The 115,343-nt window shown below is 72.7% G+C and carries 93 protein-coding genes, 6 pseudogenes and 1 riboswitch (2 of these 100 cut by a window edge); of the genes and pseudogenes, 62 read left to right on the top strand and 37 right to left on the bottom strand.

The window, feature by feature from the left end:
- Positions 1-625, top strand: partial view of an ABC transporter permease gene (locus AB0E05_RS16675; protein ID WP_361963864.1) — the 3' portion only. 167 nt of this gene lie to the left of the window's left edge; only the last 625 of its 792 coding nucleotides appear in the window; its start codon lies beyond the left edge, outside the window; it ends in the stop codon at positions 623-625.
- Here the strand turns inward: AB0E05_RS16675 and AB0E05_RS16670 are convergent.
- Entirely contained in the window at positions 546-3,680 is a 3,135-nt protein-coding gene (locus AB0E05_RS16670) for a BTAD domain-containing putative transcriptional regulator (RefSeq protein ID WP_361963861.1), read from the bottom strand. The genes AB0E05_RS16675 and AB0E05_RS16670 overlap by 80 nt on opposite strands.
- Positions 3,681-4,024: 344 nt before the next feature.
- Here AB0E05_RS16670 and AB0E05_RS16665 point away from each other — a divergent pair, with 344 nt between their 5' ends.
- Together AB0E05_RS16665 and AB0E05_RS16660 are read left to right on the top strand one after the other, a co-directional pair.
- The gene (locus tag AB0E05_RS16665) at positions 4,025-4,936 is read left to right on the top strand and encodes a glycoside hydrolase family 19 protein (RefSeq protein ID WP_361963859.1); all 912 of its coding nucleotides are present in this window, start codon (positions 4,025-4,027) and stop codon (positions 4,934-4,936) included.
- A gap of 317 nt (positions 4,937-5,253) precedes the next feature.
- Positions 5,254-5,508 (top strand): DUF6332 family protein, encoded by a 255-nt coding sequence (locus AB0E05_RS16660; RefSeq protein ID WP_361963857.1) that lies wholly within the window; start codon positions 5,254-5,256, stop codon positions 5,506-5,508.
- Between the two features lie 455 nt (positions 5,509-5,963).
- Here AB0E05_RS16660 and AB0E05_RS16655 read toward each other — a convergent pair whose 3' ends face one another.
- Positions 5,964-7,619, bottom strand: a complete 1,656-nt coding sequence (locus tag AB0E05_RS16655; RefSeq protein WP_361963855.1) for a DUF6297 family protein — start codon at positions 7,617-7,619, stop codon at positions 5,964-5,966.
- Positions 7,612-8,274 carry an ABC transporter ATP-binding protein gene (locus AB0E05_RS16650; protein ID WP_361963853.1) on the bottom strand — a complete coding sequence of 221 codons (663 nt, stop codon included), beginning with the start codon at positions 8,272-8,274 and terminating at the stop codon, positions 7,612-7,614. Before AB0E05_RS16650 ends, AB0E05_RS16655 begins: the two co-directional genes overlap by 8 nt.
- 581 nt (positions 8,275-8,855) lie before the next feature.
- Between AB0E05_RS16650 and AB0E05_RS16645 the strand changes: the two genes are divergently transcribed.
- The 10 genes from AB0E05_RS16645 to AB0E05_RS16600 all read left to right on the top strand — a co-directional run bounded on the left by AB0E05_RS16645 (position 8,856) and on the right by AB0E05_RS16600 (position 20,534).
- Positions 8,856-10,028 (top strand): S8 family peptidase, encoded by a 1,173-nt coding sequence (locus tag AB0E05_RS16645; protein WP_361963851.1) that lies wholly within the window; start codon positions 8,856-8,858, stop codon positions 10,026-10,028.
- Positions 10,029-10,252: 224 nt separating this feature from the next.
- Positions 10,253-10,768, top strand: coding sequence for a lytic polysaccharide monooxygenase auxiliary activity family 9 protein (locus AB0E05_RS16640; RefSeq protein ID WP_361547264.1), 516 nt, complete (start codon positions 10,253-10,255; stop codon positions 10,766-10,768).
- 187 nt (positions 10,769-10,955) lie between these two features.
- Positions 10,956-11,165, top strand: a complete 210-nt coding sequence (locus AB0E05_RS16635) for a ferredoxin (RefSeq protein ID WP_361963892.1) — start codon at positions 10,956-10,958, stop codon at positions 11,163-11,165.
- Positions 11,149-12,534 (top strand): FAD-dependent oxidoreductase, encoded by a 1,386-nt coding sequence (locus AB0E05_RS16630; RefSeq protein WP_361963849.1) that lies wholly within the window; start codon positions 11,149-11,151, stop codon positions 12,532-12,534. Before AB0E05_RS16635 ends, AB0E05_RS16630 begins: the two co-directional genes overlap by 17 nt.
- A gap of 24 nt (positions 12,535-12,558) precedes the next feature.
- Positions 12,559-13,824, top strand: coding sequence for a cytochrome P450 (locus tag AB0E05_RS16625; RefSeq protein WP_361963846.1), 1,266 nt, complete (start codon positions 12,559-12,561; stop codon positions 13,822-13,824).
- Between the two features lie 49 nt (positions 13,825-13,873).
- Positions 13,874-15,421 carry an SDR family oxidoreductase gene (locus AB0E05_RS16620; protein WP_361963844.1) on the top strand — a complete coding sequence of 516 codons (1,548 nt, stop codon included), beginning with the start codon at positions 13,874-13,876 and terminating at the stop codon, positions 15,419-15,421.
- A gap of 149 nt (positions 15,422-15,570) precedes the next feature.
- A complete protein-coding gene (locus AB0E05_RS16615; RefSeq protein WP_361963842.1) occupies positions 15,571-16,800 on the top strand; it encodes a S8 family peptidase in 1,230 nt (409 codons plus the stop codon).
- 306 nt (positions 16,801-17,106) lie between these two features.
- Positions 17,107-17,622, top strand: coding sequence for a hypothetical protein (locus AB0E05_RS16610; protein ID WP_361963840.1), 516 nt, complete (start codon positions 17,107-17,109; stop codon positions 17,620-17,622).
- On the top strand, positions 17,623-19,905 hold the full coding sequence (locus AB0E05_RS16605; RefSeq protein ID WP_361963838.1) for a DUF6571 family protein: 2,283 nt from the start codon (positions 17,623-17,625) through the stop codon (positions 19,903-19,905). It abuts the gene before it with no gap.
- Positions 19,906-19,910: 5 nt separating this feature from the next.
- Positions 19,911-20,534, top strand: a complete 624-nt coding sequence (locus tag AB0E05_RS16600; protein WP_361963836.1) for a hypothetical protein — start codon at positions 19,911-19,913, stop codon at positions 20,532-20,534.
- A gap of 54 nt (positions 20,535-20,588) precedes the next feature.
- Here AB0E05_RS16600 and murJ read toward each other — a convergent pair whose 3' ends face one another.
- Entirely contained in the window at positions 20,589-22,448 is a 1,860-nt protein-coding gene (gene murJ / locus AB0E05_RS16595) for a murein biosynthesis integral membrane protein MurJ (RefSeq protein ID WP_361963834.1), read from the bottom strand.
- A 278-nt stretch (positions 22,449-22,726) separates the two neighbouring features.
- Between murJ and AB0E05_RS16590 the strand changes: the two genes are divergently transcribed.
- Positions 22,727-23,935, top strand: a complete 1,209-nt coding sequence (locus tag AB0E05_RS16590; RefSeq protein ID WP_361963890.1) for an Ig-like domain-containing protein — start codon at positions 22,727-22,729, stop codon at positions 23,933-23,935.
- Positions 23,936-24,069: 134 nt separating this feature from the next.
- On the opposite strand, the gene AB0E05_RS16585 is transcribed toward AB0E05_RS16590, so the two are convergent.
- Complete coding sequence (locus AB0E05_RS16585) at positions 24,070-24,405, bottom strand: tetratricopeptide repeat protein (protein ID WP_361963832.1); 336 nt, start codon at positions 24,403-24,405, stop codon at positions 24,070-24,072.
- Between the two features lie 134 nt (positions 24,406-24,539).
- Between AB0E05_RS16585 and AB0E05_RS16580 the strand changes: the two genes are divergently transcribed.
- Positions 24,540-25,505 (top strand): pirin family protein, encoded by a 966-nt coding sequence (locus tag AB0E05_RS16580; RefSeq protein WP_361963830.1) that lies wholly within the window; start codon positions 24,540-24,542, stop codon positions 25,503-25,505.
- A gap of 451 nt (positions 25,506-25,956) precedes the next feature.
- Here AB0E05_RS16580 and AB0E05_RS16575 read toward each other — a convergent pair whose 3' ends face one another.
- Complete coding sequence (locus AB0E05_RS16575) at positions 25,957-26,544, bottom strand: TetR family transcriptional regulator (protein WP_361963828.1); 588 nt, start codon at positions 26,542-26,544, stop codon at positions 25,957-25,959.
- Between the two features lie 93 nt (positions 26,545-26,637).
- Positions 26,638-28,140, bottom strand: a complete 1,503-nt coding sequence (locus AB0E05_RS16570; RefSeq protein ID WP_361963825.1) for an MFS transporter — start codon at positions 28,138-28,140, stop codon at positions 26,638-26,640.
- 654 nt (positions 28,141-28,794) lie between these two features.
- On the opposite strand from AB0E05_RS16570, the gene AB0E05_RS16565 reads away from it, so the two are divergent.
- From AB0E05_RS16565 to AB0E05_RS16545, 5 genes and pseudogenes are all read left to right on the top strand, one after another.
- On the top strand, positions 28,795-29,340 hold the full coding sequence (locus AB0E05_RS16565) for a hypothetical protein (protein ID WP_361963823.1): 546 nt from the start codon (positions 28,795-28,797) through the stop codon (positions 29,338-29,340).
- A gap of 861 nt (positions 29,341-30,201) precedes the next feature.
- Complete coding sequence (locus AB0E05_RS16560; protein ID WP_361963888.1) at positions 30,202-31,500, top strand: MFS transporter; 1,299 nt, start codon at positions 30,202-30,204, stop codon at positions 31,498-31,500.
- 246 nt (positions 31,501-31,746) lie between these two features.
- A pseudogene (locus AB0E05_RS16555) lies at positions 31,747-32,136 on the top strand (IS481 family transposase); the annotation flags it as partial.
- Positions 32,137-32,758: 622 nt separating this feature from the next.
- The gene (locus AB0E05_RS16550) at positions 32,759-33,865 is read left to right on the top strand and encodes an AI-2E family transporter (RefSeq protein ID WP_361963819.1); all 1,107 of its coding nucleotides are present in this window, start codon (positions 32,759-32,761) and stop codon (positions 33,863-33,865) included.
- A 231-nt stretch (positions 33,866-34,096) separates the two neighbouring features.
- Positions 34,097-34,888 (top strand): SigB/SigF/SigG family RNA polymerase sigma factor, encoded by a 792-nt coding sequence (locus AB0E05_RS16545; RefSeq protein WP_361963886.1) that lies wholly within the window; start codon positions 34,097-34,099, stop codon positions 34,886-34,888.
- Between the two features lie 75 nt (positions 34,889-34,963).
- On the opposite strand, the gene AB0E05_RS16540 is transcribed toward AB0E05_RS16545, so the two are convergent.
- Both AB0E05_RS16540 and AB0E05_RS16535 read right to left on the bottom strand, forming a co-directional pair.
- Positions 34,964-35,137, bottom strand: coding sequence for a CsbD family protein (locus AB0E05_RS16540; RefSeq protein ID WP_361963884.1), 174 nt, complete (start codon positions 35,135-35,137; stop codon positions 34,964-34,966).
- A 152-nt stretch (positions 35,138-35,289) separates the two neighbouring features.
- Positions 35,290-35,819, bottom strand: a pseudogene (locus tag AB0E05_RS16535) (iron-containing redox enzyme family protein); the annotation flags it as partial.
- A gap of 177 nt (positions 35,820-35,996) precedes the next feature.
- Between AB0E05_RS16535 and AB0E05_RS16530 the strand changes: the two are divergent.
- Positions 35,997-36,323: a plasmid stabilization protein gene (locus AB0E05_RS16530; RefSeq protein ID WP_361963817.1), complete on the top strand. Its 327-nt coding sequence runs from the start codon at positions 35,997-35,999 to the stop codon at positions 36,321-36,323.
- A 291-nt stretch (positions 36,324-36,614) separates the two neighbouring features.
- Here AB0E05_RS16530 and AB0E05_RS16525 read toward each other — a convergent pair whose 3' ends face one another.
- Positions 36,615-36,770 carry a DUF6131 family protein gene (locus tag AB0E05_RS16525; RefSeq protein WP_361963815.1) on the bottom strand — a complete coding sequence of 52 codons (156 nt, stop codon included), beginning with the start codon at positions 36,768-36,770 and terminating at the stop codon, positions 36,615-36,617.
- Positions 36,771-37,226: 456 nt separating this feature from the next.
- On the opposite strand from AB0E05_RS16525, the pseudogene AB0E05_RS16520 reads away from it, so the two are divergent.
- From AB0E05_RS16520 to AB0E05_RS16510, 3 genes and pseudogenes are all read left to right on the top strand, one after another.
- Positions 37,227-37,845, top strand: a pseudogene (locus tag AB0E05_RS16520) (thiamine pyrophosphate-dependent enzyme); the annotation flags it as partial.
- 61 nt (positions 37,846-37,906) lie between these two features.
- Positions 37,907-38,119: a DUF6479 family protein gene (locus tag AB0E05_RS16515; RefSeq protein ID WP_361963812.1), complete on the top strand. Its 213-nt coding sequence runs from the start codon at positions 37,907-37,909 to the stop codon at positions 38,117-38,119.
- 211 nt (positions 38,120-38,330) lie between these two features.
- Positions 38,331-38,489: a hypothetical protein gene (locus AB0E05_RS16510; RefSeq protein WP_361963810.1), complete on the top strand. Its 159-nt coding sequence runs from the start codon at positions 38,331-38,333 to the stop codon at positions 38,487-38,489.
- 148 nt (positions 38,490-38,637) lie between these two features.
- On the opposite strand, the gene AB0E05_RS16505 is transcribed toward AB0E05_RS16510, so the two are convergent.
- The gene (locus AB0E05_RS16505) at positions 38,638-38,961 is read right to left on the bottom strand and encodes a DUF4333 domain-containing protein (RefSeq protein WP_361963808.1); all 324 of its coding nucleotides are present in this window, start codon (positions 38,959-38,961) and stop codon (positions 38,638-38,640) included.
- A 90-nt stretch (positions 38,962-39,051) separates the two neighbouring features.
- Positions 39,052-39,708, bottom strand: a complete 657-nt coding sequence (locus AB0E05_RS16500; protein WP_361963806.1) for a flavin reductase family protein — start codon at positions 39,706-39,708, stop codon at positions 39,052-39,054.
- A 65-nt stretch (positions 39,709-39,773) separates the two neighbouring features.
- Between AB0E05_RS16500 and AB0E05_RS16495 the strand changes: the two genes are divergently transcribed.
- From AB0E05_RS16495 to AB0E05_RS16480, 4 genes are all read left to right on the top strand, one after another.
- Positions 39,774-40,520: a helix-turn-helix domain-containing protein gene (locus AB0E05_RS16495; RefSeq protein ID WP_361963803.1), complete on the top strand. Its 747-nt coding sequence runs from the start codon at positions 39,774-39,776 to the stop codon at positions 40,518-40,520.
- Positions 40,521-40,757: 237 nt separating this feature from the next.
- Positions 40,758-42,065, top strand: coding sequence for a cytochrome P450 (locus AB0E05_RS16490; RefSeq protein WP_361963801.1), 1,308 nt, complete (start codon positions 40,758-40,760; stop codon positions 42,063-42,065).
- Entirely contained in the window at positions 42,062-42,400 is a 339-nt protein-coding gene (locus AB0E05_RS16485) for a WhiB family transcriptional regulator (RefSeq protein ID WP_361963798.1), read from the top strand. Before AB0E05_RS16490 ends, AB0E05_RS16485 begins: the two co-directional genes overlap by 4 nt.
- A 3-nt stretch (positions 42,401-42,403) precedes the next feature.
- A complete protein-coding gene (locus AB0E05_RS16480) occupies positions 42,404-42,634 on the top strand; it encodes a hypothetical protein (protein ID WP_361963796.1) in 231 nt (76 codons plus the stop codon).
- Between the two features lie 39 nt (positions 42,635-42,673).
- On the opposite strand, the gene AB0E05_RS16475 is transcribed toward AB0E05_RS16480, so the two are convergent.
- Positions 42,674-43,423 carry an STAS/SEC14 domain-containing protein gene (locus tag AB0E05_RS16475; protein ID WP_361963794.1) on the bottom strand — a complete coding sequence of 250 codons (750 nt, stop codon included), beginning with the start codon at positions 43,421-43,423 and terminating at the stop codon, positions 42,674-42,676.
- 212 nt (positions 43,424-43,635) lie between these two features.
- Here AB0E05_RS16475 and AB0E05_RS16470 point away from each other — a divergent pair, with 212 nt between their 5' ends.
- Positions 43,636-45,363, top strand: coding sequence for a GAF domain-containing protein (locus AB0E05_RS16470; protein ID WP_361963792.1), 1,728 nt, complete (start codon positions 43,636-43,638; stop codon positions 45,361-45,363).
- Between the two features lie 30 nt (positions 45,364-45,393).
- Here AB0E05_RS16470 and AB0E05_RS16465 read toward each other — a convergent pair whose 3' ends face one another.
- Both AB0E05_RS16465 and sulP read right to left on the bottom strand, forming a co-directional pair.
- Positions 45,394-46,071, bottom strand: coding sequence for a response regulator transcription factor (locus AB0E05_RS16465; RefSeq protein WP_361963790.1), 678 nt, complete (start codon positions 46,069-46,071; stop codon positions 45,394-45,396).
- 183 nt (positions 46,072-46,254) lie between these two features.
- Positions 46,255-47,990, bottom strand: a pseudogene (gene sulP, locus AB0E05_RS16460) (sulfate permease).
- A gap of 183 nt (positions 47,991-48,173) precedes the next feature.
- Between sulP and AB0E05_RS16455 the strand changes: the two are divergent.
- Entirely contained in the window at positions 48,174-49,040 is an 867-nt protein-coding gene (locus tag AB0E05_RS16455) for a universal stress protein (RefSeq protein ID WP_361963788.1), read from the top strand.
- A gap of 22 nt (positions 49,041-49,062) precedes the next feature.
- Here AB0E05_RS16455 and AB0E05_RS16450 read toward each other — a convergent pair whose 3' ends face one another.
- Positions 49,063-49,668 carry a hypothetical protein gene (locus tag AB0E05_RS16450; RefSeq protein ID WP_361963786.1) on the bottom strand — a complete coding sequence of 202 codons (606 nt, stop codon included), beginning with the start codon at positions 49,666-49,668 and terminating at the stop codon, positions 49,063-49,065.
- Between the two features lie 306 nt (positions 49,669-49,974).
- Here AB0E05_RS16450 and AB0E05_RS16445 point away from each other — a divergent pair, with 306 nt between their 5' ends.
- From AB0E05_RS16445 to AB0E05_RS16435, 3 genes are all read left to right on the top strand, one after another.
- The gene (locus AB0E05_RS16445; protein WP_361963784.1) at positions 49,975-51,057 is read left to right on the top strand and encodes an alcohol dehydrogenase catalytic domain-containing protein; all 1,083 of its coding nucleotides are present in this window, start codon (positions 49,975-49,977) and stop codon (positions 51,055-51,057) included.
- Positions 51,058-51,062: 5 nt separating this feature from the next.
- Positions 51,063-51,740, top strand: a complete 678-nt coding sequence (locus AB0E05_RS16440) for a pyridoxamine 5'-phosphate oxidase family protein (RefSeq protein ID WP_361963782.1) — start codon at positions 51,063-51,065, stop codon at positions 51,738-51,740.
- Positions 51,741-52,117: 377 nt separating this feature from the next.
- A complete protein-coding gene (locus AB0E05_RS16435; protein WP_361963882.1) occupies positions 52,118-53,068 on the top strand; it encodes an aminoglycoside phosphotransferase family protein in 951 nt (316 codons plus the stop codon).
- A gap of 76 nt (positions 53,069-53,144) precedes the next feature.
- Here AB0E05_RS16435 and AB0E05_RS16430 read toward each other — a convergent pair whose 3' ends face one another.
- Both AB0E05_RS16430 and AB0E05_RS16425 read right to left on the bottom strand, forming a co-directional pair.
- Positions 53,145-53,786, bottom strand: coding sequence for a DUF1326 domain-containing protein (locus AB0E05_RS16430; RefSeq protein WP_361963780.1), 642 nt, complete (start codon positions 53,784-53,786; stop codon positions 53,145-53,147).
- A gap of 173 nt (positions 53,787-53,959) precedes the next feature.
- Positions 53,960-54,598 (bottom strand): endonuclease, encoded by a 639-nt coding sequence (locus AB0E05_RS16425; protein ID WP_361963778.1) that lies wholly within the window; start codon positions 54,596-54,598, stop codon positions 53,960-53,962.
- A gap of 199 nt (positions 54,599-54,797) precedes the next feature.
- Here AB0E05_RS16425 and cbiE point away from each other — a divergent pair, with 199 nt between their 5' ends.
- The 3 genes from cbiE to AB0E05_RS16410 are packed head-to-tail and all read left to right on the top strand — an operon-like array spanning position 54,798 to position 57,590.
- Positions 54,798-56,060: a precorrin-6y C5,15-methyltransferase (decarboxylating) subunit CbiE gene (gene cbiE, locus AB0E05_RS16420; protein WP_361963775.1), complete on the top strand. Its 1,263-nt coding sequence runs from the start codon at positions 54,798-54,800 to the stop codon at positions 56,058-56,060.
- On the top strand, positions 56,057-56,806 hold the full coding sequence (gene cobM, locus AB0E05_RS16415) for a precorrin-4 C(11)-methyltransferase (protein WP_361963773.1): 750 nt from the start codon (positions 56,057-56,059) through the stop codon (positions 56,804-56,806). Before cbiE ends, cobM begins: the two co-directional genes overlap by 4 nt.
- A 43-nt stretch (positions 56,807-56,849) precedes the next feature.
- A complete protein-coding gene (locus AB0E05_RS16410; RefSeq protein WP_361963771.1) occupies positions 56,850-57,590 on the top strand; it encodes a cobalt-precorrin-6A reductase in 741 nt (246 codons plus the stop codon).
- A gap of 24 nt (positions 57,591-57,614) precedes the next feature.
- Here AB0E05_RS16410 and AB0E05_RS16405 read toward each other — a convergent pair whose 3' ends face one another.
- The 3 genes from AB0E05_RS16405 to cobG are packed head-to-tail and all read right to left on the bottom strand — an operon-like array spanning position 57,615 to position 61,110.
- A complete protein-coding gene (locus AB0E05_RS16405) occupies positions 57,615-59,114 on the bottom strand; it encodes a precorrin-2 C(20)-methyltransferase (RefSeq protein WP_361963769.1) in 1,500 nt (499 codons plus the stop codon).
- Positions 59,115-59,134: 20 nt separating this feature from the next.
- Complete coding sequence (locus AB0E05_RS16400; protein ID WP_361963767.1) at positions 59,135-59,806, bottom strand: precorrin-8X methylmutase; 672 nt, start codon at positions 59,804-59,806, stop codon at positions 59,135-59,137.
- Positions 59,803-61,110, bottom strand: a complete 1,308-nt coding sequence (gene cobG, locus AB0E05_RS16395; RefSeq protein WP_361963880.1) for a precorrin-3B synthase — start codon at positions 61,108-61,110, stop codon at positions 59,803-59,805. Before cobG ends, AB0E05_RS16400 begins: the two co-directional genes overlap by 4 nt.
- Before the next feature lie 71 nt (positions 61,111-61,181).
- A riboswitch (cobalamin riboswitch) is annotated at positions 61,182-61,293 on the top strand.
- A 46-nt stretch (positions 61,294-61,339) separates the two neighbouring features.
- Here cobG and cobN point away from each other — a divergent pair.
- Together cobN and AB0E05_RS16385 are read left to right on the top strand one after the other, a co-directional pair.
- Positions 61,340-64,933 (top strand): cobaltochelatase subunit CobN, encoded by a 3,594-nt coding sequence (cobN, locus tag AB0E05_RS16390; RefSeq protein WP_361963765.1) that lies wholly within the window; start codon positions 61,340-61,342, stop codon positions 64,931-64,933.
- Positions 64,934-65,162: 229 nt separating this feature from the next.
- On the top strand, positions 65,163-66,080 hold the full coding sequence (locus AB0E05_RS16385) for an SAM-dependent methyltransferase (RefSeq protein ID WP_361963763.1): 918 nt from the start codon (positions 65,163-65,165) through the stop codon (positions 66,078-66,080).
- A 68-nt stretch (positions 66,081-66,148) separates the two neighbouring features.
- On the opposite strand, the gene AB0E05_RS16380 is transcribed toward AB0E05_RS16385, so the two are convergent.
- Entirely contained in the window at positions 66,149-66,883 is a 735-nt protein-coding gene (locus AB0E05_RS16380; RefSeq protein ID WP_361963761.1) for a TetR/AcrR family transcriptional regulator, read from the bottom strand.
- 274 nt (positions 66,884-67,157) lie between these two features.
- Between AB0E05_RS16380 and AB0E05_RS16375 the strand changes: the two genes are divergently transcribed.
- The gene (locus tag AB0E05_RS16375) at positions 67,158-69,386 is read left to right on the top strand and encodes an MMPL family transporter (RefSeq protein ID WP_361963759.1); all 2,229 of its coding nucleotides are present in this window, start codon (positions 67,158-67,160) and stop codon (positions 69,384-69,386) included.
- Positions 69,387-69,446: 60 nt separating this feature from the next.
- Here the strand turns inward: AB0E05_RS16375 and AB0E05_RS16370 are convergent, their stop codons facing one another.
- Complete coding sequence (locus AB0E05_RS16370) at positions 69,447-70,415, bottom strand: alpha/beta hydrolase (protein WP_361963757.1); 969 nt, start codon at positions 70,413-70,415, stop codon at positions 69,447-69,449.
- A 325-nt stretch (positions 70,416-70,740) separates the two neighbouring features.
- Complete coding sequence (locus AB0E05_RS16365; RefSeq protein WP_361963755.1) at positions 70,741-71,931, bottom strand: GDSL-type esterase/lipase family protein; 1,191 nt, start codon at positions 71,929-71,931, stop codon at positions 70,741-70,743.
- A gap of 209 nt (positions 71,932-72,140) precedes the next feature.
- On the opposite strand from AB0E05_RS16365, the gene AB0E05_RS16360 reads away from it, so the two are divergent.
- Complete coding sequence (locus tag AB0E05_RS16360; RefSeq protein ID WP_361963753.1) at positions 72,141-72,548, top strand: RidA family protein; 408 nt, start codon at positions 72,141-72,143, stop codon at positions 72,546-72,548.
- Between the two features lie 153 nt (positions 72,549-72,701).
- A complete protein-coding gene (locus AB0E05_RS16355) occupies positions 72,702-73,484 on the top strand; it encodes a class I SAM-dependent methyltransferase (protein WP_361963751.1) in 783 nt (260 codons plus the stop codon).
- A gap of 46 nt (positions 73,485-73,530) precedes the next feature.
- On the opposite strand, the gene AB0E05_RS16350 is transcribed toward AB0E05_RS16355, so the two are convergent.
- Positions 73,531-74,769: a cytochrome P450 gene (locus AB0E05_RS16350; RefSeq protein ID WP_361963749.1), complete on the bottom strand. Its 1,239-nt coding sequence runs from the start codon at positions 74,767-74,769 to the stop codon at positions 73,531-73,533.
- Positions 74,770-75,442: 673 nt separating this feature from the next.
- On the opposite strand from AB0E05_RS16350, the gene AB0E05_RS16345 reads away from it, so the two are divergent.
- Together AB0E05_RS16345 and AB0E05_RS16340 are read left to right on the top strand one after the other, a co-directional pair.
- Positions 75,443-75,940 (top strand): transglycosylase SLT domain-containing protein, encoded by a 498-nt coding sequence (locus AB0E05_RS16345; RefSeq protein WP_361963747.1) that lies wholly within the window; start codon positions 75,443-75,445, stop codon positions 75,938-75,940.
- A 469-nt stretch (positions 75,941-76,409) separates the two neighbouring features.
- Positions 76,410-76,775: pseudogene (locus AB0E05_RS16340) on the top strand (GTP-binding protein); the annotation flags it as partial.
- A 401-nt stretch (positions 76,776-77,176) separates the two neighbouring features.
- Here the strand turns inward: AB0E05_RS16340 and AB0E05_RS16335 are convergent.
- Positions 77,177-77,758 (bottom strand): restriction endonuclease, encoded by a 582-nt coding sequence (locus tag AB0E05_RS16335; RefSeq protein ID WP_361963878.1) that lies wholly within the window; start codon positions 77,756-77,758, stop codon positions 77,177-77,179.
- A gap of 532 nt (positions 77,759-78,290) precedes the next feature.
- Between AB0E05_RS16335 and AB0E05_RS16330 the strand changes: the two genes are divergently transcribed.
- Positions 78,291-79,532 carry a S8 family peptidase gene (locus tag AB0E05_RS16330; protein ID WP_361963744.1) on the top strand — a complete coding sequence of 414 codons (1,242 nt, stop codon included), beginning with the start codon at positions 78,291-78,293 and terminating at the stop codon, positions 79,530-79,532.
- A gap of 416 nt (positions 79,533-79,948) precedes the next feature.
- Positions 79,949-80,326, top strand: a pseudogene (locus AB0E05_RS16325) (glycosyl hydrolase family 28-related protein); the annotation flags it as partial.
- 713 nt (positions 80,327-81,039) lie between these two features.
- On the opposite strand, the gene AB0E05_RS16320 reads toward AB0E05_RS16325, so the two are convergent.
- Together AB0E05_RS16320 and AB0E05_RS16315 are read right to left on the bottom strand one after the other, a co-directional pair.
- Positions 81,040-81,702, bottom strand: coding sequence for a response regulator transcription factor (locus AB0E05_RS16320; protein ID WP_361963742.1), 663 nt, complete (start codon positions 81,700-81,702; stop codon positions 81,040-81,042).
- Positions 81,677-82,849 carry a histidine kinase gene (locus AB0E05_RS16315; RefSeq protein WP_361963740.1) on the bottom strand — a complete coding sequence of 391 codons (1,173 nt, stop codon included), beginning with the start codon at positions 82,847-82,849 and terminating at the stop codon, positions 81,677-81,679. Before AB0E05_RS16315 ends, AB0E05_RS16320 begins: the two co-directional genes overlap by 26 nt.
- Positions 82,850-83,024: 175 nt before the next feature.
- Between AB0E05_RS16315 and AB0E05_RS16310 the strand changes: the two genes are divergently transcribed.
- Positions 83,025-85,280: an MMPL family transporter gene (locus AB0E05_RS16310; RefSeq protein ID WP_361963738.1), complete on the top strand. Its 2,256-nt coding sequence runs from the start codon at positions 83,025-83,027 to the stop codon at positions 85,278-85,280.
- A 120-nt stretch (positions 85,281-85,400) separates the two neighbouring features.
- Here the strand turns inward: AB0E05_RS16310 and AB0E05_RS16305 are convergent, their stop codons facing one another.
- Positions 85,401-88,676, bottom strand: a complete 3,276-nt coding sequence (locus tag AB0E05_RS16305) for a BTAD domain-containing putative transcriptional regulator (protein ID WP_361963735.1) — start codon at positions 88,674-88,676, stop codon at positions 85,401-85,403.
- Positions 88,677-88,858: 182 nt separating this feature from the next.
- On the opposite strand from AB0E05_RS16305, the gene AB0E05_RS16300 reads away from it, so the two are divergent.
- The 3 genes from AB0E05_RS16300 to AB0E05_RS16290 are packed head-to-tail and all read left to right on the top strand — an operon-like array spanning position 88,859 to position 91,849.
- Complete coding sequence (locus tag AB0E05_RS16300; protein ID WP_361963733.1) at positions 88,859-89,608, top strand: SDR family oxidoreductase; 750 nt, start codon at positions 88,859-88,861, stop codon at positions 89,606-89,608.
- A complete protein-coding gene (locus tag AB0E05_RS16295; RefSeq protein ID WP_361963731.1) occupies positions 89,598-90,278 on the top strand; it encodes an NAD(P)H oxidoreductase in 681 nt (226 codons plus the stop codon). The genes AB0E05_RS16300 and AB0E05_RS16295 overlap by 11 nt, the downstream gene beginning before the upstream one ends.
- Positions 90,275-91,849, top strand: a complete 1,575-nt coding sequence (locus AB0E05_RS16290) for an MFS transporter (RefSeq protein WP_361963729.1) — start codon at positions 90,275-90,277, stop codon at positions 91,847-91,849. The genes AB0E05_RS16295 and AB0E05_RS16290 overlap by 4 nt, the downstream gene beginning before the upstream one ends.
- Here AB0E05_RS16290 and AB0E05_RS16285 read toward each other — a convergent pair.
- The 6 genes from AB0E05_RS16285 to AB0E05_RS16260 form a co-directional block, all read right to left on the bottom strand.
- On the bottom strand, positions 91,764-92,957 hold the full coding sequence (locus AB0E05_RS16285) for a hypothetical protein (RefSeq protein ID WP_361963727.1): 1,194 nt from the start codon (positions 92,955-92,957) through the stop codon (positions 91,764-91,766). The genes AB0E05_RS16290 and AB0E05_RS16285 overlap by 86 nt on opposite strands.
- 60 nt (positions 92,958-93,017) lie before the next feature.
- Complete coding sequence (locus AB0E05_RS16280) at positions 93,018-94,307, bottom strand: sugar ABC transporter permease (RefSeq protein WP_361963725.1); 1,290 nt, start codon at positions 94,305-94,307, stop codon at positions 93,018-93,020.
- Positions 94,304-95,143, bottom strand: coding sequence for an ATP-binding cassette domain-containing protein (locus AB0E05_RS16275; RefSeq protein WP_361963723.1), 840 nt, complete (start codon positions 95,141-95,143; stop codon positions 94,304-94,306). Before AB0E05_RS16275 ends, AB0E05_RS16280 begins: the two co-directional genes overlap by 4 nt.
- Positions 95,144-95,207: 64 nt before the next feature.
- Entirely contained in the window at positions 95,208-96,296 is a 1,089-nt protein-coding gene (locus AB0E05_RS16270) for a sugar ABC transporter substrate-binding protein (RefSeq protein WP_361963721.1), read from the bottom strand.
- 215 nt (positions 96,297-96,511) lie between these two features.
- Positions 96,512-97,987: an FGGY-family carbohydrate kinase gene (locus AB0E05_RS16265; protein WP_361963719.1), complete on the bottom strand. Its 1,476-nt coding sequence runs from the start codon at positions 97,985-97,987 to the stop codon at positions 96,512-96,514.
- Positions 97,988-98,042: 55 nt separating this feature from the next.
- A complete protein-coding gene (locus tag AB0E05_RS16260) occupies positions 98,043-99,098 on the bottom strand; it encodes a 2-hydroxyacid dehydrogenase (protein ID WP_361963717.1) in 1,056 nt (351 codons plus the stop codon).
- 244 nt (positions 99,099-99,342) lie between these two features.
- Between AB0E05_RS16260 and AB0E05_RS16255 the strand changes: the two genes are divergently transcribed.
- The 3 genes from AB0E05_RS16255 (at position 99,343) to AB0E05_RS16245 (ending at position 102,383) form a co-directional block, all read left to right on the top strand.
- On the top strand, positions 99,343-99,960 hold the full coding sequence (locus AB0E05_RS16255) for a histidine phosphatase family protein (RefSeq protein ID WP_361963715.1): 618 nt from the start codon (positions 99,343-99,345) through the stop codon (positions 99,958-99,960).
- A gap of 5 nt (positions 99,961-99,965) precedes the next feature.
- Positions 99,966-100,748, top strand: a complete 783-nt coding sequence (locus AB0E05_RS16250) for a DeoR/GlpR family DNA-binding transcription regulator (protein ID WP_361963714.1) — start codon at positions 99,966-99,968, stop codon at positions 100,746-100,748.
- A gap of 165 nt (positions 100,749-100,913) precedes the next feature.
- Positions 100,914-102,383: an FGGY family carbohydrate kinase gene (locus tag AB0E05_RS16245; protein ID WP_361963712.1), complete on the top strand. Its 1,470-nt coding sequence runs from the start codon at positions 100,914-100,916 to the stop codon at positions 102,381-102,383.
- A 107-nt stretch (positions 102,384-102,490) separates the two neighbouring features.
- On the opposite strand, the gene AB0E05_RS16240 is transcribed toward AB0E05_RS16245, so the two are convergent.
- The gene (locus AB0E05_RS16240; RefSeq protein WP_361963710.1) at positions 102,491-103,081 is read right to left on the bottom strand and encodes a lytic polysaccharide monooxygenase auxiliary activity family 9 protein; all 591 of its coding nucleotides are present in this window, start codon (positions 103,079-103,081) and stop codon (positions 102,491-102,493) included.
- 323 nt (positions 103,082-103,404) lie between these two features.
- Between AB0E05_RS16240 and AB0E05_RS16235 the strand changes: the two genes are divergently transcribed.
- Entirely contained in the window at positions 103,405-103,881 is a 477-nt protein-coding gene (locus AB0E05_RS16235) for a hypothetical protein (protein ID WP_361963708.1), read from the top strand.
- A gap of 84 nt (positions 103,882-103,965) precedes the next feature.
- Here AB0E05_RS16235 and AB0E05_RS16230 read toward each other — a convergent pair whose 3' ends face one another.
- Positions 103,966-105,303, bottom strand: coding sequence for a PLP-dependent aminotransferase family protein (locus AB0E05_RS16230; RefSeq protein WP_361963706.1), 1,338 nt, complete (start codon positions 105,301-105,303; stop codon positions 103,966-103,968).
- A gap of 208 nt (positions 105,304-105,511) precedes the next feature.
- Here AB0E05_RS16230 and AB0E05_RS16225 point away from each other — a divergent pair, with 208 nt between their 5' ends.
- The 9 genes from AB0E05_RS16225 to AB0E05_RS16185 all read left to right on the top strand — a co-directional run.
- Complete coding sequence (locus AB0E05_RS16225; RefSeq protein ID WP_361963704.1) at positions 105,512-106,114, top strand: hypothetical protein; 603 nt, start codon at positions 105,512-105,514, stop codon at positions 106,112-106,114.
- A gap of 256 nt (positions 106,115-106,370) precedes the next feature.
- Positions 106,371-108,701, top strand: a complete 2,331-nt coding sequence (locus AB0E05_RS16220; RefSeq protein ID WP_361963702.1) for a M9 family metallopeptidase — start codon at positions 106,371-106,373, stop codon at positions 108,699-108,701.
- Between the two features lie 286 nt (positions 108,702-108,987).
- On the top strand, positions 108,988-110,181 hold the full coding sequence (locus tag AB0E05_RS16215) for an FAD-dependent oxidoreductase (RefSeq protein WP_361963700.1): 1,194 nt from the start codon (positions 108,988-108,990) through the stop codon (positions 110,179-110,181).
- A 55-nt stretch (positions 110,182-110,236) separates the two neighbouring features.
- Positions 110,237-110,542, top strand: a complete 306-nt coding sequence (locus AB0E05_RS16210; protein ID WP_361963876.1) for a (2Fe-2S)-binding protein — start codon at positions 110,237-110,239, stop codon at positions 110,540-110,542.
- Positions 110,532-112,052, top strand: coding sequence for an NAD(P)/FAD-dependent oxidoreductase (locus AB0E05_RS16205; RefSeq protein WP_361963698.1), 1,521 nt, complete (start codon positions 110,532-110,534; stop codon positions 112,050-112,052). Before AB0E05_RS16210 ends, AB0E05_RS16205 begins: the two co-directional genes overlap by 11 nt.
- 11 nt (positions 112,053-112,063) lie before the next feature.
- Positions 112,064-112,972, top strand: a complete 909-nt coding sequence (locus tag AB0E05_RS16200; protein WP_361963696.1) for a dihydrodipicolinate synthase family protein — start codon at positions 112,064-112,066, stop codon at positions 112,970-112,972.
- Between the two features lie 119 nt (positions 112,973-113,091).
- Entirely contained in the window at positions 113,092-114,093 is a 1,002-nt protein-coding gene (locus AB0E05_RS16195; RefSeq protein ID WP_361963694.1) for a proline racemase family protein, read from the top strand.
- 231 nt (positions 114,094-114,324) lie between these two features.
- Positions 114,325-115,044, top strand: coding sequence for a GntR family transcriptional regulator (locus AB0E05_RS16190; protein ID WP_361963692.1), 720 nt, complete (start codon positions 114,325-114,327; stop codon positions 115,042-115,044).
- Between the two features lie 267 nt (positions 115,045-115,311).
- A protein-coding gene (locus AB0E05_RS16185) for a DUF4956 domain-containing protein (RefSeq protein ID WP_361963690.1) crosses the window boundary here: on the top strand, positions 115,312-115,343 show its 5' portion. The gene runs 631 nt beyond the window's last position; the window shows 32 of its 663 coding nt (coding positions 1-32); its start codon is at positions 115,312-115,314; its stop codon lies beyond the right edge, outside the window.

Below are 115,343 nucleotides of genomic sequence, written 5' to 3'. Positions count from 1 at the left end.
AGGCGGCGGCGCCGACCGGTCCGACTACCTGGGCTACCTCGTCCCCGGCATCCTCGTGATGACCCTGGGCACCACCCTGGTCGGGACCTCGGTGTCCATCGCCGACGACATGACCGAAGGCATCGTCGCCCGCTTCCGCACCATGGCCATCCACCGCGGATCCGTACTCATCGGCCACGTCGTCGGCAGCGTGCTGAAGGCCGTGTCGAGCGTGACCGTCGTCGGCGCGCTCGCCGTGGCGATCGGGTTCCGCGCCACCGACGCCACCGTCCTGGAGTGGCTCGCGGCCTACGGACTGCTCGCGCTGCTCGCCCTGGCGCTGACGTGGATGGCGATCGCGGTGGGCATGGTCAGCCGGAACGGCGAGGCCGCCGGCAACAACGCGGTGCCGCTGGTCATCCTGCCGTTCGTGTCCAGCGCCTTCGTCCCCGTGGACACGATGCCGGGCTGGTTCCAGCCGATCGCCGAGCACCAGCCCTTCACCCCCGCCATCGAGACCCTGCGCGGACTGCTGCTCGGCACCGGGATCGGCAACTCCGGGTGGCTCACCCTCGCTTGGTGCCTGGCCCTGACCGCGGTCGGCTCGTCCTGGTCGACGTCGTTGTTCGACCGCGACCCGCGATGAGCGCCCGGGCCGCTTCCCGCAGCTCGTGACGTTCCAGGGCGGCGTACGCCGACACCGCTTCGGAGTACGCCGCCCCGTCGGCCTCCTCGGCTGCCCGCCGCGCACGCGCAGAGGACATGGTCGGCTGGAACTCGCGCAACACCCGCAGTCGTTCGGCCAGTGCGACCATCCGTACGCCACGGGTGTCACCGGCCGAGAGCCGGGCCACGCCGAGTGCGTGCAGCACCGTGCCGGCCACCGGAAGCTCCCCGGGCGTCGCCGACGGGCCGGACAGCAGTGCGTCGAGCCCCGAACGCAGCCGGTCGACCATCTCCCCGACGCGATCGAGCCGTCCCGCGTACGCATGCGCCGTCACCGCCACCGACTGGACCTGGAGCGCCCACGGGTCGAGCCCGGCATCGGCGGCGGTGACCTGCTCCGCCGCGCTGAGCCACAGCGCGAGCCCGTCCTCCACCTGCCCGCGGGCGAGGGCCAGTTCAGCACGTCCGCCGAAGTCGGGGGAGCCGTCACCCTCCGCCAACAGCAGCCACCGCTCGGCCTCGTCCCACGCGCCGCGCTGGAGGCAGGCGAGCGCGAGGCCCCTGCGGATGCCGATGGCGTCCTGCTCGTCGCCGAGCCGCGGCAGCGCCTCAAGCGCCGCCTTGAGATGCTTGTACGCCGCCTCGCCCCGTTCCGCGTGCAGCCCCATGTCGCCCAGCCTGGCGTACGTCATGACCTGCACGGACGGATGCGGAACCGACGCCAGTACGGCGGTGGTCCGATGGGCCGACGCGAGGGCGCGTTCGACGTCGTGCGCGTCCTCCCACACGTGGCTGGCGACGTACTCGGCGACCCCGGCGACCATGGGCTGGTCGCTGGCGCAGAGCCCGTGCAGCACGTCGTAGCCGGGCGGCACCATCTCGGGGACCGCGCCGAGCACCATCGCGGTGGCGCGCAGCAGGGTGTCCGGCGGTGCCGGGGGCAGCCGGCGCAGGGTGACCAGTTGGCGTACGGCTCCGGCGTGCGGTCGGTAGCCCATGAGCAGGCTCGCCGCACAGAGCACCGCGGCGGTGCGGGCGACGTCGACGTGCTCGGGGCCGGGACGGTGGTGCGACAGCGGCCGTCCGGTGTCGGCGGCGAGGGCGGCGAGCCGGGGGTGGTTGGAGTCGGTGGTCCACAGCGCGGCGAGGACCGCGGTGACGGCAGCGGTGGTGGGCCCGTCCGCGCGGGCCAGGGCGTGCCGCAGGGCCAGGACGAGGTTGTCCTGCTCGGCCCCGATGCGTTCCCAGGCGGCCAGTGGTTCGGGACCGAAGAGCACGTCGTGGTGTGCGACGCCGAAGTCCCGGGCCCAGCAGAGGAATCGGTCCACGGCCGTCGCGTCCTCGCCCGCCTCCGTGCGGCGGGCGGCACTGAACTCCCGGATGGTCTCCAGCATCCGAAACCGTACGCCGGCCGGCCCGTCGACGACGGTGAGCAGGGACTGCCCGGCCAACTGCTCCACCAGAGAAAGCGCGTGCCCGCCGAGCACGTGTTCCGCCGCCTCGGCGCAGAAGCCGCCCGGGAAGACGGAGAGCGTGCGCAGCGCCGCGCGGGCGTCCGGTGCCAGCAGGTTCCAGCTCCACTCCACCACCGCGTGGAGCGTGCGGTGGCGCGCCGGCGCGTCCCGCGCTCCGCCGCGCAGCAGGGCGAACCGGTCCCCGATGCGGCGGGCGACCTCCGGCACCGACAGCACCCGCACCCGGGCCGCCGCCAACTCCACGGCGAGCGGCAGCCCGTCGAGGTGCCGACACACCTCGGCCACGGCGTCCGGCGGCAGCGCCACACCGGGCCGGGCGGCCCGCGCGCGCTGGGCGAACAGCTCCACCGCGGTGTCGTGGGCCAGCTCCGGCAGCGCGTACACCGCCTCCGACGTGAGGTCCAACGGGGCACGGCTGGTGGTCAGCACCCGCAGGTCCTCGACGGCCGCGAGCAGGGTGCGTACGAGATCGGCGGCGCCCCGGACCACGTGCTCGCAGTTGTCCAGCACCAGCAGCACGGGCCCCGGACCGAGCGCGCGGAGGATCCCGGGCAGCAGGTCGGCCGTACGGTGCCGGCCCTCGCCCGCGCCGAGCGCGGCGGCCACCTCCGCGGCCACGTCCCCGTCCGCGCCGACGCCGGCGAGCGGTACGCAACGCACCAGGCGCTGCCCGGCCCGGCGGCTGACGGCGTGCGCGAGCCGCGTCTTGCCGAGGCCGCCGGGGCCGAGGACGGTGACGGCGCGGGAGGCGTCCAGCAGCTCTTCCACCGCCGCCACGTCCGCATCCCGCCCCAGCAGCGGGTTCGGCTCGTGCGGTACGCCGTACCTGCCGACCGGTGCCGTGCCGCGCAGCAGCTCCTGCTGGACGGCTCCGAGCGCCGGGCCGGGATCCGTACCGAGCTGGTCGCGCAGTTCGCGCCGGTACGTCTCGAACCGCGTCAGCGCGGCCGACGGGCCCGCCGTCGCGGCCTCGCAGCGCAGGAGTTCCGCGAGCACCTCCTCGTCGCGCGGACGGTCCGCGGCGGCCAGGGCGAGCGGTCCGGCGGCCTGTGCGTGCCGGCCGAGCCGGGCGAGCGCGAGCGCCCGCGTCCGGACGAGTTCGTCGCGTACGGGCGCACGTGCGGCGCGCAGCTCCGCCACGGGGTCGCCGCTGTCGCCCGTGTCACCGGGGGCGTCCTCCCACAGCGCGAGCCCTGCTTCCGCGGCGGCCAGCGCAGCCGCGTGGTCCCCGGCCCCGGCCCGGTCGGCGCTCGCGGCGGCGTGCAGCAGCAGCGCGGAGCTGTCGACCCGTTCTTCGGCGAGCGCGAGCCGGTAGCCGACCGGGGTGGTCACGAGGACGTCGGGCCCGAGGTGCGCCCGCGCCCGGGACACCAGGACCTGCAAGGCTTTGGCCGGCCGTTCGGGCAATGCGTCCGGCCACAGTCCGGCCACGAGCCGGTCGGTGCTGCACCCCCTGCGCAGGTCGGCCGCGAGCAGGGCGAGGAGTCCGCGGAGCAGGGGAGCGGTGACCTCCTGCCCGCGATGGGCGACGCGCGACAGCAGGGTGAGGTCGGTGGTCACCCGAGCAGGTTATGCGGTGCCGACGCGGCGCGTCGGGCGGCCTGCTCGCGACCGCGGCCGCTGCGTCGGACCCCCGGGGCCGCACGACCGCCCGTCGGGTCGCCAGATCCGCTGGTACCCGGTTCCCAGGAGGGCGGCCCCGGACCGCGGTACCCACCCACCTGCTAACCGGCCCTGAAATGGAGGCAGTTGTTTCAGAAATAGCATTGGTCTATACCTTGACCGCGCCCCACCCGGGGCGCTTGGGTGTGCGTAACCACCCCCCAACACGGTGTGTCTGGTCGCCCCGGTGTCCCGCCGAGGCTGTCAGGCATGCCCACGGACGCACGAAAGGTCACTGGACCGTGCTCAAGACCCGAATGAGAGCCCTGCTGGCCGCCGTGCTGGCGGCGGGCTCGCTGCTGGCGACGGCCCTGGTGCCGACCGCCACCGCCGCCCCCTCGACCTCGCCGGTGGACGAGTGCGCCGTCGCCCCCGCCTGGGCCGCCGGCCAGAACTATCGAGTGGGCGACATCGTCAAGTACACCGACGGCAGCATTTACGTCGCCGAGCGGGCCAACCCCGGGTACAACCCGGTGGTGAGCACCTACTACTGGGACCCGTACACCTGCGGCACGGGCGGCAACCCCGACCCGAACAGCTTCGTGGTGAGCGAGGCGCAGTTCAACCAGATGTTCCCGCGTCGGAACCCCTTCTACACGTACAAGGGCCTCACCGACGCCATGAAGGCGTTCCCCGCGTTCGCCCACACCGGCAACGACACGATGCGCAAGCAGGAGGCCGCGGCCTTCCTCGCCAACATCAGCCACGAGACCGGCGGGCTCTACTACATCAAGGAGATCGACGAGCGGAACTACCCGCTCTACTGCGACCGCAGCCAGCCCTACGGCTGCCCCGCGGGCCAGGCCAAGTACTACGGCCGCGGCCCGATCATGCTGAGCTGGAACTTCAACTACAAGACCGTGGGCGACTGGCTGGGCATCGACCTGCTCAACAACCCCGACCTGGTCGAGACGGACCCGGCCATCTCCATGATGACGGCGCTCTGGTACTGGAACACCCAGGACGGCCCCGGCCCGGTGACCGCCCACGACGCGATGATCAGCGGCGCCGGCTTCGGCCAGACCATCCGTGCCATCAACGGCGCGCTCGAATGCGACGGCGGCCACCCCGCCCAGGTCCAGAGCCGCGTCAACCGCTACAACAACTTCACCCAGATCCTGGGTGTGCCGGCCGGTGCCAACCTCTCCTGCTGATCCGGGAGCACGACGGACCGTCACACCACCAGCCGCCCCGCTCCTGGGGTCGGGGCGGTGAACCGGTGACGCCGTGAAGAACGGCCACGGGGGCCGGGAAGTCAGCTGCCCCGCACGGCGCCGCAGCGCGTGCGGGGCACGTCCTCGGTGATGTCCGGCGGTCGGCCGTGGTGCAGGGCCCTTCCAGCGGGCTCGCCCGGGCCGGCCGCCGACGACGTCATGAGCCTCGACGCCGCAGCAGCCCAACTCCTGGGCCAGGGCCACGATGCCAGGATTCCCCCAGCCGAGGGCCTGACGGTCTGTGCGAAGCTTGCCGCATGGACAGGGGTCGGGAGTCGCGGTGGGAGAAGGACGCGATGACGGTCGAGATCATGTTCGCCCTGGTGACGGCCGCCGTCCTGGCTGCGGCCGTGTTCGGCGTGCTCTTGGTGCCCGCACTGCTCGTCGGCGTCTCCGAGCCCGTGGGCAAGGGCCTGCTCGTGGTGGGGAAGGTGCTGGCCGCCCTTGCTGCGGTGTGGCGCGTGGTGCAGGTGCTGCTCCGCTTCGACGTGCGTCGACGTCAGGGACGCTGACCCCGGGCGCGGTTGTCGGCGGCCCGGCCCGAGGGCTGCGGGAGCACTGCGCCACCGCCCGTACTTCCCGGGACGCTACCCCGACCACCGCCGGGTGCGGGCCCCAGGAAACTGGTGCCGCCACCGCAGCACTGCTCTCGACCGCCGCCCCGGCCGCCGTCGCGGCCGAGAGGGAGCGGACCGCCTCCACCTCCGCCTCCACGAGCGTCTGGCGGAACATCGCGGTCACCGGCAACTTCACCATCCGGGACGACGAGGGCTGGTCCGCCGGCACGTACTGCAGCGGCTCGCTCGCCTCCGAGGGCTGGGTCAACGAGGTGCGTCAGCCCTCTCTTTGGTGGTCCACCACCTGCGGCGGCGAGATACGGGTCGAGAAGCACGTCTCCGCCGAGACCGACGCCTCCGGCGGAGTCCGGGGGCAGCGGGGGTACCCGGCTCACCCCGACGCCCGCGGCTCATCCGCCGCGCATGGTCCTGCGCGCCGTCCTGCCGAGCCACCACGCCATCCCCGCTCCGACCGCCAGCGGCCACAGCAGGCCCAGGGCTCCCAACTCGGCTCCGCGCAGCGGGCCGTCCACGGCGGCCAGGGAGCCCAGGGCCACCAGGGGGCCGCGGGCCTGCCACAGGAGGGCGCCGAGCGGGCCCGTGTCGCCGAGCGGGGTCATCGAGCCGATCATCAAGTGGACGGGGACGGGACCGCGGTACGCGCTCACCAGCGCGGCACCGACCAGTGCGGGCACCAGCGCCGGCAACACCAGCAGCCGGTCCGACCAGACGCCCGCGCCCGCCGCTGCCCCGGCGCCCACGGCGAACAGGGCGAGCAGCACCGCGGACGGCACCAGGCCGTGCCACAGCGCCAGCACCCGGGCGGGCCACGGCAGGTGCACCGAGCGCCGGATGTCGTCCGTCTCCAGCCGGGCCGGCTCCACCAACTGGGCTGCGGCCAGATAGCCGGCCGGCAGCGCCAGCAGCAGGACCGGAGCGGGGACGTCGTCCAGGCACAGCAGTCCCCCGGTCGCCGCCGCCCAGACCATCGCCCACACGAGGCGACCCGGCGCCCGCAGCAGCGCGGTCGCGTCCCGCCAGGGGACGAGGAGCCAGGTGTGGCGGGGGAGGGGGAGGCGTACGGGGATCGCGGCCCGGGGGCGGGTGGCGCGTACGGCCGCCCGCGCCTGCCGCAGGTCGAGGGAGTACAGGGAAGCCTGGACGCGCAGTGCGGTGCCGGCCTGCTTGCGCAGCACCCGGGTGGGGATCCGGGGGGCCGCGGCAACGCCGATCCGGCCGGCCGCGACCAGGACCAGGGCCGACAGCGCGACGCCTGCCCAGCCGAGAACCGACGGCGGGTCGCCGTCCACCACGGCGGTCAGCGGCAACGCGGCCCAGCCCCACGGCCCCGACCACGGCACGACGTGCTCCGCGGCCCACGGGCCGTGCACCAGCGAGACGCCGGCGAGGAGCCACAACGACGTCACCACCGCCCACGCCGTCAGCCTGATCCACGACCGGCGCGCCAACCCGCGCTTCTCGCAGTGGCACTGCACCGCGGTGGCCAAGGACGTCCCGACGAAGCCGACCGTTGCGCCCGCGACCGCTCCCGCGCCGGTCGCGACCCACCAGGAGCCCGCCCCGACGGCGTGCAGCAGGAATCCCCCGACGGCGCCGACAGCAGTCGCGACCGAGGTGTTGGTGACCGCGGCGACGACGAAGCGGGGCAGCAGCAGGGCGCGGCGCAGCACGGGTTGCGGCAGCAGCCACGACAGCGCGGCCCGCTCCAAGAGCACCGGCCCCTGCCACAGGGCTCGCGCGGCCATCAACAGGGTCGCGGTGGCCAGCACGGCGGGCAGCGTCGTCGGCAGCGCCGACAGCACCCGCTCGGCCACCGCCCCCCGCAGCCGGCCGTCCGAGCCGGCGTCCGCCGCGGCGAACAGCAGCGGCAGTCCCCAGATCACGAACAGCAGCGCCGTGCAGTACAGGGTGTACGCGATGCTCTTGCGGCGCTCCTCGCGGCGCGGCGAGCGGACCAGGCGCAGCCGTGCCAGCACCGCGTCGGTGGCACGTCCGGCGTCGGCCTCGTCCAGCGTCGGAACGGGACGCGTCCCCTGCTCAGTCACCGGATCCGCCCGCGACCAGCAGTCCCTCGCGGGACACGGTGTACTCGACGTCGGCCACGGCGTCCGCCAACGGACGGTTGTGGGTGGCGAGGAGCACGGCGGTGCCCTGCTCCTTCAGCCACTGCACCCGCTCGGTGAGCCGGCGGCGGGCGTCCGCGTCGAGCCGCTGTTCCGGCTCGTCGAGCAGGAGGAGTTCGGCGGGCCGGATGAACGCCTGGGCCAGCGCGAGGAGTTGCGTCTGCCCGGACGACAGCTGATGCGGCAGCGCGTCGGCGCGCGCGGTCAGACGGTGCTCGGCCAGCACCTCGTCCACCGCGGCGTCCGCCTCGTCGGCCAGGCCGTGTGCGAGGGCGACGAGCATCAGGTGCTCGCGGACGCTGAGGTCGGGATAGCCCGTGCCGGTGTCCATGACGGCGGCGACGGCGGCGCGTACGGCCCAGTCGTCCTCGTCGACGGCGGTGCCGCGGAGCGTGACGCGGCCCGAATCCGGCGCCTCCCGCCCGGCGGCGAGCCGCAGCAGGGTGGACTTCCCCGAGCCGTTCTCGCCGAGCAGGACGACGCACCGGCCGGCGTCGACGCTCAGGCTGACCCCGTTGAGGACCGACTGGCCGTCGTATCCGTGCTGCACGTCCGTGAGCTGCAACAGGGCGCTCATGACGCCGCACCGGAGAGTGCGCCGGGGCGCAGTGCGCCGTGGGTGCCCGCGGGCAGATCGTCGTATGCACTCCCCATGGCGAACGAGCCTAAAGGATGCGCCTTCCGGGTGGATCAAGGGAGCGGCGGGCTGGCCGGAAGCGAACGGCGAGGAGGGGGGCGTGGGGCCGTCCGCGGCCGGGCACAAAGACAGCAGTATCCCGGTTCGGTCATGCCCATTTCAACCATGGTCAACGGTGAGTTGACGGGGTATCTTGTCGATCGCACTGCGGACACGGAGGTCCGATAAGCGGCGACCCCGCTCCCGAACCACCGTGTCGGAACACGGCTCTGACCATCCGTCACGAGGAACGGGCGGTCGGGCCCGACGGTCCTCGTCGCCGTCCTCCCGCCGTCGTTCCGCCGCCGTGTCGCGCACCACCATCACCGCCGCCGTCGTCGTGCGGCGAGCTGTTCCACCTTCCGCGCCCGAGTCCGGTTCGTCCGAGGGTTCCCCAAGACCTCTCTGCGGCCCGGGTGCGTTCCCCCGCTCCCCGGCCCGCGGCACCCGTGCGGCCGGACGACGAAAGGTGTCAGCCCTCCATGCGCAGAACCCACCTCGGCGGCGTCGCCGCCGGCACCCTCGGTCTCGCCCTGCCGCTCGCCCTGATCCCCTCCACCGGCTCGGCCGCCCCCGCGCCCGCGCCCACTCCGCTGGTCGCGGTCGCCGAAGCCCCGACCGCCAGCGAGATCAAGGGGAAGTACATCGTCACCGTGAAGGCGGGCGTCGACGCGGCGGCCGTGGCCAAGGCGCGGTCGATCGCCACCGACTACGTGTACGACGAGGTCATCAACGGCTTCGCCGCCACCCTCACCCCGACGCAGCTCACGGCGCTGCGCGGGGACGCGCGGATCGCCTCCATCGAGGAGGACCAGCAGACCGCGTCCGCGGCGACGCAGAACAACGCGCCCTGGGGTCTGGACCGCATAGACCAGCGCACCGGGCGCAACACCACGTACACCTACAACGGCACCGGTGCCGGCGTCACGGCGTACATCATCGACTCCGGCATCTACACCGCCCACCCGGACTTCGGCGGCCGGGCGCGCAACGTCTTCGACGCCTTCGGCGGCAACGGCCAGGACTGCAACGGGCACGGCACGCACGTCGCCGGCACCGTCGGCGGCTCGACCTACGGCGTCGCCAAGGGCGTGCAACTGCGCGGCGTGAAGGTGCTCAACTGTCAGGGTTCCGGCTCCTTCTCCGCCATCATCGCCGGCTTCGACTGGGTCCGGCAGAACGCCGCGAAGCCCGCGGTCGCCAACGCCTCCCTGGGCGGCGGCTACTCGGCCGCCCTCAACAACGCCGCCACCGCGCTGGCGAACTCCGGCGTCCACACCACGGTCGCGGCGGGCAACAACAACCAGGACGCCTGCAACTACTCCCCGGCCAGCGCGCCGAACGCGCTCTCCATCGCCGCGTCGGACTCCGGCGACAACAAGGCCGGCTTCAGCAACTTCGGCCGGTGCACCGACCTGTACGGCCCGGGCGTGAACGTCACCTCCACCCGGATGGGCGGCGGCACCACCAGCATGAGCGGTACGTCGATGGCCGCACCGCACGTCGCGGGCGTGGCGGCGCTCTACAAGGCGGCCAACGGCGAGACCGCCAGCACCACGCTGAACAACTGGCTCATCAACAACAGCACCGCCAACGTGATCCGGGGCAACGTCACCGGCACCCCGAACCGTCTGCTGTTCAAGTCGACCCTGTGACCGCCTGACGTGATGTTCATCGGCCCGATCACTGAACCCGATCGGGCCGATGCACGTTAAACCTATTGACTGTTCACCATCAATAGGGGGTATGGTCCAGACCAAATGGGCTCGACGACGGCCCTTCCGGGGATCCCCCGGCGGCTGGTGCCCCACGCCCGCCGCCGTACCGGCCGTCCGCCGTCGCGCCCCGCACGCTCCTCCCCACACTTCAAGGAGCTGACATGCAGCGAAGCAAGAAGTTGGCCGTCGCCATCGGCGCGGGTGTCGCCCCGCTCCTGGCGGTCATGCTGCCGGCCAACACGGCCAGCGCACACGGGTACATCTCCTCCCCGCCGAGCCGCCAGGCGCAGTGCGCAGCCCGCACGGTCCCCTGCGGGGACATCAAGTACGAGCCGCAGAGCGTGGAGGGCCCCAAGGGACTCCGCAGCTGTAGCGGTGGCAACGGCCGCTTCAGCGAACTCGACGACGACGGCAGGGGCTGGAAGGTCACCGACGTCGGCCGGTCGACCACCTTCAACTGGCGCCTGACGGCGCAGCACGCCACCAGCACGTGGCAGTACTACGTCGGCGGACAGAAGGTCGCCGAGTTCAACGACGGCGGTGCCCGGCCGGGCGCCACCGTCTCCCACTCGGTGAACTTCGGCGGCGCGAGCGGAAAGCAGAAGGTCCTCGCGGTGTGGAACATCGCCGACACGCCGATGGCCTTCTACGCCTGCATCGACGTCAACATCCGCTGACCGACCGCCGGCCGGTCACGACCGACCAACGGCAAACGGACCGCCCCGGGCCCTTCGCCCGGGGCGGTCGCGCGTACGGCCATCGGAAGTGCGCTGCGTTCGATCTCGGCCGCGCCGAGCGGGAGGAATGGGGAGGAAACGTATCCTCTTGCCCGTTCGCCGCCGAGCGGAGGAGCAGCAGCGCGTGATGCGGATCGTCGTCGACCTCAATCGGTGCCAGGGCTACGCCCAGTGCGTGTTCCTCGCCCCGCGGGTGTTCGAACTGCGCGGCGACGAAGCGCTGGGGTACGCCTGCGCACCGGCTCCCGAGGAGTACGAACGGGTCCGCAGGGCGGCCACGGCCTGCCCGGTGGGCGCCGTCTCCATCGGGGAGCCGGCCGGTGCCGACGGTGTCTGAGGCCGTACCGCCGGGCGCCGCGGACGGCCGGATCGTCGTCGTCGGCGCGTCACTGGCCGGCCTGCGGGCGGCGGAGGCGCTGCGGGACGCCGGGTTCACCGGGTCGCTCACCCTGATCGGGGACGAGGACCGCGCCCCGTACGACCGGCCGCCGCTGACCAAGCAAGTGCTCTTGGGCCGGGTTGCGGCCGAGGACACCGGGCTGCCGCGCCGCCGCCCCCTCGACGCCCGCTTCCGCCTCGGAGTCCCCGCGTCCGGCCTCGACGTGGCCGCGAAGAAGGTGCTGCTCGCGGACGGCGAGAAGGTGCCGTACGACCGGGTCCTCATCGCCACCGGGACGCGCGCCCGGCCCTGGCCCGACGGGACCGAGGCCCGGCTGGACGGGGTGCTGACGGTCCGTACGGACACCGACGCCGCCGCCCTCGCCGAGCGTCTGGACGCCGGGCCGCGCCGGGTGCTGGTGATCGGAGCGGGGTTCACCGGATCCGAGGTCGCCTCCGCGTGCCGGGCGCGCGGCATCGACACGACCGTTGCCGAACGCGGCCCGGCGCCCCTGGTCGGAGCCCTCGGCGGCCGGCTCGGCTGCTTCGCCGCCGACGTGCAGCGGGCCCACGGAGTCGACCTGCGCTGCGGCGTGACGGTGACCCGGCTCGTCGGCCGCGGGGGCCGATTGACCGGCGCCGAGTTCTCGGACGGGCGGAGCGTCGAGGCGGAGGTCGCCGTGGTGTGCCTGGGGGCCGTGCGCAACGTGGAGTGGCTGGACGGATCGGGCCTCGCCGCCGGAGCGCGCGGCCTGGCCTGCGACGCCGGCTGCCGCGCCTTCGACATGTACGGCATCGTCACCGACGACGTCTTCGTCGCCGGCGACGTGGCGCGCTTCCCGCACCCGCTGTTCGAGTACCAGATGCTCTCCCTGGAGCACTGGGGCAACGCCGTCGCACAGGCCGAGGTCGCCGCGCACAACATGGTCAGCGCGCCGTCCCACCGCCGTCCCCATCTGACCGTGCTCGCGTTCTGGTCCAGCCAGTTCGGGCTCAACATCAAGTCCGTCGGGGTGCCGACCTTCTCCGACCGCGTCGTCTTCGCCCAGGGATCGCCGGACGAGGGACGCTTCGTCGCGGCGTACGGCTACCGCGGTCGCGTCACCGCGGCCGTCAGCGTCAACCGCGCCAAGTGGCTCGACCACTACCTCGCCCTGATCGAAACCGGCGCGCCCTTCCCGCCGCGCGGCGCGGCCGACCAGGACCCGGCGGCGGTGCCGCTGCCCTCCGAGGTCCCCGACCCCGCACTGCTCTCCCACGGCCCCACCGTCGCCCTCACCGGCCATGCGCCCGACCGGCGGCTGACGCTGCTGAGCGGCGAGACCTGAGCACGGCACCACCCAGGAGCCCCGATGCCCGTCCCCTCCTCTCCGCCGCCCTCCGCTGCCTCCTCCTCCTCGCCGCCGTCCGCGGCCACGCTCTTCGAGCGGATCACCCACTACGCCAACCGCGCCGACCCCTACCCCCTCTACGCGGAACTGCGCGAACACAAGGTCGCCGAGCAGCAGGACGGCAGCTACCTCGTCGGCACCTACCACGAGATCAGCGCCCTGCTGCACGATCCCCGCATCAGCTCGGACCTGCGTAGACGCGCTGAACCCGATCCGCTCGTCGTCGGCCCCGACGCCCGTACGCCCGCCTTCATCAGCCTCGACGACCCCGAACACGAACGGCTCCGCAGCATCGCGATGCGCCCCTTCGGCCCACCGCACACCCCCGGGCGCATCGACGCCCTGCGCGCGTCCATCACCGACATCGCCCGGGAACTGATCGCCGACTTCGGCACCCGGGACCGCATCGACCTCGTCGACGACTTCGCCCACCCGCTCCCCGTGACCGTCATCTGCCGACTGCTCGGCGTACCGCACGAGGACGTGCCGCAGATCCGCGAGTGGACCGACACCATGATCGCCGCGACGGATCCCACCCCCGGCCAGGACGTGGCCGAGCAGCGCCGCGCCGCGATGGCCGCCAGGGACGCGATGGCCGAGTACCTCGGAGCCCTCGCGGACGGCCGCCGCGGCCACCCCGCCGACGACCTGCTGTCGGCACTCGTCAACGACCACGGCCCCGAGGGCGGCCTGACGCGGACGGAGCTGATGAGCACCGCCGTACTGCTGCTCATCGCCGGGCACGAGACCACCGTCAACCTCATCACCAACGGCATGCTGACCCTGCTGCGCCACCCCGAAGCCCTGTCCCGACTGCGCGCCGAGCCCGAACTCGTCCCCGCCGCCGTGGAGGAACTGCTGCGGTACGAGCCGCCCGTCCACCTGCTGCCGCAGCGCACCCCGCTGGTGGACGTCGAGGTCGCCGGCGTCACCGTGCCGCGCGGCGCACCCCTGGTCCTCGCCCTCGCCGCCGGCAACCGCGACCCGCTGCGCTTCACCGACCCCGACCGGTTCGACCCGACGCGCACCGGCAACCAGCACCTCGGCTTCGGCGGCGGGATCCACTCCTGCTACGGCGCGCCGCTCGCCCGCGTCGAAACGCAGATCGCCCTCACCGAACTCCTGCGGCACCTCGCCGAGCCGAGCCTCGTGGCGGATCCGCCGCCGTACCGCCGCAGCCCCCTGCTGCGCGGCCCCCGACACCTCGTCGTGGCCCGGCGTGCGTGACCCTGGAAACGGACCACCCGCACGCCACGGACCCCTGGAGCCAAGCGCCATGAGCACCGCCCCCGCAGACCGAGCAGGCCCCGTCCAGCCCGGGGCCACCCGCCCCCTGCGCTGTCTGGTCACCGGCGCCACCGGATACATCGGCGGACGCCTCGTCCCCGAACTGCTGGCCGCCGGGCACCAGGTGCGCTGCCTCGCCCGTACGCCCGCGAAACTGCGCGACCACGCCTGGGCGGACCGCGTGGAGGTGGTCCGCGGCGACGTCACCGACCCGGCGTCGGTCGCCGAGGCGATGCGGGACGTCGACGTCGCGTACTACCTGGTGCACGCCCTCGGCACCGGCAGGGACTTCGAAGCGACCGACCGGCGCGCCGCCCGCGTCTTCGGCGAACGGGCGCGGGCCGCGGGCGTGAGCCGCATCGTCTACCTCGGCGGACTGACCCCGCGCGGAGTGCCCGAGCGCAGCCTCTCGCCCCATCTGCGCTCCCGTGCCGAAGTCGGCCGCATCCTGCTGGACTCGGGCGTCCCCACCACCGTGCTGCGGGCCGCCGTCATCATCGGCTCCGGCTCCGCGTCCTTCGAGATGCTGCGCTACCTCACGGAACGCCTGCCCGTCATGGTCACCCCGCGCTGGGTGCGCAACCGCATCCAGCCCATCGCTGTACGGGACGTGCTGCGCCTCCTCGTCGGCAGCGCGCGCATGCCCGCCGACGTCAACCGCGCCTTCGACATCGGCGGCCCGGAGGTGCTGACCTACCGCGACATGATGCTGCGTTACGCGGCCGTCGCCGGCCTCCCGCGCCGGCTCGTGCTGCCCGTGCCGGTGCTCACCCCGAGGCTGTCCAGCCTCTGGGTCTCGCTGGTGACCCCGGTGCCCGGCGCCATCGCCCGCCCGCTCACCGAGTCACTGCGCCACGAAGTGGTCTGCCACGAGCACGACGTCACCCGTTACGTGCCCGATCCGCCGGGTCATCCGCTCGACTTCGACACCGCGGTGTCACTGGCCCTGCGCCGGGTGCGGGAAGCACAGGTGATCACCCGCTGGTCGTCCGCGGCCGTTCCCGGCGCCCCCAGCGATCCGCTGCCCACCGACCCGGACTGGGCCGGCGGCAGCCTCTACACCGACCAGCGCGAGATCGCCGTGGACGTGCCCCGCGAGGCGCTGTGGCGGGTCATCGAAGGGATCGGCGGTGAGAACGGCTGGTACTCCTTCCCCCTCGCCTGGGCGGTCCGCGGGTGGCTGGACCGGCTGATGGGCGGGGTGGGACTGCGCCGCGGCCGGCGCGACGCGGCCCGCCTCAGGACCGGCGACTCGCTCGACTTCTGGCGCGTGGAGGAGATCGAGCCCGGGCACTTGCTGCGGCTGCGCGCCGAGATGAGGCTGCCCGGGCTCGCCTGGCTGGAGATGCGCTGCGAGCCCGGCGCCGACGGCCGGACCCACTACCGGCAGCGCGCCCTCTTCTTCCCGCGCGGGCTCCTCGGGCACGCGTACTGGTGGAGCGTCGCGCCCTTCCACAGCGTGGTGTTCGGCGGGATGGCGCGCAACATCACCCGCACCGCCGCCGCACACGCGGACCGCGCCGAGGCCACCCGCTGAGACGGCCGGCGCCCTGGGCCCGTACGACGTACTCCGTCGACCGACCATGGCTCCGAACGGGTACGCGTATCACCATACAGTAACGCAATGTAGTGAAACCTTACGGACGGTCATGGACTCGTCGATCCCGGTTTGCTTGGGTCGCAGCCATGTCCACGCATACGAGGCTTCGTGCCTGTGCCGTGGCAGCGGTCGCCTTCGTCACCGCCGCCACACCCCTGATCGCCACCGGCTCGGCGTCCGCCGCCCCCGAGCCAGGGCCGTCGGTCAGCACGGGAGCCACCCGTGCCGAGCCCGCGCCGCTGCGCCGGGCCACCGCCCCGATCCCGGGGCAGTACATCGTCACCCTGAAGAAGGGGGCGAGCCCGGAGTCCGCCGTCAAGGAAGCGGCCCCCGCGGTGAAGCCGTTCTTCACCTACTCCTCGGCGCTGAACGGCTTCGCCGCCAAGCTCACGCCCGCCGAGCTGGCCGCCCTACGCGCGCTGCCGACCGTCGAAGCGGTCGAGGAGGACGGCACCGCCACGGGCGGCCCCGTCGCCGCGCCGGAGCCCGAGTACCACGCGTACAGCTGGGGACTGGACCGCATTGACCAGCCCTACCTGCCGCTGAACCAGGAGTTCACCGTCAACGGCAGCGGCGTCGGCGCCACCGCGTACATCATCGACTCCGGCATCGACTACGACCACCCCGAGTTCGGCGGGCGGGCCGTCTTCGGCTTCGACGCCATCGGCGACGGGCAGGCCGGCGCCGACTGCGCCGGGCACGGGACCCACGTCGCCGGCACGGTCGGCGGCGCCACCTACGGCGTCGCCCGCCAGGCGCGCCTGGTCAGCGTGCGCGTACTGGGCTGCGACAACCGCGGCGCGTGGTCCGGCATCATCGCCGGCTTCGACTGGGTGGCGCGCAACGCCCGCCAGCCCGCCGTGGTCAACGCCTCCCTCGGCGGCGGTCGCAACCAGGCCGTCAACGACGCCGCGACCAACGTCGCCGCCCAAGGCGTCCTGCCGGTCGTGGCCGCCGGCAACGACGGCAAGGACGCCTGCGACTACTCGCCCGCCAGCGCGGCCGGCGTGCTCACCGTCGGCGCGACCGACCACAACGACGTCGAGACCGACTTCAGCAACTTCGGGCTCTGTCTGGACGTGTACGCGCCCGGCCAGGCCATCTTCTCGGCGAAGCTCGGCGGCGGCAGCGTCGCGCTCGACGGCACCTCGATGGCCAGCCCGCACGTCGCCGGCGTCGCGCTGCTCTACAAGGCCGCCAACCCCGCGGCCAGCCCGGTGCGGGTCCTCCAGTGGCTGCTGGAGCAGTCCACCAAGGACGTCCTCACGGTGAGCAAGACCTCACCCAACCGACTCCTCTACACCAACGGGATCTGACGCCGTCCGCCCCTGGTGGGCTCCGCGCCCCGGCCACCGTCCCCATGGCGCCCGGGGCGCCCCCTTTTGGCTGGATTCAGCCGCCTGTGACCCGACGGCCATGCAACCTCCCCACTTCCTGCACGTGGTTGTATGAGCAGCTCTGCACCTCGTAGCAGAATGGGCGCGTCGACGGGCCCGGCGGGTCGAGGCCCTGACTCCGGCTGGATCGCGTCGCTGCACGGCGCGCCCCGGCGAGGGTCAGGGAGTGGCCGGAACGAGCGTGTCGGCCGCACATTGCTCGACCAACGGGGAGGAGATCCCGCCATGGCGTGGGACGAATGGGAACAGCTGAAGTCGGACGCCGCCGATCGGCAGTCGACCCAGATGCAGTTGAACCGGGTGCCCGACGACCCCGGCGACGGCAAGTCGCTGTCCACGAACGGCCAGGGCGACCTCAAGGTCGACCAGCAGCACCTGGCCAAGGTGGGGGACCACGCGTACAAGCTCTACAACCGCCTGTGGAACGAAGGGCGCGTCCATGAGAAGACCAGCGACAACGCCGGCTCCGACCTGACGACGCAGGGCTTCGAACTGGGCGGCGCCCTGTCCCACGTCAGCATCAAATGGGCCTCCTCCCTCGCGGACCTGATGGACGCCTGCGCGCACATCTCGAACCACATGGACTTCACGAAGAACGCGCACGCCGGGGACGAGACGTTCATCCAGCGCCGCATGAGCAGCATCACGGCGCTGGAAGCCGGCTTCGACGAGCGCGCGGGCGCCCCGGGCAAGCGCAACGAGGTCTACGGCGAGGACGAGAAGAAGAAGGACGACAAGTAAATGGACTTCGACACTCTCCTGCACGCCAACTTCGGGAAGCTCGACACGGCCGTCTCCGACTGGAACACCCTCGTCAGCAACCTCAAGAAGCTGGACACGGATGCGAACGACGGACTGAAGAAGACCGCCTTCGGCGGCGACTGGCGGGGCGTGAACTCCGACGTCACGCGCAAGTTCATCAGCAAGACCGTCGGAGAGTTCGCCGATGCCCACACCCAGGCCGACTCCATCCGCAACATCCTCCGCGACACCCTCGGCGAGCTGCGCACCTTCAAGGGCAACCTGACCGAGGCGATATCCAACGCGCAGACCCGGAACATCTCCGTCCGCCCGGACGGAACCGGCTTCGTCGTCAGGGCCGCCGACGGCGACGCCGGCAAGGACGTCAAGCAGGGCGACGTCGACTCGGTGCGCGACCAGATCAAGGGCATCCTCGACAAGGCCAGCGAGAGCGACAGCACCGCGGCGCGGGTGCTGCGCTCCCTGGTCGACCAGGCGGACAAGGGCTTCGGTGACGCCTCGTACAAGGACCGCGACCAGGCGGCGGACGCCGTCAAGACGGCCGAGGACCTCGCGGCGCTGGCGAAGAAGGACCCGAGCAAGCTCACCGTCGAGGAGTTCGACCGCCTCAACGCCGGGCTCGCCAAGTACAACAAGGACGACCTCTTCGCCGAGGCGTTCGCGCAGAAGCTCGGCGCCCAGGGCACCCTCGACTTCTGGGCGAAGCTCAACGACCCGAACGCGCGGGACTTCCCGATGGACGGGAAGCGGTTCGACCAGTACGTCGAGCTGCAGAAGAACCTCAGCCTGACCCTCGCCAACGCCACCCAGAGCGCATCGCCCGAGATGTCGTCGTGGAAGACGGACATGCTCATCGCCGTCGAGAAGCCCGTGAACGGCCCGAACGGGGTCTCGGGCTACGTGGTGATGAGCAACCTGATGCGCTGGGGCGACTATGACGACGACTTCCTGAACAGCTACGGCTCCGGCATGATGGCCAAGGAGCAGGAGGGCGTCCGCAACGGCCGCAGCCCCGACCAGATCTGGGGCTACCACGGCGGCGGCCTGTGGCCGCACATGAACACCACCGGCACGGACTTCGGCTTCGACCCGATGACCGGCTACATGAAGGCGCTGTCCAACAGCCCGGACGCGGCGACGCAGTTCTTCAACTCGGAGTTCATCGACAAGGACGCCGACGGCAACCCGTACAAGCGCGACACCGACGGCGACGGCAACAAGGGCCACGTCGACCTCACGAACTTCCAGTACCTCTTCGAGGAGCGGGACTGGATGCGCGAGCAGGACGACGAGGGCGAGGAGAGCATCTCCGGCAAGAACTACATGGCCGCCGCGCTGGAGGCGGCGACGACGGGCCACCCGGCGGGCGAACTGCCGACGTCGGAGACGGTGGCCCACTCCCCGGAGCAGGCGGAGCTGTACAAGAGCGTCGTCGAGTCGGTGTCGAAGAAGCCCGAACTCCTCACCGACAACGGGTACATGTCGGACAGCTTCGGCCAGATGACGGCGGAGTACATGCCGGACATCAACCGCTCCCTGAGGTCCGGCACGGAGGGGGAGGGCGACCTGTTCATCGCCCCCGGTGCCACCGCGGACATCAAGGAGAGCGACACCACGCGCTTCCTCTACGCGCTGGGCCGCAACCCCGAGGGCTACGCCGCCGTCACCCTCGGCCAGCACAACTACACCTCGAACCTCCTCGAATACCACTCGGCCAACCCGGATGCCTTCATCGACGGCAACAAGGGCCTCCGGGCCTCCCACCAGGTCGGCGAGGTTATGGGCGAGGTCCAGGGAATCCTGGGCGCCGGTCGGGCCTACGAGTCCGAGATCCAGGGCGGTGAAGCGGACGCCAAGTACAACGCCGCGCTGGACCAGGCCAGCACCTGGGGCGGTGCCATCGCCGGCACCGGCATCGGCCTGCTCGTGTCGCCGACCGCCGGACCCGGCGCCATCGTCGCGGGCGACCTGGCCGGGACGTTCGCCGAAGAGGCGATCAGCGCCATCACCGGCGGCATGAAGAAGGACAGCACCGACGAAGTCCTCTTCCGCAACGGAAAGGAATGGGATTCCACCCGGGAGGACACCGCGCAGCTGCTGGAGCGGGGAGCCGAAGCCGCCGGCAAGGCGTCGGGGTCCCCCAACCAGGAGTTGGAGCGCAGTATTGCCTCCTCGGCGGAGGACGGCTTCAACAACGCGGCGACGAACGTGAAGACCTACATCGACGGTGAAGGTCGGCCCCGGGACCTTCAGGAGGAGTGACGAGAGTGCGTAAGAAGTACGTGATCACCGGCGTGGCCATTGCGGCGGTCGTGGCGGGCGGTGGTGTGTACTACGCGGCCGGGGGGCCTCCGTTCGGCAAGGACGGCACCGTCAGCGCGGACCAGGTGTGCAGCGATCTCGGACCCGCGGACGCGGCGGCCAGGACGCTGAACAAGCTGCTCCCGGCCAGTGAGTCGTACTCGGTGGACTCGAAGAAGAACGTCCGGGTGCAGGACGGCGACGGGTTCTCCAGCAGTTGCTTCGTCTCCGGCGACGGGAAGCAACTGCTGTCCCTGGTGGCCGAGTTGCGCAACGGCGAGTCGCTGGACGAGTGGGTCGACCACGTGAGCGTCGGCACGGACTACCTCCCGAAGGAGGAGACGAAGAAGTTCGGCCCCGGGGGCCGCGGAATGGTCTCCCGCAAGGCTGCTTCGATCCTGGTGCCGTGCGCCTCCGAGAAGCAGGACCCGGGGATGCCACGGGACCTCGGCGTGTCCCTGCGGCTGCGGGAGGGCACCCGGATGGAAGGCGGCGACGCGATACGCGGTGCCGCGAGGGAACTGGTGACCGCGGCGGCGAAGCAGGCGCACGAGAAGGCCAAGTGCGACGTGCCCTTGGAGCTGTCCTGACGCACGACTCGGCGGGCTGACGCCCCGGGGTGAACCCCCGGGGCGTCAGCCCGTTCAGCTCCGGTGCGGTCGCCGGCGCAGTCTTCGCGTCGCCCCCGACAGCGCCGCCTGAAGCTCCGTCAGCTTCAACGGCCGGGCGAGCAGGGCGAAGAGCAGTCCTATGACGGTCGCGCCGGCGACGGCCGCGGCCACCGGGCCCGCAGGGGACGCCGCCCGGGTCGTCAGATAGCCCAGCGCGGTCGCCGGCACCGCTGCCAGCAGAAGGCGGAACAGCGCCGCGGCCGAGGCGGAGTGCACCATCGGCTTGTGGCGCCAGGGCCGCGGGCGGCCCGAGTGCTTGCCGCGCACGTCGCCGTGGCGCGGTACGAGCCGGCGCCGCAGCACCAACGCCGTCGCCATCCATCCCACCGCGAGCGCCACCGAGTACGCCCCGGCCATGCCCGTCACCGCCCAGCGCGCCGGCAGCACGGCGTACGCCACCGCCGCCAGGCCCGCGTTGAGCCCGACGATCACCAGGTTGAGCAGGAAGGGCGTGCGGGTGTCCGACAGTGCGTAGAACGCGCGGGACAGCACGTACTGGCCGGAGAAGGCGACCAGCCCGGGCGCGAACGCCATGAGGATGCCCGCCATCAGTACCACGTCGTCGGGGTCGGTCTGCCCGTACCCGTACACCACCGTCATCACCGGCTGCGCCAGCGCGAGCAGTGCGCACGACGCGGGGACGATGAGGGCGCCGCTGGTCCGCAGGGCGTACGACACGTCGCGGCGCACCGCGAGCGGGTCGTCGTCGGCCGCGGCGCGGCTCATCCGAGGGACCAGCGCCGTGACCAGGGAGACGGTGATGATGCCGTGCGGCACGGCCCACAGGGTGTACGCGTTGTTGTACGCGCTGAAGCCCGCGCCGCCGTCGATGCCCAGCGCCGTCGCCCGCTCGCCGGCCTTCGTCGCCAGCCGGGTGACGACCCAGTACGCGGCCTGGTTGGAGAGCACCAGCAGCACCAGCCACCCCGCCGAACGCAGCGGTCGGGTCAGCCCGCTGCCGCGCCAGTCGAAGCGGGGGCGCCAGCGGAAGCCGGCGCGGCGCAGGGCGGGGGCGAGCGCCAGGGCCTGTACGGCGATGCCCGCGCCCAGGAGCGTCGTCTCCGCGTCGCTCAGGGTGCTTCCGCCGCCCGTCGCCGTCGCCAGGTAGAGGCCGAAGACCGCGATGACCACCACGTTGTTCAGGACCGGCGTCCACATCATGGCGCCGAACCGGCCGCGGGCGTTGAGTACCTGGCCGAGGATGGTGAAGAGCCCCAGGAAGAAGATCTGCGGCAGGCAGTAGCGGGCGAACGCGACCGTCATCTCGGCCTGTTGGCCGCTGTAGCCCGTGTACGCCTCGACGATGGCGGGGGCCGCCCACACCGCTGCCCCGGTGAGCGCCAGCAGCGCCACCGTGCAGACGGTCAACAACCGGTCGGTGTACGCGGCTCCGCCGTCCTGGTGTTCCTTGGCGGCGCGTACCAGCTCGGGCACGAAGACCGCGTTGAGCGCGCCGCCGACCAGCAGCATGTAGACGATCGTGGGGACGGCGTTCGCCACGGCGTACCCGTCCGCCGTCATGCCGATGCCGAGCGCCGCGGCGACGACCGAGGCGCGGACGAACCCGGTCGCCCGGGAGACGAGGGAGCCGGCCGCCATGATGGCGCCGCTGCGGGCGACCGAGGAGCCGGACCGGGCGTCGGGCGGGGAGCCCCCGTCTTCCGTTCCTGCGCCTCCCGTTACGCCGTCGTCCGCTCCTGTGCCCGCTTCTGCTTCCGCTCCGGCGGAGTCCCGACCAGGACCGCCCTGCGTCGGCACCGCCGGCGGGCCGGACGGGTCGGGCGCCTCCGGTGCGGTGTGTGGTCGGCGATCCCGCCCAAAGGTCTTTCCCATGTCCCCAGCGTTTCCACGAGACGCCCCCGGCGCCGGACTTGCAACAGAGCAGCCCGTACGAACGATCCACGGGGCGGATGTGGAGAGTACCGCGCGCCGTTCGAGCCCCGACGGGCCACCCGGCGCGGGGCGAATGTGACGGAATGATGACCGTTTCCCATCAGTGCCTGTTACACAGCCATCACGGCCTTCACCTGCGCTTTTTCGGCATTAGAGTTACAGATGTCCGCTGCTTCCGCACACTTGCCGACTTCTGACGGAGGTCTCCGTTGCGCCCGATATCCGCGCGCCCCGTACGTCACCGCTCCGCGCGCCTCGCGGTCGCGGCTGCCGTACTCGCCCCGCTCGCGCTCGCCGCCTGTTCCTCGAACGACTCAGGGACGGCGTCGGACGGCAAGGCGAAGGGGGTCAAGGACGGCGGCAAGCCCGCCACCGTGACGGTCACGCCCAGCGGACAGCAGGTCAAGCCGGGTGAACCGGTGCGCGTCACGGCCCAGGGCGGCAGCCTCACCTCGGTGAGCGTCACCGACGCCAAGGGCGCGGCGCTGACGGGCAAGTTGTCGGAGCGGAACACGGTGTGGACCTCGGACCGCAAGGCGGCGCCCGGCAGCACGTACCAGGTGACCGCGGAGACGAAGACCGAGGGCGGCACGGCGGACACCCAGAAGGCGTCGTTCAGCACGGCGAAGGCCGAGAAGGTCAACAAGGTCAACTGGTGGCCGGGGGACAAGACCACCGTCGGCATCGGCCAGCCGATCTCCCTCGTCTTCGACGAACCCGTCAAGAACAAGGCCGAGGTGGAGAAGCAGCTCAAGGTCACCACGTCCAACAACACCGAGGGCTCCTGGGGTTGGATAAAGGACTGGACCGGCAAGGACCGGGTGGACTGGCGGCCCAAGGAGTACTGGAAGCCCGGCACCAAGGTCACCGTCAACGCGCAGCTGAACGGCACTGACTCCGGCCCCAAGGGCGGCTGGTTCGTCCGTGACTACCCCGTCTCCTTCACCATCGGCTCGCAGCAGGTGGTCAAGATCGACCTCGACAACAAGAAGCTGACCCTGGAGCGCGACGGCAAGCAGGTCCGCACCATCCCGGTCTCCGGCGGCACGCCCGGCGGGGAGAAGCGCTCCTGGCGGGGCACCACGGTGCTCATGTCGAAGGAGGGCACCATCAACATGAACTCCGAGACCGTCGGACTCGGCGACGCGTACAACAAGATGGTCGACTACTCGATGCGGCTGACCTGGTCGGGGATGTACGCGCACGCGGCGCCCTGGAACGCGTCCTACTTCGGCCGTGCGAACAAGAGCTCCGGCTGCATAGGCATGAGCACCGGCGAGGCGTCCTCCTTCTACAAGCAGGTCCAGGTCGGCGATCCCTTCGTGATCACGGGCAAGGACACCAAGGGCGTGCCCGACCTCGGCAACGGGTTCAGCAACTGGAACCTGTCGTGGGAGGAGTGGCAGAAGCTCAGCGCCGTGCGCTGAACCGAACCGCTTGCGGGCGCAGGGAACCGTGCGTACGCATGCATGCGGACGCCGCACCGAAGGCTCTGGCCTTTGGTGCGGCGTCCGTTTCGTCAGGTCGCCCTGTCAGGGCGTCACGGCACCGTGCAGCCGGGTCACTCCCCGGACATCGCCGCGGCGATGCGCAGGTGCGGCGCGGCTTCCTCCGGGCGCCCCTGGCGCTCCAGGGTGCGGCCGAGCATCAGGTGCGCGTAGGACTCGACGGGGTCGAGCTCCAGCACGCCCCGCAGCTCCCCCTCGGCCCGGCCGAGCTGGGCGGAGTGGTAGTAGGCACGGGCGAGCAGCAGCCGCTGCGCCACCTGCCCCGGCGCCTCCTCGACGAGTCCGCGCAGGATGCGGGCGGCCGTCTGGTACTCCTTGGCGTCGAAGAACAGCTGCGCCCGGTCCCACCGCTCGGCGGCGGTGCCGAACTCGTAGTACGTCTCGCTCACTGCTCCTCCTTCGCTCGGGCCGTCCTGCTCGGGCCTTCGTGGGCTGTCAACGGAGGATGTTAGTTGAATATTCCACTACGCTCTGGAGCGTGGGGACTGCCCGTCGAGAGCCCCACGGGAATAGGTTGAGCGCCATGAGCAATCTCGATCGTCAGGCCGCCCTCTCCGTCTGCGGTGGCCGAGGCTTCGTCGTCGCCGAGCCCGTACGCGAACTCCTCAGTCCGCGTACGGTCCCGCTGGGCGAGTCCACCGTGGTCCGGCGGCTGCTGCCGAACCTCGGCCGCCGCATGGTGGGCGCCTGGGCCTTCGTCGACCACTACGGTCCCGACGACATCGCCGACGAACCCGGCATGCAGGTGCCGCCCCACCCCCACATGGGCCTCCAGACCGTGAGCTGGCTGCACGAGGGCGAGGTGCTGCACCGCGACAGCACCGGCAGCCTCGCCACCATCCGCCCCCGCGAGCTGGGCCTGATGACCTCGGGCCGGGCGATCAGCCACTCCGAGGAGAGCCCCCGCTCCCACGCCCGCTTCCTGCACGGCGCCCAGCTGTGGGTCGCGCTCCCCGACACCCACCGCCACGTGGAGCCGCACTTCCAGCACCACTCCGACCTGCCCAAGGTCACCGCGCCGGGCCTGACCGCCACGGTCGTCCTCGGCTCGCTCGACGGGGCGACCTCGCCCGGCACGACGTACACGCCCATCGTCGGAGCGGACCTCGCCCTCGCACGGGGAGCGGACGTGTCGATCCCGCTCGACCCCGATTTCGAGTACGCCGTGCTGTCGATGTCCGGCGAGACCCACGTCGACGGCGTGCCGGTCCTCCCCGGCTCCATGCTGTACCTCGGCTGTGGCCGCACGACCCTGCCGATCCGCGCAGAGTCCGACGCGGGCCTGATGCTCCTGGGCGGCGAGCCCTTCGAGGAGGAGCTGATCATGTTCTGGAACTGGATCGGACGCTCGCAGGAGGAGATCGTCCAGGCGCGCCAGGACTGGATGGAAGGCACTCGCTTCGGTGAGGTGAAGGGTTACGACGGCGATCCACTGCCCGCTCCCGAACTCCCCCCGGGGACGCTGAAGAAGCGCGGACGCGTGCGCTGAGCTGGGGTTCTGTGCGGGGGCAGTGTGCTCGCGATCTGGCCTGCCGGCGCGGCGGCGGGGGAGTGGGCGCGAAGGCGTCGACCGCGTCTGCGTCACCGGGTCCGCCCGGGCGGGTCCTTCCCGACTTTGGTCTTCTGCGGTCGAGTTGGGTGCACCCAATGCTGACCCAATGCCGACTTTGGTGACAGATTGTCAGGTTGCGGGATTCCGCCCTCGCTCGTTGACCCGGAGCTGGGCTTGAGGCGCCAGGTTCGGGCGAAGGTAGCCGTCGGGGCCGGCGGGTGGTCGGTGGCCTGTGGGAGCGCGCGGGCGCGGTAAGCGTGATGGTCCCCGTTTCGGGCCCCGAAGGGGTGGAGGTCGGTTCAGTCACCTCCCGTGCCATCGGCGAGGTTCGCCCGGAGTTCGGTCAGGTACGTTCCCACGGTCCTGCCGGCCCTCGCGGGCACCGCTCTCAGGAGGCGGGCGGGTGGTCCCAGTCTGTCGGCGGCTCCAGCAAGTGGCGCAGCATCGGGCCGGAGAGCTTCAGGACGTCGTCGAGGTCGGCTTCGGCGAGGTAGGGCATCCTGAGCATCTCCCGCTGGACCGCGATGCCGAAAAGGGTCGCGGACATGAGGGCGGCCCGCAGTTGGGCGTTCGGGCCGTCCATAGCCTCGGCCAGGGGGTCCACGGCTCCCGTGGTCGCTTTCTCGCGGAGGAGTTGTGCGGCTTCCTCGTTGGTCATCGCGGCGCGCAGCAGGGCGAGCATCGGGTCGTGCTGTGGGCCGGCGAAGTCCGCGAGCATGGTGCGGAGGTACTCCGCGCCCTGTTGGTCGGAGACTTCCAGCGCGGACGGGTCGAAGGACGCCTGCCACTCCACGGCTTCGCGGAAGAGGTGCTGCTTGGTGCCGAAGTACTTGATGACCGAGGACTTGTCGACCACGGCGGTTGCCGCGATGCCGCGGATGGTGGCGCGTTCGTAGCCGTGCTGGGCGAACTCCTGGCGGGCCGCTTCCAGGATGCGTTGGCGGGTGCGCTCGCCCTTGCGCGTCTTCTCCGGCATGTGGTGTTCCTCATTCCTCGGGTGACCGGGGTGGTGATCGTATGCGGACGGCCGGGCCCGGGGTTCTCTCCCGGGCCCGGCCGTCCTCCTGGGTCAGCCCATGTGTACGGAGGCCGGCTGGTCGGCCGTTGCGGGCTTGGGGCGCTTGGCGTTGACGGCGAGCCCGACCACGGCGATGCCCGCGATCATCAGGGCCGCCGAGCCCACCAGCGCTGCGGTGTAGCCGTCGGTCAGCGCGCTCGCGGCGCGTTCGAGCAGGCTGGTGTCCTTGGTGGCCAGTGCCTGGTAGTAGGCGCCGTCCGCGTTGGGCAGCTTGTCGTCGGCCATGGTCGTGGAGACCGTCGCCAGGACGGCCAGGCCGATTGCTCCGCCGACCTGCTGGGCGGTGTTGAGCAGCGCCGACGCGATGCCGGCGTCCTGGTGGCCGACGCCGGAGACCGCGCCGAGGGTCATCGGGAGGAAGGCGGTTCCCAGGCCGATGGAGGTGATGACCATGGCGGGCACCAGGTGTGCCCAGTAGGAGGAGTCCGGGGTCATCGTGCCGAACCACAGCATGCCCGCGGCGGCCAGGGCCAGACCGGGAATCGTCAGGGTGCGCGGCGCGAACCTCGCCACCAGCTTCGAACCGGCGCTCGTGGCCATGCCCATGCCGAGGCTGAACGGAATGTAGGCCAGGCCGGTCTCCAGGGCGTTGAAGCCGAGGACCTGCTGCATGTAGAGGGAGAGGAAGTAGAACATCGCGAACATGCCGGCGCCGATGAAGAGCATCGTCACGTACGAGCCGGCCCGGTTCCGGTCAGCCAGCAGGCGGAGCGGCATCATCGGCGCCGTGACCTTGTTCTGGAGGAACACGAAGGCGGCCAGGAGGACGGTGGCCGCGCCGAAGAGCGCCAGTGTGCTGCCGTTCGTCCAACCGTGCTCGCCGCCCCGGGTGATGGCGTAGACGAGGGAGACGAGACCGGCGGTCCCGGTCACCGCGCCGGGCACGTCGAGGCGTCCGCGGACCCGTTCGCTCTCGGCGAGGACCTTGGTGCCGAGCAGGACCGCCAGGCCGATCGGGACGTTCACGAAGAACACCCAGCGCCAGTCGAGGTACTCGGTGAGCACGCCGCCGAGCAGCAGGCCGACGGTCGCGCCGATGCCGGACATGCCGGCGTACACCCCCATCGCCTTGTTCCGTGGCGCGCCTTCGGGGAATGTCGTGGCGATCAGTGACAGTGCGGTCGGGGCCGCCACGGCCGCGCCCACGCCCTGGAGCACACGGGCCGCGATCAGCAGCTCCTGGCTGTTGGCGAAGCCGCCGAGCAGTGATGCGAGGGTGAACAGCGCGATGCCGAGCCGGAAGATCCTGCGCCGTCCGAACAGGTCGCCGATGCGGCCTCCGAGCAGCAGGAGGCCGCCGAAGGCCAGGACGTAGGAGTTGACGACCCAGGCCAGCCCCGAGGCCGAGATGTCCAGGTCTTCCTTGAGGCTCGGCAGCGCGATGTTGGTGATCGTGCCGTCGAGCACGACCATCAGTTGGGCCGAGGCGATGACGGTGAGGGCCAGACCCAGGTGCCTGCCGGCTCCTGGGAGTGCCGCGGTGGGTGACGACATGACTACCATCCAGAAAAGTGTACGAGCGTTGCTTTTTCTGGTCTCGGTAACCGCGCGCCCCTTTGGTTGATTCCCCCGGGGGGTATGTGATCTACGTCATGGCGCCTTCGTTCGGCGAATTCCGGAGGTGGTGGATCCTTTGGCGTGCGGCCGTCCCGGCCCGGCCCACCGGCCTCTCGGGGCTGCGTTCCGCGTCCAGCGCGGGCTGCCTGTGATGACACGCCGGGTGGGGCGGCATCCCTGGGTGAAATACCCCCTGGGGGTACAGGTCTTCTTGTGGGTGGTCCGGGAACGCGGACCACGTCGCACAGCGCATCACACAGATGGAGACGCGATGAACAGCACTTCCCGTCACGGCGCGACCCCCGAAACGACCGGCCGCGGAGGCCACGCCGGTCATGGCGCCCACGGCGGAGCCCGTCCCGGCGGGTTGTCCGTCTCCGAGGACGGGTACACCCTCGAACTCGGCGCGACGGTCCTTCCCGCCGGGGCGCAGACGGTCACTTCTGGATCACCGGCCCCGACGGCCTGCCGGTCACCGAGTACGAGACCGAGCACGAGAAGGAACTGCACCTCATCGCCGTCCGCCGCGACACCAACGGCTTCCAGCACGTCCACCCCGTACGGGACGGGAACGGCGTATGGAGCGTCGGCGTGACCCTGACACCGGGCGACTGGCGGATCTTCGCCGACATCCACCCGGCCGGACCCGACGGGACCCTGACGCTCGGCATCGACGCTGCCGTCGCCGGCTCCTACGACCCGCAGCCGCTCCCCGAGGACACCCGCACCGCGCGTCTCGGTGAGTGCACCGTCACCCTCGACGGAGGTCTCGTGCCCGGCGCGGCGGTCGGCGTCTCGCGCGACCTCCTCGCCGAACTCGCCTCCCGTCACGGCGGCGGCCGGCTCGGCGACATGGTCTCCACGATGGCGCACTCACCCGCTGTCCTGGTCGGTTACCCCCAGCTCAGCCGGGCCATGGGACGAGCCAAGCTCGACCGCAGGATCAGCGAACGGATCTCGATCACCGTCCAGCCCCGGCAGGGCTGCGGGCTCTGCCTCGACGCCCACGTCGGCGCCGCCCGCGCCCTGGGCGTGGACGGGGGGGGAATCGACCGGGCCCGCGAGGGAGCCTCGGCCGACCCCGCCATCGCGGGGATCGTCGCCCTCGCCCTCCAGGTCTACGGCGAGCCGACGTAGACCACCGACGAGCAGGTCGACGCAGTGCGCGAGCACGGCTTCGGCGACCGAGCGATAGCCGACGTCGCCGCGCTCAACATCCTCACCGGCTCCTTCAACCTTCTCGCCGGCCTCACCCCGGGAGGCGACCGCGATGCGTAGAGATGGACCCGCCTGCATCCGCGGGGCGCGACCGCCACCCCGGGGGCCCTGTCCGCCTCCCAGGTCGGTCGCCTACACCATGGAGAGCCTGCTCAGTCCCGTACTCGCGGCCCTCGCGCTGACGTTCATGAGCTTCAACCGGCTGTTCCTGGGCACCTCCGCCGGATTCCTCCGCTCTGCCCTGCTGGTGATCTCACCCGGATCCCCGACGCCCACCCCAGTGGTCACACCAGGGCATGGGGCAAGGCGGCGTCCGGCACCGGAACCCTCCTGGCCGCCCTCGCCCTGCCCCGCATCCTCGCCCGGTTCGCCGCCCAGTTCTCCCTCTCCCACCTGGCCTGGCTGATCACCTACCCCGTCGCGGGCTGGCTCGGCACGAACACCGGCCTCACCCTCACCTGGACCGTCCTCGCCGCGGTAGGCGCCACCGGAGCACTCCTCCTCTGGCCCTGCCGTGACCAACGACGGCCCGCGACCGAGGCACCTGCCCGGTCCGAGCACCGCACGGACGGGGCCACCCTGTCCAAGGCCGCGTGAAGCGCAGACGACCCGGTCGATCCCGCGTCGGCCCTTGTCCGACTCCGGACAGTCCGGCGCAGTCGACCCGAGGTCCTGCCATCGGGAGCAGCCGCGATGCAGGCTGCGAGGGTTCCCCAGCGGATGCGATATACATACCTCTTAATACCCTATCGGGGTATGTGGGCCGGGAGGAAGACAACTGTGGGGTTGTTCGCGCTGCAAGATTTCCGCCGTCTGTTCAGTGCGCAGATCATCGCCCTGTTCGGCACGGGGCTCGCGACCGTCGCGCTGGGGCTGCTCGCCTATGACCTCGCCGGTCCGAGAGCCGGCGCGGTCCTCGCCACCGCTTTGACGATCAAGATGGTCATGTACGTCGTCATCGCGCCGCTGGCCGCGGCGTATGTCGACCGGCTGCCGAGGCGGAAGCTGCTCACCGCCCTCGACGTGGTCCGGGCCGTGGTCGTGGTCGCGCTGCCGTTCGTCACGGAGATCTGGCAGATCTATGTGCTGATCGGTGTGCTCCAGGCGGCATCCGCCGCGTTCACGCCCACCTTCCAGGCGGTGATCCCCGACATCGTCACCGACGAGGCCGACTTCACCCGGGCGCTGTCGGCCTCTCAGGTCGCGTACACCATGGAGAGCCTACTGAGCCCGGTCCTCGCGGCCGTGGCGCTGTCCTTCATGACCTTCAACTGGCTCTTCGTCGGTACATCCATCGGATTCGCCGTCTCCGCCGTGCTCGTGCTGTCGACCAGGATCCCCAATGCCCGGCCCAGCGAGCACACACGAGCGTGGGACCGAGTCGCTTCGGGGATCCGGACCTTCGCCGCCACGCCGAGGCTGCGTGGCATCATCGCGCTGAATCTGGTGGTCGCCGCCGCGGGTTCGATCGTCGTGGTCAACACCGTGAACTACGTCCGCGACAAACTCGGCGGAACCCAGACCGACGTCGCCTGGATGCTCGCCGCCTCCGGCGGTGGCACCCTGCTGGTCGCGCTTCTGCTGCCCCGCGTACTCGACCGCATCCGTGAACGCACGGTGATGATGACCGGTGCCGCGGTCCTGTTGACGGGCGTCGCCGCCGCCGTCGTGATGAGCGCGTCCGACTTCACCACCTGGGCGGGCACGGCGGCCGTCTGGGCCTTGATCGGGAGCGGGATGGCGCTGGTCGTCACTCCGACGGGGCGGGTGCTGCGTCGTTCGGCCGAGCCGAACAGACTGCCGGGGGTCTTCGCCGCCCAGTTCTCGCTCTCCCACCTGGCGTGGCTGCTCGCCTATCCCGTCGCCGGTTGGATCGCCACGGAGTCGGGGTTCACGCTCACCTGGACGATCCTTGCCGTTCTCGCTGTGCTCGGCACCGTTGCCGCACTGGTGCTGTGGCCGCGCGAGGAGATGGCCGAGGCCGCCGAAAGCATCGCCGACGTCACGCTCCGGGAGGAGACCGAGGCGGCAGAGGGCACGCTCGCTGTCTGCCAGTGCACCTGCGTGCAGACGGTGTGAAGCCGGAGCCGACCTTGCCTCGTGCTTCCGCGTGCCGGAGGCGCCGGAACGGACTCGTGGATGGGCGCCGCTGGGGCCACGACGGTCACCTGTGCGTCCGACCATTTCGCCGCACCCCAGGTGTATTGACCACGAGCGTTGTTGACGGTGTTGGGTCTTGATCATGGCGAAGACCTCCGGTGTGGTGGAGGTGTCCAAGCTGCACCGCACACGGAGGTCCTCGTGTCCCACCGTGATGCCCGGCTGACCGTTCACGGCAGGCGGATCCTGGTCCGCCACGGCCTGAACCGTCTCGCCTTCCTCGACCGGCCCACCTGTCGCGTGATCCACCGCTACGTACACGCCCGGCCGGTCGAACTGGTCCACGTCGACATCAGGAAACTGGGCAACGTCCCCGACGGCGGCGGCTGGCGTGTCGTCGGCAGGGCCGCCGCCGAAGCGAATCGCCAGGCCACCACCGCCACCCGCAAGAGCTCCAAGCCCGTGATCGGCTACAGCTACGTCCATTCGGCCGTCGACGGCCACTCCCGTCTGGCCTACGGCGAGGTCCTGCCCGACGAGCGCCAGCACACGGCCGCGGGCTTCTGGCAGCGGGCGAACGCATTCTTCGCCGCCCACGGCATCACCGTCCAGCGGGGTGGGGGCAGCGAGACCATCCGGTCTTGGGGTGTTCGCAGTCCCTGAAGAAGCTGCCCATGCCGTGAGCGAGCGCCGTGGTGGCCCTGGTCTGGTACCTCCTGCGTGTGATGCTGACCTCTTGCTGAGGTCGCATCGTGCGCAACGAGTCGCCCCCGAACTCCCCCCGGGGGCGCTGAAGAAGCGTGGACGTGTGCGCTGAGCTGGGGCTTTACGAGGACTGGCCTGTCTGCGATCCGGCAGGCCGGGGAGGTCGACGACGATCGGTTCGTAGCCGCTGATCCCGGCGATGTGAACGGAGACGACCGTGACTTCGGTGACCCCTCGGAGGAGCAAGAGGAACGTCTCGGGTCGACACGGATGACCCTGGACGGCAGGAGGGAAACGCTCTGTGCGCGCTACGGGCTGGCCATGGACCGAGCTCCAACTCGACCTCGGTCCTCTCGGCCCGCTGCTTCCTCCACCCGACCGAGCGCTGGCCCCAGGCGAGCACGGCACCGCTGGCGCCGGCGACGACGCACGGCCTCACGGGGCCGACCGGTCAGCGGACCCGGCGGTGCCCTCCGGGTGAACCGACCGACCTTCAGGTGGACGTACCCACGGGCGGAGGTACAGCAAAGGGATGTCCAGCCCCGCCGAGCCGTCAGCGTCACCGTCGGGCCCCACCCCGCCCCGGGGCGTGCCCGAGGGCCTGCGTGTCGCCGCCGCGTACGCCTGGCGCGTCGTCGTGGTGGCCGTCGTCGTTCTCGGGGCCTTCTCCGTGCTCGGGCGTTTCCACCAGGTCGCCCTCGCCGTGTTCCTGGGGCTCGTGGCCACGGCAGTGTTGCGGCCCGCCGCAGACCTGTTGAACCGGAAGCTGCCCCGCGCGCTCGCCGTGGGCGTGGCCGTGACCGGCAGCATCGTCCTCGTCCTCGGTGTGCTCGCACTGGTCGGGGAAGTGGTTGCCGGGCAGCAGGACACACTGGCACGGGAGTTCCGCAGCGGGTTCGACCGGATCATGCACCTGCTGGAGCAGCCGCCGCTCCGGATCTCCCCGCACGTCCTGGACGACTTCCAGTCCGAACTCGGCCGCTTCTTCACCACACACCGCACCGCCATCCTGAGCACCGCTCTCAGCGGTGTCGGCCGGGTGGTCGAGATCTTCACCGTGCTCGCCCTCGCCGTGTTCTGCGCCGTCTTCTTCATCCACTCCGGCGAGCGGTACTGGGACTGGTTCTGCGCCGAGCTTCCGTCCCGCTTCCGCCGCCGCACCTCGGTGGCGGCTCGGGCCGCTTGGCGGACCTTCACCGGCTACACCCACGGCGTGCTGCTCGTCGCCACGACCAACGCCATCCTCGTCGGCCTCGCACTCACCCTGCTCGGCGTACCCCTCGCTCTGCCGCTCGCCCTGTTGGAGTTCTTCGCCGCCTTCGTCCCCCTGATCGGCTCGCCGATCGCGCTGGCCGTCGCGGTGGTGGTCGCGCTCGCGTCCAAGGGGCCGCTGGTGGCGGGCATCGTGGTGGTGCTCATCGTGCTCATCGGCCAGATCGAGGGCCATCTGCTGCACCCGCTGATCATGAGCTGGGCCGTCCGTATCCACCCTGTCGTGGTGGCTCTCTCCGTGGTCGGCGGCGCCATCACGGCGGGCGTGCTCGGTGCGGTCGTGGCCGTACCGCTGGTCGCCGTGCTCTGGTCCGTACGGCAGGCGCTCCGAGGTCCGGGCCCCGAGCGGGATCGTGCCGCCGCCTGAAAGAGGTTCGGCGGCACGTCACGCGCGGGGTGCGCAGGGGGAGGGGTTTGGGAGGGTGCAGGAGAGGTACAAGTGACTCAAGTGCTTCAGAATGCAGGCACACCGCAGGGCAGGTCCCTTTAGCGGATATCTCCAGGGGCGTCGAGCCGCGCGTGCTCGCTCTCAGTGGCCCCTTCGAGGCCCCCTGTGCTGAACCGTGAATCCCGATTCTTGAGGAGCGGTCTCATGAGCATGTCCACCTGCCGTGCTGCTCGCCGTACGCGTTCGCATGATGATGCGCCCGACACGTCGGCCGCGTTCCGCCGTCTTGTCGCGCTGCCCGAGGGGGAGGAACGCGATCGGGTGCGGGAGGAGGTGACGGAGGCGTGGTTGCCCATGGCGCACCGGATCGCGTCGCGGTACCGCGGGAAGGGTGAGCCGATGGACGACCTGCGGCAGGTTGCCGCGTTGGCGCTGGTGAAGGCCGTGGACCGGTACGACCCGGATCGAGGGGTGGCCTTCGAGAGCTTCGCGGTGCCGACCATCACCGGTGAGGTCCGGCGCCACTTCCGTGACTTCTCCTGGGCCGTGCACGTCCCTCGGGGCGTTCAGGAGGCGCGCAACAAGGTGCGCGTGGCACGCCAGGAGTTGTCCGCCGACGGTCGCGAGCCCGGGGTGACGGACCTGGCCCATCACACGGACCTGTCCGAGAGTGAGGTACGGCACGGTCTTCAGGCACTGCACTGCCACAGCACGCTCTCCCTCGACGCGCCCCTGAGCGGTACGGCCGACAGCTCGGGCGACCTGGCGGACACCATTGGGTCACCTGATCCGGGGATGGACGTGGTCGTCGACCGTGAGGCGGTCAGGCCGCTGATCGAGCGCCTGCCCGAACGCGAGCGGCGGGTGCTCTATCTCCGCTTCTTCCGCGGCATGACGCAGGAGAGCATCGCCGCCGAGTTCGGGGTCTCCCAGGTCCACGTCTCCCGCATTCTCGCCACCACCTGCGCCCACCTGCGCCGACGGGCCGTGGCGGAAGCGTGAACGCGCCCCTGGCCTTCGCTCGTCGTACGGCAGCCCCGAAGCTCCTGGGGCCGGGACGAGCCCGTTCCCGGCCTGTCAGCGCTTGAACACGTCCTTGGCCTTCTCCTTCGCTTCCCGGGCGTGGCCCTTCGCCTCGGTCGCCCTGCCCTTGGCCGCAGCACTGTCGTCCCCCACCAAGCGGCCGGCCTCCTTCTTGACCTTCCCCTTCACCTGCTGGGCCTTGGCTTTGGCCTTCTCGTCCTTCGCCATGGTGACCGCTCCCATTCCTGAGTCGTGACGGGAGCCCCAAAGCAGGGCCCGTCGGAAACGCTTACCGAGTGCCCGACCATTGCAGGCGTAAACCCGTCTCGGTGCCCGGAACCAACCGCTTTGCGGGAGGGGTCATCACACGGATCGTCTACTCAGGGCAGATCGGGAACGGTCGGCGTGCCATCGTCGGGCAGCGCGCTTCGCAGAGCGCTATGCCGGTCGCGCCAGGCGTCGAGAAGACGGGCGCCGAGACGTTCCTCCAGAAGGGGCGCGGCCTGGATGCCGAGGACGACGTCCTGCTCCAGGTGGGGCGCGTAGAAGCGCTGTGCGGCGGCTCCCGCACCGCAGCGGCGCAGGGCACCGGCCAGTCGGTGGGACCCGGGTGAGGAAGTGATCTCGACGGTGGCGAAGTGCCCGACCAGTGCGCCGCGCAGGGCCCGGTGGAGACCGCTCCGTCTTCGCCGCCGGCCGGTTCGGACAGCAGCGCGGCCACGGCCTCGTCGAGGCCGGGGAGGGGGTGGACGTCCGCCCGTACGGAAGAGAGGAACCGCTCCTCGACGCACGCGCGCACCCGGAGCGGCTCCGGTTCCCACTCGTGGTCGTCCGTGACGCCGTCGAAGCCGCGGTAGTGCAGCTCGTACGGGACGTAGAGGGTGAGTTGCGCGTCGTCGCCGTAGGCGTCGAGGTTCCGCAGAGCACGCGCGTCCGGCAGGGGGAGGCGACGGGGCGGTTACCCGTAGGGGTGGCGGTACGCGGCCGGCCGGGCCCGCGCCGGTTGCGACCTGTGCATTGGTCCGGCCCATGGTGGGTTCGTGGCGGCGGACCGTCACCAGCCGTGAAGTGGTGAGGAGGAGTGGAGATGCCGCGAGGTTCCAGTGCCAAGAGGGAACGGCAGTACGAACACGTGAAGGAGTCCGCGCGCAAGCGCGGCGAGTCGCCGCGGCGGGCGGAGGAGATCGCGGCCCGCACGGTCAACAAGGAACGGGCCCGCGCCGGGGAGTCGAAGACGGCGAGTCGGGCGTCACTGCGCGACCCCAAGTCGGCCTCCCAGCGCGGGGGACAGCGCTCCCACAGCGGGGCGCAGGGCCCCACCAAGGACCAGCTGTACGAGGAGGCGAAGAAACGCAACATCGAAGGCCGGTCCACGATGAACAAGCAGCAGCTCGCCCGCGCCCTCGGGCGGTGAACCCGAGCGCACGGACCCCGGGGCCGGGCGGCGGGGAACAGCACGGGCCGGCTCCAGAGGGCTTCTGGACGTGAGGCGCCGGGATCGGGGCCCGCGTTGAGGAGGGCCAGGTGGCCGAAGCCCGCGGCGAGGTAGCGCTCGGCGCGTTGGAGATGGACGTTCGGGTCGGGGCCGCACGCGAACGCCTCCCGCGCGTCGTCCTTGTGGACGGTCCTGGAGGCGGCGTTGAAGTGGGCGGGGTCCGAGCGTGAACCTGCTTGCACCACACCCGTCTCGCGCGTTTCCGCCCGACTACCAGTAATGTCGTCGGCCGCCCACGGCGTGGCCCAATGCGCCGAGCACCCAGAGCAGGACACCGACGGCGATGAGCACGATGCCGATCGTCCACAGGATGTTCAGGCCGACGATCAGGCCCACGATCAGCAGGATCAATCCAAGGATGATCATGACTGCTCCCTCGTGACGTCCCCCTGAGTACCACGGTAGACCCATGCCGAGGAGAAGGCCGGGGATGCTGGAAGGGCCGGGGCGATCCCCCGACGCATGACCTTGGGGGAACGAGCTTCTCGCCAGCTGGCCCGGCCTGCTTCTGGGCCTTCTCGTCGATCTGCTCGATCGGACACCCTGCCGGGCCCCGGGACCCCACCGTCACACCGGCCCCTTGCCGACGCGCGGTCGGCTCGGCGGTCGCACGCCGACACCGGACGTTTCCTCGCCCCGGGGCGGGATACCCGGGGACGAAGGCGGGCCGCAGCCGCGCGGCCCTTGGACGGGGCGAGACCGAAGGGCAGGTTCCATGGTCACGGCGAAGGTCTCCGACTACGTCCTCCGTCGCTTGCGCGAATGGAAGGTGGAGTACGTCTTCGCCCATCCGGGTGACGGGATCAACGGCCTGTTGGCGGCGTGGGGGCGGGCGTCGCGAAGGCGCTGCTCGGCAAGGACGCGCTCCCCGACGACCTGCCGTACGCCACCGGCTCGATCGGCCAGCTCGGCACCCGCCCGTCGTACGAACTGATGCAGGAGTGCGACACGCTCCTGGTGGTCGGCTCCAGCTTCCCCACCACGCAGTTCCTGCCGGAGCTGGACCAGGCACGCGCCGTGCAGATCGACATCGACCCCTACATGATCGGTTTGCGCTACCCCTTCGAGGTCAACCTGGTCGGCGACGCGCGCGAGTCCCTGCGCAGGCTGCTGCCGCTCCTGCGCCATGCAGATGAACGGCATGATGGAACTCGTGACCGCCGCCAAGTACTGGCGCGAGTGGCACGATCCCGCGTTGGTCGTCGCCGTCCTCAACAACGGCGACCTGAACCAGGTCACCTGGGAGATGTGCGCCCTGTCCGGTGCGCCCCAGTTCGAGGAGTCGCAAGCCATTCCGGACCTGCCGTACGCGCAGATCGCCCGGAGCGTCGGCCTGGACGGAGTCCGCGTGGAGAGCGCCCAGGAGGTCGAAGGCGCCTGGGACCGCACCCTGGCTGCCGACCGTCCCTTCGCCATCGACTTCCGCACCGACCCCGCCGTCCAGGCACCCGACGGCCCATCACCACATATGAAGGGTGTGATCGCGGGGTACTCGCCCGTGCATGACGACACAGACCGCGCAGACCCTTTCCACGGCCTTGGACGGCGTCGCCGCGGTGGGCCCGCTGCTCGCCGGAGTGGTCGTGGTCGCCCTCCTCATCGGCATGGTCCAGTTGGGCATCCGCAAGCGCCGGAGGAGGAGCCGCCCTCCCCGCCCGGACGAACAGCCACAGCGCCCCGACGACGTGCCCAGGGACGGTGGTAGGTCCCACTGACCGCGCGGCCGCCCGGCCCGACAGCGCAACGGCAGCGCCTCGCCGATGACCCGAAGTGCACCGTCGCCCCCCAAGGGCCCGGCTCCGTGCCGGGGACGGTGGGGAAACGGAGTAACCACTGCGGTGCGTCGGCGGCGCCCGGACGCGGCGGTCGCGTAGTTCCATGCCGGTGACCGATGGTGCCCGTTGCAGACCGGGGGTGTTCCGGGCGATGAGCAAGGTTGAACTTCCGGGCAGGCTACGGGGCGTCAGCCACCTGCTGGTGTGGTGGCTGGGGCTGCTCGGGCTGTGGCTGGTGCTGATCGGCCCCGTCGACGAAGTGGAGCTACCCGAGGTGGGCCAACTGCTGGAAGCACTCTCCACCGACTGACAGGCCGACGGGACGGAAGGCGAGGCGGTCAGGCCCTTGCCGACCTGGCCTCCCTGACGCGACCCACCCAGGGCCGCCGTGCCCACCGGAGACGCCGACCGGACCACATTTCCGGTCGGAGCTCTTCCCGGTGGGCACGTGCATGTCCCTACAACTTGGACATGCTGATTCCGCCTTGGTCATCAACGACTTCGGCTTTGACGGTTTCCGACTCACCGGGGGCCACATAGACGTCGCACTCGAACTTGTTGCCCTTCCTGGCCTCGATCGCCGTCGGGCAGAACACGTTGTCTCTGGACATCTTTCCCGCTCGCACGGCGGCCGACGCCTGCCGCTCCACGGCTTCCTGGTCCAGCAGCGGACGTTGCGGGTGGGTTCCGACCACCTTGACCGTCACGACGACGGCGCAGACGGCGATGACGACAGCCGAGAACCCTATGAGGGCACGGGTGAGCTTCCCTTGTTCAGTCACTCCGGTTTCCTACCGTCCCTGTGGCCGGTGTGACAAGGGACGGGAGGAGTGCGCTGAGCGGGGGCTTTCGTGGACGGGTACGTACGCGCTCTAGACGGCCGCGGCCTCGTGCGCCCGCGGGGTTTCGGAGACGTGGCTGTGGCCGAGTTCGGGTCCGAGTCCGAAGTAGTGCCGGAAGTTGTAGATCAGCGGGCTCCACGCCGCCGGTTCGATGTGCTGGGTTCCCGGGATCACCAGCTGCGGGGCGGCGTGCACCTTGAGCACGCGGGCCTCGACGATCAGGAAGTCCCCGTCGGTTCCGGTCTCCACCTTGGAGGCCCGGGCCTCCAGTTGGATCGGGCACTCGGCCACTCGCGGCGGGCGCACCACCTGGGATTGCTGCGCCCGCAGACCGGACGCCGTGAACTTGTCCGGCTCGTAGCGGGGCCGGCGCGGGTCGTGTCCGGGCACCGACGGCCGTCCGGTGAGCCCGCCGAGCCGTTCGACGGCGGGCCACTGCGAGGGCTGGGGCAGGTTGATGACCAGGTCCGGCCGGGACGACAGGTTCGCGCCGGTCTGGCCGTCCGGACCCAGCCCGAGGACCACGACGTGCCCGAGGGCCCAGGCCGATGACATCGGCGCGAGGTTGAACGTGCCGTCGGGGTTCTCGGTGGTCAGCAGCACGACGGGCGTGCCGAAGTAGAGGATGCTCGGGGTGATGGTCAGATGGCTTCCGGTCTCCGCGGACCGGTGAGGTGCAGTTTCCATGCGGCGACCGTACGAGGCTGATGGTTCGGTCAGTGCCGAACGGTTCATGTGCCAGGATGCACGGTGTGGACAAGACCGGCCCGGGCGGGAGCAGGGCGCTCAGCGACGACGGACGGGGCCTCGCCGGCATCGCCGCGCTGCTCGCTGACCGCACCCGCGCGCACTTCTGCCTCACGCTGCTCGACGGCCGGGCCTGGACGGCGGGCGAACTCGCCAGACATGCGGGAGTCGCCCGCTCGACCGCCACCGAGCACCTCAACGCCCTGGTCGGCGCCGGTCTGCTGGATCAGGTGCGGCAGGGCCGTCACCGGTACGTCCGGCTGGCCGGTCCAGAAGTGGCCGAGCTGATCGAGCACCTGGCCGGCCTGGCTGAGACGACGGTGACGGCGGCGGCACCGGCACCGGCCACCCTTTCCGCCGCGGGCCGCAACCGCGCCCTCGCCCGGGCCCGCACCTGTTACGACCACCTGGCCGGCGCGCTCGGCGTCGCCATCACGGACGCGATGACCGAGCACGGACTGCTCGACTGGACGCACGGCCTCACCCTCACCCCCGCCGGCGCGGCCTGGCTCGGCGAGCTGGGCATCCCGAACCCCGCGCTGACCCCCGGTGCACGCCGCCCGGCCGTCCGCGCGTGCCAGGACTGGACCGAGCGCCGCCCTCACCTGGCAGGCGCCGTGGGAGCCGCGATCTGCCACCACGCGTTCGCAGCGCACTGGGTGACCCGCGTCGGTACCACCCGCGCCGTTCAGCTCACCGACACCGGACGCAGCACACTGGCCCGACACCTGGGACTGACGGACACCTCATGACGCCTTCGCGGTCGTCGTCGGTGGCGAACGGGCCGTCACCCAAGCCGGTGGCGCATCGGGCGGCGACCCCAGGGCCTGCGGCGACGGCGTCCGCCCGCAGCCGGCGGACGGCGGTCACTGCCTCGGTGAGGAGTTCGCGGCGGGGCCGTACGGCGGGGGGAAGCCACCCGTGAGGGCGGGGCACGAACGCCGTTCGGGGCGAGGTGTGGGATCCACGGATCGTGGCACTCGGATCCCATGACGACGACACACGAGACGACCCCCCGCACCCAGACCCCGGTGTTCGACAGCACCGCCGCACTCCTGGTCAAGGGATACGGCTGGCTTCCCGACCTGCGACGACGGGCCGGCGGCGCCCCAGCCGTCCCCGTGCGGCTGGCCGGCCGGCGGGGGGTCGCGCTGCACGGGTCGGCGGCAGTGGAGTTCTTCTACGACGAACGGCACGTACGGCGCGAGGGCGCCCTGCCCGGCCCCGTCCTGGACACCCTCTTCGGCCAGGGTGCCGTGCACACCCTCGACGGCGAACGGCACAGTGCGCGCAAGGCCCTGTTCACCGCGGTCCTGAAGGACGAACAGCGTATCGCCGCCCTCGTCGAGCGCGCCGAGGAGGAGTGGGACCGGGCCGAGGCGCGCTGGCCGGAGCACGAGCAGGTGGTGTTCTTCGACGAGGCCGCCCGGATCCTGACCCGCGCCGTGCACGGCTGGGCCGGCGTCCCGCTCCCCGACGACGACGCCGAGGCCGCCGGCACGGCACGGGACCTGGTCGCCATGGTGGACGGTTTCGCCGCCGTGGGGCCGCGGCACCTGCGGGCGAGGTGGGCGAGGAAACGGCAGGAGGAACGGCTCGCCCCGCTGGTCGAGGAAGTCCGGTACGCCGGCGCCCCGTCCGGCCAGTCCACCGTGGTGCAGGCGGTGGCGGCACACCGAGATGCCGACGGGGAACAACTCGACCCGCACACCGGTGCCGTGGAGCTGCTGAACCTCCTGCGCCCGACCGTCGCGGTCGCCTGGTTCCTCACCTTCGCCGCCCACGCCCTGCACCGCTGGCCCGAGCACCGCGCCCGCCTCGCGGAGGGTGCGGAGTACGCCCTGGCCTTCGCCCAGGAGGTCCGCCGCTTCTATCCGTTCGCGCCGTTCGTCGGCGGACTCGCGGCGACGGACACCCGGTGGGAGGACGTGCCGGTGCCGCGCGGCAGCGTGGTCCTCCTCGACGTGTACGGCCACCACCACGACCCCGAACTGTGGCCGGAGCCGTACGTCTTCGAACCGGGGCGGTTCACCGGGCGGGGAGCGACGGCGGTGCACGACGACCTCATTCCCCAGGGCGGCGGCGATCCGGAGACGGGGCACCGGTGCCCGGGCGAGGACGTCACCGTCGCGCTGCTGGCCGCCCTGGCACCGCGGCTGGCCCGGCTGCCCCACGACGTACCCGATCAGGACCTGTCGATTCCGCTGCACCGCATCCCGACCCGACCGCACAGCGGCTACGTGATGGCGCGGGTGCGCCCGGACCGCGGCGGAAGGCGGCCGGAGGGGCGGACATGAGGATGAACCCCGGAACGAAGTTCGCTCAGGACCGTGGCCGGGACGCGATGGCGTGGCAGTACGGGGCCGCCTGCACGGACACGGCCGACCCGGACCTGTTCTTCCCCATCAGCGACCTCGGCCCGGGTGCCGAGCAGGTCGCGCAGGCGCGGGAGGTGTGCGCGTGCTGCCGGGTGGCGGCCGAGTGCGCTGACTGGGCACGTGCCACGCGCCAGCTCAACGGGGTGTGGGGCGGCCTGGTCGCCGAACCCAGGGTGGGGCTGCCCGCCGCCCCGGACACGGACACGGACACGGACACGGACACGGACACGACAGCGAACGTGGGAAGGCGATGAACGATGACCGAACGCAAGGAGCGGGCTGAACAGGAGGAGCCGCTGCCCAGGGATCCGCAGAACCAGCAGGCGACGGACGATGACGAGGACCCCTGGGCGGTCGACGAACCCGCCCGCCGCCCGGAGGACGACGAACTGCCGGACACGGACGAGGCCGGCAGCGGCCCGGAGGGCGGGCGCCGCACCGCCACCGTCCACCCCGAGCACCCGACGCCCGACGAACCCACCGGCTGACCCGTCCGCCACCGCCGGGGCCGTGCCCGGACTCGCCGGTCACCGGCGTGGGGCGGCTGCGGCCCAGGCGGTGGCGTCGTCCAGCTCGTCGTACCCGAAGTGCCGCACCTCGGCCTGGATGAAGTGGTTCGCCAAGTGGGGCATGAGGTCGGCGAGCCTGACGTCCGCCGCCAGGGCGATCCTCCCGATCCTCTTGTGGTGGTCGCGGACGAAGCGCACATGGCTCAGCAGACCGCCGACGTTCTCCCAGCCGGGGAAGTCCCGGGCGTGGATCACGACGCCCGCCAGTTCCTCGTGGGCGTCGAGCCAGGAGTCGACGGTCAGGGCCAGGGCGTCGAAGTCCTGGGTCCGCAAGGGGCTGTCGAACGTCACCAGGAGCACGCCGGAGTCCGGCAGGATCCGGTGGGACACGCCGGGACCCTCGGGGAGCGAGGCCAGCCAGCGGAGTGCTTCCTCGCGTTCGTGGCCGTCGTACGCACGCACCGGACAGGGCATCAGGAATCTGGTGAGCCGCGTCGCCTCCCGGATCCAACCGATGTCGCTGACGATCGCGCAGCCTTCGAACAACCGCATGGAGCGGGTGCCGACCTTGAGGTCCTCCCAGACGGCTCCCGGAGCGAACGACCGGAACGCCGGGCCGAACTCGCACAGGATCCGGATCCTGCGGCCTTCGGCGCGGGCCGAGTCGACCAAGGGCTCGATGACCGTCTCGTAGTCACTCCGGGAAACGACCCCCACCGCTGTCAGCGCGTCAACGCCGGCGGGTGCGCCGCCGAGCCTCTGAAGCATCCCGTTCCTCCTCGCGGTCCCGGGGTACGCCCCGGGGCGGCTGCGTTCCCGGTTCGACGTTACGCGGGGCGCGCGGCCCCCGCAGGCCGGAGCAGGCGGTGGCGAGCGGGGCGAAGCCCTCGGCACCTCGCCGCCGCGAGCAGGGGACGCGCGGGCGACCTACCGTGGAGGGCGACCCGCTTTCCAGACCGCGGCACCTTCCCGGAGGGCTCATGGCAGGGGACGGCAACACCCCCGGTCGGGTCCCCCGGCTGCGGCTCGACGAACTGCTGGACGAACTCCAGTCGCGCATCGACGAGGTGCGGGGCACGCGGGACCGGTTGAACGGTCTGCTGGAAGCCGTGCTCGCGGTGGGCCGGGAGCTCGACCTTCCGCAGGTGCTGCACGGGATCGTCAAGGCCGCGGTCGTCCTCGTGGACGCCGATTACGGAGCGCTCGGCGTGATCGGCGAGGACGCGCAGCTGTCGGAGTTCCTGCCGGTGGGGATCGGCCCGCGGCAGCGCGCGGAGATCGGGGCCCTGCCGTCGGGCCACGGACTGCTCGGTGAGCTGATCAGGCACCCGGAACCGCTCCGCCTCGCCGAACTCTCCGAGCACCCCGCCTCCGCCGGCTTCCCCCCGCACCACCCGCCGATGCACTCCTTCCTGGGAGTGCCCATCCGGGTGCGTGACGAGGTGTTCGGCAACCTCTACCTGACGCAGAAGCGCGGCGACGCGGAGTTCGACGCCGAGGACGAGGCGGTGCTCGCCACCCTGGCGGTCGCGGCGGGCATCGCGATCGAGAACGCGCGCCTCTTCGAGGAGGTCCGCTTCCGGGAGCGCTGGCTCGCGGTGAGCGCCGAGGTCACCAGCGCCCTGCTGTCGGGCGCCTCCGAGACCCGGGTGCTGGACATGATGCTGGAGCGGGCGCGCGCGATCACCCGCGCCGATCTCGGCGTCGTCCAACTGGTGGAGACCGGCGGCGGCCTGCGGGGCGCCGTGGCGCAGGGGGATCGGGCCGAGGCCCACCGCGGGAGAGTGCCGCCGGGGCCCGGTTCGCTCGCGGGGGAGGCCCTGCGCTCCCACGGACCGGTGACCTCGGTCGACGTCGCGGAGGACGGCCGGATCACCGTCGATCCCGGGCGGTGGAAGGGGTTCGGCCCGGCCGTCGCGGTCCCGGTGGGCACCGGCACGTCGGTACGGGGTGTTCTCATCCTTGCCCGGAGGGCCGGCGCCGCCCCGTTCACGGCGGCCGAGACGGCGCCGCTGTCGGGGTTCGCCGGGCAGGCCGCACTCGCACTGGAACTCGCCGACCGGCGGCGCGACGCCGAGCGGATGGCCCTGCTCGCCGACCGGGACCGGATCGCCCGGGACCTCCACGACCTGGCGATCCAACGGCTGTTCGCCACGGGAATGACCCTCCAGAGCACTCGGCGCTATGTGACCCAGCCAGCCGGAACCGAGCGCCTGACCAGGGCCATCGACGACCTCGACGACACCATCAAGATCATCCGTTCGACGGTGTTCGGGCTCCGGGAACGCGAGCCCGCCACGGGAGTGCCCGGGCTCAGGACCCGGGCCGTGCGCGCCGTGGAGAAGGCCGTGCCCGCCCTCGGCTTCACCCCCGCCCTGCGCATGGAAGGGCTGGTGGAGACCGACGTGCCGCCAGCCGTCGCGGACCACGTCGTCGCCGTGGTGGGGGAGGGGCTGACCAATGTGGCCCGGCACGCCGGCGCCACCCGTGCGGAGGTCGCCCTGGAGGCTGCCCGGGGCACGTTGACGGTGCGGATCACGGACGACGGCGTCGGGATCGGGCCGGCCGAGCACCGTCGGCGCAGCGGACTGCGGAACCTCGCGGAACGGGCCGCGGGGCTCGGCGGGAGCTTGGACGTGACGCCGGGCGACACGCGCGGGACCTCGCTGACCTGGCAGGTTCCGCTGACCCACCCGATGCCGGAATGACGCCCCGAAAAGCGTCGTACGACGTCGGCGTCACTGTGCCTCGTCGTCGTGCGCGGCGATCACGGCGGCCTGCACCCGCCGTTCCACCCCCAGCTTCGCCAGCAGACGGGAGATGTGGTTCTTGACCGTCTTCTCCGACAGGTACAGCTCCTTGCCGATCTCCCGGTTCGTCAGCCCCTCCTCGACCAGACGCAGCACGGCGCGTTCCCGGTCGGTGAGCGCGGCCAACTTCCCCTCCCGGGGCGGGGCCGGCTCCTGGTCCTCCCGTAGGGAGCCGATCAGCCGCGAGGTGGTCGCCGGATCGAGCATCGACTGGCCGCTCGCCACCGTGCGCACGGCCGCCACCAGGTCGGATCCGTTGATCTGCTTGAGGACGTACCCGGCGGCGCCCGCCATGATGGCGTCCAACAGTGCGTCCTCGTCGTCGAACGAGGTCAACATCAGGCAGGCGAGGTCCGGCACGCGCGATCGCAGTTCGCGGCAGACGGTGACCCCGTCGCCGTCGGGCAGCCGCACGTCGAGGACGGTCACGTCGGGGCGGAGCGCGGGCCCCCGCGCCAGCGCCTGCGCCGCGTCCCGCGCCTCCCCGACGACCTCGATGTCCGCCTCGGCGTCGAAGAGGTCCCGCAGCCCGCGGCGCACGACCTCGTGGTCGTCGACGAGGAACACCCGGACGGGTGCGTCAGGCGCTTCGGTGTCGTCGGGCATCTCGTCCCCTGGCGGTCTCGGTGTGTTCCCGATCATGCCCGCTGCCCGGGGGCACGGAACGGGCCGAACGGGCCCAAGCTCCGCAGGCACCGGTCACCAGCCCGCGGGCACCGGTCGCCACGGCTCCAGCCGGATGCCGACGGTGCCTTCCACCGCCCGTACGACGGGACCCGCCCCGGCCGGTCAGTCGGCCCCGTGGCCCCGCGCACTCAGGTACCTGCGGTACGCGGCCACCGCCGTCGGCAACGTGGGGAAGACGAGATCGGGGTCGACCACGTCGGTGAGGCCGTACGCGTCGAGCTGATCGCGCAGGTCCTGCTTGACCCGGGCCATGGCGAACACGACGCCCCGCCGGGCCAACTCGGCGCGCAGCGAAGCGAGCGAGTCCAGCGCGGTGATGTCGACCTCCACGTTGGCCTCCGCGTTCAGCAGGAACCACTCGACCCGGTCCCCGCGCTCCTCCTGTTCGGCGACGGCCGCCAACGCACGCCGTCTGAAGTCCTCCGCATTGGCGAAGAACAAGGGCGAGTCGTACCGGTAGACGAGCAGCCCGGGCACGGTCTCGGCCTGCGGATAGTCGTCGACGTCGTGCATGCCTGCGAGGCCCGGCACCAGGCCCTCCACCGCGTCGTGCGGGCGCGCCACCCGTGCCAGCAGCTCCGCCACCGACAGCCCCACGGCCACCAGCACCCCGTACAGGATGCCCAGTGCGAGGACCCCGATCAGACACGCCAGAGCCAGGGCGAACTCACGGCGCCGGAAGGAGGCCAGCCGGCTGAACCCCGCCAGGTCCACGAGCCGCACCGCCGCGTAGATCACGAGCACACCCAGCACCGTCACGGGAACGAGCGCGAGGGCGGGCCCGAGGAACAGCAGCACCGAGAGCACCACGACACCGGTCACCAGCGAATACGCCTGGGTCCGCGCCCCCGACGCATCGGCGACGCCGTACGGCTGGCGCTGCTGCTCACCGGGAAGCCGCGCAGCAGCGCCGCGCCGACGTTCGTCGCGCCGAGGGCGATCAGTTCCCGGTTGGCGTCGGGTCGCTCGCCGCCCGCGCGTCCCGCGAAGGCGCGCCCGGTGAGGATCACGTCCGTGTACCCCACCAGCAGCACTCCGACCGCGGGCAGCACCAACTCGGGCAGGTCGGCCACGGACGGCAGCTGCGGCCGGGGCAGCCCCGCCGCCACCTCTCCGACCACGGCGATGCCGTGCTCCTCCAGGGCGAAGACCACGACCGCCGCCGTGGCGACCACGACCACCAGGAGCGGGGCCGGCAGTACGGGGACGAACCGGGCCGCGACGAACAGGAAGACGAGCGCGCCCACGCTCAGCGCGGTCGTGGCGGGCTGGAGGCCCGGCAGCCCCTGGACGAACGACGCGAGCTGCGGGAAGAACCCCTCACCGCTGGTCGAAACCCCCGTCACCTTGGGCAACTGGTCGACGATCATGATCAGTGCGATCCCGGTCAGATAGCCCACCAGCACCGGCCGGGACAGCAGATCGGCGACGAACCCCAGCCGGACGGCCCAGGCCACGAGGCACAGCAGTCCTACCGCCAGCGCCAGCCCGGCGGCCAGCGCCGCGTAGCGGTCGCTGCTCCCGGCGGCGAGCGGGGCGATCACGGCGGCCGTCATCAGCGCCGTGGTCGACTCCGGCCCCACGGAGAGCAACCGTGACGTGCCGAGGACCGCGTACAGCACCAGCGCGGGCAGCGACGCCCACAGCCCGGCCACCGGCGGCAGTCCCGCCACGCCCGCGTACGCCATGACCTGCGGCACCAGATAGGCGGCCACCGCGAGCCCGGCGAGCAGGTCGCCACGCAGCCAAGCGCGCCGGTACCCCAGCAGGACGGCCGCTCCCGGAGCCACGACGGAAAGGACGCCGCCCCGTGCCCGGTCGCCACTGCCCTGGGACATGCGCCTCCTTCACCCCGTGTCCCCTCAGCATCGCGCCGCGGGCACGGGGCCGCGACGTACGCCCGGGAGCGGTCGGGCCCGGGCGGGGGTCCGGCAGTCGCGGGGCCGCGGTGTCGCGCACATCCTGGAGGAGAGCGAGGACGAGGAGAGCCAAGACCCACCCCGGCACGGGAGGTGCATGCGATGGTCCGCGCCGTCACCGTCGGCCTCGACGGATCGAGGGAGAGCCTGGCGGCTGCCGAGTGGGGCGCTCGGGAAGCCGAACTGCGGGAGGCGCCCCTGCGGCTGGTGAACGTCTGGGCGCCCGACGGCGTCGTTCCGCAGTCGATGGCCGATCGCGACGGGCAGCGGCACTGGGCCGAACGGATCCCCCGCCGTGCACAGGAGGAACTGCGCGGACGCCACCCGGGGCTCGACGTCACCGCCGATCAGCTCGTCGGCTGGCCCAGGGAAGTCCTGCCCGAGGCCGCTGCGGAGTCCGAACTGCTGGTCCTGGGGTCCCGGGGCCTCAGCGGCGTCGGACGGTTCCTCGTGGGGGCGGTCGGGCAGGCGGTCCTCGCCCAGACGGACCGCCCCGTCGTCTTCGTCCGCGCCCCGGAACACGGTCATGTGCCGCCCGATCCCCGCGGGCCCGTCCTCCTCGGCCTCGACACCACGGCGGACGCCCTGCTGGAGTTCGCCTTCGACGAGGCCCGAAGGCGCCGCACCGGGCTGTGGATCGTCCACGCGTGGAGCCTTCCGCCGTACTTCGGTTACGGCATGCCCTCGGACTCCTCCCTGACCGCCGACCTCACCGAGAAGGAGGCGACGCACCTCGGGGAGGCCGTCAGGCCGTGGCGCGACACGCACCCGGACGTCGAGGTGACCGAGGACTCCCGACGCGGTCGGCCCGAGGACCTGCTCGCGGACGCCGCGCGCGACCACGACGCCGCCCTGGTCGTCGTGGGCCGCCGCATCAGGCGATCGCCGCTCGGTGGCCGCGTCGGTTCGGTCACCTACGGCGTGCTCCACCACGTGACCGCGCCGGTCGCGGTGGTCTCGCACTCCTGAACCGTGGTCGCGGGGCGGGCGATCAGCGCCCGTGCACCGTCCACTCGGGCGCGGTCTTCACCCAGTCCCGCTCCCACTCGACGAGGTGGTGGCGGGTGCTCAGCGCGTTCGCCGTCAGCCGTACTCCGGCCACGACGAGGAACGTTCCCGCCGTGACCACCGATCCGGTCTCGATGGCGTCCGCGGTGATGACGGCATCGCTGCGCACCGGCGGCACGACCTTCCCCCGGTCGTCGATCCGGATCTGCACCGAGCCGCCCCGCTCGGTCCCGGCGGGCACCTTCGCCACCCCCGTACGGGTCCCGTCGGCCGTCGTCCAGCGCACCGTCGCGGGCAGCAGCACCGCACCGCCGAGCTGCTGGGAGTCCGTCCCCGCGCGGGGGAGCTGCTCGGTGACGACGGCCTGGACGGAGTGGGACGAGGCGCGCAGCCGGTCGGCCTCCGCAGCTTCCCGTGCGTGGACCGCCCAGCCGGTCAGCGCTCCGGCGAGCGGCGCCCCGACGAACAGGAGGAGGGCCAGCAGCAGTCCGATCCAGGCGTCCACCACGTCAGAACGGCGGCGCAGCGGGTTCCGCCGCCACCGCCACGCCCGTCCGGCGTGCGGATGCGCCTTCGACGCGTCGACCACGACCGCCACCTCCTTCTGCTGACGGGTGGGGCTCAGGACGTCGGCAACGCCGGGTGCGCGGCGGCGTCCCGAGCGAGAACACTCCAGGTCCACGCGTCACCGACGGTGTACCGACCGTGGACCATGGCGTGCTCCTTCCCGGAAGCGTGCGTCCCCTGGCTCCACGGTCCCTCCTCCCGCACCCCGCCGGTAAGGGCCGATCGGTCCCCGTACCGGGCCTGTCCGGCCCAAGCGTCCGCGTCCGCGTCTGCACGACGCTGAGGGGGACGGGACCCAGCCGAGGACCCGGGGAGCGAGGCGACGGACATGAAGGGGCTCGTGTACGAGGGGCAGGGGCAGATCGCCTGGCGAGACGTCCCGGACCCCGGCATCCAGGACGCCGCGGACGCGGTCGTGCGCGTGGACGCCGTGTCGATCTGCGGCACCGACCTCCACATCGTCAAGGGCGACGTCCCGGAGGTCACCCCGGGCACCGTCCTCGGACACGAGGCCGTGGGCGAGGTGGTGGAGACGGGCTCCGACGTCCGGTCCGTACGACCGGGGGACCGGGTGCTCGTCTCCTGCGTGACGCCGTGCGGACGCTGTCGGTACTGCCGCGGCAAGCAGTACGGGCAGTGCCTCGGCGGAGGCGGCTGGGTGCTGGGACACCTGATCGACGGCACCCAGGCCGAGTACGTGCGGGTGCCCTTCGCCGACCTCTCCCTGCACCCGCTGTCGAACACCGTCGCGAGCACCGACGCCGTCCTGCTCGCCGACATCTTCCCCACCGCGTACGAGGTGGGCGTGGTGAACGGCAAGGTCCGCCCGGGCGACACCGTCGCCGTGGTCGGTGCCGGCCCCGTCGGGCTCGCCGTCATCGCCACCGCCCTGCTCTACACCCCCGGTCGCATCATCGTCACCGACCTGGCCGCCGCGCGGCTCGATGCCGCCCGCGCCGTCGGAGCCGACGCCACGGTGAGCGCGGCCGAGGAACCCGAACACCTCGTCGCGGACCTCACCGACGGGCTCGGCGCGGACGTGGCGGTGGAAGCCGTCGGCCTGCCCGAGACGTTCGACCTGTGCACGCGCATGGTCCGCCCCGGCGGGCGGGTCGCCAACGTCGGGGTGCACGGCCAACCGGCCCCCCTCCACCTCGAAGACCTCTGGATCAAGGACGTCACCATCACCACCGGGCTGGTCGACACCTACTCCACCCCCCTCCTGCTCAAGCTGGTCGAAGAGGGCAAGCTCCCGACCGCGGGGCTCCTCACCCACCGATTCGCCCTGTCCCGGATGGCGGAGGCGTACGACGTCTTCTCCCGCCCCGCCGAAACGGGCGCGCTGAAGGTGGTGCTGACCACGGGCACCGCGCACGACGCGGTCCTGCCCACCGAAGACGACCGGAGGTGACCGACATGCCCTCCACCAGCAAACCGCACCCACGCAGCGACATAGGCCGCCGCGTCACCGCCCGCAGGGAGGCCCTGGGCATGACCTGGCAGGAGGTCGCCGAGCGCAGCGGCGCCGCCCCCGCCTACATCGCCTACGTCGAGGAGCGCGCCTCCGCCGCGCCGGGCATCGGCATGTTGCTGCGGCTCGCCGAGGCCCTGCGGACCACCGTCCCCGAACTCACCGGCTCGGCCGCGGAACGAGCGCCGGGCCGGGGCAGCGCGCTCCGCGACGCCGAACTCCGCACCCTCGACGAGGAGGAGTGCCGCGAACTGCTCGCAACGGGCGGCGTGGGGAGGATCGCCGTCACCACGTCGGAGGGGCCCGCCGTCGTCCCGGTGAACTACGTGGTCTCCGGCGACCGCATCGTCTTCCGAACGGCTCCCGGCACGGTGCCGGCGGCAGCGGTGGACACGGAGGTCGCCTTCGAAGTGGACCGCATCGACGACGCCTTCAGCAGCGGATGGAGCGTCCTCGTCGTGGGTGACGCGCAAGGCGTCACCGACCCCGACCTCGTCCACGCCCTGGAAGGGCACGCCGACGACCTGTCGTGGGCCGGCGGTGACCGCTCCCTGTGGCTGGAGATCGTGCCACGCCGCGTCTCGGGCCGTCGCATCGCCAGCGCCTCGACACCGCAGGCGTAGTGACGGCCACCGCATCGAGCACGAACCGACGGGCGGCCCGCCCACCCGGCTCGGCCGCCGGGGCCCTCCCGCAGGGTGTTCCGTCGCGCACTCCGCGGGTCCGCGTACTCGGCGGGCACGCTGTCGGCGATGGGACCGCTGAGCAGGTCGGCCATGCGCGGGAAGACGTCCACGAGCATGTCGTCAACGGTCAGGATCCCCACGGTCCGGCGCCCGTCGACGACCAGCGGGCGACGCACCCCGGACCGACGGTGGACGCGGTAGGCGTCCGCGGTCCCGTTCGCGCTCGGCGCCGGACTGGCCGTCTAGCCGTCGGAGCCACCGCTTGTGGTCCAGGGGTGACTGCGGCGTGGTGACCGTCGTGGAAGGATCGTATGGTGACTGACTTCATGACACCGCAGCAGATCGCCGACCGCACCTCCGCCGCCGTGGGTGCAGCGGTTTCGGCGGGGCGTGATCTCGGCCTTCCGGTGACGGACGCCCGGGTGCTGCACGACGTGTTCTCCGTCGTCGTGCACCTGGCGCCCGCTCCCGTCGTCGTCCGGGTTCCGGTCGTCCTGCCGGACCACGCCGACGTCGCCTTCCAGGCCCGCCGCCAGCGGACCGAGCTGGACGTGACCCGGTGGCTCGACGAACACGGCTGCCCCGTGATCCCGCCCAGCCCGCTCGTGCCGCGGGAGCCCGTGGAGCGCGACGGGTTCTCGATGACGTTCTGGAGTTACGTCGAGGAGGACCGGAGCCGGGAGCCGGACTACGTGGCGAACGCCGAGAGCACCGCCGCGCTGCACGCCGCCCTGCGCACGTACCCGGGCGAGCTGGAGTTCCTGGCCGCGGCCGAACCGCCGTTCGTCACCGACGGCCTGGCCGCGCTCGACGGGCGGGTCGACCTCCTGCCGGCGGCCGATCTGGACCGGGCCCGCCGGGAGTGGGAGGTGCTGGAGCCGCTGGTGTCCTCGCGCGCCGCGTTCGAGGAGGCGTTCCCGGGGGTCGACCTCCAGCCGATCCACGGCGACTCCCCGCCGGCGAACATCTTCCCCGGGGTGCACGGCGACCTCTACGCCGACTTCGAGCTGGTCACCCTGGGCCCCGTCGAGTGGGACCTGGCCGCCCTCGGGCCCGAGCACCACCAGGCGTACGAACGCGGCGCGCGGCGCCACGGGGCGAGGCCGCTGGACGAGGACATGTTGAAGTTCGTGAACGCGATCGGGATGCTGCGGGCCGTCACCTGTCTGGCGCTCATCCCACAACTCCCCGTGCTGACCGAGTACTTGCAGCCGGCCGTGGAGCACTGGCGGACGCTGCCGTTCGCCGGCGGCCTGACCGGCTGACGCACTCCGCGGGCGGGCCGGACGTGAACCGCCCTCCGGCCGTGCGCCGGTCTGCCGGAGGGCGGCGGTCACGGTGTCACGCCTCCGGGCGCCAGTCGAACGGGAAGTGCTTGCTGGACCCGCCGCGGTACTCGGCGGAGAAGTCGAAGCCCTCGGCGCGGTCCTCGCTCACCACGCCCCACGTCGCCACCTGGCCGGGGCCCACCTCCGCACCCGGTGCGTTGATCAGCTGCACCCGGCGGTTGGGGTCCGCGGTCGGGCCGGTCAGCGCCGTGGCGCCCACGCTCACCTTGTCGCCGACCGTGGCGCGCCAGTACGCGAGGTCCTCGGCCGCGTCGAAGCGGATCGGCGCGTACTTCACGTCGCGCACTTCGGTGATCAGCGAACCGAACTTGCCCGGCCAGCCGCCGACGTTGCCGCGGAAGATCTCCTCCAGGGCGTCGCGCTGCTCCTGCGTGCCCTTCGCGTCGATGTAGAACATCGCCGTCATCGTGGCGTCGGGGTCGTCCACCCACATGTTCCCGGCGAACTCGCCGAGCGCCACGATGCCCAGGCCGTCCAGGCGCACGTCGCCGAAGTGACCCTCGCGGATCTGCCACACGAGCGTGAACCGGCACGCGCCGTTCGTCGGGGCCTGCGCGAAGGTGCACGGGCACGGCATCGAGCAGCTGCACACGTCGAACCACTCGCCCTTGAGGTGCCAGTTGGTCTCGCTCATCACTCTTCCCCTCTCGTAATACCCCGGTGGGGTATGTGTCCTGACGGGAGGTTAGCTCTTCATGAGCGACGAGGTCAAATACCCGTAGGGGGTATATGTGCTGCGGATTCCGGGGAGGATCTGGGGTTCTGCCCCTGCGCCGTCCGCACGGTGCCCCGTCGGCGGCGCGGTACTCAGACACCGCCCCGCGGACCGTCCGCCGCTCGGGAGAGCTCGACCCGGACCAGGGCAGCCGCCAGCTTCGGCAGGTCGTCGCCGGGGACCAGACGCGCCAGGTCCGGCGGGGTCTTCGGCAGCCCGAGTTCACCGGCGGCGTGTCGCGCCCTGGCGTCGAACGCCGGACGCAGCTCCGGCCACACTCCCTGCGCCTCCCGGCAGAAGATGTCCGCCCCCACCGGCCCGATCCGCGGAACCTCCCGTAACAGCTCGCGCAGCCGCGCCGGGTCCCCGTCGGCCGCCTCCCGCAGCCGCCGCAGATCACCGCCGTACCGGTCGAGGACGAACGCGGCCCCGGCACCCAGCGCGGTCGCCGTGCTCTCGTCGTAACGCCGGTAGTGCGCCCGGCCGAGCGCGTCCACCCGGCTCTGCCAGGACGCCGCCGCCATCGCCCGCGGCGTGCGCAGCCCGGCCGCGAACAGCTCGCGCGCCGCCGCCACCGCGATGTCGGCCTTGATGCGGACCGAGAACAGCACGCACAGGGTCAGCAACTGGTACAGCGGCGCCGGTGTGTTCCGCAGTCGTACGCCCGCCTCCGCCGCGTGCGTACGCCCGTACTCCCGCATCAGCCGCCGCACCGTCGAGCGCTGCGCCATGGCGACCTCCCGAAGGCAGCCCCCATGCACCATCGTCCCGCCGAGCCTCCGTGCCGACCACCCGGCGAACGGCGGCGCCGAGCGCCCCCCGCCCGGCCGGAACCGGCCCACCCGACCACGGACCCGCAGGCCACCGCCCCGTAGAGTGCATCTCCGTCGCCCCGACACACCCGCTCCCCGAACCCCGAGGTACCGAACCGTGAGCGTCGAACGCCGCACCGCGCCCGCCGCCGTGACCGTCGTAGGGATCGGCGCCGACGGCTGGCAGGGCCTGCCCGACAGCTCGCGCACCGCGCTCCTCGACGCGCAGGTCCTCATCGGCGGCCCCCGCCAGCTCGACCTGCTGCCGCCGAAGTGCCCGGGGGAGCGCATCGCCTGGCCCTCGCCGCTGCGCCCCGCGGTCCCCGGGCTCATCGCCGCCCACGCCGGACGCCGCATCGCCGTCCTGGCCAGCGGCGACCCGATGTTCTACGGCATCGGGCGCACCCTCACCGAGATCCTCGGGGCCGACGCCGTGCACGTCCTGCCGCACCCCTCCTCCGTCTCCCACGCCTGCGCCCGACTCGGCTGGCCCCTGGAGGACGTGGAGGTCGTCACGCTCGTCGGCCGGCCCGCGGCCCGCCTCGCCGCCGCCCTGCACGACGGCCGCCGCGTCCTCGTCCTCAGCGCCGGCGCCACCACCCCCGCCGACGTGGCCGCACTGCTGCGGGACCGCGGCTTCGGCCCCAGCCCGGTGCGGGTGCTCGAACAACTCGGCGGGCCGAACGAGCGGATCGGCGACGAAACCCCCGCCGACCACTGGTCGCAGCCGCCCGGCGACCCCCTCAACGTCGTCGCCGTCGAGTGCCGCCGCGCCCCCGACGCCCTGCGCCTCGGCGCCGTACCGGGACTGCCGGACGCGGCGTACGAACACGACGGGCAACTCACCAAGCGCCATGTGCGGGCCGCCGCGCTCGCCGTGCTCGCGCCCGCGGCCGGCGAACTCCTGTGGGACGTCGGCGGCGGATCCGGCTCGATCGCGGTGGAGTGGATGCGGACCCACCCGACGTGCCGCGCCGTCAGCGTGGAACGCGACCCCGTCCGCGCCGAACGCATCGCCCGCAACGCCGAGCGCCTGGGGGTGCCGGGGCTGCGCGTCGTCACCGGCGCAGCCCCCGCCGCCCTGGCCGAACTGCCCGCCCCGCACGCGGTGTTCATCGGCGGCGGACTCACTGCCCCCGGCCTCCTCGATGCCTGCTGGCAGGCGCTGCCCGACGGCGGCCGGCTCGTCGCCAACACCGTGACGCTGGAGTCGGAGGCGGTCCTCGCCGACGCCCACCGCCGCCACGGCGGTGAACTGGTGCGCCTCGCGGTGGCGCACGCCGTGCCCGTCGGCGGCTTCACCGGCTGGCGCCAGGCGATGCCCGTGACCCAGTGGGCCGTAGTCAAGACCGTGACCCCTTCCTCAGGAGCAGACAGATGACGGTGTACTTCATCGGCGCAGGTCCCGGCGCCGCCGACCTGATCACGGTGCGCGGCGCCCGTACGCTCGCCTCCTGCCGGGTCTGTCTGTACGCGGGCAGCCTGGTGCCGCAGGAACTGCTCGCCGAGTGCCCGCCGGACGCACGGCTCGTGGACACCTCGCAGCTCGACCTGGACGCGATCACGGCCGAGCTGGTGCGCGCCCACGAGGAGGGGCACGACGTGGCCCGGCTGCACTCGGGGGACCCGTCCGTCTTCGGCGCGGTCGCCGAGCAGATGCGACGCCTCGACGCCGCCGGGGTGCCGTACGAGGTCGTCCCCGGCGTGCCCGCCTTCGCCGCCGCTGCCGCCGCCCTCAAGCGCGAGCTGACCGTGCCGACCGTCGGCCAGACCGTGATCCTCACCCGCATCGCCCAGCAGGCCACCGCCATGCCCGAAGGCGAGGACCTGGCGACCCTCGGCCGCAGCAGGGCGCTGATCGTGGTGCACCTGGCCGCCCGGTACGTGGACCGCGTGGTCGACGAACTGCTGCCGCACTACGGCGCCGACTGCCCAGCCGCCGTCGTCGCGTACGCCTCCCGCCCCAACGAGCTGGTCATCCGCGGCACGCTCGACGAGATCGCCGGGAAGGTCAAGGAGGCAGGGGTGGTGCGCACCGCCGTGATCATGGTCGGGCGGACCCTGGGGGCGGAGCACTTCCGCGACAGCCACCTGTACTCGCCCGAGCGCGAACGGCACGCGTGCTGAACCGACGGCCCGCGAGCCGCACACCACGACGGACGGGACGGCCGTGCACGTACTGATCCTCGGCGGTACGACGGAGGCCCGTGGCCTCGCCGAACTCCTCGCCGCCGACGCACGGCCCGACCTGCGGGTCACCACGTCCCTGGCCGGGCGGGTGGCCTCGCCGCGGTTGCCGCCCGGACAGGTGCGGGTCGGCGGCTTCGGCGGCGTCGACGGGCTGACCGCATGGCTCGTGGAGCACCGGGTGGACGCCGTCGTCGACGCCACCCACCCCTTCGCCCGTGCCATGAGCTTCCACGCCGCCGAGTCCGCCGCCGTCGCGGGGGTGCCCCTGCTCGCACTGCGCCGACCCGGCTGGCAGCCGACCGCGGGCGACCGCTGGCACGAGGCCGGCTCCCTGGACGAGGCGGCCGACCTGCTGCCCGGGCTCGGCGCACGCGTCTTCCTCACCACCGGCCGCACGGGGCTCGCGGCCTTCGCCGACCTCGTCGACCTGTGGTTCCTCGTACGGTCCGTGGACCCGCCGCAGGCGCCGCACCCGCCCCGGATGGAAGTCCTGCTCGACCGCGGGCCGTTCGCCCTCGACGGGGAACGCGCACTGCTGCGCCGCCACCGGATCGACGCCGTCGTCACGAAGGACAGCGGGGGAGCGGCCACCGCGCCGAAGCTGGTGGCCGCCCGGGAAGCGGGGCTGCCCGTCGTCCTGGTGCGCAGGCCCCCGACGCCCGAAGGCGTGCCCGCCGTCACCGGGCCCGAAGAAGCCGCCGCCTGGGTCCACGGTCACTGACGCCCGGTGGGCGTCGGTGACTCCTCACGCCTCCGGATAGCGCCGGGGAGTCCAGACGATCTCCTCGCCGTCCCCGCGCCGTACGGACCGCGTCTGCGACGAGCCCACCAGCAGCACCGTGCGCATGTCGACCTCCGCCGGGTCGAGTTCGGCCAGCCGCACGATGCGCACCCGCTCGCCGCTGCCGCCGACGTCCCGCGCGACCACCACCGGGGTGTCCGGCGCACGATGCTCCAGCAGCAGGTCGCGGGCCTTGCCGACCTGCCAGGTCCGGCTGCGCGAACCGGGGTTGTACAGGGCCAGCACCAGATCCGCCGAGGCCGCCGCGCGCAGCCGCTCGGCGATCACCTCCCACGGCTTGAGCCGGTCCGAGAGGGAGATCGTCGCGTAGTCGTGGCCCAGCGGGGCACCCGCGCGGGCGGCGGCGGCATGGGCCGCCGTCACCCCCGGCAGCACGCGCACCGGGACGTGTGCGTACGCCTCCTCCGACGCCGCCTCCAACACGGCCGTGGCCATCGCGAAGATCCCCGGGTCGCCCCCGGAGACCACCGCGACCCGCCGCCCGCGCAGCGCCAGTTGCAGCGCGAACTCGGCGCGCTCCGCCTCCACCCGGTTGTCGGAGCCGTGGCGCCGCTGACCAGGGCGGGGCGGCACCCGGTCCAGATAGGTCGTGTAGCCGACGAGGTCGTCCGCAGCGGCCAGGGCGCCCCGCGTCTCGGGCGTCAGCCACAGCGGCCCGGCGGGGCCGGTGCCCACCACGACGACCTCGCCGCGCGCGCCGTCCTGTTGCCCCGACGGACGCTCGATGTCGACCCGGCTCGGCAGCACGGCGACGGAGAAGTACGGCACCGAGTCCGGGTCCACGTCGGCGAGGGCCGCGAGGCGCTGCCCCTCCATGGTCGCCCGCTCCACGTACCGGGCGTCGGCCAGCCGGCCCGCGCCCTCCAACGCACGGCGCACTGTGGGGAAGGTGCGCCCCAGCTTCATCACCACCGCCGAGTCGGTCGAGGCGAGCCGGGCCGTCAGCTCCTCCTCGGGCAGCGTGCCCGGCAGGATCGTCAGCACCTCCTCGCCCTCCGCGAGCGGGGTGCCGAGGCGGGCCGCGGCGGCGGACACGGACGTGACGCCGGGGATCACCTCGGTCTCGTACCGGTCGGCCAGCCGCTTGTGCATGTGCATGTACGACCCGTAGAAGAGCGGGTCGCCCTCCGCGAGGACCGCGACCGTGCGGCCGGCGTCGAGGTGCACCGCGAGCCGCGCCGCGGCCTCGGCGTAGAACTCCTCCATCGCGCCCCGGTAGCCGCCGGGGTGGTCCGTGGTCTCCGTCGTGACCGGGTAGACCAACGGCTCCTCGACGTGGTCGGCGCGCAGGTGCTTCGCCGCGATCGAACGGGCGATGGACCGCCCGTGCCGGGCGCTGTGGTACGCGACCACGTCCGCCTCGGCGATCGCCTCCACCGCGCGCAGGGTCATCAACGACGGGTCACCGGGACCGAGGCCGACGCCGTACAGCTTGCCGTTCACGCTTCTGTGTCCGCTCTCGTTCACTCTTCTTCGCTCGCGATCGCGTTGAGCGCGGCGGCGGCGATGGCGCTGCCGCCCCGACGGCCCCGCACCACCAGGTGCTCCAGGCCCGACGGGTGCGCGGCCAGGGCGTCCTTGGACTCGGCGGCGCCGATGAAGCCGACCGGCACGCCGATGACCGCGGCCGGCCGGGGTGCACCCTCCTCGATCATCTCCAGCAACCGGAACAGCGCCGTGGGCGCGTTGCCGACGGCGACCACCGCACCCTCCAGCCGGTCCCGCCACAGCTCCATCGCGGCGGCGCTGCGCGTCGTGCCGAGCCGGGCCGCCAACGCGGGGACGGTCGGGTCCGACAGCGTGCACAGCACGTCGTTGTCGGCGGGCAGCCGCTTGCGGGTCACACCGCTCGCCACCATCTGGACGTCGCAGAGGATCGGCGCCCCGGCGCGCAGCGCCTCGCGGGCGCGGGCCACCACGGCGGGCGTGTACGCGACGTCGCGCACCAGGTCGACCATCCCGCAGGCGTGGATCATCCGCACCGCGACCTGGCTGACGTCGGCGGGCAGGCCCGCCAGGTCCGCCTCCGCGCGGATGGTGGCGAAGGACTGGCGGTAGATCGCGGCGCCGTCCTTCTCGTAGTCGTAGCTGGTCACGGTGGTCTTCTCGCTGCTTTCGGTCGTGGTGCGGCTCATGGGGCGATCGCCGCCAGGGCGGTGGCGAAGTGGGAGGGGTCGTCCAAGGGGGCGGTACGGGGATCCCGGCCCCGCACCGCGGCGGTCAGCCGGTATCCGCCGTCCGGCGCCGCGACCGCGTCGATCAGATCGCCGCGGGGGCGCCCGCAGCGCCGCTCGCACCCGGACCAGTACACGGGCAGGGGCGCCCGGCCGACGGCCACCAGGGCCCGCGTCGCGTCCGCCCGCACGTCCGTACGGGACTTGGCGCACCCGGGCCGGCCGACGCAGGCGCCGACGCGCAGCCAGGGGGAGGCGGGGTCGACGACGAGGCCGACGGCCTCCAGCCGGTCCAGTGCCGTGGCCGCCCGCGGAGCGTCGAGGTCCGGCACGGGCACCACGACGCCCCGCCACGGGGTCAGCCGCAGCTCCCCGCTCGAAGGGGACGCGGCGGCGACGCCGACCAACTCCCCCCACTGCGCGGCGGAGAGGCGACCCAGCGGAACGTGCACGGACAGGGCGTCGCCGGAGGAACCCGGCGCGGGACCCGTAGTGTCCACCGGCTCCCGCTGCGCCGCCCCGTCCACGTCGATGCCGCTCTCGGAGAGGCGGCGGCGCACCTCGCTCGCCAACGCGTCGGCGCTCACGGAGAGTTCGTCCACCCGCCACACCAGGGTCCCGCTCGCCCGTACGGTCGCGAGGAACACCTCCGCGGCCAGGACCGCGGCCCGCGGCGCCTCGTCACCGGACACCCGCAGCACCGCACCGGTCGACCCGAGGCACAGAACGGCACCGCCGCCCGCCGTCGCCCGTACCGTCACGTCGGCGCCCAGTCCGGCCACGTCGCCGCGACCGTCGTCGAGGGCGAACAGGAACCGTCCCGACAACTCCCGGGCCTCCCCGCTCGCGCACAGGGACCGGTCCAGGGCCACCAGCCAAGGTCGTACGTCACGCAGACCTCGCCCGTCGAGGCCTGACAGCGGCGACGCGACGACGTTGCGCACCCGCTCGTGCCCGGGGGCGGGCAGCAGCCCGGCCGCGCCCAGCACCTCCGCCAACTCGGCGCCGCAACTCTCCCGCAACCCCCGCAGTTGAACGTTCCCGCGCGACGTGAGGTGGAGATCACCGTCCCCCAGGCGCCGGGCCGCAGCCGCCAGCGCCTCGGCCTGCGCCGCGGTCACCACGCCGCCGGGCACGCGGACCCGGGCCAGCGCGCCGTCGTCCGCCGCGTGCAGCCGCAAGGTCCCGGGGCAGGCGTCGCCACGTTCCCGCGCAGCCGTCATGGCCTGGGGCGATGAAGGTGAGGAAGCCATGGCGGCGAGCATACCGATCGTCATACCGGCAGTACGTCCCGCCCTCGTCGCCCGGCCCTTACTATGATCCCCGGCGGACCACCCGGTCCGCCATCGCCACGACGGCGACTGGGGAGGAAGCCGGTGCGACTCCGGCGCGGTCCCGCCACTGTGAACCCGTCCCGCAAGGGTCGGGTGAGCCAGGAACTCCCGCCGTCTGACACGCCCGGGGCGCGGACACCCCGAGGAAGGCCGACGCCGCATGATCCTGCTCCTGTCGACGTCCGACACCGACCTGCTCAGCGCCCGTGCTTCCGCGGGCCCGGTGCCCTATCGCTTCGCCAATCCGGCCCGTCTCCCGATCGACGACCTGCCCGCCCTCCTCGACGGGGTCGACCTCGTCGTCGTACGACTCCTCGGCGGGCTGCGCGCCTGGCAGGAGGGGCTCGACCTGCTGATGGCCGACGGGACACGTCCCGTCGTCGTCCTCTCCGGCGAACAGGCCCCCGACGCCCAACTGATGGCCGCCTCCACGGTCCCCGTCGGCATCGCCGCCGAGGCCCACGCCTACCTCGCCCACGGCGGGCCGGCCAACCTGGAGCACCTCGCCCGCTTCCTGTCCGACACGGTCCTGCTCACCGGCCACGGCTTCGACGCGCCCGCACCGGCCCCCACCTGGGGCCCCTTGGAGCGGACCGCGCAGCCCGCCGGGGACGGCCCGACCGTCGCCGTGCTCTACTACCGCGCCCACCACATGAGCGGGAACACCGCCTTCGTCCACGCGCTGTGCGACGCCGTCGAAGCCGCGGGCGGTCGACCCCGCCCGCTGTACGTCGCCTCGCTGCGGGCCCCCGAGCCCGAACTGATCGACGAGCTGCGCACCGTCGACGTCATCGTCACCACCGTCCTCGCCGCGGGCGGCACCAAGCCCGCCGAGGCGTCCGCCGGCGGTGACGACGAGTCCTGGGACGCCGGAGCCCTGACCGCCCTGGACGTGCCGATCCTCCAGGCCCTGTGCCTCACCGGCTCGCGCGCCGCCTGGGAGGAGAACGACGAGGGCGTGTCGCCGCTGGACGCGGCCAGCCAGATCGCCGTGCCCGAGTTCGACGGCCGACTGATCACCGTGCCGTTCTCCTTCAAGGAGATCGACGCCGACGGGCTGCCCGCGTACGTCGCCGACGCCGAGCGCGCCGCCCGCGTCGCCGGCATCGCCGTCCGCCACGCCCGCCTCAGGCACATCCCGGCGGCCGACAAGCGACTCGCGCTGGTGCTGTCCGCGTACCCGACCAAGCACTCCCGCATCGGCAACGCGGTCGGCCTCGACACCCCCGCCAGCGCGGTCGCCCTGCTGCGCCGACTGCGCGCCGAGGGCTACGACTTCGGCGACACGGACGTGCCCGGACTCGCCTCGGGAGACGGCGACGAACTGATCCGCGCCCTGATCGAAGCGGGCGGACACGACCAGGACTGGCTCACCGACGAACAGCTCGCCCGCAACCCGGTGCGGATCCCCGCGGCGGACTACCGGCGCTGGTTCGCCACCCTGCCGAAGGAGCTGCGCTCGGCCGTCGAGGAGCACTGGGGCCCCGCCCCGGGCGAGATGTTCGTCGACCGCAGCGCCAACCCGGAGGGCGACATCGTCCTCGCGGCCCTGCGCTTCGGCAACCTGCTCGTGCTGATCCAACCGCCGCGCGGCTTCGGCGAGAACCCGATCGCGATCTACCACGACCCCGACCTGCCGCCCTCCCACCACTACCTGGCCGCCTACCGCTGGATCGCCGCACCGCAGTCCGACGGCGGCTTCGGCGCCGACGCCATGGTCCACCTGGGCAAGCACGGCAACCTGGAGTGGCTGCCCGGCAAGAACGCGGGCCTGTCCGCCGCCTGCGGCCCGGACGCCGCACTCGGCGACCTGCCGCTGGTCTACCCGTTCCTCGTCAACGACCCCGGCGAGGGCACCCAGGCCAAGCGGCGCGTCCACGCCACCCTCGTCGACCACCTCGTCCCGCCGATGGCCCGCGCCGACTCCTACGGCGACATCGCCCGGCTGGAACAGCTCCTCGACGAGTACGCCCAGATCTCCTCGATGGACCCGGCGAAGCTCCCGGCCATCCGCGCCCAGATCTGGACCCTCATCCAGGCCGCCAAGCTGGACCACGACCTCGGCATGGCCGACCGCCCCGACGACGACGGCTTCGACGACTTCCTCCTCCACGTCGACGGCTGGCTCTGCGAGGTCAAGGACGCCCAGATCCGCGACGGCCTGCACGTCCTCGGCACCGCGCCAGCCGGGCCCGACCGCGTCAACCTCGTCCTCGCCATCCTGCGCGCCCGCCAGATCTGGGGCGGCGCCACCGCCCTGCCCGGCCTGCGCGAAGCCCTCGGCCTGGACGAGTCCGCCGCCACCCGCACGACCGCGGACCAGGCGGAGCAGCAGGCCCGCGACCTCGTCCAGGCGATGGAGGACGCAGACTGGGACCCGGCCGCCGTGCCCACCGAGCACGGCGAACAGGTCGCCGCCGTCCTCAAGTTCGGCGCCGACGAAGTCGTCCCCCGGCTCGCGGCGACCACGGACGAACTCGACCACGCCGTGCACGCCCTGGCCGGCGGCTTCGTCCCCGCGGGCCCCTCGGGCTCGCCCCTGCGCGGCCTGGTCAACGTGCTGCCGACCGGCCGCAACTTCTACTCCGTCGACCCCAAGGCCGTGCCCTCCCGCCTCGCGTGGGAGACCGGACAGGCCCTCGCCGACTCCCTCGTGGAGCGCTACCGCACCGACAACGGCGCGTGGCCCACCTCCGTCGGCCTCTCGCTGTGGGGCACCAGCGCGATGCGGACCGCCGGCGACGACGTCGCCGAAGCCCTCGCCCTGCTCGGCGTCCGACCCGTCTGGGACGACGCGTCCCGCCGGGTGACCGGCCTGGAGGCCATCCCGCAGGAGGAGCTGGGCCGCCCCCGGATCGACGTCACGCTGCGCATCTCCGGCTTCTTCCGCGACGCGTTCCCGCACACCATCGGCCTGCTCGACGACGCCGTCCGGCTGGCCGCGTCCCTCGACGAGCCGGACGAGGCCAACCACGTCCGCGCCCACGTCCGGGCCGACCTGGCGGAGCACGGCGACGAACGCCGCGCCACCACCCGCATCTTCGGCTCCCGTCCCGGCACGTACGGCGCCGGACTCCTCCAGCTCATCGACTCCCGCGACTGGCGCACCGACGCCGACCTCGCCGAGGTCTACACCGTCTGGGGCGGCTACGCCTACGGGCGGGAGCTGGACGGCCGGCCCGCCCGCGACGAGATGGAGACCGCGTACCGGCGCATCGCGGTGGCGGCGAAGAACACCGACACCCGCGAACACGACATCGCCGACTCCGACGACTACTTCCAGTACCACGGCGGGATGGTCGCCACGGTCCGGGCGCTGCGCGGCACCGCCCCGGAGGCGTACATCGGCGACTCCACCCGCCCCGAGACGGTCCGCACCCGCACCCTCGTCGAGGAGACGTCCCGCGTCTTCCGCGCCCGGGTGGTAAACCCCAAGTGGATCGAGGCGATGCGCCGCCACGGCTACAAGGGCGCCTTCGAACTCGCCGCCACCGTGGACTACCTGTTCGGCTACGACGCCACGACCGGCGTGATCGCCGACTGGATGTACGACAAGCTCACCGAGACGTACGTCCTGGACCCCACGAACCGGGCGTTCCTCGAACAGGCCAACCCGTGGGCGCTGCACGGCATCGCCGAGCGGCTGCTGGAGGCGGAGTCCCGCGGGATGTGGGCGAAGCCCGACCCGGCGGTGCTGGAGGCGCTGCGCCAGGCGTACCTGGAGGCGGAGGGCCAGTTGGAAGACGGGGAGTAGGTCTTTTGCGCCGGGCGGGTCCCACCCAGGGGCCCGCCCGGCGCCCTTCTCCCGTACGGACGGGCCAGGCCGGCCTCCCGGACGGCTGAATCGACGCTCCGTCAACTACCGTTCCGTGCAAGCCATCTCTGCCTCGGGCCCGGTGTCTGGAATGCGTCGTCGGATGGTCTAATTCAGGTGCTGATCTCCCCGCGCACCCGTGCGCCCACGACCACCGAGGACGGTCCCGATGAGCGGTGAAGCCCCTGCCCCCGGCCCTGCCGAACCGACCCGTCGCAGCGGCCGGATCGACACGACCAGGGCCCACCCCGCCCGGGTCTACGACCTGTTTCTCGGAGGCAAGGACAACTACCCCGCCGACCGGGCGGCGGCGCAGGCGGCCCTCGACGTCGACCCGCGCGCCTATCTCACCGTCCGCCACAACCGGGACTTCCTGCGCCGCGCCGTCGTCCACGCGACCGCCGAGCGGGGCATCCGGCAGTTCCTCGACGTCGGCACCGGGCTGCCCACGCAGGAGAACGTGCACCAGATCGCGCAGCGCATCGCCCCCGAGTCCCGGGTGGTGTACGTGGACAACGACCCCGTCGTCCTCGCGCACGCCCGCGCCCTGCTCGCCACCGGCCCCGAGGGCCGCACCGACTACATCGAGCAGGACCTGCGCGAGCCCGCCGCGATCCTCGCCGAAGCGGCCCGGACCATCGACTTCGACCGGCCGGTGGCACTGGTGCTGGCCGCCGTGCTGCATCTGGTCGAGGGCGAGCAGGCGCACGCCGTCACCGCCGAACTCGTCGACGCCCTGCCGTCCGGCAGCCTCGTCGTCCTCAGCCACCTCACGGACGACCTCAACCAGGAGCGCATGGCGAACGTGACCGAGGAGTTCAAGCAGCGGGGATTCGCCATCGTGCGGCGCACCCGCGAAGAGATCGGCCGGTTCGTCACCGCCAACGGTCTGGAACTCGCCGAACCCGGCATCGTCCCCGTCCACCACTGGCGGCCGGACCACGCGATCGACAGCGCGAAGGCCGAGGCGCCCGAGCCGGACTACCTCGACGGCCTCGAAGACATCGACAAGATCAAGTACTTGGACATCCGCGACGTCACGGACGCCGACATCGGCATCTACGGACTGGTGGCCCACAAGCCCTGACCGACCGGCACCCCTCGCGATCGGATCCGCCCCCTCGCCCGGCGAGGGGGCGGTGCTCTTTCCGGTGCTCAGCGCGCGGCCGGAATCCGGCGGTGGACGTCCGCCACCAGCTGGCACATGGACACCCGGAAGACCTCCGCCTGGTGGCCGCCCAGGAACGTGGTGTGCCCGAACACCTCCAGCACCACCAGGCCGTGCATGTGCCCCCAGGCGCTCAACAGCAGGTGCACCCCGGCCGGCGGCAGCGCGCCGAGCCCGTTCGGCGACAACTGCCCCAGATGCGCGCCCAACTCCGGCGAGGGCGCCGGCACGTCGGCGGCTGCCAACTGCTCCGGCGAGCAACCGGCGAACAGCTCCCGTTGGAAGATGCCGCTCATCCGCTGCACGGCCACGGTGGTGGGGCCGCCCGGCGGCGCCGCGTAGTCGCGCAGCGGTGACCCGTAGATCAGTTGGAACCGCTCGGGATGGGCGACGGCCCACCGGCGGTAGCCCTCGGCCGCGTGCACCAACCGCGGCACGGACGGATCCTCCTGCGCGCCGTCGACGGCCGACTGCACCGCGTCGGCCAGGTCCTCGTACGCCTGGGCGATCAACGCGGTGACGAGGTCGTACCGGCTCGGGAAGTAGTGGTACAGCGCCTGCACGGTCATGCCGAGATCGCGGGCGACCGCCCGCAGGGACAGGGCGTGCGGCCCGTTCTCGACGATGTGGCGCTCGGCGGCGCCGAGGATCTCCTGCGTGGCGACGGCCCGGCGCCGCTGGCGCAGGGTGGGCACGGCCGTGGTGGTGTCGGCGGGGGACATGGCACGACGGTACGACGGCGCGCCCCGCGCCGTCAGCGAAAGCCCGACACCCGTCAGGAAAATCTCACACTGCCAAAACTTCCGTCGTCTCACTACCGTCGTCGCAGTGACGAGGAGCGCGGACGCGCGATCCCCTCCCGTCCCAAGTCCGCTCCCGTGCACCCGTGTCGGGTGCAGTCCGGCCCGTACGCGGCCTGCCCTGCGCAGCCGGCCCCGGGGCGGGAGCGCCACTTCCCCACCGTCCTCACCGTGGACAGCACAAAGGAGATCGTGCGTGTTTGAACGCATAGCCGAACTGACGATCCGCCGGTCCAAGCCGGTGCTCGTCGTCGCCGCCCTGCTGGTGGTGCTGATGGGCGCCGTGGGAGCCGGCGCGTTCGGCAAGCTGGCAGGCGGCGGCTTCGACGACCCGGCCGCCGAGTCCACCCGGGCCGGGCAGGTGATCGACGAGGAGTTCGGCGGGGAGACGAACCTGGTCCTGCTGGCCCGCGCCGAGGAAGGCCGCGTCGACGCCCCCGCCGCGCAGCGCAGCGGCCGGGACCTGGTGGCCGCCCTCCAGAAGGAACCGGGCCTGACCAACGTCGTCTCGTACTGGGACGCCCAGAACCCCGCCCTGCGCTCCGAGGACGGCCGCGAGGCCATGGTCCTCCTCCACGTGGAGGGCGAGGAGAAGGAACAACAGGAAGCGGTCGAGAGGCTCGTCGACACCCACGCCGGCTCGCGGGAGGACGGGCTCACCGTCCGGGCCGGCGGCGCCGCCGCCGTCAGCAGCGACCTGTCGACGCAGGTGGGCAAGGACCTCGTACTCGCCGAGGCGATCGCCGTGCCCCTGACGCTCCTGCTGCTCCTGGTCGTCTTCGGCAGCGTCGTCGCCGCCCTGCTGCCGCTGCTCATCGGCGTCGTCGCGGTCGCCGGCACCTTCGCCGTGCTCGCCGTGCTCGGCGGCATCACGGACGTCTCCACCTTCGCCATCAACCTGACGACGGCGCTCGGGCTCGGGCTCGGCATCGACTACGCGCTGCTGATGGTCAACCGGTTCCGGGAGCAGCTCAGGGCGGGCTTCGCCGTGGACGACGCCGTACGGCACACCGTGCGCACCGCGGGTCGTACCGTCGCGTTCTCCGCCGCGACGGTGGCCGTCGCGCTCGCGGCCCTGCTGGTCTTCCCGCAGTACTTCCTGCGGACCTTCGCCTACGCCGGGGTCGCGGTCGTCGTCATCGCCGCCGTCAGCACCCTGTTCGTGATGCCGGCCGTGCTGAACGTGCTGGGGCACCGGGTCAACAACGGACGGGTGCCGCTGCCCACGCTCGGGCGGGCCGGCAGCCGGGCGCCCCTGTGGGGACGGCTGGCGCGCACCGTCATGCGCCGGCCCGCACTGACCTCGCTGCCCGTGCTCGCGGTGCTGCTGGTGGCCGCGAGCCCGCTGCTGGGCATCGGCTTCGGCACGCCCGACCAGCGCGTACTGCCCGAGGACGCCGGCAGTCGCCAGGTCGCCACGGCGCTGGAGCGGAACTTCGCCGGCAACGACGACGCGGCCGTCCGCATCGTCATCGACGGGCCCGTGGAGGGCGCTGCCCTGGACGCGTACGCGACCCGGCTCTCCGACCTCGACGACGTGGTCCGCGTGGAGGCCGTCACGGGGACCTACGCGAAGGGCTCGACCACGTCCGGCGGCCCGGGCAACGCCGCGCTCGGCCGGCCCGCCGCCCAGCGCATCAACGTGGTGACCACGCTCGCCCCCAAGTCGGACGAGGCCCAGGGCCTGATCGAGCAGGTGCGGGCCGTCACACCGCCCCAGGGCGCCGACCCGCTGGTGGGCGGCACCGCCGCCGAGCAGGTCGACTCCAAGGACTCCATCGCCGACCGGCTCCCGCTGGCCGTGGCGCTGGTCGCCCTCACCACCTTCTTCCTCCTCTTCCTGTTCACCGGCAGCGTCGTGCAGCCGCTGCGCGCGCTCGCCCTCAACCTGGTCAGCCTGGGCGCCGCGCTCGGCGTGATGACGTGGATCTTCCAGGACGGGCACCTGTCGTCCGTGCTCGGCTTCACGCCGCAGCCCATGGACATGTCGATGACGGTGCTGCTGTTCTGCATCGCCTTCGGCCTCTCGATGGACTACGAGGTCTTCGTCACCAGCCGGATCAAGGAACTCCACGACCAGGGCGCGGGCAACGAGTCCGCGGTGGTCGACGGCCTCGGGCACACCGGGCGCATCGTCAGCGCGGCGGCCTGTCTGCTGGCGGTTAGCTTCCTCGCGTTCGGCACCGCCGAGGTGAGCTTCATGCAGATGTTCGGCCTGGGCACCGGGCTGGCCATCCTGATCGACGCCGTCGCCGTGCGCGGTGTGCTGCTGCCGGCCGCGATGCGCCTGCTCGGCCGCTCGGCCTGGTACGCGCCCGGTCCGCTGCGGGGGTTCCACGCGCGGTTCGGCCTCAGCGAGGGCGACCCCGCGCCGGTGCCCGAGGTCGTGTCGAAGCCCCGCGCGAACAGCACGCCGGGAGTCTGACGCCGCGTCCGAACGGTCGGGCCCGGTGCCGTCCCCCGGGCCCGACCGTCGGGTCCGGGGTCAGACGGTGCCGAGGGCCCGGCTGAGGGCGTCCACGGCCTGGGTGATGGCGGCTTCGGCCGCTTGGGTGCCGCGCAGGGCGTTGAGCATGACGAAGTCGTGGATGATGCCCTGGTAGCGGGTGGCCGTCACCGGGACGCCGGCGGCGCGGAGCTTGTTGGCGTAGGCCTCGCCCTCGTCCCGCAGCACGTCCGCCTCGCCGGTGATGACCAGCGCGGGCGGCAGGCCCGTGAGCTGTTCGACGCTGGCGCGCAGCGGGCTCGCGGTGATCTCCGCGCGGGCGGCGGGGTCGGTCGTGTACTGGTCCCAGAACCAGTGCATGGCGTCGCGGCGCAGGAAGTAGCCCTCGGCGTACTGGTGGTACGACTCGGTGTCGAACGCGGCGTCGGTGACGGGGTAGAACAGCACCTGCTGGACGAGCGGGACGTCACCGCGCTCCTTCGCCATCAGGGTGAGGGCGGCCGACATGTTGCCGCCGACGGAGTCGCCGGCGACGGCGATGCGGCTGGCGTCCAGGCCCTTGGTCGCGCCGTCGGTGACGACCCAGCGGGCGACGGCGTAGTTCTGCTCGACGGCGACCGGGTAGCGCACCTCGGGCGAGAGGTCGTACTCGGGGAAGACCACGGCCGCGTGGACGCCCACGGACAACTCGCGCACCAGGCGGTCGTGGGTGCGGGCGTTGCCGAACACCCACCCCGCCCCGTGAAGGTAGATGATCACCGGGAGGGTGCCGGTGACTCCGGCGGGCTTCACGATCCGGGCCCGTACGGAGCCCGTGGGACCGCCCTCGACGGTGATCCACTCGTCGTCGACGGCGGGTGCCTCGACGTCGCCGGACTGCACCTCGTCGACCGCCTTGCGGCCCTCGACCGGGCCGAGGTCGAAGAGGTACGGCGGGTTCGCGGTCGCCGCGGCGAACTCTGCGGCGGCCGGTTCGAGCACGGGGGGAGTCGGAACGTACGCGGACATGGTCACAGCCCCTTTCAGGCTACGAGGGGGCACGGATCTCCGACGCGGCCGAAGCCCGCCCACCGTGCCGGTGAACCGGCCGCCCTCGTGAGCCGTCCCCGCCGCGCCGCGGCCGGGAGGTCCGAAGACCGTCCTGTCGGTGCCCTACTCCAGCACTGTGCAGGACCCGGAGCGGGTGCGCAGCGGGGACGACGCCCGCGCTGGGGTCCCCGGGGGGTTCACCCGTGCATTGATCGCTTCCGTGGAAAGCCTCGCAAATTCTCCCGCTCCGCGGCTGTGCTCATCGTGCACTTCTCTGGTCCGAAGGTGCACTTTTCAACGACGCTCACGCGCCACGACCGCCGGTCCGCACTGCCGCGAAGGGGCCGTCGGCCGCGAACGCGACGCGGGCGAAGTTCTCGGCGATGCGCCGGTGGCCCGCGGCGTCGGGGTGGACCTCGTCCGGCAGCGGCAATTCGGCGTAGTCCGCCTCGCCGTACAGTTCGCGTCCGTCGAGGTGGTGGAGGTGCGGGTCGTCCCCCGACCGCTGCGCCACGATCCGGGCGAGCGCGTCGCGGATGACGCGGAGCGTGAGGCGTCCGGCGGCGACGTCGGCCGGGTCGCCCGTCGCCTTGAACCGCGGGACGCCGCCGTCGAAGTCGGGCGCGAGGGGGCCCGGGGTGTCCTCGTGGACGGGGCACAGCACCGACGAGACGACCAGCAGCGGAGTCGTCGGATGCCCCTCCCGGATGGTGTCCAGGAAGCCGTGGACGGCGGGGCCGAAGGCGCGCAGCCGCATCAGGTCGGTGTTGACGACGTTGATGCCGATCTTGAGGCTGATCAGGTCCGCGGGGGTGTCCCGCAGCGCGCGGGCGGTGAACGGGTCGAGCAGCGCGCCGCCCCCGAAGCCCAGGTTCACCAGCTCCACCCCGCCCCGGGCGGCGGCCAGCGCCGGCCAGGTGGTGCTGGGGCTCGCGGCGTTCGAGCCGTGGCTGATCGAGCTGCCGTGGTGCAGCCACACCCGCCGTCCGTGCTCCGGCGCCGGCTCCACCGGTGCGTCGGTGCGCAGGGCGATCAGCTCGACGCCCTCGGTGTGGGGCAGCCAGATCTCCACGGTCTTGTCGCCCGGGGCCAGTTCGACGAACCGGGCGGTGCCGGGCGGGCCCTCGTGCACCTCGACGGACTGGGTGGCGAAGTCGATCGTGCGGACGGTGCCGCCCGCAATGACGGCCTGGTCCGTCAGCCGGCCGTCCACCAGCAGGTCGTAGGTGCCGTCCGGGGGAGTGGGCAGACCCTTGTACGCCCGCTTGGTCGGCAGCGCGTCCAGTGCGACGGCGGTGGCGCGGGTGCGGAAGACGAGCCGTACGCCGGACGGCTGGGCCTCGGCCATCGTCAACTGGTCGTCGGGGATCTGTCGCCGGGCCGCCGGGGGCAGCCGATGCGGCAGCAGACCGTGCTTGGTGTGCTCCACGTCGAGCGCCCCGCGCAGCAGGTCGGCGGTGACGGGAGTGGTGATCCAGGCATGCTCGGTGCTCATCGCTTCAGCCTAGATGTCGGGTCCAGGGGTCTCCTGGCGTTTTCTCCTGCTGTTCTTCCGCTTCGTTCCAGGCGGCGGCGGTGCCGTGAGCTGCGGGGTCACCAGCGGGTTCCCAGGTCACCGAAAAGTGCGTCCTTCCACGTCAGCCTCCGCTCTCTTACGGTTTCCCAGTAACCACAGGAGATCACGTGTGCAAGGAGTCGTGCAGCATGCCCATCAGCCTGATCAACCCCGGCGGACTGCCGGAGGTCGAGGTCTACAAGCAGGTGTCGATCGCGACGGGGACGCGGCTGGTCCACGTGGCGGGGCAGGTCGCCGTGGACTCGGACGGCAGCACCGTCGGCGCGGGTGACCTCGCCGCCCAGGTCGAGCAGGCCTACGTCAACGTCGGCACCGCACTGGCCGCGGCCGGCGGTTCCTTCGACGACCTGGCGAAGCTCAACGTCCACGTCGTCGGCTGGACGCCCGACCAGATGCCCCTGCTGCTGGACGGGATCGCCCGTGCGGCCCGGAGGATGGGGACCACCCCGATGCCACCGGCCACCCTGCTCGGCGTCGCGGCGCTGGCGAGCCCCGACTACCTCGTCGAGGTCGAGGCCACCGCGGTCCTGGACTGACCGCACCACGGGTGCCGACTTCTCTTCGGTGTCGGCGCCGTCGAGCCTTCGGCGTCCCGGCGACCGGCGCGCTGGTGTCGTCGAAGCCGTCGAGAAGCTGGTTCACCGCAGAAATCGGATGCCCGCCGCCGGACCTTCCGTCAGGCTCGGCCCATGTCCAGCTTCGAAGAACTTGTCGCCGAAGGCGCGGCCGTCCCCACGGAAGGCTGGGACTTCTCCTGGTTCGCCGGCCGAGCCACCGAGGAACGCCCGTCCTGGGGGTACGCGGGACTGCTCGCGGAACGCATGGCTCGGGCGGAGGCGGTGCTCGACATCCAGACCGGCGGGGGCGAGGTGCTCGCCTCGGTGCCCGTCACCCCGCCGGTGCTGACGGCGACGGAGTCCTGGCCGCCGAACGTGGACATCGCCCGGCGCCGGTTGGCACCGCGCGGCGGCACGGTGGTCGAGGTCGACGCCACGGCCGACCTGCCGTTCCCCGCCGACCACTTCGACCTGGTGGTGAGCCGGCACCCGGTGGCGACCCGCTGGGACGAGGTCCGACGGGTGCTGCGCCCGACCGGCTCGTACCTCTCCCAGCAGGTGGGGCCGGGCAGTGTGCGCGAGTTGACCGACTTCATGATGGGGCCCGGCGCCGTGGCGCCCCATCGGGCCCTGCCCCCGCTCACGACCGCGCCCGGGACGAGCGCCATGGCCACGGCCGCCGTGGCCGAAGCGGCGGGGCTGGAGGTGGTGACCGTGCGCCAAGAAGCGCTGCGGATGGAGTTCCACGACGTCGCAGCGGTGGTGCACTTCCTCCGGAAGGTCATGTGGATCGTGCCGGGCTTCACGGTCGAGGAGTACCGCGACCGACTGGCGGAACTCCACGACTTCACACGGCGCCACGGTCCCTTCGTGGCCCACTCGACGCGCTTCCTCATCGAGGCCCGCACGGGCTGACCGGCGGGCGGAGCCCCGTGCCCCCGCCCACCGGTGCGCCGCAGGGTTACCCCGCTCCCCAGGTGACGGGGAGCGCGTGCACCCCGTAGATGTTGGTGTGGTTGCGCATCGGCACCTCGTCCGGCGGCACGGCCAGGCGCAGCGTCGGGAACCGGGTCAGCAGCGCCGCGATGGCGACGCGCATCTCCACCCGGGCCAGCTGCTGACCCAGACACTGGTGGATGCCGTGGCCGAAGCCGAGATGGCCGTTGGCCGCGCGGCGCAGGTCGAGGGCGTCGGGCGCCGGGAAGCGCTCCGGGTCGCGGTTGGCCGTCTCCACGGAGAGCGTGACGGTCTCCCCGGCCTTGATCAGGTGCCCGTCCACGCGCACGTCCTCCAGAGCGGCCCGCACCCCCGTCTGCGCAATGCTCAGAAAGCGCATCAACTCTTCAACGGCGCCGTCGACGAGGTCCGGATCGCCCCGCAGGGCGGCGAGTTGCTCCGGATGGCACAGCAAGGCGAAGGTGCCGTGCGCGATCATGTTCGCGGTGGTGTCCAGTCCGGCCGCCAACAAGAAGCCCGCCACGCCGGTGAGTTCGTCGTCGCTGAGGTCGCTGGTGGTCAGATCGCTGAGCACGTCGTCCGTCGGCTCGACTCGCTTGCTGAGCACCAGCGCCCGTACGTACTCCTGAAGCGCGACATAGGAGGCGGTGCGCTCCTCCTCGCTGACGGTCAGGTCCATCAGCGGCGCCGTCTGGGCCTGGAGGAACTCCCGATCCGAGGTCGGCACGCCCAACAGCTCGCAGATCACCAGCGCGGGCACGGGCTGTGCGAACGCCCGCACCAGATCGACGGAGGGGCCCTGGGCCTCCATGACGTCCAGCTGCGCCCCGGTGATCTCCTCGACGCGATCGGTCAGTTGCCGCATCCGCCGCACCGTGAACTTGCCGGCGAGCAGCTTGCGGTAGCGGGTGTGCTCGGGGGCGTCGATGCCCGTCATGTCGCCCAGCGGCGCCGGGGGGAGGCCGCCCTCGTACGGGCCGGGCAGCGGGAAGTGGATCAGCTCGTACCGCGAGCTGAACCGCTGGTCGCCGAGGATCGCCCGGACCGCGGAGTACCCGGTGGCCAACCAGCCGACGTGTCCGTCGGGGTACGTCATCCGGCGCAGCGGCTGCTCTTCGCGGTGCCGTGCCAGTTCGGCGGGCGGGGCGAAGGGGCAGCCCGCCGGGCGGTCCACGGGTAAGCCGGGCAGGGGGCTCGCGTCCATCGGGCGGTCAGCGGTTTCTGTCGGTGTTTCCTCGTGCATGCGTGTCCTCCTATAAAGGGTCGGAAGACGGCGACCGGCGCGCTGGGCGCACCGGTGCGTCGAAGAGTGATCACACATAAGTAGTGCCATCGAGGTGCCATGCTAGGTCGTTGTGGCACTCATGTCACCAGTGTGGCGCCAAACTGGCTCTCGCCTGCTACCTTCTGGTTTTATCGGCCTACAGCGGCCTTGTCGGGGGCTTTCTCCTCGCCCCGTGGTGCCAATGGATCACCCGTCCGTGTCTCGTGGGGGAAAGTGGCGCCACTCCTGAAGTTGGTGCTTTTCGCGTTCCGGGTGAGGGTTTGTGGCCCCTTCGTCGACATCTCGCGGTGCGAAATGGGGCAAATAGTGACTCTTCCTCTCATTCATGAGTGAAGGCGGGTGTTGGTGGTCAGGGTGGGAGAGTTCGGCGCTCAATGGGCCGTGAATCCGTGATGCAACCGTGATGGGACGCACATCACTTACGAGGACGCTTAGTGGAATACAGCCGGGGCGCGTGCCGTGCGGACGGGACTGCTGCCAGGGAGCCAGCCGACGCTCCCACTATCGCGCTTAGCAAAGAGGTCGTTGTCAGGCGTTCGCGCTGCCGTTAAGAATCTGGCGCACCGCCGCCACTGGAGCGCATCGCAGCTCCTGTCCGTGCGCGGCTTCCCCACTCGAAGGGTGCTTCGGCATGTCCACTACCCGTCTGCGCATCCGCCGCCCGCTCGCGGCCCGCAAGGTCACCGTCGGGGGCCTCGCCGTCACCGGCGCCGCGGCGCTCGCCCTCTCCCTCGTGCCCGGGACGGCAGTGGCCGCCACCACGACCTCCGCCCCGGCCTCCACCGCCACCGCGGTCGCCACGGCGTACCCGAACAACCTGAACGGTTGGATCACGGAGGCCCTGGACGTCATGGCCGCCAACGGCATCCCCGGCTCGTACGACGGCCTGCACCGGAACATCATGCGCGAGTCCAGCGGCAACCCGCTGGCCATCAACAACTGGGACATCAACGCGGTCAACGGGACCCCGTCGAAGGGCCTGCTCCAGGTCATCGACCCGACCTTCAGGGCGTACCACGTCGCCGGCACCCCGAACGACCCCTTCCACCCGGTCGCCAACATCGTCGCCGCGGCCAACTACGCCGCCGACCGGTACGGCTCGATCGACAACGTCTTCGGCGCCTACTGATCCGCGCCCCGCTCTTCCGCCGCATCCGCCGCGTCTGCCGCGTCTGCCGCATCCGCCGGATCCGTCGGCGGTGACCCCGCGGGCACAAATGCGTTGCCCCGCACCCGCCCCGTCTCACTAAACTCGCACCGCACGCCGCCACCACACCGCTGCGTGCACCGATCCACGACGAGTCGAGACGAGGGGAGCAGGCCGTGCGTCAGCACATCAGCCCCACCGCTCCCCGTTCCCGCTACGACGTGATCCCGGTGTCCTCGTGCTCCCGGTGCCGGCTGCGCGCCCACCACCGGAAGTCCGTGACGAACGCCTGACCCCCTTGCGCCGCCGCCCGGCGGAGCGGTGCCCCCTTTTCACGGGCGCACCTCCCCGGGCGCGGCCTCGGGGCGTGCGGCGCCCATGCGCGGGCCGTACCGTTCTGTCCCGTCCATCGCGCTGACCTGTTCCCGAAGACCTCGGAAGGCCAAGCGCCGTGCGCGACGACCTGACACGCCGTACCACCGCCGACCTGACCGCCGTTCGCAACCTGGGCATCCTTGCCCAGGTGGATGCCGGCAAGACCACCGTCACCGAGCGGATCCCCTACCTCACCGGCACCACCCACAAGCGGGGCGAGGTCCACGACGGCACGACCGTCACCGACTTCGACCCGCAGGAGCGCGACCGCGGCATCACGATCTTCGCCGCCGCCGTGAGCTGCGACTGGGACGGCCACCGGATCAACCTGATCGACACACCGGGCCACGTCGACTTCGCCGACGAGGTCGAGCGCTCCCTGCGGGTGCTGGACGGCGCCGTCGCCGTCTTCGACGCCGTGGCCGGCGCCCACCCGCAGTCCACGCCGACGTAGCACCCACCGCACCGGCAGGTGCCCCCGTGCGACACCGCACGGGGGCACCCCTCCGCGGACTCCGGCCCGATCGGGCCCACCGGGCGCGGCTGGGGCTGAGTCAGCGCGCTGCTGTACGGGCCGGACGCCGACCACACCCTCGAAGCCCTCGTCTCCCAGGCGGGCGCCACCGTGAAGGCGGACGAACCCGCCGCTGCCTGCGACGTCCTCCAACAGGCCCTCGACCCATGCCGCTGCGAGTCTTGACGGAACTGCGATCGCCCTGTGGGCACCTTGGTCTCTGCAAGTGCGTCATGGTTGTTCGCGCAGTTCCCCGCGCCCCTGATTCGCTGCCCCCTCATCTCGTCCACGGGCCGAGGCGCGGGGTCTTCTTTGGGGCGCGGGCGGTGTCAGGACAGGGGAGTGGGGCGCCGGGGCGGGGGCAGGGCGCGCAGGAGGTCCCACAGCGGGGTCGAGCCGGCGGCCCATTCGCCGAGGAGGTGGCGGTCCACGAGGTGGAGCCGCTGGGAGCGGGCGAAGTCGACGGCCTTGGCCGTGATGCGGCCGTTGGTGACGAGGACGACCACGTCGCCGTGGTGGACTGGACGCCCGGTGCCGTTGAGGACGTGCAGATCGGGCGTGCCGACCGCCGAGCCCTTCAGGCCGGCCCTGCGGTGCTTGCACTGGAGCACCCACAGCCGGCCGAAGGGGTCGGTCGCCTTGACGTCGGCGCCGTTGTCGCCGGCCCCGCCGACGCGGATCGCATCGGCGCAGCCGTCCCGGCGCATCAGGTCCCGTACGGCGTCCTCGAACTGACGGTGGTGCAGGGCGTCGATCTGCGGCAGGGCGTAGCGCAGCCCCTGCTGCCGGACCCGTTCCCACTGCTCGTGCTCCTGCCGTCGCCGTACCCAGACGACGCCCGACATCAGCGCGGCGGCGAGCAGGACGAAGCCCACCACCGGGCGCTCGACGAGCCAACGCGCCACGGCCACCAGCACGCTGACGGCACCGATCACCAGGACGCCCCAGAGCAAGAGCCCGTCCGAAGCGCTCCCGCGCCCGGCCCGACCGCGGCCCCTTCGGCGCGGCCGGGGCCGCGGCCGGCCGCGCGTTCGGTGCCCGTGCGGGCGTCGCCGAGGGGGCCGGCGCGCGCTCACCGGGGAGTCCTCGCGTACGTCACACGTTCCTCCTCGTCCCGAAGCCGCCTCGGACCCGGCCCGTCCACCCGGAACTCCCTGTGTAGCGGGAACTCGCCCCATCGCACACGGGAGTTACCGCTCCTTGACGGAAAGTGGTCGCGTGGCCGGATGCCGCGCCGGCCATCGCGAGGAACGGCTGCAACAGGGGTGCCCTCTTGTGGAATGCGCGAACTCCGGTCAATCTTTGGTGCGACAGCAGGAGTTGACATGCTCCTGACGTCTTCGGGGTGCGTTCCGACGCATCCGCGGACGGCCCCGGGCCACCGAGCCCGGATCCGCCCGCACTCCCCCCACCAGCGCACCATCAACGAGGAGGAACCCTCAGATGGCAGTGACGCAGCACGACGGGCCGCAGACCGCGGGCCGTTCGCGGCGCAGGCTCTCTCCCCTCGGCGCGGCCCTCGCGGGCGCCCTCACCCTGGGCCTCGTGACCGCGCTCCCCGCGACCGCCGCGCCCGAACCGCAGCGCGAAGGCCGGATCGTGGACGCCGGAGCGCCCGGCGCCGTGAAGGACAGCTACATCGTGACCCTGCGCGACGGCGGCGTGCGGTCCGCCTCCGCGGAGGGCAAGGCGCTCGCGAAGAAGTACGGCGCGAAGATCGAGCGCACGTACAGCACCGCGCTGAACGGCTACGCGGTCAGAGTCTCCGAGCGGCAGGCGAAGAAGCTCGCCGCGGACCCCGCGGTCGCCTCCGTGGCGCAGGACCAGACCGTCAGCATCCAGGCCACCCAGACCAACCCGCCGTCGTGGGGCCTGGACCGGATCGACCAGAAGCGGCTGCCGCTCGACCGGCGCTACACCTACCCGGACTCCGCCGGGCAGGGCGTGACCGCGTACGTCATCGACACCGGCGTGCGGATCTCCCACCGGGACTTCGGCGGTCGGGCCGTCAACGGCTACGACGCCGTGGACAACGACAACGTCGCGCAGGACGGCAACGGGCACGGCACCCACGTCGCGGGCACGGTCGCCGGCACGTCGTACGGCGTGGCCAAGAAGGCGAAGATCGTCGCCGTGCGCGTCCTCAACAACAGCGGCTCCGGCACCACCGCGCAGGTCGTCGCCGGCGTGGACTGGGTCGCCCGCAACGCCGTCAAGCCGGCCGTCGCCAACATGAGCCTGGGCGGTGGCGCCAACACCACCATCGACAGCGCCGTGCGCCGGGCCATCACCGCCGGCGTGACCTTCGCCGTCGCGGCCGGCAACAGCAACGCCAACGCGGCGAACTACTCGCCGGCGCGGGTGACCGAAGCCATCACGGTGGGCTCCACCACGAACACGGACGCCCGCTCCAGCTTCTCCAACTACGGCTCCGTGCTGGACGTCTTCGCCCCGGGCTCCGGCATCGCGTCCGCCTGGCACACCAGTGACACGGCGACGAACTCCATCTCGGGCACCTCGATGGCGTCCCCGCACGTCGCCGGCGCCGCGGCGATCTACCTGGGGGCGAACCCGTCGTCCACGCCCGCCCAGGTCGCCTCGGGCCTGATCGCCGCCGCCAGCACGGGCGTCGTCACCAACCCGGGCTCCGGTTCGCCGAACCGCCTGCTGAACGTCACGGGCTGACGTAGCCCCACCACCGCACCACGAACCGAGCGTGGCCGGTGACCGCTGTGAGCGGTCGCCGGCCACGCGCGTGCCGCGGTGGCCCGTGCGGTCGGCTCGGCGACGGACGCCCTCCGGCGGCGGGGACACCGGGCGACCTCCACCCGCGACCTGAGCGAGAGCACCGGCATCGGCCCGTCGAGCCCGTACGACACCTTCGGCGACAAGGGCAGTTGCATCTGCGCGTCCTGCGCCAGTAGGTCGACACCCGGACCTCGCGCAGACGGCGGCGCTGCGCGCGGGGTCGGCCCCAGCGCGTCGACCCGTTGTCACCCGCCTGCGCGTACCCGATGATCTTCGGGCGGACGACCCGCGCGGAGGCCGTGCCTTCCCCGGTCGTGCCGTCGTAGCGCACCGTCCGAGGAGAGGCTCCGCCCGTGACCCGCATCGAACAGCCGCACCACCAACCGGAGAACGTCCTCAGCCGCCGTACCGCGCTGCTCGCGGGCACCGCCGCGGCGGCGCTCCCCGCGGTCGCCGTGACCCAGGGCGCCACCGCGTACGCCGCGCCGAGCGCGGTCCCGCCTGCGGGCGGCACAGGCTGGATCGACGTGACCGCCGCGGCCTACGGGGCCAAGGGGGACGACGTCGCCGACGACGCCGTGGCCCTCCAACGCGCCTTCGACGCCTGCCCGGAGGGCGGCACGGTGTACCTGCCCAAGGGCCAGTACATGACGACGCGCACCCTGCACATCCGCCGCCGCAACATCACCATCCGAGGCACCCACGCCGGGCGTTGGCCGTACGAGACGGCCGCGCCGTCCTGCATCAAGCCCATGTACGAGTCCTTCACCGGCCCGGCGCTGCTGCGGATCGAGGACCGCAGCGAGCGCGGCGACGAGATGGACGTCGACGGCGTCCGGCTGGTGGACCTGGCGCTGAACGGGGTGTCCCAGAAGGGCGGCGTCCACGGGCTGCACGCCAGCGGACTCGTCCGCGACCTGCGCATCGACCGCTGCACCTTCTGGCAGTTCTCCGGCCACGGCGTCTACACCAGCCGCGTCACCCGCGCCGACGGCAAGGGCTACTTCCCCAAGGGCTGGCGCCTGAACGAAGTGACCTGCTGGAACCTGAAGCCCGGCGCGAACGGCTTCCACCTGGAACCGCTGACGGACGCCCAGCTCACGGACTGCCTCGCCGGCGAGTGCGACACCGGCTTCTACCACTACGCGCCCGGCGACGTCACGTACACCTCCTGCCGCAGCGTCTTCAACCGCAAGCACGGATACCGCCTCGACCGCTACAACGACGGCATCGTCTACAACGGCTGCTCCACCGACCCCACACCGGCATCGCAGGCCACACACCCGCCAGCCGCGTCACCAACCTCACCAAACAACACACCTAGGGCGCGTATCGAGTCGTGTTCACCGGGTGCTCCTGGTGAGGTCCTTGATTCAGATCATCGAGGCGCGCAGGTGGAGTGATGTCCGGGCGGGGACTCATGGGGCACGGCCCGGCACCCGGGTCAGGTCCCGGGGAGGATGCGGCGCGTCTCGTAGGCCCACATCGCGATCTCGACCCGGTTGCGGGCGCCGAGTTTGGCCATCAGGCTGGCCAGATGCGTCTTCACCGTGCTGAGGCTGATGTGCAGCGCATCGGCGATCTCGGTGTTGGTCAGCCCGCGGGCGACGGCCAGGAGCACCTGCTCCTCGCGGGCGGTGACGGGGGAGACCGGCTGGGCCGCGGGCCGGCCGGCGGGCAGGTCCGCGAACGCCTGGAGCAGACGGATGGTGACGCTGGGCGCAATGAGCGCCTCACCGCCGGACGCCGACCGTACGGCCTGGGCCAGAAGGTCCGGCCCCGTGTCCTTGAGGAGGAATCCGCGGGCGCCGGCACGCAGCGCGCCGTAGACGTACTCGTCGAGGTCGAACGTGGTGATGACGACCACGGCCAGCGGGTCGGCGACGCCCGGGCCGGCGACCGACCTGGTGGCCTCCAGCCCGTCGATCCCGGGCATGCGGATGTCGAACAGGCAGACGTCGGGGCGCAGTTCACGGGCCAGACGTACCGCCTCCCGCCCGTCGGCGGCCTCGCCGACCACCTCGATGCCGGGCTGGGCGTTCAGCATGATCCGCAGCCCGGTGCGGATGATCGTCTGGTCGTCAGCGACGAGTACGCGAATGGACACCGCTCTCGCTCCTCGCTCTCGGCAGTTCGGCTTCGACGTGCCAGCCCCGGTCGGTACCCGGGCCGGCTCGTAGTGTGCCGCCGAGCAGGGCCGCGCGCTCACGCAGTCCGGCAAGTCCGTATCCGTCGCGACCCCGGCCGGTGCGTTGGCCGTTGTCGCGCACGCTCACCCGTACCGTGTGCCGTTCCGCGGTGACCCGAACGGCGAGCTCGGTCGCGTCGACCGCATGGCGCAGCGCGTTGGTCACCGACTCCTGAACGATCCGGTAGACGGCCGCGTCCACGGCCGGGGGCAGCGCGTCCAGTTCGCCGTCGAGCCCCAGGTCGACCCTGAGGCGACCACCCGGGGTGCGCACCAGGCGCTCCAGATCCGCGACGCCGGCAGGCGGCGCCAGCTGGGCGCCGACCCCGCGGTCCCGCAGCGCGGCGACCATGGCTCGCAATTCCTCCAGCGTGCGCGCCCCTTCCTCCTCGACCCCCTCCAGCGCCTCGGCGGCGGCGGACGGGTCGGTGGCCACGAGCACCCGGCCCGCCTGCGCGATGATCACCATGGCCGACACGTGGTGGGCCACCGTGTCGTGCAGTTCCCGGGCGAGCTGCTCACGCTCGCGGGAGCGCACCTGCTCCCACTGCCGCTCGCGAGCGGTCCGCCAGAACCGCACGGCGGCCCCGGTCACACCGGGCACCGACAGGAAGACGAAGCCCCCGACCTGTTCGACGGCCGGGGTGTCGTCCGTGACGGCGAACAGCGCGAAGGCCGCCAGGACCACCGCGCCGCCCAGCACGATCTCGCGCCCCGATCCCCACCGGGGCAGCGCGTACACCAGCACGAGCACGATCGTGCCGGCGTCCAGGCCGACGGGCTCGCGCAGTCCGGCGACGAGCGAGGCCACCTGGAGCAGCATCACCGAGCCGAACGCCAGCGTCACCATCGCCAGCGGTCGGGTCCGCCGCCACAGGGGCAGCAGGCACAGCCACACGGCGAACACCACCGCCACCGGCCGCCACACGACGTCCTCGCGCAGGGCGGCCTCCAGCGCCACACCGGCCAGGCCCGCGGTGAGCAGCGCCCAGTCCCGCCGCACCCGGGCGGGCGCGTCGGACGGCCGGGGTTCGGTCCACAGGGTTCGCAGGTCGTCTCGGAGCACGGTTCTCAGCCTAGGGACCGCGGCGTGCCGCGCATCGGCCGAAAGGACGGGTCGTCACTCCGCCCCGGGGCCGACGGATCCGCGGCCCGCGGGCCGATGCCGCGGAGCGCCGTGGCGACGAGCCTCGGCATCGGCGGCCGTACAAGGACGGCCGACGAGGTGGTTGGAGGACCCGATGCTCTCGCAAGCCCTGTTGCGCCTCGGCGCAAGCGCCGCCCGCCATCCCTGGCGGGTGATCGCGGCATGGCTGATCGCCACCACGCTCGCTGTCCTCGCCGCGACCGCCTTCGGCGGGCGGACCGCCGACTCGATGACCGCCCCGGGACTGGACTCCCAACGGGCCGCGGAACTGATCGAGCGGGCCGGCACCGGCCAGGAGGGGATGACCGCCCAAGTGGTCGTCACCCCCCTCGACGGCGGTGCCACGTTCTTCGACCACGGCAGCGCGCGCACCGCTCTCACGCGGCTGCAGACCGAGGTGAAGCGGCTGCCGCACGTGCTCGGCACGAGCGACCCGGCGGGGGCACTCGACGCAGGCGGGGGAGAGGCCGTGAGCGGCGGCCTGGTCTCGGCCGACGGGCGGATCGCGGTCGTCCGGGTGCAGTACCCCGACCAGAGCCGGCTGTCGGCCGAAGACCTCGACGCCCTCGTCGATCTCGGCGACCGCCTGCGCGCCGAGCTGCCCCTGCGCATCGAGATGGGCGGGAACCTCTTCTACGCCTTCTCCGACCCCGACGGCGGCGCGAGCGAGTTGATCGGCCTCCTTGCCGCCGCCGCGATCCTGTTCCTGGCGTTCGGTTCGCTCGTCGCCGCCGCGCTGCCGATCGGCATGGCGGTCTTCGGGCTGACCATCGGAGTCGCCGCGATGACGGTACTGGCGGGGGTGACGGACGTCCCCACCTTCGCCCCCGTCCTGGGCAGCATGGTCGGGCTCGGAGTGGGCATCGACTACGCGCTGTTCGTGCTCGCCAGGCACCGGGAGTACCTCGCGCGCGGGCTCGATCCCCACGTGGCGGCGGGGCGAGCGGTGGCCACGGCGGGGAGGCCCGTGGTCTTCGCCGGCGGCGTCGTCGTCGTGTCGATCCTCGGCCTGGCGGTCGCGAACGTGCCGTTCATGACGGTGGGCGGGCTCGCCGTCTCGATCGTCGTTCTGACCATGGTGGTCGCGTCGGTGACGCTTCTACCGGCCTTCCTCGGCGCCGCCGGCCCGCGCCTGGCCCGGGCCGGTCGGATCGGCCGGGCTCTGCAGACGAGGAAGCCGGGCCGACTCGCACGGCGGGACAAGGTGGCGGGCGCCGCTCCCGCCGCCGGTTGGCGGCGCTGGACCGGGCACGTCAGCCGGCACCCGGTGCTGTACGCGATCGGCGCGGCGGGGCTGCTGCTGACCGCGACGCTGCCCGTGCTCGGCCTGCGCGTCGGCCTGCCCGACGACGGCTCGATGCCCCACAACCGTACCGAGCGCCGGGCCTACGACCTCGTCGCCGAGGGATTCGGCCCGGGCACCAACGGTCCCCTCGTCATCGCCGCGGACCCCGCCGGTGATCCGGGAGTGCTGGACCGCCTCGTCGCGACGGTCGCGGGGGATCCGGGCATCGCATCCGTCGCGCCGACGCACATCGATCGGGCCACCGGCATCGCGACCCTCGTGGTGTTCCCGACCACCAGCCCTCAGGACAAGGCCACGGCCGACACCATCACCCGGCTGCGCACCGACGTGCTGCCCACGGCGATCAGGCCCGGCCCGGCCAGGGCCCACGTCGGCGGCGCCGCCGCGAGCCTGTCCGATGTGGGCCAACGCACCAGCCAGCGCCTGCCTGCGTTCGTCGCCGCCGTGCTGGCGATGTCGTTCCTGCTGCTGATGCTGGTCTTCCGCTCGATACTCGTACCGCTCAAGGCGGTACTGCTGAATCTGCTGAGCATCGGCGCGTCCTACGGCATCATGGTCGCGGTCTTCCAGTGGGGCTGGGGAGGCGCACTCATCGGGCTGGAAGCGACGGTTCCGATCGTGTCGTTCATCCCGATGTTCCTCTTCGCCATCCTGTTCGGCCTGTCGATGGACTACGAGGTGTTCCTCCTCTCCCGCGTACGCGAGGAGTACCTGCGCACCGGCGACAACGGAACGGCGATCGTGGAGGGCGTCTCGGGCACGGCCCGGATCATCACCTCGGCCGCCCTCATCATGGTGGCGGTCTTCCTGTCCTTCGCCGTCACCGAGGACCCCTCCACCAAAATGTTCGGGCTCGGCCTGGCCACCGCGATCTTCATCGACGCGACGGTCGTCCGCATGGTGCTGGTACCGGCGACCATGACACTCCTCGGCCGGACCAACTGGTGGCTGCCGAAGTGGCTGGACCGGATGCTTCCCGGCGGCTCGGTCAGCACCGACGACGCCGACGCCCCCGACGCCACCGACGCAGAATCCGGCGGGTGAGACCCCGCGTCCACGGCTGGTGGACCGTTGACCCAACTCCTGCCCGCCCGTTCGGCAGGGGTTCAGGGGCGCGGGGAACTGCGCGCACGACTCCCACCGGGCCGCCGGTGGATCACGAGGTCACGACGGTTCCAGGGGGAGCGCCTCGGACACCGGTGGGGTGGACAGCGCCGTCTCGGGGGACAGCGCCGCGCCGCGGGCGAACACCGCGGTGAAATCCCGCTCGCCCAGACGTGACCGCGTCACCGACTCGACGCGGGTCACGTCGCCCCGCTCCGCCGCGGCCAACGGCGCACCCGCGGCCGCGCGGGCGCCGTGCGCCGCGCCCAGGAGCAGCGTCGCCGCCTCGTCCGCGCCCGTGAGGGCCAGCGCGCCGGCCAGGCCCTCCAGGGCGAGCGCTACGGCCCGGAGGTCGCCGGTGGTGCGGGCGACCTCGTACCCGGCCCGCTGTCGCCGCATCGCCTCCACCGCGTCCCCACGCAGCTCTGCCGTGAAGCCGAGTTCCGCCAGGATCAGCGCGTTCCCGCCCTCCAGGTCGACCTCCCGGTGCCACTCCAGGACCTCCAGCATGTGGCGCTCCGCCGCGTCGAGGTCGCCCTCACGGCGGGCGCCGAGGCCCAGCCCGATGAGGGCGTTGATCTCGCCGGAGCGGAAGTCCAGCGCGGCGGAGGCGCGCAGCGCCTGCTCGTGGTGGTCGCGCGCGGTCGCGAAGTCGCCCGTGAGGAGGGCGATTCGGCCCAGCCCCGACAGCAGCTCCGGGGTCTGCGTGGACAGTCCGAAGCACCGCGCCGTCGCCAGACCCTCCTCCCGCAGGCGCCGGGCCGTCGCGTAGTCCCCGTGGATCTCGGCGATCGCCGTCAGGGGGAAGACCAGCCACAACTTCCCGCAGGCGTCGCCCAACTCGTCGAACAGCGCCGCGCCGCGCGTCGCGTCGTCCTGCGCGCCCGCCAGGTCGCCCCGGAGCAACCGCTGCATCGCGCGGTCCGCGAGCGCGGCTGCCTCGCCCCACCCGTCGCCCGCCGCGCGGAACCCGTCGAGCGCCGGCCCGGTGAGCGCCTCGCCCGCCGGGAGGTCACCGGTGCCCTGGAGCGCGTGGCCGAGGAACCAGCGGGCGCGGGTCAGGGCCGTGCCCGGGGCGTCGTCGCCCCACTCCCCGGCCGCCGCGGTCTCGTCCAGCACCGCGGCGATCCACGCCGCGCGCTCCGCGCTGTCCCCGGCCATGATCGCGACACCCGTGCGCCGCACGGCGACCCGGGCCCGCAGCGCCGCCGGGCCGCCCGGCGCGTTCGCCACGTACGTCAGGCACCGACGCGCCTCGGCGAGCCGCCCCCGCAGCACCCAGTACCACGACAGCGCGTCCACGAGCCGCAGGGCCCGCTCCGCGTCACCCTCCGACACGGCCGTCTCGACGGCCCAGCGCAGGTTGACGTTCTCCGCGTCCAGCCGGGTCAGCCACGTCAGCTGGTCCGGGCCGCGCAGCAGCGGCGCCGCGGTCTCCACGAGCCGGGTGTCGTGGTCCAGGTGCCGGGTCCGTACGGCGTCCAGCTCGCCCGCCTCCCGCAGCCGCTCCAGGCAGTACGCCGCCACGGACTCCAACAGCCGGTACCGGGTGCCGTCCCCCGTGACCTGCACCAGGGAGCGGTCCACCAGCCGGGCGAGCAGGTCCAGCACGTCGACGCCGGCCACCCCGTCGCCCGCGCACACCGCCTCGACGGCTTCGAGCGTGTAGCCGTCGGCGTGCAACGCCAACCTGCGCAGCACCGTCCGCTCGGCGTCGCCCAGCAGCTCCCAACTCCAGTCGATCATCGCCCGCAGCGTCTGCTGGCGGGCGGGCGCGCCCCGCCGTCGTGCGCTGAGCACGCGGAAGCGGTCGTCGAGGAGGCTCAGCAGCCGGTGCACACCGAGGGCGCGGACCCGGGTCGCGGCCAGCTCCAGGGCGAGCGGCAGCCCGTCCAACCGTCGGGTGATCGCCTCGACGGCGGCGCGGTTGTCGTCGTCGAGGCGGAACCCGGGCGCACCGGCCGCGGCCCTGGCCGCGAAGAGTTCCACCGCGCCCTGCTCGGACAGCGGCGGCACCGCCCACAGGGTCTCCGGCGCCAGCGCCAGGGACTCCTGACTGGTGGTGAGGACGACCAGCCCGGGGGCCTCCCGCAGCAGCCGCTCCACGAGGGCTGCGGCCGGGTCCACCACGTGCTCGCAGTTGTCGAGGACCAGCAGCATCCGGCGGCCCCGCAGCACCGCCGCGAGCCGGTCGGCCGCGGAGCCCGGGGGCCGTGCTCCCCACACGCCGTCGTCCCGCAGGCCGAGGGACGCGGCCACCACCTCCGCGAGGTCCGCACCCGCTCCGGCAAGTTCGACCAGCCGGGCGCCGTCGGGGAAGCGGTCGGCCATCCGGTGCGCGACCGCGAGCGCGAGCCGCGTCTTGCCGACGCCGCCCGGCCCGGTGAGCGTCACCAGCCGACGGGACGTCAGCAGCCCGCAGACGGCGTCGACGGCCGCAGCACGGCCGACGAGTTCGTCGAGCGGGGCGAACACATGGGTGGCGGGGACGTCGCCCCGTACCAAGGGCGGCTCCGCCGGCGCCTGGGCCTCCGGCGGCGGAGTCAACTCGGGATCCTGCCGCAGCATCGCCGTGTGCAGGGCGACCAGTTCGGGCCCCGGGTCGAGCCCCAACCCGTCGGAGAGCCGACGCCGGAACGACTCGTACCCCGCCAGCGCCTCGCTCTGCCGCCCGCTGCGGTACAGCGCCCGCAACTGGACCGCCCGCAACCGCTCCCGCAGGGGGTGCTGCGCCACCGGCTCCCCGAGTTCGGCCGCGACCGCCACGTGCTCGCCGCGGCTCAGCCGCGCCTCGGCCCGGTCCTCGACGGCGGCCAGGCGCTCCTCCTCCAGCCGGTGCGCAGCGGCCCGTACGAACGGCTCATCGGCGAAGTCCGCGAACGCCGGCCCCCGCCACAGCCCCAACGCGCCGTCCAGCAGCCGGATCCGCCGTGCGGCGTCGCCCTCCGCGCGGGCCCGCTCCACCAGCGCCCGGAACCGGTCGGCGTCCAGCGCACCGGCGGCCGTCACCAGTTGATAGCCCGGCGCCCGGGACGCCACCAGCTCCCGGCCGCCCGGCTCGATGTCCTCCAACACCCGCCGCAGCTGGGAGACCTTCGCCTGAAGCGACCGCAGCGGACTGCCGGGCGTGCGGTCACCCCACAGGTCGTCGACGAGGCGGTGCGCGGCGACCGGACGGGCCGGGTCGACCAGCAGCGAGGCGAGCAGGGCCCGCACCTTCGCCTCGGGGACCCGCACCGGCTGCCCGTCCGGGCCCCAGACGGCGACCTCCCCGAGGACGCCGAACCCGATGCCCGAAGCTCCGGCCACCGCTTCCCCGTCCCGCTCCCCGTGCACGCCCGCCCCTCCCCGTCGACCACGCCGCTTGACTGCCGCCGCCACCCTGTCACACCGCCCCGACCCGGCCCGAACACCTCCCGAACACCATCCGAGCCGTTCCCGAAGCGCCCGGCCCCAGTCTCTTCACCACGGCCTCCGCAGCACGCGGCAGGCGAACGCACCGACGGATGGAGAGACCCATGAACCGCCTCCACGGCAAGACCGCCCTCGTGACCGGAGCCAGCCGGGGCATCGGACGCGCCATCGCCCTGCGGCTCGCCGCCGAAGGCGCCCGCGTCGGCGTGCACTACGCCCGGGACGACGCCGCGGCGAAGAAGACCGTCGCCGCCATCGAGGCCGCCGGCGGCAGCGCCTTCGCACTCCGCGCCGAACTCGGCGTCCCCGGCGACGCCGTCGCCCTGTGGGCCGCCTTCGACGAGTACGCCGACGGAGTGGACATCCTGGTCAACAACGCGGGCGTGGCGGGACACGGCACCATCGACGAAGTCACCGAGGACGCCTACGACCGGGTCTTCGCGGTCAACGCCAAGGCCCCCTTCTTCGTGATCCAGGAGGGCCTGGACCGGCTGCGCGACGACGGACGGATCGTCAACATCTCCTCCGGCGTCACCAAGGTCGCCTTCCCCGGCATGACGGCGTACGCCGCCGCCAAGGGAGCCGTCGAGGTGCTGACGCTGACCCTGGCCAAGACCCTCGGCCCCCGCGGGATCACGGTCAACGCGGTCTCCCCGGGCACCATCGAGACCGACATCCACCCCTGGATGGCCGACCCCGACGCCAAGGCCGCCGCTGCCGCCTACTCGGTCTTCGACCGGGTCGGCCAGCCCGAGGACGTCGCGGACGCGGTCGCCTTCCTCGCCTCGTCCGACGGCCGCTGGGTCACCGGCCAGAACATCGACGTGAGCGGAGGGTCCGGCCTTGGGATCTGACACCGCCCCCGCGGCGCCCGGCCACGCGCGCCACGTACTTCTCGTCCTCGCCCACCCCCGACCCGACTCCCTCACCGGACAGGTCGCCCACCGGCTGCGCCAGCACCTGATGTCCACCGGTGCCACCGTCGACCTGCTCGACCTGTACGCGGAGGGCTTCGACCCCCGGCTGACCCCCGTCGACGAACCCGACTGGGAGGACCGCGAGAAGCGGTACTCGCCCGAGGTCCACCGGCACATGGACCGCGTCGCGGCGGCCGACGACGTCGTCGTGGTCTTCCCCGTGTGGTGGTTCTCCGTACCGGCCCAGCTCAAGGGCTGGATCGACCGGGTGTGGAACTACGGCTTCGCGTACGGCCGCAGCACGCCCCGCCTCGCCGGCAAACGGATGGTGTGGCTCGGCCTCGCCGGCGACACCGCCGAGCGATACGAAGCCACCGGCCTCGGTGCCGCGCTCGACACCCAACTCCGCGTCGGGGTATCCGAGTTCTGCGGCATCACCGACGCCACCGTCCGGCTGCTGCACGGCACCGAACTCTCCGGCGTCCCGCCGCACCAGCGCTCGGCAGGCGTCCTCGACGTCCTCGCTCAGGCGGAGGCGGCCGTGTCCCGCACCGCCTCCGCCGCCCCGCGCACCCCCGCCGACCACGAAACGCAGGTCCTGACATGACCGCCACCGCCGTCCCCACCCCGCCCCCCGGCTCCGGCGTGCGCCGCCCCTGGCTGGGGCTGGCCGTACTGCTGCTGCCCGTCACCCTGATGACCGCCGACCTCGGCGTCCTGTGGCTCGCCACCCCCTACCTCGCCGGCGACCTCGCCCCCACCGGCGCCGAACTCCTCTGGATCACCGACATCTACGGCTTCCTCACCGCCGGCACCCTGGTCGTCATGGGGACGCTCGGCGACCGGATCGGCCGCCGCAGGCTCCTGCTGTACGGCTCGGCCGGTTTCGTCGCCGCGTCCCTCCTCGCCGCGTACGCCACCAGCCCGCTGGTGCTCATCCTGGCGCGCGCCCTGCTCGGGGTGGCCGGAGCCGCCGTACTGCCCTCCACGCTCTCCCTGATCAGCCACATGTTCACCGACGCGCGGCAACGGGCCCGGGCCGTCGCGATGTGGGTCACCGCCCTCTCGGTGGGCCTGGCGATCGGCCCCGTCGTCGGCGGCGTCCTGCTCGACCACTGGTGGTGGGGGTCGGTCTTCCTCATCGGCGTCCCGGTGATGCTGCCGGTGCTCCTGCTGGCCAAGCACCTGCTGCCGGAGTACCGCGACCCCGACGCGGGCCGGCTCGACGTGGTCAGCGTGGCGCTGTTCCTGCTCGCCGTACTGCCGCTGATCTACGCGGTGAAGGACGCCGCCCACGGCTTCGGCGCGACGACGGCCGCGGCACTCGCGCTCGGCGTGACGTTCGCCGTCGCCTTCGTCCGCCGACAGAACCGACTGGCCCACCCGCTGCTGGAGCTGCGGCTGTTCCGCAACCGGGCCTTCACCGGCGCGCTGCTCGCGCTGCTGCTCGGCATGACCGCCCTCAACGGCGTCGAGTACCTGGTGCCCCAGTACCTCCAGGCCGTGGCGGGCCGCTCCCCGCTGGAGGCCGGGCTGTGGCTGCTGCCCGGAGCGGCCGGCCTGATCGCCGGCTCCCAACTGACCCCGGCCCTGGTCCGCAGGGTCCGCCCCGCGCTCGTCATCGTCGCCGGCCTCGCCGTCGCCCTCGGCGGGTACGCCACCGTCGCCACCGGTGGAGGGGTCGTCGCCGTCTCCCTCGCCCTCGCCGTGATCATGTTTGGGGTGGCGCCGATCAGCGTCCTCGGCACCACCCTGGCCGTCGGCTCCGCACCGCCGGAGAAGGCGGGCGCGGCGGCGGCGACCGGCCAGACGGCGTACGACCTCGGACTCGCCCTCGGCATCGCCGTGACCGGCAGCGTCGCGGCGGCCGTGTACCGCGGCGGGGTGCCCGCCGACGCCCCGGCCGAAGCGCGGGACACCCTCGGCGGTGCGCTCACGGCCGCCGAACGGCTGCCGCAGGGCGCGGACGCCCTCGTCGCCGCCGCCCGGGAGGCGTTCACCCACGGACTCCAGTGGGCGGCGCTCGTCAGCGCCGGCTTCGCCCTGGTCACCGCGGGCCTGGTGTGGGTCCTGCTGCGGCACGTGCCGCCGGTCAGCGGTGGCGCTCCTGCGGAGCGAAAGGATCCGGCGCCCGGCCGGTCCACCGGTGCAGCACCGCGCGTCCCGTCTGGAGCGTGACCCCGTCGGGGGAGCCGTCGGCGCTCTCGGTTCCCGCTTCGGCGACGTAGTGACGTCCGTCGCCGAGCGGGACGAGCCCGTATTGACCCGCCGACAGATACCCGTGGACCCCGGAGGCCCCGTCGTGCAGACCCGCCGGCACCAGCGAGACGAGACGGCCCAACTCGGGCTGCGCCTGGCCGCGCACCGGACCCCAGCGCGCCGGACGTTCGCCGTCGACGACGAAGAGCGAGTAGTTCGGGAACGCGGGCTTCTTGCCCCGGTACGCCGCCATCAGCCAGTTGCCGCTGTCGGCGTCGTACGCGAGGTTCTGCACCCCGTACGTGGTGTTGCCGGTGTACGCGAAGAACTTCCCCGCCGGGGCGGCGGGGCCGCTGGTGTGCGGGGCGTCCTCGGTGAGCGGCCTCTCGTACCGGCGCCAGGAGGCCACGTCGTACTGGAGCAGCACCTGGTGGTCGTTGTCGGTGCGGGTGGAGTTCGCGTACACCCCGTAGGCGACGGTGAGCCGGGTCGCGTCCCCGCGGCCGAGGTCCGGGCCGAAGGCGAGCCCGTCGATACCGCTGCAGCCGTAGCGGTGGTCCGGGGTGTTGCCGGTGTTGCCGTCGAAGACGCCGTCCCCGTCCATGTCCGCGGTGTAGTCGGCCGCCACCTCTTTGAGATGGACCGTGGTGAGCACGCCGGTGGACTGGGCGTCCATGTCCATGCGGGTGATCCGGGACCCGTCGAAGATCGCGACGTAGAAGGCGCTCGCGGTCTTGTACTCCAGCGAGCCGTACACCCGCCCGTCGTCGGGGCTGACGTCCAGGTCCCCCAGGTGGCCGGTGATGCCGGTGACCGAACCGATCGGTCTGCCCTGGAGATCGGTCTTCACCAGCAGGTTGGTGAAGGAGAAGTACATGTGCCCGGTGCGCCGGTCCAGGGCCATGCCCTGGAGGTGGCCGGAGCGCCAGGCCCCGCCGTCGACGGTGGCGGGCAGCGGCGCACCGTCGGTCGGCGCGGGGTCCGACCCGGCGCCGGCCCGGGCGTGGGCGGTGCCCGCGAGGGCCGTCGAGACGAATGCGGCGGAGGTGAGCAGCGCGGTGAGCCGGATGCGCGGATGCCTTCGCATGGGTCCTCCGAGAGCGTGGGGTGGGGCGCGGAAGAGGCGGCGGGGCGGACCTGCGGTCCGTCAGGCCCGGCCGTGGGCGACCCGGGAGTGCCGGGCCACCGCGTCCAGGGCCACCGCAAGCAGCAGTACCCCGCCGGTGACCATGAACCGATACGCGGAGTCGAGATTCAGCAGCGTGAGTCCGCTGGAGATGGACTGGATGACGAGGACGCCCAGCAGGGCGGCGAACGCCGTGCCCCGTCCGCCGAACAGACTGGTGCCGCCGATGACCGCCGCCGCGATCGCATTGAGGTTGACGTCCCCGCCGCCGCTGCTCTGGTTGGCCGCGGCCAACCGGGCGGCGGCCAGGATCCCGCCGATCGAGGCGAGCGCGGCACAGAGCACGAACGCCGTGGTGAACACCGTCTTCACCCGGATCCCGGCGCGTCGGGCCGCCTCCACGTTGCCGCCGACCGCGTACATCGACTTGCCGAACGCGGTGCGCGACAGCAGGTAGTGCACCGCCAGCACCAGGGCGAGGAAGAAGACGAACATCCAACCCACGCCCCGGTCCCGGTTCAGGTACCAGACCGCGACCACGAGACCGACCAGCAGCGCCAGGCTCCGGGCCGCGAGCAGTCGCCCGGAGACCGCGGGCAGCCCGGCCCGGCGCCGCTCGGCGGCCCGCGCGCTACCCGTCGCGTACAGCACCCCCGCACCCACCACGACCAGGGAGTACGCCAACCAGGGCGGTAGGAAGTGCAGTTGGGCGAAGTTCACCAGACCGGAGTCGAACGGCAGGTTGATGGAGCCCTTCGGACCGAGGACCCACAGCTGCACCCCGAGGAAGCCGAGCAGCCCGGCCAGGGTGATGACGAAGCTCGGCACCCCGATGCGGTTGTGCACCTGTGCGTAGAACCAGCCGATCAGACAGGCCAGCAGCACGGACGCACCCACCGCCACCCACGCCGGCAGCCCCCGGTCCACGAAGAGGACGGCGAGCACCGCGGCGCTCAGTCCGCTGATCGAACCGACGGAGAGGTCGATCTGTCCGACCAGGAGCACACAGACGACACCCAGCGCGATGATGCCGACCGGGGCGCTCTCCAGCGCCAGGTTCGTCAGGTTGGCGCTGGAGAGGAAGACCGGGTTGAGGATCTGCATCACGGTCCAGGTCACCACCAGCCCGGCGAGGACGGGCAGCAGACCGAGGTCGCCGCCGCGCAGCCGGGCGACGCCGGCCCGCCACGAGGCACCGAGCCCGTCCCGCGTCGTACCCGGCGGCTTCGGTCCCTCCTTGGTGAGATCGGGGCGGGCGTCCTCCCGGGGCGCGGCGCTCTTCGCCGTCTTCGCGGTCCTCGCTTCGGTCATGACGCGGCCCCCCTGTCGGTGGTGGTCGGCCCGGCGCGGCGGCGCCCGGTGCGCCGGGTGACGACGTTGTCCTCGGCGCCCGTGATGGCGGCGACCAGTTCGGCCGCGGTGGCCCGCAGGGCGTCGTACACGCCGTTGTTGCGACCCAGGCGCAGCACGGCCACGGTGTCGGCGACGGCCTGCACGTCGGCCATGTTGTGGCTGACCATGATCACGCCGAGGCCCCGCTCGCGGAGCCGGTCGATGAGGTTCAGCACCTCGGCCGTCTGGGCGACGCCGAGCGCGGCCGTCGGCTCGTCCAGGATGATGACCTCGGGGTCGCCGAGCAGGGTGCGCGCGATGGCGACGGTCTGCCGCTGACCGCCGGAGAGCGCCGCCACCGGCAGCCGCACCGACGGGATCTTCGCGGAGAGCTCCGCCAGCAGGGCGCGGGCCCGCACCTCCATCGTCACGTCGTCCAGACGCAGTCCGCGCACCTCGCGGCCGAGGAAGAGGTTCTCGACGACGTTCAGGTTCTCGCACAGGGCCAGGTCCTGGTACACGGTGGCGATGCCCAACTGCTGCGCGGTGGCGGGGGAGGGGACGGTGACGGCCCGGCCGGCGAAGCGGATGGTGCCGGCGTCCGGGGCGTGCACCCCCGACAGGACCTTGACGAGGGTGGACTTCCCCGCGCCGTTGTCGCCCACGAGGGCCACGACCTCGCCGGCGGCGACGTCGAGGTCCACGGCGGTGAGCGCGGCGACGGCGCCGAAGGACTTGCTGATCCCGCGCAGGGACAGCAGCGCGTCCCCCGGGTCCTGGCGCGGGGCGGGCAGGGGCGGGGGCGGAGCGGGCATGACCATCCTCTTCGTCCTCAGGCCGGCACGTCGTGGTCGCCACGCGGGGCGGGGCGTACCGTGGTCACTTCAGGCCCAGCTCGGCGCAGCCGCGTGCGTACGTCGCGGTGCACACGTCCCCGGTCTTCAGCGGCTTGCCGTCCCCGACGAGCACCTCGGCCAGGTTCTCCCGGGTGACCACGGTGGGGGTGAACAGCTCCGAAGGGGTGTCGAACAGCGTGGCGTTCCCCTTCGGCCGCTCGCCGCGGACGAACGCGTGGGCCGCGACGGCCGCCGACTCGGCGACGGTCCTGATGGGCTTGGAGATGGTGTTGTACTGGTCGCCGTTGACGATGCGTTGGGCCGCGGCCAGCTCCGCGTCGTTCCCGGTGACGGGCGGCACGTCGACCCCGGCCGCCTTGAACGCGGCTATGGAGCCGCCGCCGGTGCCGTCGTTCGCCGCCACCACGCCCGCGATCCGCCCCGGGAACTTGCTGATCTGACCGCTCACCCAGCTCTGCGCCTTGCCCGGCTCCCAGGCGGGGGTGTCGTACTCGGCCAGCAGCTTCAACCCGCTGTCGTCGACGGCGCTGTGGATGCCCTTCTTGATCAGCCCGGCAGCCGCGTCGGTGGGCGAGCCGTTCACCTGGAGGATGCCGCCGCCGTCCCGCACCGGGCCGCGGCCCTTGAGGTGGTCGACCAGCGACTGACCGATCATGGCGCCGATCTTCTCGTTGTCGAACGAGACGTAGTAGTCGGCGCGGACCGCGGGGACGGGGCGGTCGTACGCGATCACCTTCACGCCCCGCGACTGCGCGGTGCGCACCGTGCTCGCGGCGGCGGCCGAGTCCACCGGGTCGAGCACGATGACCTTGACGCCCTGCGCCAGGGCCGAGTTCGCCTGCTGTTGCTGCTTCGCGGCGTCACCGCCCGCGTTCTGGTACAGCACCTGACAGCCGCCGCAGAGCTCCTTCACCTTCGCCTTGAACAGCGGCGCGTCGTACGACTCGTAGCGGGTGGAGGCGAGGTCGGGCATCAGGAAGGCGATCTTCGCGTTCTTCGCCGAGCCGCCGCCCGAACCGCCGGACGCCTCGGAGGAACAGGCGGTGGCGGACAGGAGGAGGGTGGTGGCGCAGAGGGCGGCGGCAGACGTTCTCAACGGGAGTTGCTTCACTGCGGTTCTCCTTGGAGTTCCACCCGTGGCGCGGCACGCGGAGCAAGGGCGGTCGACTGGGGGAGCGAGAGTCACCGGAAGCGATGCGGGGGCCGGGCAGCCGTGGTCGGTCAGCCCTGGGGCGCGCGGAAAAAATAACATCGCGCGCGTTAGTACTGTCAATGCTTATGTCAGAAGTAACAGCCCGGGATCATGAGGTGTGCTCAAACCGGATGTCAGCGGGCCGGTTGCGGGGCGTGCGCCGACCACCGCTGGCGGGCGCGGGCCAACTCGGCGCGGTAGCGCGCGTATCCGTCCTCGTACCGCGCACGGTGCTCGGGGCGGGGCTCGACGGTCTGGTGCCGCTGCGGGGGAGCGGCGAAGGACGGCGCCAGCACGGCCCGGGCCACCCGCGCCACGCCCGACGCCCCCACTTCCTCCTCGACGGGGATGCGCACCGACCGGCCCAGCACGTCGGCGACGAGCTGCGCCCAGAGCACGGAGCGGGTGCCGCCGCCGCACAGGGCCAGCGTGCCGCTGAGCCCGGCGACCTCCAGGCAGTGCCGGGCCGCGTACCCGATGGCCTCGCACACCGCGCGCACCACGTCCGCCCGGCCGGTGACCAGACTCAGCCCGTCGAGCCGGCCCTTCGCGGCGGGTTCGACGAAGGGGGCGCGCTCGCCCGCCTCGGAGAGGAAGGGGAAGGCGAAGGCGCCGTGGGCGCCCGGCGGGCTCTCGGCGAGCAACGCGTCCACGTCCGCGGTGCGCGCCCCGACCAGCGCCAGCGCCCACTCCAGCGCGGCCGTGCCGACCATCGCGGGCATGGCGCGCAACCACTGCCCCGGGGTGGGCGTGCACAGCCACATCCCGGCCGGCTCGGCCCGGGGGTCGAGGTCGACGCGATCGGTCAGCACCTGGCTCGCGAGCGTCGTGCCGAGGATCAACAGGCCGTCCCCCGGCTCCCGTACGCCGCTGCCGATCGCACAGGCCGGCAGGTCGAACGGCCCTGCCAGCACGGGCAGCCCCTCCGGCAGGCCCACCAGCGCGGCACCGTCGCCGTCCAGCGCGAGCACCGTGCCGGGCGCGGCAGGCTCCGGCAGCAGGTGCGCCTGGCGCTCGACCCCGCACGCGGCCAGTGCCTGCGGCGCGTACCTGCGGGTGCGGGGGTCGAGGAAGGGCAGCGTTGCATCGGCGGCGTCCAGGCACACCGTCCCCGTCAGGCGCTGCGCCACCGCGTCCACGCAGTACCCGGCCACGGCGGCGCGGGCGAGGCTGTCCGGCTCGTGCTCCTGGAGCCAGTTCAGCAAGGGGCCGTGGCAGCCGGGGAACATCCCGGAGCCGGTGTGCGCGTACGCCGTGCGGACGGTGCCGTCGAAGAGCCAGCGCGTCACCAGGTCGGCGGCGCGCGCGTCCATCCAGGAGATCGCCGGACGTACGGGGCGGCCTTCGGCGTCCCGCAGCCACAGGCCGTCGCCCTGCCCGGTCAGGGCCATCGCGTCCGGGGCCCGCCCCAACTGGGCGACCACCTGGCGCACCACTGCGCCCACGCTGTCGACGACTTCGTCGAGGTCCTGCTCCACCCGGCCGCCGGAGAGCCGGTCCAGCCGCGAAGGGCGCGCCGCCGCGGCGATGCTGACGCCCTCCTCGTCGAAGGCCGCGGCCTTGGTGACCGATGTGCCGACGTCGATGCCGATGACCACGCCGAGGCTCATCCGGGGCTCCTCCCCGCTCCGGACGGCCCGGGGCCGCCGCGCGCCGGGGCGGCCCTCACGCCCGGCTCGCCGCGAGCACGTCCGGATTCGCCGGGTGGGCCAGCGGCTCGCCGCGGACGAACCGGCCCACTTCGGCGGCGGTGATCGCGGCGGCGCGATGGGCCGTCTGCTTGGTGGCGCCCGCGAGATGGGGCGTGGTGATGACGTTCGGAACGTCCCGCAGGGGCCAGTCCTCGGGCGGCGGCTCGACGTCGTACACATCGAGGGCGAGGGCCCCGAGCCGGCCGCTGCGCAGCATCTCCGGCAGCGGTGCGTGATCCAGCAGGTCGCCGCGGGCGGAGTTCACCAGGACCGCGCCGTGCGGCAGCAGACCGAGGCGACGGGCGTCGAGCAGATGGCGGGTCTCCGCAGTCAGCCGGGCGTGCAGGCTCACCACCGAGCTGCGGCGCAGGAGCGCGTCCAGCTCCACCAGCTCCACGCCGTCGGCGACCGTGGCGGCCGGATCCGCATACGGGTCGGCGACCAGCACCCGGGCACCGAAGGCGAGCAGCACCCGCGCCACGATCCGGCCGATGGCGCCGTAGCCGACCAGGCCGACCGTGGCGCCGTTCAGCTCGGTGCCGCCCTCCTCGTACGCGTACAGGTCACCGCGCCAGACGCCGCGCTTGAGGTCCGCGTCCGCGGTGCCGATGTGACGCGTCGCGGCGAGCACCAGGCCCACCGCGAACTCGGCCGCGGCCGGTGCGTTGCGCCCGGGGGCGAAGCTGACGGCGACCCCGTGCCGGGTGGCGGCGGCGAGGTCCACATTGACCGGGCCGCCCCGGGAGACGGCGACGAACCGCAGCTCGGGGGAGGCCGCGAACACCCGCTCCGTGAAGGGCGCCAGCTGGGTGACGCAGACGGCCGCGCCCGACAGCGCCCCGATGAGCAGGTCCTCCGTGCCGCTCGCCTCCGCGACGGCCCCGACCGGGCCGAAGGGCTCGTGGGGCCAGGGCAGTGTCAGCTCGGCGAACTCGGGGGACTTGCGGCCCGGGCGCGACAGCTCCTGGCTCAGTGCCGCACGGATCAACTCGGGACGGACAAAGTGGTCGCCTGCGGCGAGGATGCGCATGAAGTCAGGTTCCTTCTGCGAGGAAAGCCGGGGGATCCGTGACCTCGGCCGCACCGGGGTCCGGGCTGCGGGACATCTGTTAAATTTAACAGCGCGAAAGTGAGCCAGCAATGCATTTCCCGCAGCCTGTTGGCGCATTCGACGATCTTTCTTCACATTTCTTCACGATCGAGGGCATCGCCGCGTACCGTGCATCCGGCTCACGCCCCACCGTGCATCCCGACTTTCGAACAGGAGCGTCGTCATGGCCGCCCGCCTTCTGCTGGTACGGCACGGCGAGACCGAGTGGCACGCGGAGAACCGCTACGCCGGGGTCTCGGACGTGGCCCTGACCGCCAAGGGCGTCGCGCAGGGCGAGGCCCTCGGCGCCTGGGCCCTGCGCTCGGGTGTGGACGTCGTGGCCTGTTCCCCGCTCAGCCGTGCCCGGCTCACCGCCCGCCCGGCCGCCACCGCCCTCGGCGTCGCCCCGGAGGTCGTCGAGGACCTGCGGGAGGTCGACTTCGGCTGGGGCGAGGGCCGGACCGTCGCGGAAATGGCGGCGGAGGACCCCGAGGCCGTACGGCGCTTCCGCGAGGACGCGCAGTCGGGCGCCTTCCCCGGCTCCGAACCGCTCGCGCAGGCCGCGGCGCGGTCGACCCGGGCGCTGCGGGAACTGGCGGACCGCCACCCGGGGCGCACCGTCCTGGTGGTCGCCCACAACACCCTGCTGCGCATCGCCCTGTGCGCGCTGGTCGGGCTGCCCCTCGGCCGTTACCGACGCGTCTTCCCGCGGCTGGACAACGGCGCCGTCACGGAGGTCGTCCTCTCCGACGGCGAGGCGGCGCTGCGCTCGCTGAACGTCCCCACCACCACGGGAGGCTGAAGCCCATGACCAAGCGAACCGCCGAAGAGCGCCGACGGCTCATCGCCGACCACGTGGTGGAGCACGGGACCGCCACCGGCACCGTCCTCGCCCAGCTCACGGGCGTCAGCCTGATGACGGTCCACCGCGACCTGGACGACCTGGAGCGGCGCGGGGTGCTGCGGCGCTTCCGCGGCGGGGCCTCCGCCCTGCCGTCCACGGTCTTCGAGTCGAACCTGGACTACCGCCTCGGGGTCAACACCGCGGAGAAGTCGGCCGTGGCGCGCGCCGCGGCCGACCTGGTCGAACCCGGCATGTCGGTGATGCTCGACGACTCCACCACCGTGCTGGCCATGGCCCGGCTGCTGGTCGACCTCGCTCCGCTGACCGTGGTCACCAACGCCCGCCGGGTGGTGGACGTGTTCACCGAGTGCGAGGGGATCCGGCTGATCGCCCTCGGCGGGGAGTACTCGCGCACCCACGACTCCTTCCTCGGCATGCCCTGCGTCGAGGCCATCGAGGCGCTCTCCGTCGACCTGGTCGCGGTCTCCACCTCGGCGCTGGACGCCACGATGATGTACCACCAGGAGCAGGACGTGGTGCTGGTCAAGCGGGCGATGCTCGCATCGGCCGCGCACAAGGTGATGCTGATGGACCACACCAAGCTCGCCCGCACCGCGCTGCACCGCGTCGGGCCGGTGCGCGATCTGGACCAGCTCATCGTCGACGACGGCGTGGGAGTGGAACTGCTCGGCAAGTTGCGCGAGCGGACCAAGGTGAGCGTGGCGGACGTCGCCCCAGCCGCCTGACGCCCGCCCTTGACGTCCCGCGCCTGACGCCCGCACCCGACACATCGGGCCTGACGTGCCCTATCGATCGTGATGGATTGCGTGTTAATTTCACATGGATGACAACAGTGCCAGTTGGAAGCGCCCGCCGGCGGCCGTGCACACGGGAAAGGACCCCCTCCTCCCATGAGCAGTGGTGCCTGCCTCAGCGATGACGCGGGTCCGGTGGTCGCCGGTGTCGACGTGGCCACGGCCTCCGTCCGGGTGCTCTGCGTGGACGACCGCGGCCGGGTCCGTACCGAAGCCCGGGAGCCCCTGCCGGCCCCCGAGCGCGGCCCCGGAGGCACGAGCGAGCAGGACGCCCGACGATGGTGGCCCGCCGTGCGGTCCGCGCTGCGCCGCGCCACGAACGCGCTGCCGGCGCACGGTCGCGAGGTCGCCGCGGTGGCCGTCTCCGCCACCTCCGGCACGATCGTCCCGACGGGAGCCGACGGCGAGCCCCTCGGTCCCGCCCTGATGTACGACGACCGGCGCGCGGCCGACCTCAACGCCGAGGCGCAGCACCTCGGCAGCGAACGCTGGGCCGCCCTCGGTCTGTCGGTCGGCCCCACCGCCGCCCTCGGGCGCGCCGCGTGGTGCCATCGGACGTACGGCTCCCGGCTCCGACACGTGCTGCACACGCCCGAGCTGATCGGCCGTCGCCTCACCGGCGGCCCCGTCCCCGTCGACTGGAGCCATGCGCTCAAGACCGGCTACGACGCCCGCGCCGGCGAGTGGGCGCACGAGGTCTTCGCCGCCCTCGACGTCCCCGTCGGCCTGCTGCCCGCGGTCCAGGCGCCCGGCACGGCCGCCGGCGTCGTGGGGGCCGAGGCGTCGGCCGCCACCGGACTGCCCGTCGGCTGCTCCGTACGCCTCGGGATGACCGACGGCTGCGCGGGCCAACTCGCCACCGGGGCGGTGGAGCCGGGCCGGTTCGTGGGCGTGCTCGGTACGACGTACGTCCTCAAGGGGGTCTCCACCGACCTGGTGCACGATCCGGCGGGCGCCCTCTACAGCCATCGCCACCCGGACGGCTGGTGGCTGCCCGGCGGGGCGTCCAACACCGGCGGCGAAGCCCTGGCCGACGTCGATCCGGGCCGGCTCGTCGAGCTGGACCGGGCGGCCCGGCGCCGCGGCCCCGCCTCGTTCCTGCGCTATCCGCTGCGGCGGGACGGCGAACGCTTCCCCTTCGTCTCGGGCGCGGCGCACGGCTTCGCCACGGCGTCCGCGCAGGACGAGACGGACGCCCACCGGGCGGCCCTGGAGGGGGTCGCCTTCGTGGAGCGCCTCGCCGTCGAACGGGTCGAGGAGCTGGGGATCCCGGTGTCCGGCGCGCTGCACGCGGCGGGGGGCGGCAGCCGCAGCCCGGTGTGGACCGCGATCCGGGCGACGGTGCTGGACCGTCCCGTCCGGCTGGTCGAGCGCGCGGAAACGGCGTACGGCGCGGCGCTCCTGGCCGCCACCGGCACGCTGTACGAGGACCTGCGGGCGAGCGCGGCGGCCATGGTCAGGCCCGGGGAGTTGGTGGAGCCGGTCGCCGTGGAGCGCGCGGCCCTCGATGACGCGTACCAGCGCTTCCGGGCCGAACTGCGGGAGCGGGGCTGGCTCGACACATGATCGACAAGACAGGCCCTGGGGGTTCGTGCGCCGGGCCCACGGCCGTGCGGCCGACCCGGTGTGCGGGGCGGCCGCAGGCGTTGACGCGGTGAACTGAGCGACGTCGTTCAGAGAGTGACGTCCGAGCAGGTGTAGAAGGCGAAGTCGGTGTCGTCGACGTTCCAGACGCCGACGATCATGTGCCGACCGGACTTCTGCGGCAGCACGCCGGAGTGGCTGACGGTGGCCCCCGGCCGCACCCCGCCGAACGGGACGGTGAGGAAGGGCTGCGTCTCCAGGTCCGCCCGGGTCAGCGGCCTGCTGGGGTCGTAGCCGTCCTTGGTGACGTAGTAGCGGAAGTCCGTCGTGGCGTGGCGGGCCGTGATCCGCCAGACGAAGGTGTGGGACTGGCCGCCCTGGAGGGCCGTGGTGGGCCAGGCGCCGCCGCGCGGGTCGTCCAGTTCGGAGAAGCGGGCGTTGCCGCCGGAGCAGATGGCGCCGTCGGCGGGGCCGCGCTGCGGGAAGCCCTTGGGGCCCTCGACGCTCCAGGGCTCCCACTCGACCTGGCCGCAGTCGGCCACGGCGCCGTTGCCGCAGAGCTGTTGGCGGCTGACGGGGGAGTCGACGTACCCGTGGCCCTGGGCGCTGCCGGAGGTGGCGAACAGGGCGGCGCCGGCGATGCCGAGGCCGAGCAGCGACGACACGAACTTTCTGCGCATGCTTCGCTCCATGAGGAAGTGGGGGGATGTGGGGGTGCGGCGCGTGCAGCCGTGGGGGGTGACGCGCCCTGCGCAGTTCTGCGGTCTAGACCAAGTCGGAGCGTAGCCCTCGGAGTTGGGGCTGTCCATCTTCCCTGTTCGCACGGCGAACGCCGGTCAGAGCGGCCGACGAGGCGCCGTTGACGCTCCGATGACCACGTGTCAGCGTCACGAGCGCACATCACCGTACGGATCCCCGCCGACACGGTGGGCACCCGAAGGAACGTGAAGGACTCGAAGCACCCGAAGGATCCGTAGAAGATCCGAAGAAGAAGGGGACCGTCATGAGAACGCACAGACCCAAGGTCGTCCCGGCAGTCGCACTCGCCGTCTCCGCGGCCGTCCTCGCCGTGGGCCTGGCGGGCCCGGCGCAGGCGGCGCAGTCCGCCCCGGCCTCCGCCCCCGCTGCGTCCGCCGCGCTCCGGCTCCAGGCCGACCCGACGCCGGAGGAGCAGGAGAAGCTCCGGGAGATCGCCGCCTCGATCTGGACCCCGGAGCTGGCGGCCGGCTGGAACATGAACGCGGACGTCGCCGACGTGCTCTCCCAGGCGACCGACCGCATCATCCAGTGCTCCGCGGCGTACGCACTGGTGCCCAAGCCCCCGGGCTTCCGCCCCGGTCTCGGCTATCTGGTCTCGTACTGGAAGAACATCCGGGACTACTTCCTCGCGGTGCGGGGCGACCGCCAGTACAAGGCGTGCGTGGTGTCCACGGCGGCGTACTACCGCTCCATCATCGAGATGGCGTCGGCGGGCATCTGAGCCCGGGGGCGTACGGCGGCGGACCCGCGTCGTGCGCCCTGCTCCGGCCCCCGCCCTGCTGCGGCCCGCTCGGACCTGTTCCGCTCAGTCCGCGAGGAAGTCGTCCGGCGTCGACCGGGCGAGGTCGGCGAGCGTGGCGAGGGCCTGGGACAACACCTCCGGCGACGGCGAGCAGTAGCCGAGCCGGACCGCGTCCACGCTGCGGTGTCGGCCGACGGTGAACGCGGAGGACGGCAACAGGCTGATGCCGTGCCGCGCCGCCGCCGCGACGAAGGCATCGGAGTGCCAGCCGTCGGGCAGCTCCCACCAGGAGTGGTACGAACGCGGATCGGTGTGCACCGTGAAGCCGGACAGCCGGTGCCGGGCGATCGCCTGCCGCTCCGCCGCCGCACGCTGCTTGGCCCGTACGAGCGCGGCCACGGTGCCGTCCGCGTGCCACCGGGACGCCGCCTCCAACGCGAACGCCGTGGGAAGGTTGCCCCCCGCCCGCAGCGCGGTGGCCAGCGGGGCGAGCACCGCCCGGGGCGCCACCGCGAAGCCGAGCGTGAGCCCGGGGGAGATCCGCTTCGAGAGGCTGTCGACGAGCACCGTCCGCTCCGGGGCGAGCGCGGCGAGCGGCGGCACGTCGTCGCGCAGGAACGCCCAGATGGCGTCCTCGACGGCGGTGACGCCCAGCCGCAGCAGGACGTCCGCCAACTGTCGGCGCCGCGATGCAGGCATCGTGAGCGACAGCGGGTTGTGCAGGGTGGGCTGGACGTAGACGGCGTGTAGCGGAGCACTGCGGTGGGCCTCCTCGACCGCCTCGGGCACCAGCCCCGCACCGTCCACGGCGAGGGGGACGAGCACGACCCCGAGGCGCGCGGCCATGGCCTTGATGCCGGGGTACGTCACCTCCTCGACGCCCAACCGGCCGCCCGGCGGCACGAGCACGGAGATCGCCGCCGTGATCGCCTGCCGGCCGTTGCCGGCGAACAGCACCCGCGCCGGGTCGGGCTGCCAGCCGCCGCGGCGCAGCAGGTCGGCCGCGTTCTCGCGGGCGACGGGCGTGCCGGCGGCACCGGACGGGCGCAGCACGGCCCCGAGGGCTTCCGGGCGCAGCATCCGCCCCAGCCCCTGGGAGAGCAGACGGGCCTGCTCGGGCACCACGGGGTGGTTCAGCTCCAGGTCGATCCGGGCGCCCGTGGACTCCGTGAGTGCGGCCGGGGTCGCGTCGGCCGGGGCGCGGACGAAGGTGCCGCGCCCCACCTCGCCGACGGTGAGCCCGCGACGGGCCAGTTCCTGGTACACCCGGCCGGCGGTGGAGGTGGCGATGCCGTGCCGGCGGGCGAACTCGCGCTGCGGGGGCAGCCGGTCGCCCGGGCGCAGTCCGCCCGCCAAGATCGTGTCGGCCACCTCGTCGGCGACGCTCTGATAGTCCGTCACGTCCTCGTCCCCCTTGCTCGCACCTCGGCGCATCCAATCATGTGATTGCACCGAGGGCAATGGTCGGTATTGCCTCGAAACAATGGTGCCGCCTACACTCGGCACTGCCCGGCATCCGGACGGGCGGCACGGCCTTCGGGGACAAGGTCGTGGACCGCGTCGGTGTGGTACGCAGGCGCGCAGCCATGAGGAAGGAACCCGTGGTTCGATGAACGCGACCCCGCGGACCCAGTCGACCCCGGTACCCTCTCTTTCCTCTCTTTCCTCTCCGTCCTCTCCTTCCTCCCGCGGCTCCCTCGCCGCCTTCCCGCCACCGCGGTGCAATCGCTGTGACTTCGGCACGCGCCCCTTCGACCGGAGTGCGGCCGGGGAGCTCCTGCGTGAGTACGCCGCCCGCTGGCAGCGGGTGCTGGTGGACCCCGGTACCACCGGGCGCAGGGTCGGCGTGCCCGCCTGGTCCCCGCTCGAACACGGCTGTCACGTGCGGGACATGTGCCTGCTGTTCCACCAGCGGCTCGACGCCACCCTCGGCGCCGCGGGCGCTTCGCTGGGCGCCTTGACGATCCCGGACGGGGCGCAGGGCTTCGACGTCCCCGCCCTCTACCGGGACGAGGACCCGCGGCGAGTCTGCGAGGAGTTGGGGCGCGCGGCCGAGGCGCTGGCGCGGCGCTTCGACGGGCTGGGGGGCGAGGACTGGGAGCGCCGCGATCCGCGCTTCCCCGAGGACTGTCTGACGGTCGACTTCTTCACCCGGCACTTCTTCCACGACGTCGCCCACGACCTCGGCGAAGTGCTGCGCGCCAGCGTCTGAACCTGGCTGCGCCCGGCTTCTGAACTCTCCCTGCGTCAGGGCTGGTTGGCGTTCTCTCCGCGTCGGATGACTTCCTCCGTCATGTGATGTGTGCCATGGTACACATCACATGGCTCTGCGTGCGCATGTCAAATCGGCTGGGCCGGCCGGTGCGGACGGCGCCCCACCCCGGGGGCGTCGACCGCGACCCCGCGCACGCCACTCACCCTCGTCCGGACCGCAATCCGGTCCGCCCCCCCAACCTGGAGGCTGCGCAGTGAGACCGCAGACCGAACGGCATCCCTACCTCGCCGCCCTCGTCGTGGCGCTCGCCCTGTGTCTGGGCGTCGGCGCGCTCCCCGCGTCGGCCAACGCCCGTACCCCACAGGCCCAAGCCCAGGCCCCGGCCGCGGAGGCCGCGCGCAGCGCCGTCGACGACGGGCGCGGCGCGGACGGGGCACCGCCCCTCCCGCTCGCCGTCCGCGACGCCGGCGCCGACCCCGACCACGTCGGCGGCCAGGCCCTCGCGCCCGAGGACCGGCCGCCCCTGCCGTCCAGCGGGGACGCACTGCGGCGCGACTACGACGACCCCGTCCCGCCCGCGCCCCGGTCCCGACCCTCGATGCGGGGCGCCGCGAAGGCCAACGCCGCCTGTGCCCCCGAGGACTTCACCGGCCGGACCGGAGCCGCCCTGGTCCGCCAGATCACGCAGTCCACGACCGAGTGCGTCGGCACGCTCTTCCAACTCACCGGCGACACCGCACGCGGGGCCTTCCGCGAGGCCCAGATGGTGACGGTCGCCCAGGCGCTGCGGGACGGCTCGGCCGCGTACCCAGGCAACGGCAGCACCGGCATGCCGCAACTCGTGCTCTACCTGCGCGCCGGATACTACGTGCACTGGTACCACCCCCAGGCCGTCGGCGACTACGGACCGACGCTCACGGCGGCCATCCGGGGCGGTCTGGACGCCTTCTTCGCCAGCCCCCGCTCCCGCGACGTGACCGACGCCAACGGCGAGACCCTGGCCGAGGCGGTCACCCTCATCGACAGCGCCGAGGAGAACGCCCGCTACCTGCCCGTCGTCCACCGCCTGCTCGACGACTACTCGACGGCGTACGACGCGTCCTGGTACATGCTCGCCGCCGTCAACAACGTCTTCACCGTGCTCTTCCGCGGCCACCAGGTGCCCGAGTTCGTCAACCGCGTGCAGTCGGACCCGAGCGTGACCGCGACCCTGCACCGCTTCGCCTCCGGCCACCTCGCCCTCCTCGGCACCGACCGCTCCTACCTGGTCACCAACGCGGGCCGGGAACTCGGCCGCTTCCTCCAGTACGAACGGCTCCGGGCCACGGTGCGACCGCAGGTCACCGACCTGCTGGGCCGCACCGCGATCACCGGCCGCACCGCGCCCCTGTGGGTCGGCCTCGCCGAGATGGCCGACGCGTACGACCGGGCGAACTGCGCCGCGTACGGCGTCTGCGACCTCCAGCGCCGGCTGGCCGAGGCCGTCCTGCCCGTCGACCACTCCTGCGGTGCGAGCCTGCGCATCCGCGCCCAGCAGATGACCGCGGCGGAGCTCGCCGACACCTGCGCGAGCCTGACCGGCCAGGACGCCTTCTTCCACTCCGTCGCCAAGGACTCCGGGCCCGTCGCGAACGACCGCAACACCCGGCTCGAAGTGGTGGTGTTCGACTCCGGCGCCGACTACCGGACCTACGCCGGAGCGATGTACGGCATCAGCACCGACAACGGCGGCATGTACCTGGAGGGCGACCCGAGCGCCGTCGGCAACCAGGCGCGGTTCATCGCGTACGAGGCCGAATGGCTCCGCCCGTCCTTCGAGATCTGGAACCTGAACCACGAGTACACGCACTACCTCGACGGCCGCTTCAACCTGCACGGCGGCTTCGAGGAGAACATGGCCACCCCCACCGTCTGGTGGATCGAGGGCTTCGCCGAGTACGTCTCCTATGCGTACCGGAAGGTGACCTACGACGCGGCCATCGCCGAGGCCGGCCGCCGCACCCACGCCCTGAGCACGCTCTTCTCCACCACGTACGCCCACGACACCACCCGGGTGTACCGCTGGGGCTACCTCGCCGTGCGGTACCTGCTGCAATCCCGCCCGGACGACGCGGCGACCGTGCTCGGGCACTACCGGACCGGAGCCTGGAACGCGGCCCGCGCCCACCTCGCGGACACCGTCGGCACCCGCTACGACAGCGACTGGTACGCCTGGCTGTCCGCCTGCGCCGCCGGGAACTGCGACGTCGCCCTGCCCGAGTGCACCGCGGCCGACGCGCGGCAGCTCGAACGCGGCTGCGTGCGCAGCGGCGTGACGGGCCGCGCCGGTGACCTCGCGTACCTCTACGTACGGATACCGGCCGGGGTCCCCGAACTCACCGTGACCACCTCCGGGGGCAGCGGTGACGCGGACCTCTACCACAACGACCGGGCGTGGGCCACGAAGACGGACCACACCGCCCGGGCGACCGGCGCCGGGACGGCCAAGGCGCTGACCGTCAAGGCGCCCGCAGCCGGGGTGCACTACTTCAGCCTGGCCGGGACCACCGCCTTCTCGGGCGTGACCGTGGCCGCGCGCTTCTAGTGCCCCTCCCGGCAAGCTTTGCCCTGTCGTCCCGTCCGGCACGCACCCTCGCCGCGTTGGCCGAAACCCCTGGTAGCTCCGCTACCAGAGCTTCCGGCCGCCTTGCGATCGCACGCACCGGACGGCACTCCTCACGGGCAAACATTGCCGGTCACGGCACTAGGACGACCGTCGTCGTACGAGTCGGCCCCGGCGGCAACTCCCGCCGGGGCCCGCTCTTTTGACGTCGGAAAGGGTGTCGCCCGCACCCTTGGCACGGTCTGAGCCATGTGACATATTACTGTGCATGGCAGCCCAGGGACGCTCTGTGGAACCGGACGTGGTCGTCGTCGGCGCCGGCGTCGTCGGCGCGGCCTGCGCGTACTACGCGACCCGGGCCGGACTGCGCGTCACCGTCGTCGACCGCGGCGCCCCCGCGGGCGGCACGACCGGCGCGGGGGAGGGGAACCTCCTCGTCTCCGACAAGGAGCCCGGCCCGGAACTGGACCTGGCCCGACTGTCGCTGCGCCTGTGGCGCGAACTCGCCACCGAACTCACCGACGGGACGGGCGGCTTCGAGTACGAGGCGAAGGGCGGCCTCGTCGTCGCCGGCGACGACGCCGAACTGACCGCGCTGCGCCACCTCACCGCCCTCCAGCGCGCGGCCGGGGTCGACGCCCGGGAGGTCCCCGCCGATCGGCTCCACGACCTCGAACCACACCTCGCCCCGGACCTCGCCGGGGCGTTCCACTACCCCGAGGACGCCCAGGTGCAACCGGCGCTCGCCGCGGCCCGACTGCTGCGGGCCGCCCGCAGCGCGGGAGCGGACGTCCGCCTCGGCGAAGAGGTCGTCGACGTGCTCACCACACCCGGCGGCGCCATACGCGGCGTGCGCACCACGCACACGGAACTGCGCACGCCCGCGGTGGTGAACGCGGCCGGGGTCTGGGGCGGCGAGGTGGCACGACTCGCCGGCGCCCCGCTGCCCGTACTGCCGCGCCGCGGCTTCGTCCTGGTCACCGAACCCCTGCCGCCGCTGGTGCGGCACAAGGTGTACGCGGCGGGGTACGTCGCCGACGTGGCCAGCGGCTCCGCGGCGCTCCAGACCTCGCCCGTCGTCGAAGGCACCCCCGCCGGGCCCGTGCTCATCGGCGCCAGCCGCGAGCGCGTCGGCTTCGACCGCACCGCCTCCGCCGAGGTGCTGCGACGGCTCGCCCGCGGCGCCGTCGACCTCTTCCCCGTCCTCGCCGGCGCGTCCGCGATCCGTACGTACTGCGGCTTCCGGCCCTATCTCCCGGACCACCTCCCCGCCATCGGACCCGACCCGCGGGTCCCCGGACTGCACCACGCCTGCGGACACGAGGGCGCCGGCATCGGACTGGCACCCGCCACCGGACTGCTGCTCGCGCGGGCGCTGACGCACGCCCCGCCCGACACGGACCTCGCGCCCTTCCGACCCGAACGCTTCGACCCCACGCCGTCGACCGCCGCGCTCCCCTGACGCGCTGCGGCCCTTCCCCCTCCCGGAGTTCCGTTCGAAAGGAGTGCCCGTGCCGCTGCCGCGCAGCCGCCCCGAACCGGCCCGCCCCGGACCGCCGGCCGCCTTCACCGTCGAGTACGACGGCGCGCCGCTCACCGCACTGCGGGGACAGACCGTCGCCGCCGCGCTGTGGGCCGCCGGCGTCCTCGCCTGGCGGACGACCCGCGACGGCGGCCGGCCGCGCGGGGCGTTCTGCGGCATCGGGGTCTGCTTCGACTGCCTGATCACCGTCAACGACCGCCCCAACCAACGGGCCTGTCTGGTCCCGGCCCGCGCCGGGGACCGCATCGCCTCCCAGGAGGGGACCGGTCGTGACCGCTGACGCACGGCGCGACGCCACGACACGGCGGACGTCCCACGGGGACGGCTGGGACCTCGCCGTCGTCGGCGCCGGTCCTGCCGGGTTGACCGCGGCACTGACCGCCGCCGACCACGGTCTTGCGGTGGTGCTGATCGATGCCGCACCACGGCCCGGCGGACAGTACCACCGCCTTCCGCACCCCGCGCTCGCCACCGCCCCCGCCGATCGCGGCCGGTCCGCCTTCGGCGTCCAGCGCCGACGGCTCGACGCCCACCGGAGGTCGGGGCGCATCACCTACCTCCCCGACCGTCAGGTGTGGTCCGTCCAACGCACGCAGCCGCCCGGCTGGGCACTGCGGACCACCGCCACCGACGGCCACCGCACCGCCGAGGACGCCACCGTCCCGGCCCGTGGGCTGCTGCTCGCCACCGGAGCGTACGAGCGCCAACTGCCCTTCCCCGGCTGGACCCTGCCCGGAGTGATCGGCGCCGGCGGTGCCCAAGCCATGCTCAAGGCGGGACGCGTCCTGCCCGGTCGACGCGTCGTCGTCGCCGGCAGCGGCCCGCTGCTGCTCGCCGTCGCCGCCACGCTCGTCGACGCCGGCGCCCGCGTCCCCGCGCTCGTCGAAGCCGGTGACGTACGCCGGTACGCCCGCGAGCCGCGCGCCCTGGTCGCGGGCCTCGCCAAGTCCGGGGAGGCGCTGCGGCTGGGCGCGACCCTGCTGCGTCACGGCGTGACGCTGCACACCCGCACCGCCGTCACCGCCGCGCACGGCGACGCCCGCGTGGAGGCCGTGACCCTCGCCCGACTCGACGCCGCCTGGCGGCCCGTCCCCGGCAGTGAACGCACCGTCCCCTGCGACGCCGTGGCCGTCGGCCACGGGTTGGTGCCCCAGCTCGACCTCGCCGGCCAAGTCGGCTGCGCCACGCGCTCCGCGCCCGACGGCACCGCCGCCCTCGTCGTGGACGCCGCGCAGCGCACCAGCGTCCCGCGGGTGTGGGCGGCCGGCGAACCCACCGGCACCGGCGGCGCCGACCTCGCCCGCCACGAGGGCGAACTCGCGGCGCTCGCCGCCGCACTGGACCTCGGCGCCCGCCCCCGCACTGCCGGCACCCCCACGGCGCTGCTGCGTCGCCGGCGCGCCCTGCGCCGCTTCGCGGACGCGATGGCACGGGTGCACCGTCCCGGCGCCGGCTGGACGCACTGGCTGTCCGACACCACCGACGTGTGCCGGTGCGAGGAGGTCACCGCGGGCACCGTCCGCACGGCCGTGCGCGAACACGGCGCCGCCGACCCGCGGACCGTGAAGCTGCTGACGCGCGCCGGCATGGGCTGGTGCCAGGGCCGGATGTGCTCGCCCGCGGTGGCCTGCCTGGCCGCCGGTGGGGACGGCGCAGCCCCGCTGCCCCATACGCGCCGACCGCTCGCCTTCCCGGTGTCCCTCGAAGACCTCGCCGCACTGCCCCCGGCACCGGCGGACGCCCTCGACGCCGTGGCGGAGCGACCGCCCGGTCCCACCCCTCCGGCATGAAGGAGCACCCGATGACCGAGCACCAGCACGGCCCGGCCCACCCCTGGCGGGGCGTCATGGTCGCCACGCCTGTACCCCTGCGGCCCGACCTCCGCGTGGCGCAGGACGTGTTCGCCGCACAGGTCGCCCGCCTCGTCGCCGCGGGGTGCGACGGCGTGGTGGTGAACGGCTCGCTGGGGGAGTACCAGACCCTCACCGACGAGGAGCGCGACGAGATCGTGCACACCGCCGTCGCGGCGGCCGGCGACGGCAGCCGCGTGATGGCCGGCGTCTCCGCCTACGGCAGCGCCGAGGCCCGGCGGTGGAGCGAGCGGGCCGCCGAAGCAGGCGCCGGCTCGGTGCTGTTGCTGCCGCCGAACGCGTACCGCGCCGACGCGGACGCGGTGCGCGCGCACTACGCGGAGGTGGCGCGGGCGGGGCTGCCCGTGGTCGCGTACAACAACCCGTACGACACCCGCGTCGACCTCAGCCCGGCACTGCTCGCCGACCTGTACGCGGACGGGAGCGTCGTCGCCGTGAAGGAGTTCACCGGTGACGTGCGGCGGGCGTACGAGATCGTCGAGCGCGCCCCGGGGCTCGATCTGCTCATCGGCGCGGACGACGTGGCCCTGGAGTTGGCACTCGCCGGCGCCAGGGGCTGGATCGCCGGCTTCCCGAACACCTTCCCCGAAGCGTCGGTCGCGCTGTACGCCGCGGCGGTGGCCCAGGACCTGCCCCGGGCACTGCCGCTGTACCGGGCGCTGCACCCACTGCTGCGCTGGGACTCCAAGCCGGAGTTCGTGCAGGCCATCAAGGTGTCGATGGACGCCGTCGGGCAGCACGGCGGTCCGTGCCGCCCGCCGCGCGGCCCGCTCGCACCCGCCGACGCGGCCACCGTGCGCGACATCACCGAGAAGCTGGCCGCGGACGGACTGCGCTGACGCCACCGGCCCGGGCCCGAGGTGACACGGATCCACACACCAGGTGATCCGGACCCACGCACCGGTCGATTCGGAACCACGCACCAGGAGAGCACGGCCGAACGGAGCAGGAGCCCACCATGCGCAGCCGCCGCACCATCCACGTCGTCGACTCCCACACCGAGGGCATGCCCACCCGGGTCGTCACCGGAGGCATCGGCACCGTCCCCGGCGCCACCATGGCCGAACGCCGCACCCACTTCCAGCGCCACCTCGACCACCTGCGCACCTTCCTGATGTACGAGCCGCGGGGCCACGCCGCGATGAGCGGGGCGGTCCTCCAGCCGCCGACCCGGCCGGACGCCGACTGGGGCGTGCTCTTCATCGAGGTGTCCGGACTGCTGCCGATGTGCGGCCACGGCACCATCGGCGTCGCCACCGTCCTCGTCGAGACGGGCATGGTCACCGTCACCGAACCGGTCACCCGGGTGCGGCTGGACACCCCGGCCGGACTTGTCGCCGTGGACGTGGCCGTGGACGACGGCGCCGCCGTCGGCGTCACGCTGCGGAACGTCCCCGCGTACAGCGTCGCCCTGGACCGCAAGGTCGAGGTGCCGGGGCTCGGGCCGGTGACCTACGACCTGGCGTACGGCGGCAACTTCTACGCCATCGTGCCGCTGGACGCCCTGGGGCTGCCCTTCGAGCGGTCGCGCAAGGACGACATCCTGCGCGCCGGGCTCGCGCTGATGACGGCCGTCAACGAGACGGACCGACCGGTGCACCCCGAGGACCCCGGCATCGCGGGCTGCCACCACGTGCAATTCCTCGCGCCCGGCTCGGACGCGGTCCGCTCGCGGCACGCGATGGCCATCCACCCCGGGTGGTTCGACCGCTCGCCGTGCGGCACGGGCACGTCCGCACGGATGGCACAGCTGCACGCCCGCGGTGAACTCCCGTTGGAGCGCGACTTCGTGAACGAGTCGTTCCTCGGCACATCCTTCACCGGACGGCTGGTCGACACCGCGGAGGTCGCCGGCCGCCCCGCCGTCGTGCCGACGGTCACCGGACGGGCCTGGATCACCGGCAACGCCCAGTTCTTCCTCGACCCCACCGACCCGTTCCCGGACGGCTTCCTGCTGTGAGGCGCGATGCGCCGCGGCCGGGCGTCGATGTGTTGCGGTACGGAGCCGATCCGACGCCCGACGGTGCAACAGAACGGCTCTCACTCCATGATGACGAGGCGTCACACTCGATCGACGCATCCGGGCGGCGGCCGACGGCGCCCGGATCCGGTGGCCGTCCGGTGTGTATGATCGCCGATACGTGACATTGCACAGCGAGTCGTACGCCCGGCCGCGAAGGGAGTCTCCGCCATGCCCGAGCCCACGCGGCGCAATCTCGTGTCCGTCCAGGAGAACCTGCGCGACCAGGTCGCCAACGCCCTGCGCGCGGCGCTGATCGCGGGCGAACTGCGCCCCGGCGTCATCTACTCGGCGCCCGCCCTCGCCGCCGACTTCGGCGTCTCGCCGACCCCCGTGCGGGAGGCGATGCTCGACCTCGCGCGCGAGGGCATGGTGGAAGCCGTACGGAACAAGGGCTTCCGGGTCACCGAGATGACCGAGGCCGATCTCGACGAGTACACCGAGATCCGGGCGCTGATGGAGATCCCCACCGTCGGACGCATCACCCGCACCGCCAGCGCCGAGCAGTTGGAGGCGCTGCGGCCGATCGCCGAGGACATCGTCACCGCGGCCCGCGAGCACGACCTGATCCGCTACCTGGAGACGGACCGCCGCTTCCACCTGGAACTGCTCGCCCTCGCCGGCAACCGCCACCTGGTCACCGTCGTCGACGACCTGCGCAAGCGATCCCGGCTGTTCGGCCTCACCGACCTCGACCACGAGGGCTCCCTGGTGGACTCGGCCCAGGAGCACGTGGAACTGCTCGACGTCATGCTGACCGGCGACGCCGAAGCCGCCCAGGCCGTCATGCGTCGCCACCTGGCCCACGTGCGCTCCCTGTGGGCGGCCGACCAGGACCCGGCCGGCGCACCGGACGCCGCCCCGGCCCTCCGTCTGGACGGCGCGAGCTGACTCGACGGGCGCTTCCGTCATACCGCCTCCTCTCGCGCACATCCCCTTCGTGCGCGCGCACTCACGTCGTCGTGACGGAACTTCGCATGCCTTCCCGTGATGAAATCCCGCATTAACTATGAAAAACTTCTCATGGGCATGTGAAAGAAATCTCATTGCCTCTTTGGCTGAAATAGAAAATCCCTTTCCCTCTTCTTTGCGTGATGTTGGTTTAGGATTCCTGGAAATCGGAACTCGACGTCATGTACCCATGCAGGAGGTGCGCCCATGGAGTCGCTGAGGCAACTCGCCGCTCATCT

It is taken from the genome of Streptomyces sp. NPDC048057 (assembly GCF_040653095.1).
GTDB lineage: Bacteria > Actinomycetota > Actinomycetes > Streptomycetales > Streptomycetaceae > Streptomyces.
This window is presented reverse-complemented; position numbering and strand designations above follow the sequence as displayed.

What these genes read in the sequence shown, in the direction of transcription:
- AB0E05_RS16660 (WP_361963857.1), top strand. Translation starts at nt 5,254, where the DNA reads ATGGACAGGGGTCGGGAGTCGCGGTGGGAGAAGGACGCGATGACGGTC.
- AB0E05_RS16650 (WP_361963853.1), bottom strand. Translation starts at nt 8,274, where the DNA reads ATGAGCGCCCTGTTGCAGCTCACGGACGTGCAGCACGGATACGACGGC.
- AB0E05_RS16645 (WP_361963851.1), top strand. Translation starts at nt 8,856, where the DNA reads ATGCGCAGAACCCACCTCGGCGGCGTCGCCGCCGGCACCCTCGGTCTC.
- AB0E05_RS16640 (WP_361547264.1), top strand. Translation starts at nt 10,253, where the DNA reads ATGCAGCGAAGCAAGAAGTTGGCCGTCGCCATCGGCGCGGGTGTCGCC.
- AB0E05_RS16635 (WP_361963892.1), top strand. Translation starts at nt 10,956, where the DNA reads ATGCGGATCGTCGTCGACCTCAATCGGTGCCAGGGCTACGCCCAGTGC.
- AB0E05_RS16625 (WP_361963846.1), top strand. Translation starts at nt 12,559, where the DNA reads ATGCCCGTCCCCTCCTCTCCGCCGCCCTCCGCTGCCTCCTCCTCCTCG.
- AB0E05_RS16620 (WP_361963844.1), top strand. Translation starts at nt 13,874, where the DNA reads ATGAGCACCGCCCCCGCAGACCGAGCAGGCCCCGTCCAGCCCGGGGCC.
- AB0E05_RS16615 (WP_361963842.1), top strand. Translation starts at nt 15,571, where the DNA reads ATGTCCACGCATACGAGGCTTCGTGCCTGTGCCGTGGCAGCGGTCGCC.
- AB0E05_RS16610 (WP_361963840.1), top strand. Translation starts at nt 17,107, where the DNA reads ATGGCGTGGGACGAATGGGAACAGCTGAAGTCGGACGCCGCCGATCGG.
- AB0E05_RS16605 (WP_361963838.1), top strand. Translation starts at nt 17,623, where the DNA reads ATGGACTTCGACACTCTCCTGCACGCCAACTTCGGGAAGCTCGACACG.
- murJ (WP_361963834.1), bottom strand. Translation starts at nt 22,448, where the DNA reads ATGGGAAAGACCTTTGGGCGGGATCGCCGACCACACACCGCACCGGAG.
- AB0E05_RS16580 (WP_361963830.1), top strand. Translation starts at nt 24,540, where the DNA reads ATGAGCAATCTCGATCGTCAGGCCGCCCTCTCCGTCTGCGGTGGCCGA.
- AB0E05_RS16575 (WP_361963828.1), bottom strand. Translation starts at nt 26,544, where the DNA reads ATGCCGGAGAAGACGCGCAAGGGCGAGCGCACCCGCCAACGCATCCTG.
- AB0E05_RS16570 (WP_361963825.1), bottom strand. Translation starts at nt 28,140, where the DNA reads ATGTCGTCACCCACCGCGGCACTCCCAGGAGCCGGCAGGCACCTGGGT.
- AB0E05_RS16550 (WP_361963819.1), top strand. Translation starts at nt 32,759, where the DNA reads ATGTCCAGCCCCGCCGAGCCGTCAGCGTCACCGTCGGGCCCCACCCCG.
- AB0E05_RS16545 (WP_361963886.1), top strand. Translation starts at nt 34,097, where the DNA reads ATGTCCACCTGCCGTGCTGCTCGCCGTACGCGTTCGCATGATGATGCG.
- AB0E05_RS16540 (WP_361963884.1), bottom strand. Translation starts at nt 35,137, where the DNA reads ATGGCGAAGGACGAGAAGGCCAAAGCCAAGGCCCAGCAGGTGAAGGGG.
- AB0E05_RS16530 (WP_361963817.1), top strand. Translation starts at nt 35,997, where the DNA reads ATGCCGCGAGGTTCCAGTGCCAAGAGGGAACGGCAGTACGAACACGTG.
- AB0E05_RS16525 (WP_361963815.1), bottom strand. Translation starts at nt 36,770, where the DNA reads ATGATCATCCTTGGATTGATCCTGCTGATCGTGGGCCTGATCGTCGGC.
- AB0E05_RS16515 (WP_361963812.1), top strand. Translation starts at nt 37,907, where the DNA reads ATGACGACACAGACCGCGCAGACCCTTTCCACGGCCTTGGACGGCGTC.
- AB0E05_RS16510 (WP_361963810.1), top strand. Translation starts at nt 38,331, where the DNA reads ATGAGCAAGGTTGAACTTCCGGGCAGGCTACGGGGCGTCAGCCACCTG.
- AB0E05_RS16500 (WP_361963806.1), bottom strand. Translation starts at nt 39,708, where the DNA reads ATGGAAACTGCACCTCACCGGTCCGCGGAGACCGGAAGCCATCTGACC.
- AB0E05_RS16490 (WP_361963801.1), top strand. Translation starts at nt 40,758, where the DNA reads ATGACGACGACACACGAGACGACCCCCCGCACCCAGACCCCGGTGTTC.
- AB0E05_RS16485 (WP_361963798.1), top strand. Translation starts at nt 42,062, where the DNA reads ATGAGGATGAACCCCGGAACGAAGTTCGCTCAGGACCGTGGCCGGGAC.
- AB0E05_RS16480 (WP_361963796.1), top strand. Translation starts at nt 42,404, where the DNA reads ATGACCGAACGCAAGGAGCGGGCTGAACAGGAGGAGCCGCTGCCCAGG.
- AB0E05_RS16475 (WP_361963794.1), bottom strand. Translation starts at nt 43,423, where the DNA reads ATGCTTCAGAGGCTCGGCGGCGCACCCGCCGGCGTTGACGCGCTGACA.
- AB0E05_RS16470 (WP_361963792.1), top strand. Translation starts at nt 43,636, where the DNA reads ATGGCAGGGGACGGCAACACCCCCGGTCGGGTCCCCCGGCTGCGGCTC.
- AB0E05_RS16465 (WP_361963790.1), bottom strand. Translation starts at nt 46,071, where the DNA reads ATGCCCGACGACACCGAAGCGCCTGACGCACCCGTCCGGGTGTTCCTC.
- AB0E05_RS16455 (WP_361963788.1), top strand. Translation starts at nt 48,174, where the DNA reads ATGGTCCGCGCCGTCACCGTCGGCCTCGACGGATCGAGGGAGAGCCTG.
- AB0E05_RS16445 (WP_361963784.1), top strand. Translation starts at nt 49,975, where the DNA reads ATGAAGGGGCTCGTGTACGAGGGGCAGGGGCAGATCGCCTGGCGAGAC.
- AB0E05_RS16440 (WP_361963782.1), top strand. Translation starts at nt 51,063, where the DNA reads ATGCCCTCCACCAGCAAACCGCACCCACGCAGCGACATAGGCCGCCGC.
- AB0E05_RS16430 (WP_361963780.1), bottom strand. Translation starts at nt 53,786, where the DNA reads ATGAGCGAGACCAACTGGCACCTCAAGGGCGAGTGGTTCGACGTGTGC.
- AB0E05_RS16425 (WP_361963778.1), bottom strand. Translation starts at nt 54,598, where the DNA reads ATGGCGCAGCGCTCGACGGTGCGGCGGCTGATGCGGGAGTACGGGCGT.
- cobM (WP_361963773.1), top strand. Translation starts at nt 56,057, where the DNA reads ATGACGGTGTACTTCATCGGCGCAGGTCCCGGCGCCGCCGACCTGATC.
- AB0E05_RS16400 (WP_361963767.1), bottom strand. Translation starts at nt 59,806, where the DNA reads ATGAGCCGCACCACGACCGAAAGCAGCGAGAAGACCACCGTGACCAGC.
- cobG (WP_361963880.1), bottom strand. Translation starts at nt 61,110, where the DNA reads ATGCTCGCCGCCATGGCTTCCTCACCTTCATCGCCCCAGGCCATGACG.
- cobN (WP_361963765.1), top strand. Translation starts at nt 61,340, where the DNA reads ATGATCCTGCTCCTGTCGACGTCCGACACCGACCTGCTCAGCGCCCGT.
- AB0E05_RS16385 (WP_361963763.1), top strand. Translation starts at nt 65,163, where the DNA reads ATGAGCGGTGAAGCCCCTGCCCCCGGCCCTGCCGAACCGACCCGTCGC.
- AB0E05_RS16380 (WP_361963761.1), bottom strand. Translation starts at nt 66,883, where the DNA reads ATGTCCCCCGCCGACACCACCACGGCCGTGCCCACCCTGCGCCAGCGG.
- AB0E05_RS16370 (WP_361963757.1), bottom strand. Translation starts at nt 70,415, where the DNA reads ATGTCCGCGTACGTTCCGACTCCCCCCGTGCTCGAACCGGCCGCCGCA.
- AB0E05_RS16365 (WP_361963755.1), bottom strand. Translation starts at nt 71,931, where the DNA reads ATGAGCACCGAGCATGCCTGGATCACCACTCCCGTCACCGCCGACCTG.
- AB0E05_RS16360 (WP_361963753.1), top strand. Translation starts at nt 72,141, where the DNA reads ATGCCCATCAGCCTGATCAACCCCGGCGGACTGCCGGAGGTCGAGGTC.
- AB0E05_RS16355 (WP_361963751.1), top strand. Translation starts at nt 72,702, where the DNA reads ATGTCCAGCTTCGAAGAACTTGTCGCCGAAGGCGCGGCCGTCCCCACG.
- AB0E05_RS16350 (WP_361963749.1), bottom strand. Translation starts at nt 74,769, where the DNA reads ATGCACGAGGAAACACCGACAGAAACCGCTGACCGCCCGATGGACGCG.
- AB0E05_RS16345 (WP_361963747.1), top strand. Translation starts at nt 75,443, where the DNA reads ATGTCCACTACCCGTCTGCGCATCCGCCGCCCGCTCGCGGCCCGCAAG.
- AB0E05_RS16330 (WP_361963744.1), top strand. Translation starts at nt 78,291, where the DNA reads ATGGCAGTGACGCAGCACGACGGGCCGCAGACCGCGGGCCGTTCGCGG.
- AB0E05_RS16310 (WP_361963738.1), top strand. Translation starts at nt 83,025, where the DNA reads ATGCTCTCGCAAGCCCTGTTGCGCCTCGGCGCAAGCGCCGCCCGCCAT.
- AB0E05_RS16300 (WP_361963733.1), top strand. Translation starts at nt 88,859, where the DNA reads ATGAACCGCCTCCACGGCAAGACCGCCCTCGTGACCGGAGCCAGCCGG.
- AB0E05_RS16290 (WP_361963729.1), top strand. Translation starts at nt 90,275, where the DNA reads ATGACCGCCACCGCCGTCCCCACCCCGCCCCCCGGCTCCGGCGTGCGC.
- AB0E05_RS16285 (WP_361963727.1), bottom strand. Translation starts at nt 92,957, where the DNA reads ATGCGAAGGCATCCGCGCATCCGGCTCACCGCGCTGCTCACCTCCGCC.
- AB0E05_RS16280 (WP_361963725.1), bottom strand. Translation starts at nt 94,307, where the DNA reads ATGACCGAAGCGAGGACCGCGAAGACGGCGAAGAGCGCCGCGCCCCGG.
- AB0E05_RS16275 (WP_361963723.1), bottom strand. Translation starts at nt 95,143, where the DNA reads ATGCCCGCTCCGCCCCCGCCCCTGCCCGCCCCGCGCCAGGACCCGGGG.
- AB0E05_RS16265 (WP_361963719.1), bottom strand. Translation starts at nt 97,987, where the DNA reads ATGAGCCTCGGCGTGGTCATCGGCATCGACGTCGGCACATCGGTCACC.
- AB0E05_RS16260 (WP_361963717.1), bottom strand. Translation starts at nt 99,098, where the DNA reads ATGCGCATCCTCGCCGCAGGCGACCACTTTGTCCGTCCCGAGTTGATC.
- AB0E05_RS16255 (WP_361963715.1), top strand. Translation starts at nt 99,343, where the DNA reads ATGGCCGCCCGCCTTCTGCTGGTACGGCACGGCGAGACCGAGTGGCAC.
- AB0E05_RS16250 (WP_361963714.1), top strand. Translation starts at nt 99,966, where the DNA reads ATGACCAAGCGAACCGCCGAAGAGCGCCGACGGCTCATCGCCGACCAC.
- AB0E05_RS16245 (WP_361963712.1), top strand. Translation starts at nt 100,914, where the DNA reads ATGAGCAGTGGTGCCTGCCTCAGCGATGACGCGGGTCCGGTGGTCGCC.
- AB0E05_RS16240 (WP_361963710.1), bottom strand. Translation starts at nt 103,081, where the DNA reads ATGCGCAGAAAGTTCGTGTCGTCGCTGCTCGGCCTCGGCATCGCCGGC.
- AB0E05_RS16235 (WP_361963708.1), top strand. Translation starts at nt 103,405, where the DNA reads ATGAGAACGCACAGACCCAAGGTCGTCCCGGCAGTCGCACTCGCCGTC.
- AB0E05_RS16225 (WP_361963704.1), top strand. Translation starts at nt 105,512, where the DNA reads ATGAACGCGACCCCGCGGACCCAGTCGACCCCGGTACCCTCTCTTTCC.
- AB0E05_RS16215 (WP_361963700.1), top strand. Translation starts at nt 108,988, where the DNA reads ATGGCAGCCCAGGGACGCTCTGTGGAACCGGACGTGGTCGTCGTCGGC.
- AB0E05_RS16200 (WP_361963696.1), top strand. Translation starts at nt 112,064, where the DNA reads ATGACCGAGCACCAGCACGGCCCGGCCCACCCCTGGCGGGGCGTCATG.
- AB0E05_RS16195 (WP_361963694.1), top strand. Translation starts at nt 113,092, where the DNA reads ATGCGCAGCCGCCGCACCATCCACGTCGTCGACTCCCACACCGAGGGC.
- AB0E05_RS16190 (WP_361963692.1), top strand. Translation starts at nt 114,325, where the DNA reads ATGCCCGAGCCCACGCGGCGCAATCTCGTGTCCGTCCAGGAGAACCTG.